Below are 94,514 nucleotides of genomic sequence, written 5' to 3'. Positions count from 1 at the left end.
CAGCGCGACCGATACCACCGTAAACCACCAGTTCTTTAGGGTTCTCGGCGACTTCCGGGTCGAGGTTGTTCATCAGCATGCGCAGCGGCGCTTCGGTCAGCCAGCTCTTGGCGGTCAGCTTGTTACCACGTGCGGCACGGATTTCAACGTCACGAAACTTAGTAGGTTTAATGTCAGTCACGAAAAAGACTCCTCAGCAATCAATCCAAACCAACCCAGGCAGTGGGCGAGCAAGCCAATGGGCATCAATGCACACCGGCGAATCAGTGGACGATGGTTGAGTCCTCGTGACTCATACGCATACGTCTTTACTTGTACATACAAGCATATGCAATCAAGCGGCCAACTTGTTGGATGAGCATTCAAGAAAAATCCTGAAACGGCTGGAGAGCGCCTGGAGCAAGGGTTCTGGCGAAGATGAAAAGTTTTACGGGGGATTTTTGTGGCGAGGAGGTTTTGTTACTTGAGCGTGGTTTTGCGCCACGCTGGGGCGTTCGGTAACAAGTTGGTGCGGCTTTGGAAACAAGAAGTGTGAATGCTTTTGTGGCGAGGGAGCTTGCTCCCGCTGGGCTGCGAAGCGGCCCAAAACCGACATCCGCCGGAATTTGGAGTCCTTCGGCCTCCAGCGGGAGCAAGCTCCCTCGCCACAGAGAGGCTCATTGGCCTGGTAATCAGTGTGCGGCCAGCTCAATCACACAGCATGGGCTACTAACGGAGATTTCCAGCAGGCCAGTGTTACCGTCGAGTTGCAGGCAATCATGCCGACCGAGCTTCGAAGCGCTGTTACCGACCACCACTTCCAGCGCATCGCTGATGCTGAACACCAACACCGTACCCGCCGAGCTGAAAAACCGCTGCTCGCCACTCAACCACTGCAACCGCGCAGCGTAACGCTGCGGCGCGTAAATCAGGTTGAAATCGCGAATCGGACCGCCGAGCAATGTGCAGGAAACCTTGCTTTCACCGCTGAAGGCAAACGGGTCCAGCGGTAACAGTGACCGAGTGTCCTGGCCATCCACCGTCAGGGTCATGCCCTCGCCTTGCAACACGGTGATTACCCGCTCATAACCGGCAAAGGTGGAAAAGCCGCCCGATTCGCCAATGTCGGCAATCGACAGACGCCAGCCAAAGCCATCCAGGCCGGTGCCGGCATCGCGGGTAATTTCTTCGGTGCTGCCGCCGCCGCTTTTCCACGGCATGCGTGGGTAGTCTTTGGCGCGTAAAAGCTTTGCGATACTCATTTATGGCTCTCTATTTATGAAACCGACCTTCCAGACGATGACGGGAACCGGGGTGGATCAAGCGAGCGGCGGTCACTGGCTGACGACCGGACCAGGTGCGGCGACGGATCAGCAGGCACGGCTCGCCCTTTTCAATCTGTAGCAACTTGCATTCGGACGACTCGGCCAGGATCGCCTCGACCACGTGCTCGCCTTCGGTCAGCGGCGCGACCTGGTTCAGGTAGGCGTAAGGCGTTTGCAGGGTGAAGTCCTGCTTGAGGTAGTCCGGCGCCACCAGCGCATTGACGAAACGGTCTTCGATTTGCACCGGGATATCGTTTTCGAAATGCACGATCAGCGAGTGGAACACCTTCTGCCCTTCGCGCATGTCCAGGGCCAGGGCGCGCTCGGAGCCGGCGGCCTCTTCTTCAAGGGTGATGACCTTGCAGGTGTGGCGATGACCGCGAGAAGCGATTTCGTCGGCGATGTTGTGCACTTCAAACAGGGCAGACTGGCTTTTCGGCTCGGCGACGAACGTGCCGACGCCTTGCATGCGCACCAGCAGGCCATCGGCAGTCATCTCGCGCAGGGCGCGGTTGATGGTCATACGGCTGAAGCCCAACTGGCTGACCAGTTCGCTTTCCGACGGAACGCGATAGTGCGGCGGCCAGTTTCCACTGTCGATTTGCTGGGTGATCATTTGTTTGACGCGGGCGTACAAGGGCGCCGGACTGTCGCCCATGTTCGCGGCCAACGGAGAGACTGTAGGCGGAGTCGGCACGGTTAATCCTTGGTCGTTTAGTAGATGTCGCTAGCTTGCCGGAGTTTACCGGGCAGGCAAACGTCTGTATATGTATATACAAATAACACACGATGGGGTGCTGAACCATGTCCGCCTTCTTTGCCGAACGCGCGCTGCTGCCTAGTGGATGGGCCAACAATGTACGTCTTGAGGTCAACGCCGACGGCGTATTGACCCATATCCAGGCCGATTCCAACGCAGATGGCGCCGAACGGCTAAGCGGTCCGCTGCTGCCTGGCATGCCGAACCTGCACTCCCACGCCTTCCAGCGGGCCATGGCCGGGCTGGCGGAAGTGGCGGGCAATCCGAACGACAGTTTCTGGACCTGGCGCGACCTGATGTATCGCCTCGTCGGAAAAATCAGCCCGGAACAACTCGGCGTCATCGCCCGTCAGCTGTACATCGAAATGCTCAAGGCCGGTTACACATCGGTGGCGGAATTTCATTACGTACACCATGACATTAACGGCCAGTCTTACGCGGACCCGGCCGAACTGGCCCTGCGTATCAGCCAGGCCGCGGGTTCCGCCGGTATCGGTCTGACCCTGCTGCCAGTGCTCTACAGCCACTCCGGTTTCGGCGGCCAGACCCCGAACGAAGGTCAGCGCCGCTTCATCAACAGCACCGAAAACTACCTCAAGCTGCAATCGCGCCTGCAACCGGCCCTGGCGCAGCAGCCGGCGCAAGCCCTGGGCCTGTGTTTCCACTCGCTGCGCGCGGTCACGCCGCAGCAGATCAGCGAAGTGCTGGCGGCCAGCGACAAGCAATGCCCAGTGCACATCCACATCGCCGAGCAGCAGAAGGAAGTCGACGACTGCCTGACCTGGAGCGGTCGTCGTCCGCTGCAATGGCTGTACGAAAACGTCGACGTCGATCAGCGCTGGTGCCTGGTCCACGCGACCCACGCCAACCCGGAAGAAGTCACGTCGATGGCCAAGAGCCGTGCCATCGCCGGCCTGTGCCTGACCACCGAAGCCAACCTGGGCGACGGAATTTTCCCGGCGGTGGATTTCCTAGCCCAGGGCGGCCGCATGGGCATCGGTTCCGACAGCCATGTGTCGTTGAGCGTGGTGGAAGAATTGCGCTGGCTGGAATACGGCCAGCGTCTGCGCGACCAGCGGCGTAATCGTTTGTATGGCGCGGATCAGCCGATGGTCGGGCGTACGCTGTTCGATGCGGCGCTGGATGGCGGTGCCCAGGCGCTGGGTCAGCCGATTGGCGCGCTGGAAGTCGGCAAGCGCGCCGACTGGCTGGTGCTCGACGGCAACGATCCGTACCTGGCAACAGCCAGCGGCGACGGAATTCTCAACCGCTGGTTGTTTGCCGGTGGCGATCGCCAGGTGCGGGATGTGCTGGTGAATGGCCAGTGGGTGGTGCGTGACGGGCGGCATGCTGACGAGGAAGAAAGCAGCCGCGCCTTCACCCAGGTACTGCGCGAACTTTTAGGCTGATACAAAAACCTGTGGGAGCAGCCGGTCGACGCTCGATTGCTCCCACAGGGTTACATGTATCAGTTGGACGTCTCGGCCATCTGCTGTTCCGACGCCCGCCAGATCAGCCGCGTGGTGTCGTAACCCTGCTGGCGCGCCTTGCTCAGCAGCTCCTCACGCACCACACCGTTCACGGTTGGCGTGCGCGACAACAGCCACAGATACTTGCGGCTCGGGTCACCGACAATGGCGGTCTTGTAGTCATCGCTGACGTACAGCACCCAATATTCGCCCTTCGCCGTACCCGGGATCAGCCTGGAGAACCAGGTATCGAACTCGACCCACAGCTTGTCGTTCTTGCCGGGCACCTGTGGAAAAGCCGTGCCCTTGACCTCTTCCCATTGCCATTGTGCCGTCAGGCAGCGGTTCAACACCGCGACGTTGCCGTCGGGCTTGAGCGTGTAGTGGGCTTCGGACTGCGCGCAGTCGCGCTGGAAGTACATCGGCATGCGAGCCAGCTCGTACCAGGTACCCTGGTAGCGCTTGAGATTGACGCTTTTGACCGTCTTGGGGGCCAATGTGTCCTGGCCAGACGAGGCACAGCCGGCCAACACCAGGCCGGCAAAAAGGATGATCAATAACCGCTTCATTGTTTTTCTCCCGTGGGCGATCGCCCCGGTTTACTTCAGGCCTTGGCCGGAAAACATCAGCACTTTGTCACCGGCGAACTGCACGCTGATAAAGCTGTTCTTGTCGCCCCAGGTGCAACTGGACATGCCGAGCGCGCCTGAACAATCGGCGGGTTTGCCCAACAGGGTCTCCACATCGGCCTTGGCCATGCCGGCGGAGAGCTTCGAGTAGTTTTCCTGATTGACCTTGCTGCAGGCAGCGAGCAATACGCAGAACGAAAGCAGGGCGATGGAACGCAACGACATGGTGAAACTCCGGGGGCGTAGGGGATTGGCATGGCTGCCAAGCTGAAGCTTAGAAGAGAAAACCCCTGTCAGGTTCCCTGCCAGGCAGGCTATTTATCGGGCCACTCGTCTACCTTTTGCCGAAAATCAGCCACTTTGCCTGTTTACCGAGCATTTCGTCGTTTTTCAGAAAACCCGCCTAATCTTTGGCGCCGTTCAGTCGACATAAATGCAACGCAAAGCCACGTCGGTGGCATTTGCTCCCCCATTTTGTAGAACAGCCCTTCTGCGGTAGCTCATCCATGACCAGAAACATGAAGTTCAGCCACAAGATATTGCTGGCTGCCGCCCTCGTGGTGGCCGTCGCATTCGCTTGTTTCATCCTGTTCAACGACTATCGCCAGCGCGAAACCTTGCGCAACAGTACCGAAGCCTCGATGCAGGAACTCGGCAGCCTGACCACCAGAAACATCCAGACCTGGCTGGAAAGCCGCATGCAATTGCTGCAGTCGATGGCCCAACAGATCAACGCCGACGGCAATGCTCCCGCTGGCCTGAAACGAATCATCGACCTGCCCGCCTACACCGGCAATTTCCAGCTGAGTTACTTCGGTGGCGCCGACGGCGTGATGTTCTCGGTCCCGGCGGGCAACCGCGCGGCGGACTACGATCCGCGCGCCCGCGGCTGGTACAAGGCGGCCAATAGTGCGCAACAGACCATCGTCACCGAACCCTACATCGCCGCCTCCTCCGGCAAGCTGGTGATCACAGTCGCCACCCCGGTGCAGCACCAGGGCCAGATGATCGGCGTCGCCGGCGCCGACATCGACCTGTCCAGCGTCAGTGCGATCATCAATTCGCTGAACTTCGGCGGTCACGGCCATGCGTTCATCGTCGGTGCCGACGGCAAGATCCTGATTCACCCGGACAGCAAGCTGGTACTCAAGAACCTGACCGAGGCCTACTCCAACGGTGCGCCGAAAGTCAGCCCGGGCATGAAAGAAGTCGAAATCGACGGCAAGCGCCAATTCATCTCCTTCACCCACGTCAACGGCGTACCGTCGGCGGACTGGTACGTAGCGCTGGTGCTCGACCAGGACACCGCGTTCTCGATGCTCAGCGAATTCCGCACCTCGGCGATCATCGCCATGGTGATTGCCGTGGTGATCATCATTGTGTTGCTGGGCATGCTGATCAGCCTGTTGATGCAGCCGCTGCTGACCATGGGCCGCGCCATGCACGACATCGCCGAAGGCGAAGGTGACTTGACCAAACGCCTGGTCATTCACGGCCACGACGAATTCGGCGCGCTGGGACTGTCATTCAACCGCTTCGTCGAGCGCATTCACACCTCGATCATCGAAGTATCCTCGGCCACGGGACAGGTCAACGAGGTGGCGCTGCGTGTGGTCGCCGCGTCGAACTCTTCGATGTACAACTCAGACCAGCAAGCCTCGCGCACCAGCAGCGTGGCCGCGGCGATCAACCAACTCGGTGCCGCCGCCCAGGAAATCGCCCAGAACGCCGCCCTGGCCTCGCAACATTCCAGCGATGCCCGCAGCTTGGCCGAAGACGGCCAACAGGTGGTGGATAAAACCATCGCGGCGATGCAGCAGCTGTCGGCCAAGATCAGCGATTCGTGCGGCAACATCGAGACCCTCAACAGCAACACGGTCAACATCGGGCAGATCCTGGAAGTGATTACCAGCATCTCCCAGCAAACCAACTTGCTGGCACTAAACGCGGCCATTGAAGCGGCACGCGCTGGCGAGGCCGGGCGTGGTTTCGCGGTGGTGGCCGATGAGGTGCGCAACCTCGCTCACCGCACCCAGGACTCGGCGCAGCAAGTGCAGACGATGATCGAAGAGCTGCAAGTCGGCGCCCGGGCAGCGGTGGGCATCATGACCGACAGCCAGCGGCAGAGCGAAAGCAGCGTCGGTATCGCCAACCAGGCGGGCGAACGCCTGGGCAGCGTGACCCAGCGCATCGGTGAGATCGATGGCATGAACCAGTCGGTCGCCACCGCCACTGAAGAGCAAACGGCGGTGGTGGAGTCGATCAACGTCGACATCACCGAGATCAACACGCTGAACCAGGAAGGTGTGGAGAACCTGCAGTCGACCTTGCGTGCGTGTGCCGATCTTGAGCAGCAGGCGGCGCGGTTGAAGCAGTTGGTGGGTAGTTTCAGGATCTAAGGCGCTGCTGAAGGCCCCATCGCGAGCAGGCTCGCTCCTACACTTGATCTGTGGCGTTCACAAATCCACTGTAGGAGCGAGCCTGCTCGCGATGGCGGCATCAGCCACAATGAAGATTTAAAACCGTGAACCAGGCTTTGAGAGAAACGCCAACTCCTCAGCCGTAGACTCCCTTCCCAACACCGCATTGCGATGGGGAAACCGCCCAAACTGCGCAATCACCCTCTGATGCCGCTCGGCGTAATCCAGGTAATCGGCAAACAGGGCTCGATCACTTTCAGGCTGCTGCGCCACCAACTCGATGTAACGCGAGACACCTTCGTTCTGCACCGCGAGATTCTCGCTGTGCTCGAATACCAGGTAGATGAACACCCGCTGAATCGGCTGCAACTGCCGATCGAAATCCGCGGCAATGCCTTGGGCTACCAGTTTCTGTGCGCGGGAATCGCCGGAGAATGCTTTTGGTGTATCGCGAAAGATCATTCGCGGGATTTGATCGAGCAACAGCACCAGGGCCAGCCAACCTTCGGGACGTTGCATCCACTCGGTCAATCCGCCGGCCAGTGCCTGCTCGGCCTGGTCCCCGAAACGCTCACGCGCTTCGAGGTCCTGGCTGTCGCGCTTGCCAAACCACAACTTGCCCTTCTGCGCCGCCACTTCCCTCGCTGACCCGGAGCTTCCGAACCACCAATCAAGCAACGGCTGCCAGGGCGTGGTCATGGTTTATTCCTTGTGGTAAGCCGTGACGCGGGCAACTTCTTCTTTCGAACCGAGGAACACCGCAACACGCTGGTGCAGGCCTTCCGGCTGGATGTCGAGGATGCGCTGGTGGCCGTTGGTGGACGCGCCGCCCGCTTGCTCCACGAGGAACGACATCGGGTTGGCTTCGTACATCAGGCGCAGTTTGCCCGGCTTCGACGGCTCGCGGCTGTCGCGTGGGTACATGAACAGACCGCCGCGGGTCAGGATGCGGTGTACGTCGGCGACCATCGCGGCAACCCAACGCATGTTGTAGTTCTTTTTCAGCGGGCCTTCATCGCCTGCCAGCAATTCGCTGACGTAGCGCTGTACCGGTGCTTCCCAGTGACGCTGGTTGGAAGCGTTGATGGCGAATTCCTGGGTGGCTTCAGGAATGGTGATGTTTTCGTGGGTCAGGACGAAGCTGCCCATTTCACGGTCCAGGGTGAAGCCTTTCACGCCGTCGCCCAGGGTCAGGATCAGCATGGTCTGCGGACCGTAGATCGCGTAACCGGCGGCCACTTGCTGGGTGCCTGGCTGCAGGAAAGCCTTTTCGTTCAAAGGCTCGTTCTGGCTCAGGTATTCGTTCGGGCAACGCAGTACCGAGAAGATGGTGCCGACCGGGGCGTTGATGTCGATGTTCGACGAACCGTCCAGCGGGTCGAATACCAGCAGGTACGCGCCTTTCGGGTATTTGCCCGGGATCTGGTAGGCATTGTCCATTTCTTCGGACGCCATGCCGGCCAGGTGACCGCCCCATTCGTTGGCTTCGAGCAGGATCTCGTTGGAGATCACGTCGAGCTTCTTCTGCACTTCGCCCTGGACGTTTTCAGTGTCCATGCTGCCCAGAACGCCGCCGAGGGCACCTTTGGACACGGCGTGGTTGATCTCCTTGCAGGCACGCGCCACCACTTCGATCAGGAAGCGCAGATCGGCAGGAGTGTTGTTGCTGCGGGTCTGCTCAATCAAATAGCGACTCAAGGTAACGCGGGACATGGAAGGCTCCGGTGGAATGGGGGGGCTAAAAACCCGCGCAGTTTAACGCGAGTCGGGGCGCATTTCCTCCTATCAGACGTGATCGGCTGAAGAGAGTTCATGTGCGGGGATGAGCGTAGTTGGAAAAGGGCTGGGGGTGAGCCGGAAAGTAGCGGTCATATCAGCATCTTTACTGACTGATATACCGCTATCGCGGGCAAGCCCGCGATCTGGCGCGAAGCGCCAGCCTAGGGTTTGACCGGCGGTTTACGCAGCAAACTGAACGCCATCGCCGCCAGGAACAAGACACTGAGCAACAACACCGCCCACAAGCCGAACTTCTTCCACTGGGTGTCCGTCGTCGCCAGCGTTTTCACTGTCGATGCATTCGAGACCACCGCCCCGACATCCACCATGGCCCGACCCAAGGTCGCGAGCTTCGCCGGGCTGTAATCCGGAACCAGCGTCGACAGCGGCAAGTTCGCCGCCTTCGCCGTCGAATTGCCCACGACCAGCGTGTAAGGCCCCGGCCCGCGCGCCAGGAACACCAGTTGCGTGGCACGCACGGCAAACTTCAGCGTCGGCGCCTGATCACCCAGGCCGCCGCCGCGCTCGTCCACGGTCAGTTTCAATTGCTGGACGATTTGCCCTGACAGCTGCAATTCGTTTTGCACCACGTCCTGATCATTCTGGGTCAGGCGATAGAGCAAACCACTGCTCAACGACTGCCATGGCAGGCTGCTGTCGCGCCGGCCGGCCAGGCTCACCGGTGCCAGGCTGTTGGGCTGGCTCAACTCGACCTGCACCCGCTCGACATTCAGCCCCATCGGCAACTGCCAGGTGTATTCACCCGCCTTCACGCTGCTGCCGGCCAACCCCTGGGACCAGACCAACGGCAGCGGCAGACTGCGGATAGTGGCGCTCTGCAATTGCGCAGAAGTCAGTGTCGGTGCCGAATGCGGTGTGATCCACAGCAACCGCAGGTAGCGCGCCGACTGGCCCGGCAGATTGACTTCATGCTGTTCGACCCGCTCGTCGGAAAAGGTCAGGCGCGCCACCTGCCCTTCGCCCCAGGACTGCCATTGCTGCAAATCATCGCTGGCTTCGACGGTAAAACGCTGGAAGCCGTCGCGCTCGCTGGTCCAGTCGAGAATCAACTGCTGCAAAGGCGCCTTGATAGCCGAAGCGTCGAGCAACCAGCCGCGCAGCTCCTCCTCACCCGCCTCCAGCGGACTGGAGGGCTGCACCTGGACCAATGTGCCGTTGGTGCTCGATTGCACCCGCACGCTCGGTGCGGTTTCAGTAGCGTCCAACGAGTTGTACAACGGAAACCATTTCACCTCGTTCAAGGTGCGCGTTTCATTGCTCCGCGCCGACTCCCGGGCCAAGGCATAAGCCTGAACATCGCCCACGGCATTGAACACACGCACGTCGCTCAGGTCGGCCTGCCGTGCATTCAGTTGTATGTTCAGGGGCAGTTCAAGGCGATACCAGGGGCCCTCACCCGTCACCGACAAAGGCACTTGGGTGGTGAAGTCCGCCGGTTTTTCCTGGGCAACCGCCGACAACATCACACCCATGGCAACAGCGCCCAGCCAACCCAGGTTCAGCTTCTGACTCAAGATGACACTCCTTCGGATTCCGGGACCGGTTTCTCGACATCCGGCACAGCTTCGGCGCGCTTAGGTGGCAGCGGGGCGAAATAGCCCACCACCAGCAGCAACACGCCGACACCGATAAACGACACGATCCGCGCCAGTCCGCCGCGATTACTCAATTCGACAAAGAACAGCTTGGCCACGACCACGCCGATCAAGGCAGCGCCGATCAGCCAGACTTCACGGCGGCGACGCAAATGACCGCCGATCATCAGGCTCAGGGCCATCAAGGTCCAGACGATGGACAGGCCGGCTTGCACCCGCATCGATTCCAGCAACAGATCCAGCTCGAACGGCACCCCACTCCAATGGTGCGCCGTACGCATTACCAATGCCGTAAAGAACACGAACAACGAGGCACCTGCGACCCCTTGCGTGGCGATGGCGGCGTAATCCTCGCGAACCGCCAGTTGTGTCATGGCGCTGCGGGACCAGACATAGACGCCGAACAGCGCGAACAACAGGCCCAGCTCCAGCGGGTTGATCAATGGCACGTAGGGCAGTGGCTCGGCGTTGCCGTCACTGGCGACATTCGCCAGCCAGAACCAGCCGAGCATCAACAACGCCAGCGGCGCGGCGGCGTATACACGGTATTCGCGCGGATACGCCGACACCGGCCAAGGCCACGCGCGAGGTGCCGCCATCAGCACCAGATACAGACTGGGCAGAATCGCCCAACCCAACCAGCGCCAGGCGTTGTATTGCTCGGACAACACCAGCAAGCCGTAACGCAGCTCCAGAGCCAATACACCCATCAATAGCCAACAGCCGAGCACATGGGCGACGCTCGTCACGCGCACCGGCAGCATGGGCGCCAGGCGTCGCAGGGACATGAAATGCACGACGAACACGGCGGCCCACGCCAGCCAGCCAAAGTTGGCCGCCGGGTGATAACGCGAATGCCAGGCCGCGAGCAGCACCAGTGCCGCCGCGGGAATCAAAACCGTGCCGAGTACCCCCAGTGACGGCCATTTCAGGCGCAGCGCCAATACTGTCCACAGCGCCACACTCACGGCAGCGATGCCCAACAACAAAGTCGCCCGCATCGGCAACGGCGCAAAATGCAGCACTTCGATGCCCCAGGCCAGCGCCCACCAGCCTGCGCCCCACACCAGCAGCGCCTGGGACAATCGCAACAGGCTCAGCCCTTCCAACGCTCCGAGCGAATGACCAATCTGCAAACGCCAGGCCCCGACCATCGCCGCCAACCCCAACACCAGCGGCGCCCAGAATCCAGCATGTGCCAAGGGATTCAGCCCTTCACTGAACAGCGGTCCTGCCGTCAGGAACAGCGCGCCGCCCAACAGCTGCACAGCGAGCGCGGTGAACACGAAGGTGCGCGATGGCAGACGCAAGCCAACCAACAAGGTCAGCGCCCCGGCCAGGGCCCAACTGATCACCGTGCCGTGGCTGAAGAAAAACAACGGCGCCAGCAAATAGAGAAACGCCAGCCCGAGGCACGCCAGGACTGGCAGGCCTTTGAGCTCCCAAGGCCTGATCTGCTCCGGCAAGGCTTTACGCAACTGGTAGAAGCTGAACAGCAACGCGACGCCCAGTAACAGCGCACCTAGCGGTACACCGCCGAGCAGGCTGCTCTCGCTGTCATGCAGCTCGCTGAGAAACGCTAGCGCCGAGCCCAGTTGCAGGAGCAAGGCAAAAGCCCGCCCCAAGGGCCTTTGCTGGCGCAGGCCGAGCCAGAAGATACCCGCGCCCTCCACCGCCCACGCCGCTGTCGTCCAGCGTGCATCGAGCCCCAGCGGAATCGCCAGGCTCGCGAAGATCACACCCAAGGCCAGGCAGGTTTCCCCCAGCAACAGCGTGCACCCGGCCATCAGCCAACGGGCAAGCCCCATGTAAATCATGCCCAGCGCCAAGGCACTGAACGCCGTTGCGAACTCCAGATGCTGCACCAGTGCGAACTGCAAGCCGAAACCCGCCAGCGGCGGACCGAACAACAGCGTGCCGTCGACATAGTCACCCTTGCGCGCCGACCACTGCAGCAGCGATTCGCGACTGCCCTCTACCGGTGCATCGCTCATTTCCAGCAGCCTGCGTCGGGCGAACAGCAGACCAATGGCCAGGTACATCAGGAAAAACAAAATCAGAAACGGCTCAGTGCTCCACAGCAGTTCCGGCGAGTAGGAGCGCAGGCCCCAGGCGAAACCGATGCCGAAGGTGCCGCTGAACCCGATGACATTCAACAGCCGCCAGGCCTTGAACCAGGCGATACCGAAGATGCCGGCGTTGAGCAGGGCAAAGTAGCTGAACAACGCGACGTGGCTACCAGCGCCGGTGGAGGCCAGGATGGGCGCGGCGAAGCCACCCAGTGCGGCAGCGGCGGCCAGCCCCAGGGAGTCCTGGGTAATGGCGAGAATCGCCGAACAGACTGTCACCGCCACCAGCAAGCCAAACCCCGCCGAAGGGTCGAGCAGCGGATGCAGGCGCATCGCGGCAAACACCGTCAGGTACAGCACGGCGATCCCGGCGCCCTGCAGGATCAACGCATAACTGCTGTTGCGCGTTCGCAACCACCAACCCAAGCCGAGCAACCCCAAGGCTGCCGCCGCAACGCCTGCGTAACGCAATTCAATCGGCACCACCACGCCTTCGGTGGCATAGCGCAGCAGAAAGGCCAGGCCGAGGAACAGCAGCACCACGCCGACCCGCAACACTGTATTACCGCCGAACAACCAGGCGCGGGCCCGGCTGATGGCGCGGTCGATGAGGTTCGGATCTCGCGGGGGGACAGGTGGTTGTGCCTCGCGAGCGGTCGTCTCGGCCTTCCAGGCATCGGCGGGCTGCGCACGACCGGTTTCGGTGGCCGCTGCGGTGATCGGTTCGAGTTCGGGCGGCAGCTCCCAGACCAGCTCCGGGGCTGCAGCCGGTGCTTCATCGAGGATGGTTTCAGGTGAGACAAGCGGCTCGCGGGTTTCCGGCGCCTTGACGCCCGATGCTTCGAGCAGCGCCAGCCGTTGCTCGACCGCGTGCAGCGCTACCTGCGCCTGCTCCAGCAAACGCTGCTGCTCGACGGCCTGCGAGTCCATGCGAGCCAAGCGAAGGGCCTGGCCGATACCCAATCCGAGTAACGCGCCCAGCAGCGCATCGCTGAATGACTCGTCGAGTATCCAGCCGAGCACCAGCCCTATCAGCATGAACATCCATTGCATGGTCGATATCCCTAAGCCCATTGGCCAATCCGGAAAGATTAGCTCAGCCGTATCCATAAAGATCGCAGCCTTCGGCAGTTCCTACATAGTCGCGGTATTACGCGATCCTGCAGGAGCTGCCGAAGGCTGGGATATTTTTCGGCGCGCCAGTATATCCACCTGCCTGAAGACTTACTCCAGTGCCTTCCAGATTTCCGTGGCGTACTCGCGAATGGTCCGGTCCGACGAGAACCAGCCCATCCGCGCCGTGTTCAACACCGCCGAGCGCCACCACTCCTTCGAATCGTGCCAATGGGCTTCGACGCGCATCTGGGCGTGCCAGTAGGAATCGAAGTCGGCGCAGACCAGGAAGCGGTCGTAGTCCACCAGCGAATCGATCAACCCGGTGTAACGGGACGGATCATCCGGCGAGAACACCCCGCCACGAATCGCTTGCAGCACATCGTTCAAACGATGGGAGGCAGCGATATCCGGCACCGCGCTGAATTCATGATTCTGCTTGCGCGCCTCTACCTGCTGCGCGCTGAGGCCGAAGATGAACATGTGCTCGGCGCCGATGCGGTCGCGCATTTCCACGTTGGCCCCGTCCAGGGTGCCGATGGTCAGCGCGCCGTTCAGCCCGAATTTCATGTTGCTGGTGCCTGACGCTTCGAAACCGGCGGTGGAGATCTGCTCGGACAAATCCGCCGCCGGAATGATGCTCTCCGCCAGGCTGACGTTGTAGTTGGGCAGGAACACCACTTTGAGCAAGCCGCGCACGGTCGGGTCGTTGTTCACCACCCGGGCGATGTCGTTGGTCAGTTTGATAATCAGTTTGGCCTGGTGATAACTCGCGGCCGCCTTGCCGGCGAAGATCTTCACCCGTGGCACCCAGTCGATTTCAGGTTCCGCGCGAATCGCCTGGTACAACGCCACGGTGTGCATCAGGTTGAGCAACTGGCGTTTGTATTCGTGGATCCGCTTGACCTGCACGTCGAACATCGCCGCCGGGTTGACCGCCACGCCCAACCGCTCATGAATCAGGTACGCCAGGGCTTTCTTGCTGTGCAGGCGTTGCTCGGCAAACGCCTTGCGGAATGCACTTTTCTCGGCGAACGGTTCGAGGGCGAGCAAACGCTCTTCCGGGTTATCCAGCACTTCAGGACCAAGGGTATCGACCAGCATCGAGGTCAGCTCGGGGTTAGCCTGATACAGCCAGCGGCGGAAGGTGATGCCGTTGGTTTTGTTGTTGATCCGCTCCGGGTAGAGCTTGTGCAGTTCGGAGAACACCGTTTGTCGCATCAGTTGCGTGTGCAATCCGGACACACCGTTGATGCTGTGGGAACCGAGAAACGCCAGGTTGCCCATACGCACCCGGCGTCCGTTGTCTTCCTCGATCAGCGACACCGCGCGCAGCACGTCGAAGTCGTGAATGCCTTTGGCCCGCAGGGAGTCGATGTGCTGGGCGTTGATCAGGTAAATGATCTGCATGTGCCGCGGCAGCATGCGTTCCATCAAGCCCACCGGCCAGGTTTCCAGCGCTTCGGGGAGCAACGTGTGGTTGGTGTAGGAAAGCGTGTCGACAGTAACTTGCCACGCCGCATCCCATGCCACGTCATAGACGTCGACCAGTTGCCGCATCAGTTCAGCCACGGCAATCGAAGGGTGGGTGTCGTTGAGCTGGATCGCCGCGTGGTCGCCGAGGGTCAGCACCGAGGTGTGCATGTTGCGATGGCGGCGCAGCAGATCCTGCAACGAGGCGGCGACGAAGAAATACTCCTGGCGCAGGCGCAATTCCTGGCCGGCCTCGGTGCTGTCCGCCGGGTACAGCACCCGGGAGATACTTTCGGCCCGGGCTACTTCGGCCACGGCGCCCAGGTGGTCGCCGGCATTGAAACGCTCCAGATGCAGATCTTCCATGGCCCGGGCGCGCCACAACCGCAGCGTGTTGACGCTTGCCCCGCGCCAACCGACCACCGGCGTGTCATATGCAATGGCCCGTACGGTTTCCGCCGGGTGCCAGACTTGCCTGGACTTACCGCTGTCATCGGTCACGGTCTCGACACCGCCGCCGAAGCCGATCGGGTAAACCACCTCCGGGCGCTCGAACTCCCAGGGGTTGCCGAAATCCAGCCAGTGTTCGGTCTGCTCCTGTTGCCAGCCATCGACGATGGCCTGGCGGAACAAGCCGTGTTCGTAACGAATGCCGTAGCCATGACCGGCGATGCCGAGGGTCGACATGCTTTCCATGAAACACGCCGCCAGACGTCCCAGGCCGCCGTTGCCCAGCGCCGCATCGGGCTCCAGCAGGCGGATGCGCTCAAGGTCGACGCCGAGTTCGGTCAGGGCTTCGCGGGCCACGTCGAGCAGGCCAAGGTTGCTCAGGCTGTCGTAGAGCAGCCGGCCGATGAGGAATTCCAGGGAGAGGTAATAAACGCGCTTCTGGCCTTTGCGGTAGATCTGCCGCGTGTGGTCCATCCAGTGCTCGACCATGTGGTCCCGCGCGGCCAGGGCAATGGCTTCGAACCAGTCGTGGTCGAAGGCGTGATCCGGGTCTTTACCCACTGCATAAGTGAGTTTGGTCAAGACGGCGTCGCGGAATGCGGCCACCTCTGCTTCGCGAACAAGTGGTTCTTGAGTCATCGATAGGACCTCGAGCGAGCTTGGAGTTGTCTGAGCCTAGACGGTCTGACAGGCGGTAGAGGCTCTGGTTCGGCAGTTTTTCCTTTGAATACGAGCTGGATCGACATTGCGTTGTCTTGTGCCTGAATCAATGCAGGGCCCGTGCCTATTTTCCGGTTGTTTGCACCACCTGCGAAAAAAACTGGCGAAAGGTTGTTCAAAAATCCACCAGTCCCGGTATGATCGCGCGCCCTGATGCACACGCTGGTAACAAACGATGATGAAGCCGAACCTGATCGCTGCCGCAGAGATCGACCGCCTCGATACCTGGGCCAAGTACTCTGCCCCGATGTGCGGCTCGTGCATGTCCAGCTGCTGCACCCTGCCCGTCGAGGTCAAGATCAAGGATCTGATCCGCATCGGCGTGGTCGATGAATTCGAGCTGGGTGATCCGCCGAAGAACATCGCCAAGCGCCTGCAAAAGGAAGGTTTGGTCGAACGCTTCAACCAGAAATCAGGAATCTTTACCCTCCAGCGCATGAGTAACAACGATTGCCTGTACCTGGATCGTAAGAGCCGTCTGTGCACTATTTATGAAAAGCGCCCGGATACCTGTCGCAATCACCCGAAAATCGGCCCGCGGCCGGGATATTGCGCGTACAAGCCCAAGGAAGTGGAGCGCGAGCGTCATTCGCGGAGTATCGAGCGGTTCTGATCCGTATTGCATCATCTGTGGCGAGGGAGCTTGCTCCCGCCGGGTTGCGAAGCGACCCCAAGATTTTACGACTGCTACGCAGCCGAACGGGACGGTGCGGCGATCCGACAAGCCCCCTCGCCACAGTAATCGAGTAAATCGCAGACAAACAAAAACGCCCCCGGCCTTGCGGTCGGGGGCGTTTTTTTGTCAGCTAACTAAATGACTTAGTTACCGGACTTCTTGGCAGCGCGGGTACGCTCGCTTTCGCCCAGGATCTTCTTGCGAAGACGGATGGACTTAGGCGTGACTTCACACAGCTCGTCTTCTTGTACGAATTCCAGAGCTTGCTCCAGAGTGAAGCGTACAGGCGGAACCAGAGCGATGGTTTCGTCTTTACCCGAAGCACGCATGTTGTCGAGCTTCTTGCCTTTGGTTGGGTTAACACCCAGGTCGTTGTCGCGGCTGTTCAGACCAACGATTTGACCTTCATAGATGTCCTGGCCGTGTTCGATGAACAGCTTGCCACGCGACTGCAGGGTTTCCAGCGAGTAGGTCAGTGCCTTACCGGTAGCAACCGATACCAGGACGCCGTTCTGACGGCCGGACATGTCACCGGACTTCATGGTGTCGTAACGGTCGAAGATCGAGGTCAGGATGCCTGCACCGGAGGTCAGGGTCAGGAACTCGTTACGGAAACCGATCAGACCACGGGCCGGGATGTTGTACTCAAGGCGCACACGGCCCTTGCCATCCGGAACCATGTTGGTCAGGTCGCCTTTACGGATACCGATCTGTTCCATGATCGCGCCCTGGGATTCTTCCGGCAGGTCGATGGTCACGTTTTCGTACGGTTCGTGCTTGACGCCATCAACCATACGGATGATCACTTCCGGACGACCAACACCCATTTCGAAGCCTTCGCGACGCATGGTTTCGATCAGTACCGAGAGGTGCAGCTCACCACGGCCGGAGACTTTGAACTTGTCGGCGGTGTCGCCTTCTTCAACGCGCAGAGCAACGTTGAACAGCAGTTCCTTGTCCAGACGTTCCTTGATGTTACGGCTGGTCACGAACTTGCCTTCTTTACCGCAGAAAGGCGAGTCGTTTACCTGGAAGGTCATGGAAACGGTTGGTTCGTCAACGGTCAGCGGCTTCATCGCTTCGACGTTCAGTGGGTCGCACAGGGTGTCGGAGATGAACAGCTGGTCGAAGCCACTGATGCAGACGATGTCGCCAGCCAAAGCTTCTTCAACGTCAATGCGGTGCAGGCCGTGGTGACCCATCAGCTTCAGGATACGACCGTTGCGCTTCTTGCCGTCAGCGTCGATAGCCACGACCGGAGTGTTCGGCTTGACGCGACCGCGAGCGATACGGCCAACGCCGATCACACCCAGGAAGCTGTTGTAGTCCAGTGCGGAGATCTGCATCTGGAACGGACCGTCACGGTCGACTTTCGGCGCTGGTACGTTGTCGACGATCGACTGGTACAGCGGGGTCATGTCTTCAGCCATTTCAGTGTGGTCCAGACCGGCAATACCGTTCAGGGCCGAGGCGTAGACGACTTTGAAGTCCAGCTGTTCTTCGGTAGCACCCAGGTTGTCGAACAGGTCGAAGATCTGGTCCAGAACCCAGTCCGGACGCGCGCCTGGACGGTCAACCTTGTTGATGACCACGATTGGACGCAGGCCGGCTTCGAAAGCCTTCTTGGTCACGAAACGGGTTTGCGGCATAGGGCCGTCTTGAGCGTCAACCAGCAGCAGAACGGAGTCGACCATCGACATTACGCGTTCAACTTCGCCGCCGAAGTCGGCGTGGCCCGGGGTGTCCACGATGTTGATGTGGTAGCCGTTCCAGTTGATGGCGGTGTTTTTCGCCAGAATGGTAATACCGCGCTCTTTTTCCTGGTCGTTGGAGTCCATCACGCGCTCGTCGTTGAGCTCGTTGCGCTCCAGGGTGCCGGATTGACGCAGGAGTTTGTCTACCAGGGTGGTCTTACCATGGTCAACGTGGGCAATGATGGCGATGTTGCGTAGATTTTCGATCACTTGTGTATCTCGATCAGAGGATTCGGTGTGCTGACAAGTCTTGGCAGCGATTAACAGTAGCGTCCGTGAAAGCCGTTACAGCTTGACGGTGGCATCGGGGGGCCGGTGACGCAGGCCACAGGCAAACAGCCCCGGGCACTTAGCTCGGTCGATAAACGCGCACATTGGCATGCCCCTCACTGAGCAAATGGTGGGCATGCAGGCGACTCATCACGCCTTTGTCGCAATACAGCAGGTACTGGCGAGTAGGGTCCAGTTCCTTGAAACGAGCGTTCACTGCATAAAACGGCATCGTTTGTACCTCGATGCCAGCGAGGTCCAGCGGGTCGTCTTCAGCGGCATCCGGATGACGGATGTCGATGACGATCTGACCGGCCAGCGCTTCGCTGACTTCTTCAATCTGCAAATCCTGGCCCAGTTCATCGATCACGCGATCGATCGGCACCAGCTTGGCGTTTTCGAGCGCACGCTCGAGTACCGCCATATCGAATTCTTTCTCTTCATGCTCGACGCGATAGCGCTTGGCCGCGGTCTTCGGGTTGACCGAGATGACGCCGCAGTACTCCGGCATGTGCCGGGCGAAATCGGCGGTGCCGATTTCGTTGGCCAGGTCGATGATGTCCTGCTTGTGGCTCGCGATCAGCGGACGCAACACCAGCTTGTCGGTCACGCAATCGATCACTGACAGGTTCGGCAGTGTCTGGCTCGATACCTGGGAGATCGCCTCACCAGTGACCAGCGCCTCAATGTGCAGTCGATCGGCAATTTGGGAGGAAGCGCGCAACATCATACGCTTCAATACTACGCCCATATGACTGTTATCGACTTTGCCAAGAATTTCTCCCAGCACTTCTTCGAACGGCACACTGACAAATAGCACGCGTTGGGAGCTGCCGTACTTCTTCCAGATGAAATGCGCGACTTCCATGACGCCCAGTTCGTGGGCACGTCCGCCCAGATTGAAGAAGCAGAAATGCGCCATCAGGCCGCGGCGCATGATCTGGTAGGCCGCCACGGTGGAGTCGAAGCCACCGGACATCAGCACCAGGGTCTGCTCCAGCGCGCCCAGCGGATATCCGCCGATGCCGTTGTGCTGGCTGTGGATCACGAACAACCGTTGGTCGCGAACTTCGATCCGGACTTCGATTTCCGGCTTTTTCAGGTCGATTCCGGCGGCACCGCACTGACGGCGCAACTGGCTGCCGACATATTTTTCGATATCGATCGAGCTGAACGGGTGCTTGCCGGCGCGCTTGCAACGCACCGAGAAGATCTTGCCGGCCAGTGCATCACCGTAGTGCTGCTTGCACTTTTCAACGATGTCGTCGAAATCGCCCAGCGGGTACTCATCGATCTGCAGGAAATGCGCGATGCCCGGCATGCAACTCAGGCGCTCGCCCATCTCCTTCAAGGCCTTGGGGTCGCTGACGCGGGTTTCCAGCTCGAGGTTGTCCCACACGCCGTTCACCACCACGGCCGGGTCCAGATCGCGGAGCACGGCACGGATGTTCTTGGCCAATTGACGGATGAAACGCATCCGTACCGGGCGGCTCTTGATGGTGATCTCGGGGAAGACTTTTACGATTAATTTCATGGAAACAGCGCGCGCATGGCCTGCCGAAAAAGGGGGGCGCGGATTATAGCGGAAATTGCTCAAGGTTTAACCAGTTAATGTGCAGAAGGTTTCGCGCGCACCAAAACAGGTCATTTATTGAAATGAGCGCCACATTGTAGGGCGTGTTTTTCCGCTTTAAGGTACTTTTCCGCCTGACAGGCGTGAAATTGGGGCAAAAAACCCATGGTGGGGCACTGGCATGCAATTTGCTCCCTTGTGAGGCAGGTTGCCTTGGCAGAGTATTCGCGCCGGCATCACCCACATTTAAGGGCATCCACTACTAGCCCGAAGCCACCCGGAGGACACTATGTCGAAGTCGGTTCAACTCATCAAAGATCATGACGTCAAGTGGATTGATCTGCGCTTCACGGACACCAAAGGCACTCAGCACCACGTGACCATGCCGGCTCGCGATGCGCTGGATGACGACTTCTTCGAAGTCGGCAAAATGTTCGACGGTTCCTCCATCGCTGGCTGGAAAGGAATCGAAGCCTCCGACATGATCCTGATGCCGGACGACTCCACCGCTGTTCTGGATCCGTTCACTGAAGAACCGACCCTGATCCTGGTCTGCGACATCATCGAACCTTCGAGCATGCAAGGCTACGACCGCGACCCACGTGCGATCGCCAAGCGCGCTGAAGAGCACCTGAAAGCCACCGCAATCGGTGACACCGTATACGCCGGTCCAGAGCCAGAGTTCTTCATCTTCGACCAGGTGAAGTTCAAGTCCGACATTTCCGGCTCCATGTTCAAGATCTACTCTGAACAAGGTTCGTGGATGTCCGACCAGGACATCGAAGGCGGCAACAAAGGCCACCGTCCAGGCGTCAAAGGCGGCTACTTCCCGGTTCCGCCGTTCGACCACGACCACGAAATCCGTACCTCCATGTGCAACGCACTGGAAGAGATGGGCCTGACCGTCGAAGTTCACCACCACGAAGTGGCGACTGCCGGCCAGAACGAAATCGGCGTCAAGTTCAACACCCTGGTGAAGAAAGCCGACGAAACCCAAACCCTGAAGTACGTCGTGCACAACGTAGCCGACGCCTACGGCCGCACCGCTACCTTCATGCCTAAGCCTCTGTACGGCGACAACGGTTCGGGTATGCACGTACACATGTCCATCTGGAAAGATGGCAAGAACACCTTCGCTGGCGAAGGTTATGCCGGCCTGTCCGACACCGCCCTGTACTTCATCGGCGGCATCATCAAGCACGGTAAGGCCCTGAACGGCTTCACCAACCCGGCAACCAACTCCTACAAGCGTCTGGTTCCAGGCTTCGAAGCTCCAGTGATGCTGGCCTACTCGGCTCGCAACCGTTCCGCTTCGATCCGTATTCCTTACGTGTCGAGCCCGAAAGCCCGCCGTATCGAAGCACGCTTCCCGGATCCGGCTGCCAACCCGTACCTGTGCTTCGCCGCACTGCTGATGGCTGGCCTGGACGGCATCCAGAACAAGATCCACCCTGGCGACGCAGCTGACAAAAACCTGTATGACCTGCCGCCTGAAGAGGCCAAAGAGATCCCACAAGTTTGCGGCAGCCTGAAAGAAGCCCTGGAAGAGCTGGACAAAGGTCGTGCGTTCCTGACCAAAGGCGGCGTTTTCAGCGACGACTTCATCGACGCTTACATCGCCCTGAAAAGCGAAGAAGAAATCAAGGTACGTACCTTCGTACACCCACTGGAATACGAGCTGTACTACAGCTGCTGATCCGGTAGCGTCGCAATACGCGGCGTGACAAAAAGAGGCCTCCTTCGGGAGGCCTTTTTATTGCCCACATTTCGATGATTGACGATGGACCCTGTGGGATTTGTGGCGCTGTGAATATTTCGCAGACCATATCCAAATATTTAGCGGCTTGGGATAACCACCCAGCCTGGCCTATGCTGCAACCCAATGCTTTCGTTTCCGGTCGATTCCATGGGTCGTGGTTTTCTCTTCATCCCGCTGCTGATCGTTCTGCCCGCCACGGCGCAGATCTACAAGTACACGGACGCCAACGGTGCCACCGCGTACAGCAATCAACCGCCTGACGGAGTCAGCGTCCAACCGGTCGAATTGCCGCCCCTCAACAGCGTCGAGCGCCAGCCTGCCGGCGAAGTCGCACCTGCTGCCGAGACCGGTCGTAAAGAACAACCCCACAAGACCTATGAAGCGCTGGAGCTGACAGGCCTGCCCAGCACCGAAGCCCTGCGCGCCAACAACGGCACGTTCACCGTAACAGTACTGATCCAGCCGCGCCTGCAAGGGCCCCACCTGTTGCGCCTGCTGCTGGACGGTCAACCCTACGGCCAGCCAGGCAACGTGCCGACCCTGCAACTGGTGAACATCGATCGCGGCGAGCACCGCCTCGCCGTGCAAGTGATCGATGGCGAAAACGTTGTACAGCAGAGCCCTGCGGTGACATTCACCGTACAGCGGGTGCACAAGCCTTGAAGGCCTGGCTTTTGATCGCCTGCCTGATAGCCCTGCCCACTTCGGCAGAGGTCTTCATGTATGTCGGCGCCCAGGGCAATCGGGTATTCACCGACCAGCCCAAACCCGGCGACGCCAGGCGCGTGCCGCTGACAACGACCAATCGAATAGCGGCCAACCCCACCAGCGCAGCGCCGTTGATTGCCCAGAGCAGTCCCGAAGTACAAGCGCTGTTCCACTATGAGGTGCTGCGCATCCTGATCCCGGAACCCGACGCAACCATCCGCAGCAACACCGGCGAAGTCATCGTCAGCGCGACCAACGAACCTGCCCTGCAACCCGGTCACCGCTACCGGTTACTGCTCGACGGCCAGCCCACCGCCGAACCCGGCCTGAGCCCGGTGTTCGCCTTGAGCAACATCGATCGCGGCAGCCATACCCTGTCCGTGGAAATCCTCGACGAACAGGGACGCATCGTCGAACGCACCGCCAGCCAGCCTTTCCACATGCAGCGCACGTCTCTCGCCCAGAAGCGCAGGATCAAACCCTGCACTCTCGAAGACTACGGCCAGCGGCCGGAATGCCCGCTCAGCGACAAACCCGGCGAAGAAAAAAATCCTTTCCTGAGACTTTTCTAACCTCGTTCAGGTTTGCGCACTATATTGGTGCAATAGATTGCACCGTACTCACATTCCAACCCATTTTGGTTCGAAAGTACCCGCGAAAGCTGGCAGAACGCCACGCAAACGAGCGTCAAACGCCTGTTTCAGGCGCTGAACGCTTCTTTTCGGAGCCTTGGTTTGGTTTTTGCATTTTGCCCGTACCAGCGTTTTTTTTGCGCATGCTCTGCCCTAAAAGAGGTCCCGATGACCATTAGCGACGCACTCCACCGTTTGCTACTCGACAACCTCACCACTGCCACCATCCTGCTTGATGCCGAACTGCGCCTCGAGTACATGAACCCGGCGGCGGAGATGCTGCTGGCCATCAGCGGCCAGCGTAGCCATGGGCAGTTCATCAGCGAGCTGTTTACCGAATCGACCGAGGCGCTGAACTCGTTGCGCCAGGCCGTCGAGCAAGCGCACCCGTTCACCAAGCGCGAGGCCATGCTCACCGCCCTCACCGGCCAGACCCTGACCGTCGACTACGCGGTAACGCCGATTCTGAGCAACGGCGACACGATGCTGCTGCTCGAAGTCCACCCCCGTGACCGCCTGTTGCGGATCACCAAGGAAGAAGCACAGCTGTCGAAACAGGAAACCAGCAAGATGCTGGTTCGCGGCCTTGCCCATGAAATCAAGAACCCCTTGGGCGGGATTCGCGGCGCGGCACAATTGCTGGCCCGGGAACTGCCGGAAGAAAGCCTGCGCGACTACACCAACGTCATCATCGAAGAAGCCGACCGCCTGCGTAACTTGGTGGACCGCATGCTCGGCTCCAACAAGCTGCCGTCGCTAGCCATGTGCAATGTCCATGAAGTGCTTGAGCGCGTCTGCCATCTGGTGGAGGCCGAAAGCCAGGGCTGCATCACCTTGGTGCGCGACTACGATCCAAGCATCCCCGACGTCCTGATCGACCGCGAGCAAATGATTCAGGCCGTGCTGAACATCGTGCGCAACGCCATGCAAGCCATCAGCACCCAGAACGAACTGCGCCTGGGCCGCATCAGCCTTCGCACCCGCGCCATGCGCCAGTTCACCATCGGCCACGTGCGCCATCGCCTGGTGACCAAGATCGAAATCATCGACAACGGTCCGGGCATCCCGGCAGAACTTCAGGAAACCATTTTCTTTCCCATGGTCAGCGGTCGTCCGGACGGTACCGGGCTGGGCCTGGCCATTACCCAGAACATCATCAGCCAGCACCAGGGCCTGATCGAATGTGACAGCCACCCCGGCCACACCACCTTCTCGATCTTTCTGCCACTGGAACAAGGAGCCACATCGACATGAGCCGTAGTGAAACCGTGTGGATCGTCGATGACGACCGTTCTATCCGTTGGGTCCTGGAAAAAGCCCTGCAACAGGAAGGCATGACCACGCAAAGCTTCGACAGCGCCGATGGCGTGATGAGCCGCCTGGCGCGTCAGCAGCCGGACGTGATCATCTCCGACATCCGCATGCCCGGCGCCAGCGGCCTGGAGCTTCTGGCGCGGATTCGCGAACAGCACCCACGGCTGCCGGTGATCATCATGACCGCGCACTCCGATCTGGACAGCGCTGTCGCGTCCTATCAGGGCGGCGCCTTCGAGTACCTGCCCAAGCCGTTCGATGTCGACGAGGCGGTTTCCCTGGTCAAGCGCGCCAACCAGCACGCCCAGGAACAACAAGGCCTGGAAGTTGCCCCGACCCTGACCCGCACCCCGGAAATCATCGGCGAAGCGCCGGCGATGCAGGAAGTGTTTCGCGCCATCGGGCGCTTGAGCCACTCCAACATCACCGTGCTGATCAATGGTGAATCGGGTACCGGTAAAGAACTGGTGGCCCACGCCCTGCACCGTCACAGCCCGCGCGCCGCTTCGCCGTTCATTGCGCTGAACATGGCGGCGATCCCCAAAGACCTGATGGAATCCGAACTGTTCGGCCACGAGAAAGGCGCGTTCACGGGCGCGGCCAACCTGCGTCGCGGGCGTTTCGAGCAAGCCGATGGCGGTACGCTGTTCCTCGACGAAATCGGCGACATGCCCGCCGACACCCAGACTCGTCTGCTGCGGGTACTGGCCGACGGCGAGTTCTACCGCGTCGGCGGTCATGTGCCGGTGAAGGTCGATGTGCGCATCATCGCCGCGACTCACCAGAATCTGGAAACCCTGGTACACGCCGGGAAGTTCCGTGAGGACTTGTTCCACCGCCTCAACGTGATCCGCATCCATATCCCGCGCCTGTCGGATCGCCGCGAAGATATCCCGACCCTGGCCAAGCACTTCCTCGGCCGCGCTGCCCAGGAGCTGGCAGTCGAGCCAAAGCTGCTGAAAAGCGAAACCGAGGAATACCTGAAGAACCTGCCGTGGCCCGGCAACGTGCGTCAGCTGGAGAACACCTGCCGCTGGATCACGGTGATGGCTTCGGGTCGCGAAGTGCACATCAGCGACCTGCCGCCGGAGCTGCTGAGCCTGCCTCAGGACTCGGCGCCCGTGACCAACTGGGAACAGGCCCTGCGCCAGTGGGCTGACCAGGCGCTGGCCCGTGGTCAGTCGAGCCTGCTCGACAGCGCCGTGCCGGCCTTCGAGCGGATCATGATCGAAACCGCCCTCAAACACACCGCCGGTCGCCGCCGCGATGCCGCCGTCTTGCTGGGTTGGGGACGCAACACCCTGACGCGCAAGATCAAGGAATTGGGGATGAAGGTAGATGGCGGGGATGATGATGAGGGGGATGAGGGCTAAACAGCCTTTAGTACTTCGCTGATCGTTAGGCCCAATCGCGAGCAAGCTCGCTCCCACAGTGGATTTTCGGTGTTTTCACTATCGTGTAGACACCATCGAACCCTGTGGAAGCGAGCTTGCTCGCGATGCTTTTTGGGTTAACAGTGCACCGCCGCAATGCACCGTGAACCGCAATCGCGCACAAAAACAGCTTCGAATCCCCGCCTGCTTTCGCAATCGAATCCCTTTCGAAAAAACACGAAAGCCCCGAATCTCGGGGCTTTCAGCGTTTAAAACCGGCTTTTTGTTTCTCTTTATGAAAACTGGCACGCCCCCTGCAATAACCCTTTCAAGTGAATCAGTTCACCTACCCGGTTTCGGGGACCTTGGTACAGGCAGGCCGGGGATTCCCCTCTTTACATCGGGCTCATACCGCATCCGCGACGAGCCCAGCAGTTTTGGGGCCCTTGATACAGGCAGGTCAGGGGTTCCCTCTTTACACCGGGCTCACACCGCATTCGCGACGAGCCTCCCGTTTCGGGAACCTTGGTACAGGCAGGCCGGGGATTCCCTCTTTTATTGCTCCCGGAGATGGATCTCCAGCCGCCAGCGGTCATCGACCTCGCTACCGGCCCACTCGCCCTGCAGGGGCCGGGCCGCCACCAGTGTCAGCAACAACCCCCCATCGCTCAAACGTACCCGCCAGTTCACGTCCTTGCCGCCGAGCTTGAGCTGACCTTTCTGCGCCTTGCCTTCGGCGCCAAACAGCAGCGCGACACTGCCATCAACCATCTCGCCGTGGGTCTTGGGTTCGTTGTTGAACCACACCACCAGCCCGTCGTTCGTCACTTCAACCTGCTGCAATTGACTGGGGTCTGGCGTAGTCAGGCGACCGATCATCATCCCGACCATCACCCCGACAATCGCCAGCGAGCCCATTACCCGCAGGAATAGTTTCGAACGCACGCCTTCTGGCGGCGTAGAATGCGCGTCATCTTTGCCTTCGGAGCCGTGCATGTTTCACGTCATCCTTTTCCAACCAGAAATTCCGCCGAATACCGGCAACGTTATCAGGCTGTGCGCCAACAGTGGCTGCCACCTGCATTTGATCGAGCCGCTGGGTTTCGAGATGGACGACAAGCGCCTGCGCCGGGCCGGCCTCGATTACCACGAGTATGCCACCCTGCAACGCCACGCGGACCTCGCCAGCTGCCTGGAGAGCCTCGGCCATCCACGGCTGTTCGCCTTCACCACCAAGGGTTCGCGGCCGTTCCACGATGCCAGCTTCGTCCCGGGCGACGCGTTCCTGTTCGGCCCGGAAAGCCGGGGCCTGCCCGCCGACGTACTGGACGCCCTGCCCAACGAGCAACGCCTGCGTCTGCCGATGCGCGAGGGCTGCCGCAGCCTGAACCTGTCCAATACCGTGGCGGTGGCCGTTTACGAAGCCTGGCGTCAGAACGACTTCAAATAACACCGCATAGCAAATGTGGGAGCGGGCTTGCTCGCGAAGGGGTCATCAGCTTCAACATGAATGTTGACTGAAAAACCGCTTTCGCGAGCAAGCCCGCTCCCACATTGGACTTGCTTCGACGCTCAGGAATGCTTACTGAACGGTCGGAGTCTCGCCAGCAGCCTGCATGCGTTGCAGCTCTTGCGCGTACAGCGCATCGAAGTTCACCGGAGCCAGCATCAGTGCCGGGAACGAACCGCGGGTCACCAGGCTGTCCAGGGTTTCGCGAGCGTACGGGAACAGGATGTTCGGACAGAACGCACCCAGGGTGTGGCTCATCGAAGCGTCGTCCAGATTCTTGATCAGGAAGATCCCGGCCTGTTGCACTTCAGCGATGAATGCCACTTCGTCACCGTTTTTCACGGTAACCGACAGGGTCAACACGACTTCGTGGAAGTCAGATTCCAGCGTCTTCTGACGGGTGTTCAGATCCAGACCGACGCTCGGCTCCCACTGCTGGCGGAAGATCGCCGGGCTTTTCGGAGCTTCGAAGGACAGGTCACGCACATAAATGCGCTGCAAGGAGAATTGCGGTGCAGTTTCTTCTTCGTTCGCAGCAGTGTTCTGTTGGTCAGTCATCGCAGATCCTTCTTGATCCAGGGTTCTTTTAGGTTTGCTTGTTTTGGGTATTGCCGTCAGGCCCTGAGCAGCGCGTCGAGCTTGCCGGCGCGCTCCAGGGCGAACAGATCATCACAACCGCCCACGTGGGTGCTGCCGATCCAGATTTGCGGCACAGACGTACGCCCGGCCTTCTGGGCCATCGCAGCGCGCACCTGCGGCTTGCCATCGACCTTGATCTCTTCGAAGGCCACGCCTTTGTTCTCGAGCAGGTACTTGGCTCGCGAGCAGTAAGGGCAGTAATCGCTGGAATAGACGACGACGCTACTCATATCACTTCACCAGCGGCAGATTGTCGGCTTTCCAGCTGGAGATACCGCCGGACAGCTTGGCGGCGGTGAAGCCGGATTTCATCAATTCGCGAGCGTGGGTGCCGGCGGTCTGGCCCATGGCGTCAACCAGGATGATGGTCTTGGCCTTGTGCTTTTCCAGTTCGCCAACGCGGGCGGTCAGTTTGTCCTGGGGAATGTTCAGCGCGCCGACAATGTGACCGGCGGCGAAATCCTTGGTTGGACGAATGTCGATCACCACGCCTGCGTCCTTGTTGACCAGCCCGGTCAGTTCGCCGGTGCTCAGGCTGCGGCCGCCGCCCTGCATTTGATAGGCCAACAGCAGGGCCGCCAGTACGACGAAGATACCGACGAGAATGTAGTGGTTAGTGGCAAATTCAATCAGGTGAGCAACCATCGAAGGAGGTTCCAGGGCGTTAAAATGTCGGCCAGTATACACAGCCACTATGGTGGGCCAAACCCCGTCCGGCGGTGACGTGGCCGGAACTTCGCTTTAAACTGCGACTCCCTTTTCCATTGCCCCTTTTTACTTAAGCCAGAGCGGATTCCATGACTACCACGCCTAAACCTTTGGTCCTGATGATTCTCGACGGCTTCGGTCACAGCGACAATCCCGAATCCAACGCCATTTTTGCGGCGAAGAAGCCTGTACTGGATCGTCTGTGGTCCACCGTGCCGAACGGCCTGATCTCGGGCAGCGGCATGGACGTCGGCCTGCCGGACGGCCAGATGGGCAACTCCGAAGTCGGCCACATGAACCTGGGCGCCGGCCGCGTGGTATATCAGGACTTCACTCGCGTCACCAAATCGATCCGTGACGGCGAGTTCTTCGAGAACCCGACCATCTGCGCTGCCGTGGACAAAGCCGTCGCTGCCGGCAAAGCCGTGCACTTCATGGGCCTGCTGTCCGATGGGGGCGTGCATAGCCACCAGGATCACCTGGTCGCCATGGCCGAACTGGCCTTCAAGCGCGGCGCTCAAAACATCTACCTGCACGCCTTCCTCGACGGCCGTGACACTCCGCCGAAAAGCGCTCAGTCGTCGATCGAACTGCTCGACGCGACCTTCCAGGCCCTGGGCAAAGGCCGGATCGCCAGCATCATCGGCCGCTACTACGCCATGGACCGCGACAATCGCTGGGACCGCGTGTCCCAGGCCTACAACCTGATTGTCGATGGCCAGGGCGAATTCAACGCCGCCACCGCTCAGGAAGGCCTGCAAGCGGCCTACGAGCGCGGCGAGAGCGACGAATTCGTCAAAGCCACCTCCATTGGTGAGCCGGTAAAAGTCGAAGACGGTGATGCCGTGGTGTTCATGAACTTCCGCGCCGACCGTGCCCGCGAGCTGACCCGCGTGTTCGTCGAAGACAACTTCAGTGAGTTCGAGCGTGCCCGCCAGCCGAAACTGGCCGGTTTCGTCATGCTGACCCAATACGCCGCCAGCATCCCTGCACCGTCGGCTTTCGCTGCCGGCAGCCTGGAAAACGTGCTGGGCGACTACCTGGCGAAAAACGGCAAGACCCAGCTGCGCATCGCCGAAACCGAAAAATATGCCCACGTGACCTTCTTCTTCTCCGGCGGCCGCGAAGAACCGTTCCCGGGCGAAGAGCGCATCCTGATTCCGTCGCCGAAAGTCGCTACCTATGACTTGCAGCCGGAAATGAGCGCACCGGAAGTCACCGACCGCATCGTCGACGCCATCGAAAACCAGCGTTACGACGTGATCGTCGTCAACTACGCCAACGGCGACATGGTTGGCCACAGCGGCGTGTTCGAGGCGGCGGTCAAGGCCGTTGAATGCCTGGACCTGTGCGTGGGTCGCATCGTCGATGCCCTGGAAAAAGTCGGTGGCGAAGCCTTGATCACCGCTGACCATGGCAACGTCGAGCAAATGTCCGATGAAACCACCGGCCAGGCGCACACTGCGCACACCACCGAGCCGGTACCGTTCATCTATGTCGGCAAGCGCGATCTGAAGGTCCGCGAGGGCGGCGTACTGGCGGACGTGGCGCCGACCATGCTGAAGTTGCTGGGCCTTGAGCAACCGGCGGAAATGACCGGGACTTCGATTCTGGTCTGACTGGATCTCCAAAACGCCACAAAACCTGTGGGAGCGAGCTTGCTCGCGATAGCAATCTGACAGCCAACATCTATGTTGAATGATCGGACGCCATCGCGAGCAAGCCCGCTCCCACAGTGGTTTATGGAGTTTTCGAAATGGAATTCAGTCTGTCGCTTGCTCCAGTCATCACACAGTCAGAAATGGGCATTTTTTTTGCCGCCCATGGCGGGCATACTAGGCCGTCCCTTTCCCTGGTGCCGCCCGCCCCTATGCTCCGCGTCCTGATAGCCCTAGCTCTGACTTGCCTGCTCCAACCGGCCTTTGCTGACGAGCGCGCAGATACCCAACAACAGTTGGACGCCACGCGTCAGGACATTGCCGAGCTGAAAAAGCTGCTGGGCAAGCTGCAGGAAGAAAAGTCCGGTGTGCAGAAAGAGCTCAAGGGCACCGAAACCGAAATGGGCAAGCTCGAGAAGCAGGTCGACGCCCTGCAAAAAGAGCTGAAGAAAAGCGAAGCCGAGCTGCAGCGACTCGATGCGGAGAAAAAAAAACTCCAGAGCGCGCGCATTGAACAGCAACGACTGATCGCCATTCAGGCTCGGGCGGCCTACCAGAACGGTCGCCAGGAATACCTCAAGCTGCTGCTCAACCAGCAGAATCCGGAAAGATTCGCCCGTACCCTCACCTATTACGACTACCTGAGCCAGGCTCGCCTGGAGCAGTTGAAGAATTTCAACGAAACCCTGCGCCAACTGTCCAATGTCGAGAAAGACATCGCCATGCAGCAGGCGCAATTGCTGGTGCAGCAAAGCAGCCTCGACACTCAGCGTGACGAGCTTGAGAAAGTCCGCAAGGAGCGCCAGCAAGTCCTGGCCAAGCTCAATGACGACGTAAAGGCTCGCGATCAGAAACTGGCGACGCGCGAGCAGGATCAGGCAGACCTGTCTAAAGTCCTTAAAACCATTGAAGAAACCCTGGCCCGCCAGGCTCGTGAGGCAGAAGAAGCGCGGCAAAAAGCGCTGATTGCCCAGCAGGAAGCCGAAAAAAAGCGTTTACGTGAGGCCCAGGCGCAGGCAGATGCCAGCGACGACGCCCCACGCAAACCGGTCAGGTCGACACCTGGCGCACTGGTTTCCAGTTCCGGCGAGACCTTTGGCGGCCCGTTTGCGTCAACCCGCGGCAAACTTCCCTGGCCTGTCGACGGTCGACTGCTGGCGCGCTACGGTGAAAGCCGTGGCGACGATGCCCGGACCAAGTGGGATGGCGTGATGATCGGCGCGTCTGCCGGCAGCACCGTGCATGCGGTGCATGGTGGTCGCGTAGTGTTTGCCGACTGGCTGCGAGGCGCCGGGTTGCTGGTGATCCTCGACCACGGCAACGGTTTTTTGAGTCTTTATGGTCACAACCAGACGCTGCTCAAGTCTGCGGGTGATGTTGTTAAAGCCGGTGAGTCCATCTCCACTGTCGGCAACAGTGGCGGGCAGGACACCCCAGCGCTGTATTTTGCTATTCGTCAGCAGGGTCACCCGAGTGATCCGGCACAATGGTGCCGCGCGCAAGGATAAGCGCGTTACCTAATTCAGGAGTTTGTTAGACATGCTGCATTTGTCCCGCCTTACCTCGCTGGCCCTGACGATCGCCCTGGTGATCGGCGCGCCTCTGGCGTTTGCCGCTCAACCAGCGCCGGCGGTTGCGCCTGCGGGCACTGCTGCGACCACCAAGGCGCCACTGCCGCTGGATGAGTTGCGCACCTTTGCCGAGGTGATGGACCGGATCAAGGCCGCTTATGTCGAACCGGTGGACGACAAGACCCTGCTGGAAAACGCCATCAAGGGCATGCTCAGCAACCTCGATCCGCATTCCGCCTACCTGGGCCCTGAAGATTTCGCCGAGTTGCAGGAAAGCACCAGCGGTGAATTCGGCGGCCTGGGCATTGAAGTCGGTGCCGAAGACGGCTTCATCAAGGTGGTGTCGCCCATTGACGATACTCCAGCCTCCAAGGCCGGCATTCAGGCCGGCGACTTCATCGTCAAGATCAACGGCCAGCCGACCCGCGGCCAGAGCATGACCGAAGCCGTAGACAAGATGCGCGGCAAGATCGGCCAGAAAATCACCCTGACCCTGGTGCGCGACGGCGGCACGCCGTTCGACGTGACCCTGGCCCGCGCCGTCATCCAGGTGAAGAGCGTGAAGAGCCAGCTACTGGAATCGGGCTACGGCTACATCCGCATCACCCAGTTCCAGGTCAAGACCGGCGAAGAAGTCTCCAAGGCCCTGGCCAAGCTGCGCAAGGACAACGGCAAGAAGCTCAAGGGCATCATTCTCGACCTGCGCAACAACCCGGGCGGCGTGCTGCAGGCGGCGGTGGAAGTGGTCGACCACTTCATCACCAAGGGCCTGATCGTTTACACCAAGGGCCGCATCGCCAACTCCGAGCTGCGGTTCTCTGCCACCGGCAAGGACGAAAGCGAAGCCGTGCCAATGGTCGTGTTGATCAACGGCGGCAGCGCCTCGGCTTCGGAAATTGTCGCCGGCGCCCTGCAGGACCAGAAACGTGCCGTGCTGATGGGCACCACCAGTTTCGGCAAGGGCTCGGTGCAAACCGTGCTGCCGCTGAACAATGAGCGCGCATTGAAGATCACCACGGCGTTGTATTACACGCCGAACGGCCGCTCCATCCAGGCCCAGGGCATCGTGCCGGACATCGAAGTACGCAAGGCCAAGATCACCAGCGAGCAGGACAGCGATTACTTCAAGGAAGCTGACTTGCAGGGTCACCTGGGCAATGGCAACGGCGGCGCCGATAAACCGACCAGCTCCAGCGGCAAAGCCAAGCCGATGCCGCAGGACGATGATTACCAATTGGCCCAGGCCCTGAGCCTGCTCAAAGGGTTGAGCATCACGTCCGGCCGTTGAGATGTTTCTGCGGTTGCTGATTGGTCTGTTGTGTTGTCTGGCGGGTGTTGCTCACGCAGAACCCGCCGGACCAACGCCCCACAAAGCCTACCTGAGTCTGATCATCGATGACCTGGGGCAGAACCTGCCCCGGGATCGCCGCGTGCTCGCCCTGCCCGGCCCGGTGACCACGGCAATCATGCCCGACACGCCCCACGCCACCGAATTCGCTCGCGAAGCCCATCGCGCCGGCAAGATCGTCATCCTGCACATGCCTATGGACCCGGCCACCGGACCGTTCGCCTGGCACCCCGAGTTGCCCATCGAAGAGCTGGAAAAGCGCCTGGACGCCGCGTTCAAAATGGTCCCGTACACCAGCGGCATCAACAACCACATGGGCAGCCGCATGACCGCACAGCCAGCCGCCATGGCGTGGTTGATGGCGGATTTGCAGCGCCGGCATAAATTCTTCGTCGACAGCCGCACCAGCGCCCAGACCGTGGCCGCAGCCGAAGCGCAGAAAATCGGTTTGGCGAGCGTTTCGCGGGATGTGTTTCTCGACGATGAGCGCGCTGAAGCGGCGATCCTGACCCAACTGCAGACCGCGATCAGCCTCGCGCACAAGCAGGGTTCGGCGGTGATGATCGGGCATCCGTATCCGCAGACATTGGCGGTGCTGGAGCGTGAGTTGCCCAAGCTGAAGGCTCAGGGAATCGAGTGGATTGATATCCGGCAGATGATCAGTGTGCGCGGTAACCGGGCGACGGCGGCGCATGGGAAGGATGGGGTGTACCGCTAGCAACTACACCACAGAACCCCTGTGGGAGCGAGCTTGCTCGCGATAGCGCCATCAAATTCAACATCTCTATCGACAGGCAGACCGTCATCGCGAGCAAGCTCGCTCCCACAGTGGTCCGAGCATGGCTAAAGGGTCGGTGTTGAATCCTAGAGATACTGCGCCATGATCTCGTCCACCCGACCTTCCTTGCGCATCTGGTCCAGCGCCGCCTGGAGCTTGGCCACCGTCTCGTCCGGCACGTCCTTGTTCAGTGCCAGGTACAGTTCGGCACTGTTGAAACGCAGTACGGTTTTCAACCCGCTGACCCCTTCCTGGCGCGCCAGATAACGCCCGGCCGGGTCACCGGTGGCCCACAGGTCGATCTGCCCGTTGACCAGCTTCCTGGCGTTGTCCTGATCTCGCAGCACAACGATCGGGTTGAGGCCCTGCTTGGCCAGCGTCTCGGCAATGGCGTCGCCCTTGTAGGCGCCGATCTTGTATTTGCGCGCGTCATTCAAGGTTTCGAGGGTGATCTTGCTGTCAGCCTTGGCCAGCATGATCCAGTCGTCCGGGCCAATCGGGCCGACCCATTTGAATAGCTTCTCGCGATCCGGCAACCGCGCCATGACGAATACGCCGTAACCGGGTTTTTCCAGGGTGAGTTTGTAGATTCGCTCCCAAGGGAAACGCAGCGTCAGGCTGTAGGTAATGTCGGCGCGCTTGAACATCTCGCGGACGATATCGGTGGCGATGCCATTGATGTTCTCGTCCTGAGCGAAGTTCTTGCCGTTCTTCGCCATGTTGTACGGCGGGAAGTTCTCCGTCAGCAACACCAGGTCGGTATCGGGGCTGTCTTTAGCGTTTGCTCCGCTGATCAACAAAAGAGAAGCGCTGACAAGGACGAGAAGAAAGCGTTTAAGCATGTCTGGCTACCGAAATCCATGGCGTACCCAAGAGTGCCTTGGGTACGCCATGGTGTCCACTGGCCTGTATCGGTTTGTTTAACGCATCACGATTCCGCGATGGGCCATATAGGCCTTGGCTTCCTGCACGGTGTATTCGCCGAAGTGGAAAATACTCGCCGCCAGCACCGCGCTGGCGTGGCCTTCGATAATGCCGTCGGCCAGGTGTTGCAGGTTGCCGACACCGCCGGAAGCGATCACCGGGATGCCCAGCGCATCGCTGATGGCGCGGGTGACGCCCAGGTCGAAACCGTTTTTCATGCCGTCCTGGTCCATGCTGGTCAGCAGGATTTCGCCGGCGCCCAGGCCTTCCATTTTCTTCGCCCACTCAACGGCGTCGAGGCCGGTTGGCTTGCGACCGCCATGGGTAAAGATTTCCCAGCGCGGGGTTTCACCCGGCCCGGAAACCTTCTTCGCGTCGATGGCCACCACGATGCATTGCGAACCGAAATGCTGCGCGGCTTCCCCGACGAACTCAGGGTTGAATACCGCGGCGGTGTTGATCGAGACCTTGTCCGCACCGGCATTGAGCAGGTTGCGGATGTCCTGCACGGTGCGCACGCCACCGCCCACGGTCAGAGGGATGAACACCTGGCTGGCCATGCGCTCGACGGTGTGCAGCGTGGTGTCGCGGCCATCGACGCTGGCGGTGATGTCGAGAAAGGTAATCTCGTCGGCACCCTGCTCGTCGTAGCGACGGGCGATTTCCACCGGGTCACCGGCGTCGCGGATGTTTTCGAATTTCACACCCTTGACCACCCGGCCGTTGTCCACGTCCAGGCAAGGGATGATGCGTTTGGCCAGAGCCATACTTAATCTCCGATTAAGAGTTGCAAGCTTCAAGCTATAAGCTGCAAGTAAGAGCGGATCGCGGTCGCGCTTTTAACTTGCAGCTTGCAGCTTACAGCTTGGAGCTGGCCGCGTAGCCATCACAAAAAGCTTGAGCCTCAGCAACATCCAGAGTGCCCTCATAAATCGCGCGGCCTGTGATCGCACCGATGATGCCTGGCGCCTTGGCGTCGAGCAGGGTCTTGATGTCACCCAGGTTGTGGATGCCGCCGGAAGCGATCACCGGGATCTTTGTTGCAGCAGCCAGTGCCGCGGTGAACGGTACGTTGCAGCCCTGCATCATGCCGTCTTTGGCGATGTCGGTATAAACGATCGCGGAAACGCCGTCAGCTTCGAACTGCTTGGCCAGGTCGATCACCTGGATGGTGCTGATTTCAGCCCAACCGTCGGTGGCAACGAAACCGTCCTTGGCGTCCAGGCCGACAATCACCTTGCCCGGGAACGCGCGGCAGGCTTCTGCAACGAAGGCCGGATCTTTCACGGCCTTGGTGCCGATGATCACGTAGCTAACGCCCGCTTTCACGTAGTGCTCGATGGTTTCAAGGGAGCGGATACCGCCGCCGATCTGGATCGGCAGGTTCGGATAGCGCTTGGCGATGGCGGTGACCACTTCACCGTTGACTGGCTGGCCTTCGAAGGCGCCGTTCAGGTCGACCAGATGCAGACGACGGCAACCGCCCTCCACCCACTTGGCAGCCATGCTCACCGGGTCATCGGAGAACACCGTGGAATCTTCCATGCGGCCCTGGCGCAGACGAACACAGGCACCGTCTTTAAGATCGATAGCGGGAATAATCAGCATCTGGCAAACCTTCAAATTTGAATGTTCAGCTTGGCTCGGAAATCAGTTTTTCTCGAGCGCCCACAAGTCGCTTTCGATGCTTTCGAACCTCTCCTTGAGGTGCGCCTGCACATCGAAAATCGCCCTGTTGTAATAGTGCGGAGCAATTTCACGGGTAAACAGCTCAAGAATCTCCGCCGCCTCGAACGAGCCGAGGTCGAGTTCGAAGCGGTCTTCCATGAAACGCTTGATCTTGCGATTGGCCTCGCTCTCCTGCTCGGGAGTGAGGGTCAGGATCGGGGGCTTCTTCTTGACTGCCATTTACCAGCGACCGTCCCACGCAGCGAAGTTCTGCAGCAACTGCAGGCCATGGGTATGGCTTTTCTCCGGGTGGAACTGCACGGCGAAACGCGAGCCTTCGGCCAGCGCCGCGGCGAAATCGACACCGTAGTGACCGCCACCCACCACTTGCCGCGCGTTGGCGGCAGCGATGTAGTAGCTGTGCACGAAGTAGAACCGCGCCATGTCCGGAATGTCGTGCCACAGCGGGTGACTGACCTTCTGCTTCACTTCGTTCCAGCCCATGTGCGGGACTTTCAGGTGTTCGCCGTCTTCGACCAGATCCTTGCCGAAGAACTTCACCGCACCCGGGAACAGGCCAATGCAGTCGACGCCATCGTTCTCTTCGCTGGTATCGAGCAAGGCTTGCATGCCCACGCAGATGCCAAGGAACGGACGGTCCTGGCTGACTTCACGCACCAGCGAATCGAAACCGAGGCGACGGATCTCCGCCATGCAATCGCGAATCGCGCCAACGCCGGGGAAAACCACCCGGTCGGCTTCGCGAATCACGTTGGCATCGCTGGTGATCAGCACCTTGCCGGCACCCACGTGCTCGAGGGCCTTGGCCACCGAGTGCAGGTTGCCCATGCCGTAATCGATAACCGCGACTGTCTGCATTACAGGACGCCCTTGGTCGAAGGCATTTGCCCGGCCATGCGGTCATCGAGCTCGACGGCCATGCGCAGGGCACGGCCGAAAGCCTTGAACACGGTTTCGATCTGGTGGTGGGTGTTGGTGCCACGCAGGTTGTCGATGTGCAGGCTGACCAGCGCATGGTTGACGAAGCCCTGGAAGAATTCCTGGAACAGGTCAACGTCGAAGCCGCCGACAGTGGCGCGGGTGTACGGCACGTGCATCTGCAGGCCTGGACGGCCGGAGAAGTCGATCACCACGCGCGACAGCGCTTCATCGAGCGGCACGTAGGCGTGGCCGTAGCGACGGATGCCTTTTTTGTCGCCGATGGCTTTGGCAAACGCCTGGCCGAGGGTGATACCGACGTCTTCCACCGTGTGGTGGTCATCGATATGCAGGTCGCCCTTGCTGACAATATCCAGGTCGATCAGCCCGTGACGGGCGATCTGGTCCAGCATGTGCTCAAGAAAAGGAACACCGATATCGAATCGGGCCTTTCCGGTGCCATCGAGGTTGATCGAGGCTTTGATCTGGGTTTCCAGAGTGTCGCGCTCGACAGACGCCTTACGTTCGGCCATCACCAGCTCCGCAAAATCATTGGGCGAAAAAGGCAGCCATTATAGGCTTGCGGGCGCCAAACAGAAACACGAGAGGTGATATCCCTGACGGAGTGAATCCGGGGGTACCGACGATAGACATGTCCATACAAGCTATTTGGCACACCACAAAATAACTGTAGGAGCGAGCCTGCTCGCGATGGGGCCCTCACATTCAACATCATTGTCGACTGTCAGACCGCTATCGCGAGCAGGCTCGCTCCTACAAGGGTGATGCGTTTACTTAGTGAAACAGCACCGCCGTCTTCTGCAGGGTCACCCACACACCCCACGCCAGCGGAATGCCCACCACCAGCCACGCCGCAATCGCCAGCGGCTTGGTGCCCGGCGCGGCTTTCCACTCCAGCACGGTGCTGCTGTCAGCGCCTTTGTCATGGCCCAGGGCCTGTTCGGCGGCCAGTTCGGCGTCGGTCATGAAGTACTTGTCCGCCACCGGACGCACCAGCAGGTTGCACAGGAAACCCAGCACCAGCAGGCCGGCGAGGATGTACAGGGTGATGTCGTAAGCCGCCGCACGCTCGACGCCGATGCTCAGCTGATACTCACGCAGGTAATTCACCAGCACCGGACCGAGCACACCGGCAGCCGCCCACGCGGTCAGCAGACGACCGTGAATCGCACCGACCATTTGCGTGCCGAACAGATCCGCCAGATACGCCGGAACGGTCGCGAAACCACCGCCATACATCGACAGGATGATGCAGAACGCCGCCACGAACAGCGCGATGCTGCCCAGGTGACCAAGGTTCGGAATCAGTCCGTACAGGGCAAAGCCAAGGGCGAAGAACACGAAGTAAGTGTTTTTACGGCCCAGGTAATCCGAGAACGAAGCCCAGAAGAAGCGCCCGCCGATATTGAACAGGCTCAGCAAACCGGTGAAACCGGCAGCGATGGCGGCAATCGAAGCCAGTTGCGAGGCGTCCAGTTGACCGAAGGTCAGGTCATTCCCCAGCAACTTGCCCGCGAACACTTCCTGCAACAGCGGCGACGCCATGCCGAGGATGCCGATACCGGCCGATACGTTCAGGCACAGCACCAGCCACACCAGACGGAACTGCGGCGTCTTCCAGGCCACATTCACGTGCACATGACGATGAGTGATCATCGCGTTCGAGGCTTTTTTCGCCGGGGCCGCCCAGCCTTCTGGCTTCCAGCCGGTTGGCGGAACACGGTAGGACAGCGCGCCACCGATCATGAACACGAAGTAGATCGCGGCCATCACCAGGAAGCTCTGCCACACGCCGACACTGGTTGGCGAGGCGAAATGCCCCATCAGCGCCGCCGCCAGCGGAGCGCCGACCATTGCGCCGCCGCCGAAGCCCATGATCGCCATGCCGGTCGCCATGCCGCGCTTGTCCGGGAACCACTTGATCAGGGTCGACACCGGCGAAATGTAGCCAAGGCCCAGGCCGATACCGCCGATGACCCCGGAGCCGATCCACATCAGCCAGATCTGGTGGGTATACACCCCCAGCGCCGAAATCAGCAGGCCGCCACACCAGCACAGTGCCGATACGACACCAGCCTTGCGCGGTCCGGCATGTTCCAGCCAGCCACCCCAGATGGCGGCCGAGCAACCCAGGAAGATGAAGAACAGGGTGTAGATCCAGCCGAGCATCGAGATCGGCCAGTCACACTGGGACGAAAAGACTTGTGCGATAAAACTCATGTCCGGTGCGCAGGCCATCGGAGTGGAGATACCCAGCGCCTTGGACAGCGGCAGCCAGAACACCGAAAAACCGTAGGCCATGCCGATGCACAAGTGGATGGCCAACGCGGCCGGTGGCACCAGCCAGCGGTTGAAACCGGGCTTGGCGATGATCCGCTCCTTGGACAGGAACGCAGGCTGGTCGGCGCTGAAGCCACCCGCCGTGATGCTCGTGGTCATTGTGTATCCCCCAATTATCAGTATGGTTCGCCAGCCACTGTCCGCTCCCGGCCTTAATGCACGCAGGCATGACCGTTTTTTGGTGGAGCACCTTGTTGTGCGACAACAGGTCGCAGAAGGACGGACGAACGGGCAAAGGTTACCATTTGCAAGTGACAGAAAAACCAAACTGACATCACCTTTTGTACGTCATCTGATCTCTATCGCTTCATGACCTCACAGGAATCACCATGCCGATCATTGTCGAGCCGCTGAACCAAGTCACTGCCCAGGATCGGCAGGATCTGCAGAAGATCTACAGCGACGCCCCGGACTGGCTGTTCGCCCCTTTTTCCGGGGCCGAGCAGTTGATCGAAGACTGTTTGCGCGACGGCACGCTGATCGCCGGGCGCTTCAATGATCGCCTGCTGGGCGCGGCCCGCCTGCAAAGGCACCAAGACGCCTGGCACTTGTCCCAAATATGTGTGCGAAAAATTACCCGTCGCCGTGGTGTTGCCGAGCGACTGGTCGCCGAAGCCCGGAAAATGGCCGCGCAATCGGGCATGCCCCTGCGCCTGCTGGCGCCTGCCGGGCATCTGGAGGCTCAGGCGCTGGCCGCCAAGCTGAAACTGCCTCTGGACGTATTGCCGGCGTGATCACTGACCGGTCGTCTGTTCGGGGGCGCTATACTCCTCGGCTAAATTTTGAATTCGATTAATTACAAGGACTCGCCCATGAAAGCGTTCGGCAAAATCCTGGGTCTGGTACTTCTCGGGCTGTTGCTGATCATTGTGGCGCTGGGCTTTGCCCTGACCCACCTATTCGATCCCAACGACTACAAAGACGAGATCCGCCAGATTGCCCGCGACAAGGCGCACATCGAGCTGACACTCAATGGCGATATCGGCTGGAGCCTGTTCCCTTGGCTGGGCCTGGAACTGCACGACGCCAGTGTGGCGACCCTGATCAAACCGGCCGAACCGTTTGCCGACTTGCAGATGCTCGGCCTGTCGGTGCGCGTACTGCCGCTGCTGCGCCGTGAAGTGCAGATGAGCGACGTGCGAGTCGAGGGCCTGAACCTGCGCCTGAACCGTGACAAGGACGGCCACGGCAATTGGCAAGACGTCGGCAAGGTACCGGCACCGGCCAACACCGACACGACCAGCACTGCGCCCGCAGCGAGTGAACCTGCACCTGCCACCAGCGTCGCGGCCGAAAAACCGCCGCAGCCGATCCGCCTGGACATCGACAGCCTGACCGTGAACAACGCACGGGTCGAATACAGCGACGAAAAAACCGGCAAGAGTTTCAGCGCCGAAAGCATCCAGTTGAGCACCGGCGCGGTTCACGACTCCGTCAACATTCCGCTCAAACTCACGGCTTTCCTGTCCGCCAACCAGCCGGCATTGCGAGTGCGTACCGAGCTCAATGGTGAGGTGCGTATCGCACGTGCACTGCAGCGCTATCAGCTCGAAGACATGAAGTTGTCCGGTGAAGTGACCGGCGACCCGCTGCAAGGCAAGACCATGACGTTCTCCGCCCAGGGCCAGTTGGTGCTGGACAAGGCCGCCAATGTCGCCGAGTGGACCGGAATCAAGATCTCCGCCAACCAACTGCGGGCACTGGGCGAACTGAAAGTCAACGACCTCGACAAGACCCCACAAGTCAGCGGCGGTATCTCGATTGCCCAGTTCGACCTGGCGAAATTCGTCGACAGCATCGGCCAGAAACTCCCAGCTATGGCCGAAGGCAGCCTGAGCAAGGTCGAACTGGTCAGCCGTCTGGCAGCTACACCCACCAGCCTGGCGCTCGACAACCTCAACCTGAAAGTCGACGACAGCACCTTCAGCGGCCGCATTGCCGTCGAAGATTTCGCCAAGCAATCGCTGCGCGCAGTACTCAAGGCCGACACCTTCAACGTCGACCGTTACCTGCCGCCGAAATCCGCCGAGGCCAATAGCGCAACACAAGTGCGTCAGGCCGAAGTCGCCAACACCGAAGCCGAAGCCATGGCCGGCGCCGGCAGTACTCCGTTGCCTCCCGCGCCGACCAAGGACGCCTGGAGCAGTGAGCGCCTGTTGCCCGTAGAACGCTTGAGCAAGCTCGATGTGGACGCCGACCTGACCTTCGGCCAGTTGACCCTGCAAAAACTGCCGATCCATAACGCCGCACTCAAGGCTACCGGCCAGGGCGGCCTGCTGACACTGGCCAACCTGCGCGGCGACCTGTACGAGGGCAACTTCGAAACCACCGGCACGCTCGATGTGCGCCAGCCGGTGCCGGCGCTGAACCTGCAGACGAAGATCAGCCGGGTACCGGCAGAAAAAATCCTCGAAAGCCAGGGCAAGAATCCGCCGGTCAAAGGCCTGGTCACGCTCAACAGCAGCCTGACCGGCAGCGGCAACAGCCAGAAAGCGTTGATCGAAACCCTCAACGGCAACGCCAGTTTCATCATCAACAATGGCGTGCTGCTCAACGCCAACCTTGAGCAACAGCTGTGCAAAGGCATCGCCACGCTCAACCGCAAAACCCTCAACGGCGAACCCCGGGGCAAGGACACACCCTTCCAGGAACTCAAAGGCAATCTGACCTTCCATAACGGCGTGGCCAGTAATCCGGACCTGAAAGTGCGCATCCCGGGCATGACCGTCAACGGTGGCGGTGACATCGATCTGCGAGTGCTGGGCATGGACTACCGCGTTGGCATCATCGTCGAAGGCGATACCAGCGCCATGCCGGACCCGGCCTGCCAGGTCGGCGACAAGTTTGTCGGCATTGAGTGGCCACTGCGCTGCCGCGGCCCGCTGGAGCTGGGCGCCAAGGCTTGCCGCCTGGATAACGAGCGCATGAGCCAGGTCGCGGCCAAACTGGCTGGCGACAGGATCAGCGAAAAAATCGACGCGAAATGGGGCGACAAGGTCGACCCGAAACTGAAAGACGCGCTCAAGGAGCTGTTCAAGCGATGAGAGCCGAGCAGTTTTCAACGGCGGTGCTGGAATGGTTCGACCGCCACGGCCGTCACGATTTGCCCTGGCAGCAGGACATCAACCCGTATCGGGTGTGGGTCTCGGAAATCATGTTGCAGCAGACCCAGGTCAGCACCGTGCTGAACTACTTCGACCGCTTCATGGCCTCGTTGCCAACGGTCGAAGCCTTGGCGGCGGCACCGGAGGACGAAGTGCTGCACCTGTGGACGGGCCTGGGTTACTACACCCGCGCACGCAATTTGCAAAAGACCGCGAAGATCGTCGTCGAGCAGTATGGCGGCGAGTTTCCCCGGGACGTGGAAAAACTCACTGATCTGCCGGGGATCGGCCTGTCCACCGCTGGCGCCATTGCCAGCATCAGCATGGGCCTGCGCGCGCCGATCCTCGACGGCAACGTCAAACGGGTGCTGGCGCGATTTACCGCGCAAGAGGGCTACCCCGGCGAGCCGAAGGTCGCCAAACAGCTCTGGACCAACGCTGAGCGCTTTACGCCTCACGATAGGGTCAACGCCTACACCCAGGCGATGATGGACCTGGGCGCCACGCTCTGCACCCGCAGCAAACCGAGCTGCCTGCTGTGCCCGCTGGAAAAGGGCTGTGAGGCGCACATGCTCGGCCTGGAAACCCGCTACCCGATCCCCAAGCCGCGTAAAGCCATCCCACAGAAACGCACGCTGATGCCGATGCTGGCCAACGGCGAGGGCGCGATCCTGCTTTACCGTCGCCCGTCCACGGGCCTGTGGGGCGGCTTGTGGAGCTTGCCGGAACTCGACGACCTCGACGACCTGCCGCACCTGGCATCGCAGCACTCGCTGGAACTGGGCACCCAACAGGCATTGCCGAGCCTGGTGCACACCTTCAGCCATTTTCAGTTATCCATCGAACCCTGGCTGGTTCAGGTCCAGGAGTCCGGCCATCACGTGGCCGAGGCTGACTGGCTCTGGTATAACCTCGCCACCCCGCCGCGCCTGGGCCTTGCCGCCCCGGTCAAAACCTTGCTCGAACGCGCGGCCGCCGTATTGAACGCAGGAGAGTCGTCATGACCCGCACCATCATGTGCCGCAAGTACAAAGAAGAATTGCCAGGTCTGGAGCGCGCTCCCTTCCCGGGCGCCAAGGGCCAGGACATTTTTGACCACGTCTCGCAAAAGGCCTGGGCCGACTGGCAAAAGCACCAGACCCTGCTGATCAACGAAAAACGCCTGAACATGATGAACGCCGAAGACCGCAAATATCTTCAGGGCGAGATGGACAAGTACTTCTCCGGCGAGGATTACGCCAAGGCCGAAGGCTACGTGCCGCCGTCGGAGTAACCCCGATTTCTCGGGGGTCGGAACGTAAGCGACGGTAATAATTAAAATTTTTTTGAAAACTTGCTTGACGACCCCCTGAAAAACCCGTTTAATGCGCCCCGTTGCCCAGATAGCTCAGTCGGTAGAGCAGGGGATTGAAAATCCCCGTGTCGGCGGTTCGATTCCGTCTCTGGGCACCAAATACCGAAAACCCTGAATCGCAAGATTCAGGGTTTTTTTATGCCTGCGATTTGATGAGGCATCGGTCCAGCCACCATCGAAGCGACAATTCCCCACCTCCTGTCACCACGCCAGCAAGCGCCCGTAACGGTTGCCGAGGCTGACTCCCGAAAAGCCTTCAGGCATCGGATATCGGTAATTCCTGGTTGCCCCCGGCCTGTCAGAACGCTCCGTCTGCTTTAACGGAAATGGATGACATACGCCGATTAACAGTTTGTGCAGAATCAAAGGAGGAGCTGCCGCATAACCGGCAGCAGATACACAGCAGGGATGTAGAAAATGACTGACGCCGTTCAACCAGACGTCGAAACCGCTGAGCTTTTTACCGAACAAGAAATCAGAACTTTCAGCTTTGATATTCCGCAGTCAACGTTGCTTCACACATTCGCCGAAGAACTGGCCGCCATCGGTGGACCGCAGGCACCGGGAGCCAAGTCCAAAGCCGCTTGTGCAGCTATTGAATTGAAGTTCTCGTTCTCGAAAGACCAATGCGAACTGTTGAGTGCCTATTCCAATGGGCTTGTTTCCGTATTGATCTTTGATGGGTTGCAAAAAATCTCAGACGCCAGCCCTCCAGATGAACTACCAGACCAGACTTTCCTGGAAAACCGATACGACGTCCTTTGCCTGGCCGCCCGTAATCAGATTTTGTTGAAACTGGTAGATAACAGGGCCTTTGCCTACGACATGGACAATGAAGGAAAACTGGTTCGACTGGTGGCCAACTTCGAGGGCGGCGGACTGATCAGAATCCCTGCCGAGCCGGATATCAAAGAACTGAGTTCCCACTCCGGCCTGGCGCTAGGTCCACACACCGAGGCTCCTTACTGGTGCGCCATAAACGCGAAAGACGGGCACTCACCCTCGCCGTCGTCGCTGATACTCTCAGCCTTGTGGAACCCGAGCCTGGAGCCAACACGAGTCATTCCACTGACTCCCATACTCGAAAAAATCGGCGTAACCAACTGCCTCGCGCTGACTACGGGGAGTTTTCAGTTCACCCGCAGTGACTCCTTCGTCAGAGGCAAGGGAGAGGATGGTCACAATGTTTCAATCCTGGAGTTCGATGACAACGTCGGGTTCGCCGCCCGTTTCAACTCATACCGATTTTCGGTTAACGGCAATGCCTCACGTTTCGTCAAAACGGCCTATGCCGCCCTTTGCCAGGGTGTGCGCGAAGCAACTCCAATCGAATACACACTGACGCAAGAGTCCGCCTTGCTCATCAATAACGTTCGGGCGCTGCACGGCCGGGACATCATTCAAGACAACAGACGGGTGCTAGTTCGCATTTTTGGCCTGTCGAAATTTTCGTCTCCTATCGTTATTTCAGAAGACCCGCTGAGGCTGCTGGGCTGACTTTTGGATGACTTGCCAGTAACTGTAAAAGAGGGATCGGAATGTCTTGGGATGTAATTGGCCTATTGGCGCTCGTGGCGTTCTGCGCCGGTTTTTTTGATGCAATTGCGGGTGGGGGCGGACTGATAACCTTGCCTGCACTTTTTCTGGCTGGGGTGGACCCTATCAGTGCGATTGCCACGAACAAGTTCCAGGCCGCTTCGGCAACTGTTTCGGCAACTGTAACCTTTGCTCGCAAAGGAATGATCGAGTGGCGCGAAGGGCGTTTCCTGGTTATCTGCGGGTTTATTGGCGGCGCCAGTGGTGCCTTGCTGGTCAGCTCTATTGATAAGCGCTACCTGGAAGTTTGCGTACCTATCATGCTGATTCTGGTGGCCATCTATTTTGCGCTCTCTCCAAAGCTGGCCAATGAAGATCGACGCAAGAGAATCGGCATTCTGCTTTTTTCGTTTAGCGTGGCGCCGATTCTGGGCTTTTACGACGGTATATTTGGCCCCGGTGTGGGCTCTTTCTTTATCGTCGGATTCGTACTGCTCTGCGGCTTGGGCATGATGCGGGCCATGAGCTTTACCAAACTTGCCAACGCCTCATGCAATCTCGGTTCCCTGTCGGTCTTTATCACCAAAGGTGTGATTATCTGGCCGATAGCCATTGCCATGGCTTTGGCGGCCTTCGTCGGCGCTCAATTGGGTGCACGGGCCGCTGTCCGGGTCGGACCACGGTTGATCAAACCTATGTTGATCGTGGTCTGCTGCGCCTTGGCCATCAAGCTGCTGAGCGTAGAAACCAACCCTTTACGCGTTGCACTCATCCAGACATTGGCGTCGTTATGATCATCACGTCGATAATGATCGGCGCCCCAGACGGGTTTGTACGCCGTTCATGAGACCACATACAAGAAACCCTGAATCACAAGATTCAGGGTCTGGTTGCGCCCCTTGATTTGCAGCCTCTCGCTAACTCGCATCATTCCAGTGGAAAACCAGGTTACGGGCTGCACCACTGCCAACATCGGCAACGTCATGCCGTGTTTCTCCGTGATGCGTCGCAATGACGGTGTATTTCCCGGCTGGCAGCTTCACGTAGACCAGCGGACCGGCGTCATTGAGCGTCAGCACGGTCTGTCCCGGGGCCTTCTGAATAACCACATTCACGTCTGAAGCGTATTCATTTCCCGTCCCGACAGAGAACGTCATGTGCAAGTTATAGCCGGTGGTCTGCTGGATGGCCTTGGACTCATCCTCGCCAATACCGCCCGACAGGTAGGTGATGCCGTTTTGTTCCTGGCTTTGCGCCTGCACCCCCTGGCTGTCGATGGGCTCGAGGCTGGCGGCAGGTGACATCGCAGGAAACATCAGCACGCCTACAGCGGTGAGGGGCAACAGGAGTGTATGGAGGTATTTCATGATGACGACTCCCGGGTTCTGCAGAACCCAATCGTTACATCCTTTGGATTTCCATTCGGAGGGAGGGGTTTAGATTGATTTGACCTGAGTACGAAACGTACTACGCCATTTGTTCCTCATCCCTCGCCAGGATTTAGACCCGTCCTGCCTGAGAACCCGGTATTTCCTGCCTGTTTCTCAGTAACACCCGGCATCTTTGAAGGGTGCTCACTTGTCATTCTCTTTCGCTGTTCAACCTGCTGCGGAAGACCTCATGACGACCCTCACACCCCACGACACTCACGACCCACATCTGGCATCACTGCTTGGCAACCTTGGAAAATTGATCCATCAGGCACGTCAGAAGGTGCTTCGGGCGGTCGATACTGTTCAAGTGCAGACCTGTTGGCAGATTGGCCGGCACATCGTTGAGTTCGAACAGAACGGCGCGCGACGGGCCAGGTATGGCAAAGAGTTACTGTCGACCTTGGCCAAAGTGCTAACTGCGGAGTTCGGAAAGGGATTTGACGCTTCCAACCTGCGGTATATGCGTCTGTTCTATCAAGCCTTTCCAATTCGTGACGCACTGCGTCACGAATTGAGCTGGACCCACTACCGCCGCTTGCTTCGAGTCGACAACGACAGCGCTCGTCTCTGGTACATGAACGAATCAGCCACCCAAAACTGGTCAAGCCGAGCGCTGGAGCGCCAGATCAATACGTTGTACTACGAACGCCTGCTGGCGAGCCGCGATCGCGGCAGCGTCAAGCAGGAGGCCGCCACCCACATTCAAAACATGAAGGCCAGCCCTCGGGATTTCATCCGTGATCCGGTGGTACTGGAGTTTCTTGGCTTACCCAATGCCGGCAAGCTTCAGGAAAGCGAGATCGAACAAGCGCTGATCGAACAATTGCTCGCCAGCAAGTACAAGCTTGTCCTGCCGAGTGAAGAGGAACTGCGTGACGCACTGGATCGGGAGCGAGCAGCACTTGAAGAGCGATTGACTAATCAACAACCGCGCTGAGGCGAACGGATTGTTCATCAACGGCATCAGGACTATCGTTGGCAGCTACCCACAAAGGACTGACACCGATGAGTTTGCAGGACACGCCTCCACTGGCCCCCACTCGCATCGAGTTGCCGCTGCCGGATACCACCCCCGGCAATCCGTTCAAGGAAACCGCCCCGGACGGTTTCATCCTCGGTGGCTTCACCTGGCGACACGCCTCTCAGGACGCAGCTCGTCCGGTGGTGATCATCAATGCCGCCACGTCGGTCCGTTGCCGGCATTACTCACGTTTTGCCGACTACCTGTTCGCCCACGGCTTCGATGTCATCACCTATGACTACCGCGGCATCGGCGAGTCGCGTCCGGCATCGCTCAAGGGGCTTCAAGCCTCGTGGACCGATTGGGGTACGCTGGATTTCGAGGCGATGCTCAAGCGCGCACAGCGCGAGTTTCCTGGCCAGCCTGTCGATGTGGTCGGCCACAGCTTTGGCGGCTGTGCAGCGGGCCTGGGGGCGTCCGGGCACCTGATCCGGCGTCTGGTGACGGTCGGTGCGCAATTCGCCTACTGGCGCGACTATGCGCCGGCCCATCGCTGGCGCATGTTCGGCAAGTGGCATGTGCTGATGCCGCTGGTGACGATGATCTACGGCTACTTTCCGGGCAAACGCCTCGGATGGCTGGAAGACACACCCGCCGGCGTGGTCCGTGACTGGAGCCTCTCCACTGCCCGCTACGAGAAACGCTCCAGCGGCCGCACAATCAACAAAACCACCGGGCAGTTGCCCTTTGCCAGCGTCACCGCGCAAACCCTGGCCATCAGCATCAGCGATGACCCCTACGGCACTGTCCCGGCCATCGAACGCTTGCTCGGCTACTTCACCGGCAGCACAAACTCCCACCTGCGTATCCATCCCGAAGACATCGGCGAAGAAGAAGTCGGACATTTCGCCTTTTTTCGTAGCGCATACCAAGCCACACTATGGCCCATTGCATTGGCCTGGCTGCAAAACGGCGAACTGGCCCCCGATACCCCCGGGCGGCGAGTGCCACGCAGCTAGGCCCTTTGCCCTCTCAACGAATACGGAACGACACCCATGGCCTCCGCCAACAAGCAGCACAAACGCGCCTCCCGCGCCAAGGCCAAGGCCAAGCAGAACCGCACCCAGCGGGCTGCCGCGCCGGTGGAACTGGACCCGAACGATGATCGCATCGACTTCGAGTCGGTGGACCTGACCGAACTGTTCAAGAAAATGATCGACGCCGAAAAGATCAGCCAGCAAGCCCTGTGCACGGCCTTCCTCGAAGACCCGCTGCTGGAACTGGTGTACGAACAGGAAGGCGAGGAAGGCGCGATGGACTTCATCCTTGCCGCGCTGATCGAGTATCGCCAATGGGCGACCGAAACCGACGAGGCCGGCGCCTTGGCGTGGATCGAATCACCGGCCTTCCAGGCCGACTACGTGGCGGCGTCCGACGCCATTGCCGCGCAAACCCAACAGAAACCGAACTGAGTTCCCATGGCCTCCCTGAACAAGCAACAGAAACGCGCCAAGCGCGCAAAAGCCAAAGCCAAGCAGATCAATATCCACGGCCGCAAACCCGCCGCACTGGACGATGACCTTGGCCACCTCGCCGAACCGATCCCGGAATACACCCTGGCGATGTTCAGCAAAATGCGCGACGCGGAAGCCGTCAGCCGCAACGAAATGCTCTCGGTTCTGCTGACGAACCTGGCCTTTATCATCATCGACCATCCAGAACTGCTGGACATGGAAAACGCCGACGACGAAGGCATGGCCGCCACCCACCTGGCCGCCGACATGCTGATCGACTACCGCATGTGGGCCGACGGCATGGATCGCGAGAGCGCCCAGGCCTGGCTGAGCGAGCCGCAGTTCATCGCCGATTTCAGCGCTGCACTGGATGTCTACCGCGAGTCGCTGGAAGCGCCGGAAGAAAAAGCCGAGTAAAGGTTACGACTCAAACAAAAACGGCCGCTTGTCATCTCTGACAGCGGCCGTTTTGCGTTACGCGATATGGATCAGTTCAGCACTACCGCGCCACGCTTTTCCAGGTTGCGACGGCGAGCCACCAGCAAGCCGGCCGCTACCACCAGAGCACTGAGCAAGCCGGTCGCGAGAATTTCCACGCGATGGGCATCCTGGAACAGCATGATGGTCAGGGCCGCGACGATGAAGACGATCACCGCGTAGGTCAGGCCCGGGAACAGCCACATGCTGAAGGCGATTTTCTCGCCGCGCGCTATACGCTGCTTACGCATGCGCAGTTGCGAAATCGCAATCACCAGGTACACCAGCAATGCGATGGCACCGGAGCTGGCCAGCAGGAATTCGAACACGGCAGCCGGAGCCACGTAGTTGGCGAATGTTGCCAGGAACGCTGCGCCAGTGGACAACATCACTGCCCAGTAAGGCGTGCCACTTTTGTTGGTGCGCGTAGACATCGCCGGCGCATCGCCGCGTTTGCCCAGGGAAAACATCATGCGCGAGGACGTGTAGAGCGCCGAGTTCAGGCAGCTGGTCACAGCAACCAGTACCACAATGTCGACGATCATCTTGGCGTTCGGGATGCCCATGCGTTCAAGCACAGTCTGGTAAGAACCAAGGCTGGCCAGGATCGGGTCGTTCCATGGCACCAGGGCCACAACGATGAAGATCGATACGAGGTAGAACAAGCCGATCCGCCAGATCACCGAGTTGGTGGCCTTGGAGATTTGCTTGCCCGGATCTTTCGATTCCGCGGCTGCGATGGTCACGATCTCGGTACCCATGAAGGAGAACATGGTGGTCAGGATCGCACCCAGCACCGCGCCCATGCCGTTTGGCAGGAAGCCTTGGGTGTCGAACAGGTGCGAAACACCGCTGACCTGGCTGTTCGGCAGGAAGCCGAAGATCGCCAGGACGCCGAGCACAATGAAACCAATGATTGCCACAACCTTGATCAGGGCGAACCAGAACTCGAACTCACCGTAGTTCTTTACGCTGAAGAGGTTGGTCACGGTCAGCAGCATCGTGATGACCAGAGCGAAGGCCCAGATGTCCACGCCAGGGAACCAGGCATGCAGGATGGTCGCGGCGGCGTTGGCTTCCAGCGGAATCACCAGCACCCAGAACCACCAGTACAACCAGCCGATGGTGAAACCGGCCCAGTGACCGATCGCGCGGTCGGCGTAAGTCGAAAACGAACCGGTGTCCGGCGAGGCAACGGCCATTTCGCCGAGCATGCGCATCACCAGCACCACCAACATGCCGGCGGCGGCGTAAGCCAACAGAACAGCCGGACCTGCAGCGGCGATGGCGTGCCCCGAGCCAACGAACAAGCCGGCGCCGATAACCCCGGCAATCGACAGCATGGTCACGTGGCGCGGTTTGAGCCCCTGTTCGAGGCCATTAGAGCTTTGGGTACTGCTCATTAAAACTACCTTTGTAAGGAGAAGCGAATGCGTGCATCCCGTTCGGCAATCCTTCTCGTAAAAAGAAGCCAACGGGGCGTTCTGGATTCTGCACGCAATAATTGCGCCAAAATATTTCAAAACCATCTAACCCGGCGATCTCGCTTAGACCGGACAGTCATCGCAACCCATTGAATTTAATGGCACTTCGCCAGAGCGTTACCCTGCCACCCACTTTGTGGGGTGAATCAGCGCACCGGAAACACACCTGAAAATGGCTCCGCGCACATTAAAAGTGCACAAGCGGTGCATTTGGCCGGATAGCGCTTCCAACACCCTGTCAAAGCTGGCAACATCGCGCCTTTTTTTGCGGCAGCCACCGCGCTTTTTATCGACAGGCAAGGTTCAAACGGCTGTTCGGTTGTTGATGGGGCGACAGTCTGCTGCGCCGATGCGACAACCTGCCACGCACCAGCCGCTTACCGTCCGTAGCGCTGTTGGCTGCCATCGAAACGCTATGCTAGGTTGGCCGCCTCGCCAGGAAGGCCGCCAACAGCAGGAGCGCAACATATATGAGGAACGCACATGGCTGAGGCCGCGCCCGCGCTTGAAATCCGCAACTTGCACAAACGCTACGGTTCGCTGGAGGTGCTCAAAGGCATCTCGCTGACCGCCCGCGACGGCGATGTGATCTCGATCCTGGGTTCCTCCGGCTCCGGCAAGTCTACGTTCCTGCGGTGCATCAACCTGCTGGAAAACCCGCACCAGGGCCAGATCCTGGTCGCCGGCGAAGAACTCAAGCTCAAGGCCGCGAAGAACGGTGAACTGGTGGCCGCCGACGGCAAGCAGATCAATCGCCTGCGTAGCGAAATCGGTTTTGTGTTTCAAAACTTTAATCTGTGGCCGCACATGAGCGTGCTCGACAACATCATCGAAGCCCCGCGCCGCGTGCTCGGCCAGAGCAAGGCCGAAGCCATCGAAGTGGCCGAAGCCCTGCTGGCCAAGGTCGGCATCGCCGACAAGCGCCATGCCTACCCGGCGCAGTTGTCCGGCGGCCAGCAACAACGCGCGGCCATCGCCCGCACCCTGGCCATGCAGCCCAAGGTCATCCTGTTCGACGAGCCCACCTCGGCGCTTGACCCGGAAATGGTCCAGGAAGTACTTAATGTCATCCGCGCGCTAGCCGAAGAAGGCCGCACCATGCTGCTCGTGACCCACGAAATGGGCTTCGCCCGTCAGGTCTCCAGCGAAGTGGTATTCCTCCACCAGGGCCTGGTAGAAGAGCAAGGATCGCCACAGCAGGTGTTCGAAAACCCGCTTTCGGCGCGCTGCAAACAATTCATGTCCAGCAACCGCTAACGGAGCTACCCACATGCAGAACTACAAAAAGGTCTTCCTGGCTGCCGCCGTCACCCTGGCGTTCAGCGCCGGTGCCATGGCCGAAACCCTGAAGATGGGCATCGAAGCGGCTTACCCGCCGTTCAACAATAAAGATGCCAGTGGCAATGTCGTCGGCTTCGACAAAGAGATCGGCGACGCCCTGTGCGCCAAGATGAAAGTCGAGTGCACCGTCGTGACCTCCGACTGGGACGGCATCATCCCGGCCCTGAACGCCAAGAAGTTCGACTTCCTGATCTCCTCGATGTCGATCACTGACGAGCGCAAGCAAGCGGTGGACTTCACCGATCCGTACTACTCCAACAAGCTGCAGTTCATCGCCAAGAAAGACATCGACTTCAAAACCGACAAGGCCGCACTCAAAGGCAAGATCATCGGCGCCCAGCGCGCGACCCTGGCCGGCACCTTCCTGGAAGACAACTATGGTGACGACATCACCATCAAGCTCTACGACACCCAGGAAAACGCCTACCTCGATCTGACTTCCGGCCGTCTGGACGGCATCCTGGCCGACAAGTACGTCAACTACGAATGGCTGAAAAGCGATGCGGGCCGTAGCTACGAGTTCAAGGGCGACCCGGTGGAAGAAAGCGACAAGATCGGTATTGCCGTGCGCAAGAAGGACCCGATCCGCGAGAAGCTGAACACTGCGCTCAAAGAAATCGTCGCTGACGGCACCTACAAGAAGATCAACGACAAGTACTTCCCGTTCAGCATCTATTGATACTGACCTGCCTGACCGGCGCCTGATGGCGCCGGTTCTCGGCCTTGCCTGCCGCGATTTGAAAAGAAATCCATGATTATCGACCTCTACGGATTCGGCCCGGCGCTCGCCGCTGGCGCGCTGATGACTGTGAAACTGGCACTCTCGGCCCTGAGCCTGGGGCTGGTGCTCGGTCTGCTCGGCGCCTTGGCCAAGACTTCCCCGTACAAGCCGCTGCAATGGCTTGGCGGCACTTATTCGACCCTGGTTCGCGGCATCCCGGAATTGCTCTGGGTGCTGTTGATCTACTTCGGCACGGTCAACCTGATGCGTGCCCTGGGCGAGTTCTTCGGCAACCCCGACCTTGAACTCAACGCCTTCGCCGCTGGCGTCATTGCGCTGGGCCTGTGCTTCGGCGCCTACGCCACGGAAGTGTTTCGCGGCGCGATCCTCGCCATCCCCAAAGGCCATCGTGAAGCCGGCGTGGCCCTGGGCCTGTCGAAGTGGCGCATTTTCACCAAGCTGATCATGCCGCAGATGTGGCGCATCGCCCTGCCCGGCTTGGGCAACCTGTTCATGATCCTGATGAAAGACACCGCGCTGGTGTCGGTGATCGGCCTGGAAGAAATCATGCGCCATGCGCAAATCGGCGTGACCGTGTCCAAGCAGCCGTTCACCTTCTATATGGTGGCCGCGTTCATGTACCTGAGCCTGACGGTGCTGGCGATGACCGGCATGCACTTCCTGGAAAAACGTGCCGCTCGCGGCTTCGCGAGGAGCACCCAATGAACTGGGAAGTCATCATCAAATGGCTGCCGAAACTGGCCCAGGGCGCAACCCTGACCCTGGAACTGGTGGCCATCGCCGTGATCGCCGGATTGCTGCTGGCCATTCCACTGGGCATCGCCCGCTCGTCGCGCCTGTGGTGGGTGCGGGCATTTCCCTACGGCTACATCTTCTTTTTCCGTGGCACGCCGTTGCTGGTTCAACTGTTCCTCGTCTACTACGGCCTGGCGCAGTTCGACGCGATCCGTAACAGTTCGATGTGGCCGTACCTGCGCGATCCGTTCTGGTGCGCCACGGCGACCATGACCCTGCACACTGCAGCCTACATTGCGGAAATCCTGCGGGGCGCCATCCAGGCGATTCCACCGGGCGAGATCGAAGCGGCACGGGCGCTGGGCATGTCCAGACCCAAGGCGCTGTTCTACATCATCCTGCCGCGCGCCGCGCGCATCGGCCTGCCCGCCTACAGCAACGAAGTGATCCTGATGCTCAAGGCCAGCGCCCTGGCCAGCACCGTGACGTTGCTGGAACTGACCGGCATGGCCCGCACCATCATTGCCCGGACCTACCTGCCGGTGGAGATCTTCTTCGCCGCGGGCATGTTCTACCTGGTGATGGCCTACGTGCTGGTGCGCGGCTTCAAGCTGCTGGAGCGCTGGTTGCGCGTCGATGCCTGCCAAGGGCGTTGATTCCCACGTGTTGACGGGCGAGGCCCTGCTCGCCCGCTTCACCGCGCTGGATGCTTTTCTGACAGAGCATCAGGCACTGTGGAAACCCCGGCCGTTTACTCATCTACAGCTACCTTGGGAAGCGTCCTACCCTGCTCTGGCCGCATGGCTACGCGAGCGAACGCTGGAAGACGCGGAAAACGCACACAACCAACCTGCCCTCCTGAATGCACCGGAGCCCTTTGCTTCCTTGGCCAGGATGTCTGTTGCCTTGAGTGCCGTGGATGAATTGCCCGCACGCGCGCTCGAAGCGGCCGGCCATCGATTGAACGTCGATGTGCCAGGGCGTAAATGGCAGCAGATCGAAGCCTTCGCCAGTCGATTGCAGTTTTCCGAAGCACCGATGCATTGGCTGGACTGGTGCTCAGGCAAGGGACATTTGGGCCGCCGCTTGCTGCAACCGGGGCAACAACTGACATGCCTGGAATACGACCCAACACTGGTCACCAGCGGCCAGGCACTCAGCCAGCGTCATCACCTGCATGCGCTGCATATCGAACAGGATGTGCTCGCGGCAGACGCAGCTACTTTACTGAGTGCGTATCACACGCCCGTCGCGCTTCACGCCTGCGGTGAATTGCATATACGACTGATTCAACTCGCCAGCGCCACAGGCTGCAAACAGCTCGCCATTGCGCCGTGCTGCTACAACCGGATCAGTCTTGCCCAATACGCGCCGATTTCCTCGGCCGCCAAAGACTCCCGCCTACAGCTTTCCCTCGACGACCTCGCGCTGCCCATGAGTGAAACCGTTACCGCCGGCACCCGCGTGCGACGTCAACGCGACACCTCCATGGCCCGGCGCCTGGGCTTCGACTTGCTGCAACGGCAACTGCGCGGCATGGACGAGTACCTGCCAACCACTTCCCTGCCCAGCGCCTGGCTGGACAAACCCTTCGCCGATTACTGCCATCACCTGGCCGCACTCAAAGAGTTATCCACAATCGGCCCGCAAAATTGGCCAGCCCTCGAAGCCGCCGGTTGGCAGCGACTGGCCGAAGTGCGCAACCTTGAACTACTGCGCGGACTTTTCCGACGCCCACTGGAGCTTTGGCTGGTCCTTGACCGGGCACTTTTCCTCGCCGAGCAGGGCTACAGCGTCCGCGTCGGCACCTTCTGCGAAACTCCGCTCACACCGCGTAATTTCCTGCTCCTGGCCGAACGCGCCTAAACGCATCCGACCTGTGGATAACTCTGTTGATGGAATTATCATGGATCCAATATTCATGCCAGTTTCAGGGCAAAAACCGCACTGTTCATTTTTTGTACACCCACATAAAAAATCGAAAAAACAGGCATTTGCGGACAAATGAGAACAGATCCACAAAATCGGCCTAAACCCAGTGCGCCGCCAATTGCAATGTGCATAAGCATTTAATCAAAACGACATAAACGCCTAATCCCGGACCGCAGACAGGGGAAATTGCACCCTTTCATCACTCTTGATATACACACAGGCAAGGGCGCCGGCAGCGCGGCCACGAACAAGAACATTCCTCCGACAGGATGCGCCAGTGACGTTCATTTCCTACGCACAGAATTTCGAAGACATACGCCTGTGGCGCGCCCTCAAAACCGTCGAGAACGGCTTCTACATCGACGTTGGGGCAAATGATCCCACCCATGACTCTGTCACCAGGGCGTTCTACGACAACGGCTGGACCGGCATCAACGTCGAACCGATGCCCAACTACTACGAAGCCCTGTGCCAGCAACGTCCCAAAGACACCAACCTGCAATGCGCGGCCGGGGAAAGCGCTGACGACCTGACCTTCTACGGCATCGCCGGCACCGGCCTCTCGACCCTCGAGCCGGCCATGGCCAAACTGCACAAAGACGCCGGCATGGACGTGCGCAGTCAAACGATCAAGTCCCGCACCCTGACCTCCATCTGCGAAGAACACGCCCTGGGCCGCGCCATTCACTTCCTGAAAATCGATGTCGAAGGCCACGAAGAAACCGTCCTGCGCGGCATGGACTTCAGCCAATGGCGGCCATGGGTGATCCTCATCGAAACCCCTTGGGCCCGCGACCAGGCCTGGGAAACCCTCGTCACCGACGCCGGCTACCACTCCATCCTGTTCGACGGCATCAACACCTACTACCTCGCCGAAGAACACCTGAACCTCAAACCCGCCTTCGACATCCCGCCGTGCAACCTGGACGAGTTCCAGTTCTGCAAAGGCCACAACTTCAGCCACCCCGTCAGCGACGCCGAACACCAACTCGCCGCCGCCCTGCAACGCGCCGAACAGGCCGAAGCACAGCTGCGCGCGATGCAAAACAGTCGAACCTGGCAAGCCATTCAGAAACTCAAGAAAACCCTGCTGCGCACCTGACCTGAAGCCCGAACAAAAATAGTCAAAATTCAGGGGTTTACAGAAGCCAGCCAATCGCTATAATCGTCGCCCTGACACGCCGGTATAGCTCAGATGGTAGAGCAACTGACTTGTAATCAGTAGGTCCCGGGTTCGATTCCTGGTGCCGGCACCACATTAGGCTCCATTGCATTCCACCGAATGCTCTGGAAGCCCCGAAAACCCGCCCTTTGGCGGGTTTTTTCGTTCCAGGACCCTCCGTCGGGATCCAACAAAATCCCCCTTCCCCGAGGGTATGTTAGGGGTACTGCGATTTCCCGGTCAGGAGCGCGTACCCCCTATGCCACGTCTAGCGATCCCCCTCAGCGACCTGCAATGCCGCACGGCCAAAACCCGCGAACGCGCCTACAAACTGTTCGACGGCGGCGGCATGTACCTTTTCGTCAAACCCAATGGCGTGAAGACCTGGCGCTTGAAGTACACCAAGCCCAGCGGCAAGGAAGGCACGCTCATCATCGGCAATTACCCCATCGTTACCCTTTCCGTCGCACGACGTAAGCGAGACGAAGCCAAGGCGTTGCTGCTCGACAACCTCGATCCAATGGAAGAAAAGAAAAAGGCCAGGATCGTAGCCCAGCGGGCGGCACTGCTTTTCGAAACCGTCGCCCTGGAGTGGCACGCTGATATGTCCCGCCGCTGGACCGAAGGCCACGCAAAAACCGTAATGAGCCGACTGCGCACCCACGTCTTCCCGCTGATCGGCCAACGCCCCATCGCAGAACTTGATACCCACGACCTGCTAGAGATCACCCAGCGCATCAAGGAACGCGGCACCATGGATGTGGCGTTGAGGGTACAGAACTACTTATCCACCATCATGCGCGGGGCCAAAAGGGCTCGGCAGATCACCATGAATCCTGCACTGGATCTGGCAGGCTCGATTCACGCGCCGCGCACAGTCCATCGCCCCGCCCTATCCCTCAACCGCCTACCCGAACTGCTACACCGCATCGACAACTACAACGGTCGCGAGCTGACGCGCCTTGCCGTCCTGTTGACGTTGCATGTATTCGTCCGCTCCAGCGAACTGCGCTTCGCTCGATGGAGTGAGTTCGACCTTCAACGCGCCATGTGGGAAATCCCCGATACGCGCGCACCGATTGAAGGGGTACGCAACTCCACACGCGGGACCAAAATGAACGGCGACATTCAAATGGTTCCGCTATCGCCGCAGGTCATCGAAATACTGGAGCGCCTGCGCAGCCTCAGTCGCTTTTCAGAGTTGGTGCTACCGGGAGACCACAAGTACTGGAAGCCCATGTCCGAGAACACGGTGAACACCATGCTCCGCAACGTCGGCTATGACACCAGCAAGGACGTGTGCGGCCACGGCTTCAGGACCATGGCCTGTAGCGCCCTACTAGAGTCCGGATTATGGACCGACGCTGCCATCGAAAGACAAATGAGTCACAAGGAACGCAACCGCGTGCGCGCCGCTTATATCCACAAGGCCGAATTCCTCGAACAGCGCAGGCTGATCATGGCGTGGTGGAGCAACTACATCGACGCCAACCGCAATGGGCATGTGACGCCCCACGAATTCGCTCACCCGGTCGGCGACAACATTACCGCCCTACAAAATAGCCGTGGCGCATCCAAACGTGGGTAAGCCAATGAGATCACCGTTGTCCGCCCTTCCACGCGGGTCCATCCAAGCGGGGCTGCAAAGCCGCCCTGCTTGGATGGACGTCACTTAAAAAATCTAAAGTCCACGCAACTGTCTGTGGAAAACCACTGATTTCCACCGGTGGATAATTTCATCCACAGCCGCAGAAACCCCGACAACTCGAGCCTTGACCCGAATTATCCACAGGCGTAGAAAAGATAGGGCAAAGCGCTGTCGTTGACAGCAACCCAGGTAGCCAGAACCTTTAAGGCTACGCCACACAGTGGTGGTTCTCCCAAAGTGCGATTAGCGTCCGGCGGCTCGCACGGTCACTCACCGAGTGATGGATGCCTACTTCAGATCGTTGCCATTGCGACAAATACATCCCCCTACCCTGCTGCCCTGCAGCAACCTATCTGCTTGGCCATTTCACTGCGCCAACCTGCGCCCGTCTCTTTCTTCTGGAAAGAGACGGGCGCTCCTACCGCTGCTGCAGCCCAACTCGTACAAGGCTCTGCCGCATTTCCCCTCGTGACAATCGGCGTGACAAACACCGATGTCACCAGCAACAGCGATGCAGATGATGGTGCCGCAGCCCAGAGAATGGACTGCACCTGACTGACAGTCAGGCATGCCCCGGTCATCGCATCACTGCCTTCACCCGACTCAGGATCTCGCGGCACTGGTTTCGTCAGCCAATGCAGCCTCCACCCGCCCACCTGTATCGGTGTTCAGGAGGCCAGATCATGAGATGCCCGAGCTCCCGGTCGTAAAGAGCCGTCAGTCCCGCGTTAGTGGACAACCCTCACAGGTCGCAGGGGCCTTGATCCCTGATAACACTCAACATTCTTGGCGGGATGACGTGGGGAAAGCTTCAAAGATTTGGCTTCGACAGGAATTTGATCATGGCACTGGTAGGTAAACGTGACGGGCGCAATTTTGGCTATGGCCGGCAACTGAGTTATGCCGGGCCACAGGCGCTACGTGATCTGTTTGGCGGCGGGCATTACGGGACGGTCAAAGCACACAGTGATCGTTGGCTGGCGTTTGTACGCTGGTGTCGGTCGGAGGATGGCCCGGGAATTAATGACGCACGGCAGATTGATCGGCAGACCTTGCTGGATTACGCGGAGCATCTGCGTCACCTGGTTGAGCGCAGCGATCTCACCATCGCCACTGCGCAAAACCGATTGTCCAGCGTCAATCGGACCCTGGCAGCGCTTCGCGGTGATCAATATGTGAAAGTACCGAGTCCGAGCAAGGCGCTAGGAATGCGGCGCACCAGTGTTCGTCGTTCGGTGCCGCAAGGCCAAGACCGCGAACATGTGAAGAGGGTCGTAGAGGTGCTTTGCGCACACCAGCAGCCGCGTGCCGCGGCCATCGCTCAATTAGCGCGAGCCACCGGCATGCGCTTACGTGAGGCCATTTTGGCCGACCTTCCGCGCTTAAAACGTGAGGCCGAACAATACGGCAAGATCAACATCCAGGATGGCACCAAGGGGGGCCGCTCAGGTGCCTCGGCACCTCGCTGGATCAGGGCGGATGATCATATTCGCGAGGCGCTGAGATTCGCCGAACAGGTCTCACCCGACGGTAGCCGCAACCTACTTGCACCGAACGAAACCTACCTCGATTTCCAACGGGGAATCGTTCGTCCTGCACGGGACATCCTCCATCAGTACAACCTCAAAGGCTTCCACGAATTGCGGGCAGCCTATGCGTGCGAACGCTATGAGCAAATCACCCACCATCCCGCCCCCATCAACGGTGGCCATTGCTATCAACTCGACCGACGTCTCGATCAGGAAGCCCGAGTACAAATCAGCTATGAGCTGGGGCACAACCGTATCGTCGTGGTGGCCGCTTACATTGGTGGTCGCGCATGAGCACGGTATTCGATATGGATCTGTTCCTGACGGGTGTCCTGACCGGGTCGCATACCACGCGCCAACGCCACCTGCGTCAGGCGAAGGCCATCCAAACAGCGATCGCTGAGCGCTGGCAACGCGACAATCCATGGACTTGGCAGAGAAAACACCTTGCGTGGTTTTTGAATCACCACCTAAACCAGCACACTCAATCGACGCGCTATTACTATTTGCTGACCATGCAATTACTCACTCATCGCTTAGGAAAATCCTGGCAGTTCAACCTCTAAACGAAGGTCAGAAAACGGCCAAAAGCAGCCTGTGGACAAACTAGTGGCAAATCGGTAGCGTCGACCTGTTGCGCTGAATCTTTACTGCCCACAGATAATCTTTTGAGAAGCAAGAATGAGCAAGCCAGGTGATGACCTTGAAAAGATTGTAGAGATAATTGAGCGCTCTATCTCACCTACAGCACGAATAGAACAAAACGTATTTCTTCCGGTGTTGACTTCAACGCAAGGCCACACTGCTCAGTGTGACATTGTGATAAGAAATGGATCGCCTCCCAGAGAGACACTTACAATTGTAGAAGTACAAGATCGCAACTCTAAAGTCGACATCAATACCTTCCGTGGCTGGCTAGGAAAAATTGAAGATGTTGGAGCTCAACATCTTATATGTGTTTCTAGAAAAGACTTTGCTTCCAGCATCAAGGAGAAAGCTGGACAATCCGGCTCGAAAATATTTCTTGTCACATTAAAGGATCTATCGCCGGAAAGGATTCCACTAGATTTTATAAAGTTTATCTTCCTGTATCATCATATAAACATCAAAAACATTCGCAGCATAAGGCCGTATGTTGGGCCAGGCCAAATTGCAAAGCTAGGGCTAAAGCCACTACAGCATGAGCTTGGTGACAAGATATGGTCCCTAGACAAAATAAACATGATTTCATTATTGGATATATGCAGGCTTTCAGTTAGAGACAAGCAAGATTTACTTAACTCAGCGACCAGCGAAGATGGCGTGGGAAAGGCATCATTTAGTAATGCTGGCGAAGATACCCTTTACTATTATTATGATGACGAATTTGTACGTCTTGGTCTGGATTGCGAGTTTGAATGGGAATCCGAGCATGCCGAGATCCCAATGTCTGTCGCCTCCTATGAGCAAGATCAACATGGCGCATTGGCATGGCTTTTTGAAGTGGCTCATAATAGTAAAAGTGGCATGATCTCAGTGAAACTTCCTGTGGTTAAGTTAGAGAACGGAAATTATGAAGTCCTCGACAGCATTATAAATTCTCAACATGAGTACGCCTTCGAAATAATACCGAAATTAAGCAGCTAGCAAGCACGCATAACAAACGGTTCAAGTCGTTCGCTTCACTCACTGGGACCGCGTTCCGCGCGCCCCTTAGCTTAATCACTAGGAATCCAAGGAGACTCCATGGATATCGTATCAACAATCAACAACTCCATCTCCATAGTGAGCAGGCTTCGCGACATATCTAAAAATCTGTCGGAAGCGGAGTTCAAAAATTTACTAGCAGATCTATCGAACGAGCTTGCTGACGCGAAGCTTCAAATTGCAGACCTAAAAACCCAGCTTGCAAATCAAACAGAAAATTTACGAGCTTTAAAGGCCGCAAGTCCAGAGAGCAAGCAGAAGCCCTCCATCAAATGGGGCTGCTATAAATTTGAAGGCGAAGAAGGTCTATACTGCTCCGCGTGCTATGATTCAAAAAACAAAAAGAGCCTAACCAACAGAGTAAATACAAAGAGTCGCTCATGCCCTGTATGTAAAGCAGTAATTGGTTCATGATCCCTAACAAACGGTTCAAGGCCGTTCGCTTCTCTCACTCGGGACGGGCTAAAGCCCGCCCCTTTACCAAGCGTTAGCCAGGGAAAATAGATGGAATTTGATATTAATGTCTTTGCCAAGCTGCTGGCGCCAGCTCTTACAGCCATAGTTGGCTTAATTGTTAAGAGCTACCTTGAGGCAAGGCCAAAACTTATAACCTATCTTGTTCATTCCTCAGCAATACCTCTACATGATGAAAAAAACACGAACGTCAATACTCACAGCATTGTCGTGCGCAATGCAGGGAAGAGAACTGCGCACAATGTACGCATTGGTCATTACTTCTTGCCGGCTTTTCAAATTCACCCTCAACTTGCACATGAAATCATCAGAGGCAAAGATAACTCAGCCGAGATAGTTATTCCCACCCTAGTTCCTGGCGAGCAGATAAGTATTTCTTACTTGTATTTTCCTCCTAGCTTATGGAGTCAAATTCACTCTCACTGCAAGTCAGATGAAATGGCGGCAAAGTACATAAATATTACTCCCGCCATTCAGCCAAGCAAACTTCAGCTCGCTGTAGTTTGGGGGCTGATGTTTGTTGGAGCATCAACTTTGCTTTATTGGTCTATTTACTGGTTGTTGGTATGGGTGCAGAAATCTGCCTAATAAGTCGAGCCTTCGCCGGAACAGCGGAGTCTGTTCGACGATCACAACAACTCGTCGCGCCGGCTGCTCATCCGTCGGTGGATTTCTGAAACCGAAGGTTTGCCGCCTGACACTGAGTGCTGGATCGGACCGTGACCTTGTTCGGCAGGGGTGCATAACCATATGGACAACGCCTCTATCAGCGCAGAGGCTTCGCTGAAGTGGTCACTGCCGGGGCAGAACATCAAAACGGCCATGGTCAGTTACCTCGATGTACCCGGATCATATTTTCTGAACATTAGGGGGCGATAGCCGTATCCCTGACTGGATTTAACACCATCACTCCATCTAACTCTCAATGTTTAACTGGTCGCCAGCCCCAAGCCACCTAACTGAGGGTGGCGACAGGCAGAAATCGGCCAATAGCGGTCGTTAGCACCTTGTAAAGTTAGTGGAGTGCAAAAGGTGGGCTATAGACATTTCTACGAAGTAGTTATGCCTGATAATTTTTACCGAAATGGGGTAGTAATATGTCGCGACAAATCTTAGCATCGGAACTATGAGGTTCCGCTTGCAACCAAAAATTAACTTTTCCTAAAATAGAATCTAGGTAAAACGGGTCTTTGATTTTTTCTTGTGACACATGAGAGAGAAAGCCATATCGCTCGATATAGTGCACCGCCTGCTTTATGGAGCGCCGGAGCTCTCTAGTAATTCTAAGTTTGTCAGCAGCAACTGACAGGCCTGTAACAATTTTTTTGTTTTTGTTTATCATTAATCTAGTTTTTGTAGCATTCACTACAAGCCCATAATCACTCACTATAGATTCTATAAGTGCGGGCAGTTTGTTCGAGATGTAGCCACCTGAAAAGGTCATATCATCAGCGTAACGGGTATATTTCAAGTTGCTCTTGGATGCTAATTTGGCCAGTCGTTCGTCCAACCCATGCAGCAGAATATTCGTAAGGTAGGGGCTTGTAGACGCGCCCTGAACCAAGCAGCCCTTGTTGCAACATAAAGACGCCAGTGCGTATGACACGCCGTGCGAATAACCAAGCCCTGAGAAAAGATTTATTACCCAACCAATTCCTATTGATGGGAAAAAGTCTTTTAGATCCATCTTAAGCAAAACTTTGCAGTTAAGATGGGGGCTTGCGTTAGTGAAAATTGATCGTTTAGGAATGTAGCCGTGCGCGTTATCATGAACGGCGCAGTTGAGAAGGATATTTTGGTAGATCCAATCCTGGCATTGAAGAAGACTGGGGTAGGGGGCATGTATAGTACGATTACCGCCAGTTCTTTTTTTAATAGTGAACTCCCTATAAAATCTGGGGGTTCCGTTTATCATTGCCTGGATGGTTAAATACTCTATTCCAAGCAACAGGGATAAGTGCTCAACCTCGAATATGATTGGAGAGTTAGATGCTGTAAGTGACTTTATTTGATCAAGGTATTGATCTATTGTCTTTTGAGGGATTCCGCGACTTAAAAAAAAGTGCTTCCATTCATTTATTATTTTCATAATAAGCCCACAGATGGCTACCTTCTAGACTTGCGCTCTAAACCGCGAGGCGTGCGGAAGTGGGCGAAGCCCGCTTTTGTGCGCCTTGCGGTTTGCGGAAACGCGAAGCGTTGTAGCATTGCAGCCACTGGTATGCTTCACCGCCAGTGGTTGCAATATCGGTTATCGGACACCTTAACCTAGGGAGCGACTGCACTCCAACGTACTAGCCTCTGTGGGCGAAGGTGAGAATACAGAAATTCAAACAAAAAAACAAATTCTATTATGTCCTAGGTCATTGATCTAGTAGATAGATGTTAGGCACGTAGAAGTCGTCAACTCGAATTTTGCGACCTTTCATTTCGCTAGGGACTTGTCGCCAGCTTTTTCGGCCTGATAGCACCCTTCCGGAACCTGCTAAAAATACTTCTCTTCCTGCCGGACTTAAGTGAATAAGAGAGTCGTGTTCAACTATTAATTTCTTTGCAGCTAGAGCGCTGAACACCTTGAAGAATATTTCGCCAGAGAGCTTGCTGCGTTTTAATATTGTATATGGTTGCAAGCCGGATAATGACTCCTGCAAAACTTTCATTATCACAAAGTCTGCACGAAGCATGCTGGGCGTAGTGTATTTAATCATGCATCCCTCATAGCTCTGTGAAGCATGGTTTTTCGTTTTTGATTGTCAATATAAAATGGCCACCAAAAAATAGGAAATACGCTATTCGGAGTATTCGCAGCCTCTCGACAGTAAGCGGCCTGAGCGCCGTTGTACCCAAGCTTTGGCAGCTTTATGCCTTCATAATCTTGGGAAAGACCTGATTCTAAATCATCCATCAAGGATCGGTATTGAGCCGCAACCTCTTCCGGAAAACATCCATCAATGGCCTTTTTAATTATGAGTTGAGCAGAGATTTCGATTCCAGCCGCCCTAACTGCCTCAACACCGTGAAGAGTTGAAACTAACACTTTGAAAGCAATCGAAAAATCGGCCACACCTGCATTAGTGAAAACACTTGTTAGCTCTTTATAGCGCCCTATGACGGTCTGGCCTGAACCAACAAAGTCATCAATAATATAGATTTTTTTACGCCCAGTGCGTTTAAAGTTTTTTAGAGCCCCGCCAAACGTATTCACACCGCAAAAGCTATGCCACTCCCTTTTGGTGAAAATATATTTTAAGTTATATAAAAGCTCTTGCGAGCTGTCTGGGCCAGAGTCAGCTGCCATTGCTACTATCTGAGCGTTATCCTCGTAACCAGCTTCGGACATAACTTCTTCAGCTAACGAGTTTAATTTCTCGCTATACTCTTGAGCTGATAGATAGGAGAAGTTGTCAAGGATTTTTATTAGCATCTCGCGGGAATTGGCGCATTTGCATTCCTCGTATAGCACATGGCTGAGCTCGGAAGTTTTATCTCCAATCCAAGGCTGGCGAGCAATGAGATTTAATATGGTATTGAAGTTTTCTTTTGTGTCCATGGGGTCGTGTCTGTTGAGCTTCGAGCCTATAGGCCGAGATTTTGCACGTTTCCATGCCGGCTGCTGGAATATAGACGGGTGGCAGCGTGCTATCAAGGCCAATGACTTCAATGTCTATTTCGCTGCGATATGCAAGCGGAGCACGAACGCGTGCCGTGTAGCCTCTCTCAGCCCTGGGAGCCATTCGCGAATGGCAGCTTCTGGCCGTCTGCTGCCTGTCGCCACGGCAGCTTTTGGCGGATTCCTACCTATTCTCGACGGAGGGGATGATCAACAACGTTCGAATTCGGGAGGTTTACCATTCCGTATGCGGCTCTGAATTACTTGCAGACGGACAACGTGCTGACATCTAAAAAATCCCGAGTTCGATTCCACCGAACGCCATAACTAGCTGATTTATTTATAGTTACTAGTTGGGGTACGCCGAGTTTTCCAGCGAACTCCAGACGCCCGAAAAACCTAGTCTCGCCGAAACATACCGTTCGTCTGGTGCCGCACCATACAAAACAAAGCCTCCACAGAAATGTGGGGGCTTTGTTGTTTCTGGTATCCCAGAAATCCAACAGCTACAAACAGCCCCAGTCGATACCGTCTTATCCCCCGCGCCAAATCTGACTGACCGGTTACAATTTCACTTCAGCGCGACGTTGACGATCTCCTCCAGCAACCTAAAATGCGTCCAATACACCCGCCAAGCCTAGGTTGACCCAGTCAACAAGCTCAAATCGTGCGGGTTTTCTTTGCCTGGAGAAAGCTACATGAGGCCATCCGACAAACCGGCCCTCAGCGTAGAACAGCAATTGGAGCAAGGTTGCACTCAATGGTTTTGAAGATAGTGGTTAGATCTCTAACTAAATGTTTGCGCCTCTATAAAGGCTTAACTCAATGACTTGGCCTTCGCTAGGTCTTTGAGACATATCAGGATGCGCTACAACATCCGAGCGTGGGAAGTCCACAATTCCAGCTCTTAGTTTCATCCAGATCCACAGTAAAAAAATCACATTCACCAGGATAAATAGAACCACAGGAATCGGTCATCATGGATGCAGAAACAATTATAAAAACCCTTACTGCGGTAATAGGCGTACTAGGGGTAGCCAAAATAATCTACGAGCTTTCCGCAGGAAGCAAGCTTAGACTAAGAGATGAATATAGGTTCGCCAAAGAGTTCCTCTGGGATATTAACCAAACCCCAAAACCACATCCTCTAGCCATAGAGCGTGGATATTATGCTGTTGCAGGAACATCATCAATAAAAGCATCGGAAATAGCTCACTTAATCTCGCTTGCGAGCCCCGACAAAAGTCTTAAAGACTATGTCTTAGCCAGAAAATATGTAGTACTTAGTGAACAAAATCACAAAATTGAATTCCGAAAAAAGTATAGTGATAAATGGTCACGCAACTGGCGGAAAACATTATACCTGACAGTATATTTTCTAGCCTCATTGCTGGCTGTTTCACCTTTGATACTAGCAAAGCCATTAAATCTTGAGCCTAAATTCATGTTGGTTACATTGGTAACTGCCCCATGCTTTGGCTTTTTTGCTTTTGACACTCTTCGAAGCTTTATTAAAATAATGCGCGGAGAAGCACTAATTAACATGCAAGAAAAGCACACCCCACTAATACTCATGAAGAACGAACCTAAAAGTAAGAAAACCTAGTCCCGCCGAAATCTACCGTTCGTCTGGTGCCGCACCATACAAAACGAAGCCCCTGCAGAAATGCAGGGGCTTCGTTGTTTCCGGGCTTTGAAAAATCGCGTTCAGTGTCCCGCGCTCTGACCACCGTCCACGTGCAGGATTTCGCCAGTAACGAACTTGGCGCCGTCCAGATACACGACCGCTTGTGCAATATCATCGATCTCGCCCATGTGCCCGACCGGGTGCAGATTGCCCAGTGCGGCGTGGGTTTCTTCGCCGTGCATCGGGGTCTTGATGATGCCCGGGCTGACGGCGTTCACCCGGATCCCGCGCTTGGCGTATTCGATGGCCAGGGATTTGGTTGCCGCGTTGAGGCCGCCCTTGGTCAGTGAAGCCAACACCGATGGCACGCCGTCGATGGCGTGGTCCACCAGGCTGGTGGTGATGTTGACGACGTGGCCGCTGCCTTGCTTTTCCATCTCGGCGATGGCGAGTTGGGTGATGTAGAAGAAGCCATTGACGTTCACCGACAACACATTGGCGTAGTCTTCTGCGGTGTACGCGGTGAACGGCTTGGCGATGAAGATCCCGGCGTTGTTGACCAGGGTGTCGATGCGACCGAAACGGGACATCGCTTCACGGATGACGCGCTGGGCGGTTTCCGGTTCGCCGATGTCACCAGCCACGGTGTGAATGTCCGGATCGGTGGATGGTTTGATCGAGCGCGATGTGGCGACGATCCGGTAACCGAGTTCACGAAAGGCTTTGACCATACCGTCGCCGAGACCTTGGGATGCGCCGGTGATTACGATGACTTTTTTCGAAATGCTCATGATGAAGACCTCTGACAATAAAAAGTGGGGTAGAAATCTGTAATCAGGCTTCGGCCGGGGCGTTCGCCATTTGCCGCAACATTTGTTCGTAGTACCCGACCGATTGCGAACCGGACACCAGGTGGCGACCATTCAGCACCATGGCCGGGACCGAGTTGATGCCGTGCTGGCGGTAATAGCTTTCAAGCTCACGCACTTCGTTGGCGAATGCGTCAGACGCCAGCACCTCTCTCGCCCCTGTCGCATCCAGCCCCGCTTCAGTCGCCAGGCGCACCAGCGTCGAGTGATCACTCGGGTTCTGGCCTTCGCTGAAGTAGGCCTGTAGCAGCACCTTCTTCAACTCGACTTGCCGCCCTTCCTGCAACGCCCACAGCAACAAACGGTGCGCATCGAAGGTGTTGTAGAAGTGCGTGCGCTTCTCCAGATCGAACTTGAAGCCAATGGCCTCGCCGCGAGCGATTTGCATGGCCTTGCCGGCGGCGACGTCGTCGGCCGTTCTCCCGTACTTACGCATCAAGTGCTCGACCGCTTGCTCACCTTCGGCCGGCATGTCCGGGTTCAACTCGAACGGCTTGTAGGTCAGCTCGACCGAGACTTCCCCGGCCACGTTCTCGATCGCCTGCTCCAGCGCCGTCGCCCCCAGTGCGCACCAGGGGCACACCACATCGGAGATGAAATCGATGGTGACGGAGGACGTCATGACTGCCCCTCCGCCTCGGCCAGCTGCTTGCGGTACTGGGTGGTGGTGATGCCGGCGTAACCCCAGTTATCGGTGTCGACTTCCTCGATCACGATGTGGGTCAGGTCAGGGCGTTTATTGAGCACGCGTTCCAGTGTTTCAGTGATCTCGGCAATCACCTGAGCTTTCTGCTCAGTGGTAACGCCATCGCGGGTGATGCGTACGGTTACGAAAGGCATGAGGGAAACTCCAGTGACCTTCCCGTCGGGATGATGGGAGAGGCGTTGGAGATGAATGTATGGGGTTGGTGGGAGGGGATAAAGGTGGGGGCGGGAACTTCATTCGTTACATGGTGTAATGAATAAAGGAAAAGGCATGCAAAGTACTGGCGCCCATCGAGAGACCTGCCGAGTTTCTCTCGGCGATGTGTTGAGAAGGGAGTTTGCCTTCTTAGCTAAATCGCTTGAAGGTCACGCAATGCCTCAGGATGCTGACTCGCCACACGCAATAGTGTCTGCGCCGCTCCCGTCGGTTGCCGCCGCCCCTGCTCCCAATCCTGCAACGTTCGCAAACTGACTCCAATCAGCTTGGCGAATGCACTTTGAGACACACCGACTTTTGCCCGCGCTTCAGCTGCCGCAGACAACGGCACCTCAGTCACACGAGCGGCTTTGCCTGCTTTCATTTGACGCACAGAGTCCAGCAAGTCCTGCTGGAATTGCTCCAGTTCATTGACCATTGCTGATTTCCTCCTTCAGTTGCTTGAGGAAGGCTGCGGGTAAATTGTCGAACTTCGCCTTGGTGTAGGCGATTAACAACCAGATTGAGCCTTCAGAAAGCGTGTTGTAGTAAATGACACGGGTACCGCCTCGTTTGCCCATCCCGCTACGGGACCAACGGACCTTGCGTAGACCGCCGCTGCCAGGAACCACGTCGCCGGCCAACGGATTAGCCGCCAGCCAGGTAATGAATTCATGACGTTCGCCATCGTCCCAGATGGATTCAGCATAACGCTTGAAAATTTCGGTTTCGATAATCGTGAACATGGACCTAACTATACGGCATTGCCGTATATTCGAGCAATCGATTTGAAGTACTAGACGTGTCGCAATTTTCCACTTTTTGCGACACGTCTTCCGAACATGTCGCCGCGGACAACACGTTCGAAAGACGTGTTACCGAAATCGAGTTTCGGCGACATGAGCAAGTCAACAGCACAAAAAAGCCCCGAACCAGTCGGGGCTTTTCTTTTCTCAGCCGGTGATCAGGCCTCGAAACCACAACCCATCATCAAAAGATATTGATCGGGTAATCCACAAACACACGCACTTCGTTGCCGCTGACGTTGTACTCGCTCGACTTCTGCGACACGCGCAGGACCGAGCTGCGCAGTTTCACGCTGAGGTCTTTGGCCGGGCCGCTTTGGACGACGTATTTGATCTGGTTGAAGATCTCGCGCTCGGTGCCGCCTTCGCTGGTGGAGGTGGTGATGTTGTCGCCGCGCACATAGGCCACGTTGTAGCTCAGGCCCGGTACACCGAAGGTGCTGAAGTCCAGGCCGTAGCCCAGTTGCCAGCTGCGTTCGTCTTCGGCGTTGAAGTCGGACCAGTAGGAGTTCGCCAGGTAGATGGTGTTGCCACCGTCGCCGATGCGACCCTGGTCTTTCTGGTAACCGCCGTAGGCGTAGCCCAGGTTGCTGTCGCCCGTGCTGCGCTGGTGCGCGAGGGTGAACGAGTGCGGGCCGGTGATGAAGGTGGCCGCCAGGCTCCAGATCTTGTTGTCGTCGCCGGTGATACCGTTTTCGCCGACGTAGGAGTCTTCCAGCTTGGTGCGGTAGCCGTTGAAGTCCAGGGTCAGGGACTGATCCTTGTCGATCGGGAACACGTAGTTGGCGTTCACGTATTGCTTCTTCAGCACGTCTTCGACGTCGGAAGCGTACAGCGCGGCCTTGAATTGCTCGGTGAACTGGTAGCTACCGCCCAGTACGTTGATCGATTTCAAGCCACCGCTGTCACGGCCTTCGGCGCTTTTGCGCGATTCGGCGGTGAAGCGCCCGGCGTCCAGTTGCAGGCCTTTGATCTCTTTGGAGGTGATCAAGGTGCCGGTGTAGCTTTCCGGCAGCAGGCGCGAGTTGTCGTAGTTCAGCACCGGCAGGGCCGGCATCTGGTCGCCGTAGGTCAGGGTGGTGCTGGACAGGCGGAACTTGATTGCTGCGCCGCCCTTGGACAGATCGTCCGCCGGCTGGCCACTGTCGCCCTTCTTGAAGAAATCGATGCCTTGCGCGCCGCTACGGTCTTCGCTGCGCTCCAGGTTCAGTGCGTACAACCCGAAAGCGTCCACACCCACACCGACGGTGCCTTGGGTAAAGCCGGACGAGAACGTGCCGATGGCCGCCTGGCCCCACTCGGATTTATCCGGGTTGCCGTCTTTGAAGTCACGGTTCATGTAGGCGTTGCGCAGCAGCACTTTGAGGCTGCTGTCTTCAACAAAACCCTTGGATTCGGCCTGGTCGTTCGCCATGGCCTGTGTCGCACTCAACATCCCCAGAGCGATCAGGCTGATTCGCTTGTTCAACATTTTGTTCTTTTCCTTATTTCCGGTTGATACGCGCTGTGTCGAACGGCCGAAACGGCGCTATCGCGCTCTTTTTTCATGACGAAAACAAAAAGGCCCGCCCACGATTTATCGCGGCGGGCCTTTTTATAATTTTTGATCGTGGCGGTCGGCCACAGGCGTTGGGCCGAATCGTAGCTGCGTCCTTAACGATGTATCAATTTCATGAATCGTCTGAAAACAGGCGAAAACCGTCTAAGAAATTGCTTTACGCGGCAGGAATATTCAATCCGTGCAGCCATCGAGGCCACAGGCTGCTACGGAAATGGATGACCCCTGATCGGGCAGCGACTGCCCCAGCCACTGCGCAAAAGCCTGGGGTTTGCCCAGCCATGGCCCGATATCGATCAGGGTGAATTGGTCATCGTGCTCAAGCGCCAGGGTCGGAAAACCCTGCCCGCCGACCTTGGCCAATAGAGCCCGGCTGTTCCTGATATGGTCTTCGGTGTCGGCCGCCCTGAAGGCTTTTTCGAAGGCTTCGCGGTCCAGCCCCATACCGTGGGCAAGTTCAAACAGTACTGACTCGTCGGCGATGCGGCGCCCCTCCACGTAGTGAGCACTTTGCAAACGCCCCAGTAACTCCAGCCCGCGACCGGTCATTTGCTCGGCAGCCAGTACCGCAGCGATGGGTGGCGCCGAGTCGAACACGGCGGTGTGATCACGCAGCAAACCTTCGAAATAAGTTTCACCGAACGGCTGCCCGCTGTATTCGGCGATGCGCCGGTCGTGGGGCATGACGTAATTGCGCAGTTGGGGCGAAACCTTTTGCCGATTGGCCCCCGTCATCATGCCGCCACCGTGGGCAATCACGGGCAGCACAGCCTGGGCGGCCTGCAGCAGCGGTTTGGCGCCGTAGCACCAACCGCACAAGGGGTCGTAGATGTAATGCAGGATCATGGGAGAGCTCCGACAGAAATTCAGGAAAATTCGATGTCGGCAGGTTAGTGCCGCAGCAGCCCCGGAAAAACGCCGGATTGGCTTTCAGTCTGTTGCTTGAATCGGTCGAATGGTTGCGTCTCAAACCCTGTGGGATCGTGGTGATTGCAGGAATCTGCGGGCAAAAAAAAGCGCTGCCATCCCGGCAGCGCTTTTTTTGTTCAATCCGTTGTTTTTCTTCTTATCCTTCCATTACATCCCACAACGCATCCAGTTCCGCCTCGCTGAATAAACCAGCAGGGTAACGCTCGATCATCGTCCGGCGCGGATCAGTTTCGCTGATCTGACGCATTCCATTGGACTTGAACCAGTGCGCCAGGATCTGGAGCGATTCGCTGTTTACTGCCAGGGGATGCAACGCCTTGTCGCTCACTACGTTCACTTCGGCGTTCATTTCAGCGCTCTCTCCCGGTTTGTGAGCGGCTAACTTATCCAAGGTTTATGACAGAACATCGAAGTCCTCCCCCTCCCCGAGTTACAACAGCAGAGATACAAGAGCTGTGCCAAGGTCTCTGAAGTGTGTCCTTGTATATACAAAAAAGCCCGCAGGCCTGTAGGGCCGCGGGCTCCGTGCAACGCTGGTGGCTTATCGACAGCCTGAGGAATTTTGCAATCAACTCAAGCTGTTACGACCTAACTCACTCCTTGTGCGGCGCGGGTTGTTGCTGGGTAAGGCAGTGAATATTGCCGCCCCCCAGTAACAGTTCGCGACCAGGCACCATCACCACTTCATGCTGTGGGAACAGGTTCTGCAAGATCTCCTTTGCCGGGCCATCCTGCGGGTCGTCAAAGCACGGCGCGATGATGCCGCCGTTGACGATCAGGAAGTTCACATAGGAACCGGCCAGACGAACAGTGGGATTACGTTCCTGCGTACCATCGACCGGATCGACACCGGCGCACTCTTCCTCGGTCGCAAACAGCGGGCCCGGGATCGGCATCTTATGCACCGTGAACGGGCGGCCCTTGGCGTCGGTGCTGCCTTGCAGCACTTTCATCGCCGACTGGCAGCGCGGGTAGTTCGGGTCCTGCGGATCATCGGTCCAGGCCAGCAGCACTTCACCCGGGCGCACGTAGCAGCAGAAGTTATCCACATGACCATCGGTTTCATCGTTGAACAAGCCATCCGGCAACCAGATGATTTTATCCACAGCCAGGTTTGCACTCAGCACCGCTTCGATTTCTGCGCGATTCATGTGCGGATTGCGATTGCGATTGAGCAGGCATTCCTCGGTGGTGATCAGGGTGCCTTCGCCGTCGACGTGAATCGAACCGCCTTCCAGCACGAAGCCTTCGGTGCAGTAGCGCGGGCTGCGCTCGATCTCAAGGATCTTGCCGCCGACCTGCGAGTCACGGTTCCATGGCGAATACAGGCCGCCGTCGAAGCCGCCCCACGAATTGAAGTCCCAGTTCACGCCACGGACTTCACCCTTGTTATTGATGACAAAGGTCGGGCCGGTGTCGCGGACCCAGGCGTCGTCACTGGACATTTCCACCACACGAATATTCGGCACGTCCAGACGGGCACGGGCGTTTTCGTACTGGCCGGCGGAAACCGCCACGGTCACCGGTTCGAAACGGGCGATGGCCTTGGCCACTGCCACGTGGGCGGCTTGTGCTGGTTTGCCACCCAGACGCCAGTTGTCCGGGCGCTCGGGCCAGATCATCCAGGTCTGGGTTTGGGGTGCCCATTCGGCTGGCATGTAGAAGCCGTCGGCGCGAGGGGAGCTGTTCAACGTGGTCATGGCTCAGGACTCCGGAGTGACATTGATACCTGACAGAAATGGAAGCGCATTGGTACACGCCGTGGACTGGCCACTTTATATCCGATAAATATCGGCTTTTAAAGCACCTTACATCCAGAGTTACAAAAACAACCGATCGAAAGCCGATATCAATCGAACTAGCACTACCACCCCTGTGGGAGCGAGCTTGCTCGCGATGAGGCCATTCCAGTCACATACTTTTCGACTGAAAGACCGCTATTGCGAGCAGGCTCGCTCCCACAGGGGGATGTGTTTACAGCCCTTCCGCGAGCACCTTCGACAGCATGTCCACGAAGAAATCCACGCTCTGGCGCGAAGTCACCATCGGCGGCTTGATCTTGAGGATGTTCAGGTAATCGCCGGTCGGCTGCATGAAGATCCCCAGTTCACGCAAACGGTCGCACAGTGCGGTGGTTTCTTCGGTGGCTGGCTCCAGGGTTTCGCGGTTGCGTATCAGTTCGACGCCCAGATAGAAACCGGAACCGTGCACCGCGCCCACTAACGGATGAATATCGATCAACGCTTCGAGGCGCTTCTTGAAGTGCCCGCCTACGACCTGGGCGTTCTCCCAGAGCTTTTCCTCGTGCATCACATCCAGCACGGCCATGCCAACCTGGCAACTGACCGGGCTACCGCCGGCGGACGAGAAGAAGTAACCCTCGGCCTCCAGCGCCTCGGCGATTTCCCGGCGGGTGATGACCGCGCCCAGTGGCTGGCCGTTGCCCATGCCCTTGGCCATGGTGATGATGTCCGGCACCACGCCCTGCTCTTCGAAGCCCCAGAAGAAATCGCCCATGCGCCCGTAGCCCACCTGCACTTCGTCGGCGATGCACACGCCGCCCCGAGCCCGGACCATTGCATAGACTTGTTTCAAATAGCCTGGTGGCAGCGAGATACCGCCGGCATTGCCGTACACCGGTTCGCAGATGAAACCGGCCAGTTGGCGATTCTGCTCGGTGATTTTCGCCAGGTTGTGTTCGACGCTGCGCACATAATCCGGTGCGCTGTCGGGGCCACGGAATTCACCGCGATAGGTGTTTGGCGCGGTCACCGGGTGCACCCAGTCCGGGCGGCTGCTCAACGCCTTGGGGTTGTCGGCGATCGAGGTCGACACCGAATCCGCGCCCACGGTCCAGCCGTGGTAGGCCTCCAGCACACTGAGCATGTCGCGGCCGCCGCTGTAGGCCCACGCCAGGCGAATCGCCAGGTCGTTGGCTTCGCTGCCGCTGTTGACCAGGAACACGCGATCCATGCCGTCAGGGGACAGCTTCAGCAACCGTTCGGAGAACTCGGCCACGGCAGCGTAGTTGAAGCGCGAGTTGGTGTTGAGCAATGACCACTGGCGGCTGGCGACGGCGGCCATGCGTGGATGGCCGTGACCCAGCACCGCGACATTGTTGAGCATGTCGAGGTAGGAACGGCCCTGCATGTCGATCAAATGGTTGCGCCAGCCGCGTTCGATGCGCGGCGGGTCGACGTAGTAGTGTTTTTGCGTGCGGGCGAAGCTGGCATCGCGCCGGGCCAGCAGGGTCGGGCCGTCGAGCTCGGCTTCGGCGTCACAGGCCAGCCCCAGCAACGCTGCCGGCGAAGGGCACAATGCTTGCCAGGCCGCCGCGCACGAAGGTGTACAGAACAACGGCGCATTGATCGACGCGCCACGGCACAACTGCACGATCAATGGCCCGCTGACCGAGCCCAGTACCTGGCCTTTGACCAGGGCTGCGCCGCTGTGCAGAGACGGCCTGACACCCCAAAGCCGCACACTCAGTTGCGGGCCGTCCAATTGCAGCACGCCCACCGATGGGTGATGCACCACCCCGGCAAACGGCGCTTCGACCGCTGTGCCCTGAGGCACACGCAACTCGACGTGCAACGGGCAAGTGTCCGGTTCAGCGGCGCTGTCCGGGCGGGTGTGGGACAGGCGGTATTGCCCGTAACGACTGGCCGCCAGGCCATGTGCCACGGCCGCTTCATCCAGCAGGCGCTGATCGACGCCCTCCTGCTCCCAGTTCCCCGCTTCGAAATGCGGACTGAGCACGCCCAGGTCGATCAAGGCGAACTCACGCCCCACCAGGCTCGGCAACAGCGGCGCGAAGCCTTCGCTGCCGATGGTGGGCAGGTTCTGGCCGACGGCGGTGAGGATCGCCGCTTCCATCAGCGCCAACGGCACCGACGTGGCCACACGGAAGATTTCCCACTCATGGACCAGGTTATCGCGGCTGTAGGCATTGCCCGGATCGATGCTGACCTGCTGTTCGCCGCTGAGCACCAACACCGCCGCACGGGCGACGATCAGCGGCCACAACGCCAGCAGTTCTTCGTGTTGCAACGGGTTGACCGCGTGATACGCCTGGATTGCCGGCAAAATGCAGAACGGATCGCCCTCGCCATGATGCAGCAGCGCGGCGCAGGTCACCGACAGATCGGTAATGCGCCAGGTGCGCACCAGGTCGCCGAAATCGATCACGCCTTGCAACTGCCAATGGCGCTGCGCATCGCGCTGCCACACCACGTTGTCGTCGGTGATGTCCATGTGAATGGCCTGCACCGGCAGTTTGTCCTGCAGCGGCTGCAAATGCCGCTCGGCTTGCCCGGACGCTTCGACGATGAGTTTGCGCTTGGCTTCATCCTTGATCACCGGCAGCAAATGCGCGATCAGGGCGTGAGCATGGCGGGCGTCCCATTGCAGGGTTCGCACCAGCCCCGGATGGTCGAAATCCGCCAGGGCCAGGTCCATTTCACCGCACAGGCGCCCGAAGCCGGACACCACCGTCGGGTTGAAATGGCCGAGGCTCGTCAGCGGCTGGCCTTCGATGTAGTCGAGCAGGCGAACGTGTACCGCCTGGCCGTCCACGTCCAGCGACAGCAGGTCTGCACCGTTTTTCGCCGCGATAACACGCGGCACCTGTACATCCGGGTGCTCGCCCAGATGCTTGAGCCCGGCGTGTTGTGCCTGAATCTCCAGTACCGAGTAGTCGCCACGGCAGATTTTCAGGACGAAACGTCCCCGCTCGCTGTCGACGCGGTAGTTCAGGTCTTGCTGGCTGCCAAGGGCCTGCAACCTGCCGCTGAGCCCGTAATGTTCTTCCAGCAACCCTAGCGCTTGCTCCACAGACACCTGCGGGCTGGGCAAACTGGCGCGATGAATCAACGTGGCGAGCGGCATACAACGACCCCTGAAATTTTATTAGGCGCCTATATCGCCACTGGTTCGGGCGATACGCAACCCCCCCACTGCCGGCGCCGGTCGTTTGTCGGGGCGGTATTGAGCGTTTTATCCCTGCGTACTCGCCTCGATCTGCACTTTGCGCAAGAATGGCGGCCATCAAACGCCTGTTACTGGAGAAAGACCATGAATGTAGTGACCACCGACCTGCCCGGTGTTCTGATCCTCGAACCCAAGGTCTTTGGTGACGAACGTGGTTTCTTCTACGAGAGCTTCAACGCCAGGGCTTTCAAAGAGGCCACCGGACTGGACACTGAGTTCGTTCAAGACAATCACTCCCGTTCACAAAAGGGCGTGCTGCGCGGTCTGCATTACCAACTGGAAAATACCCAGGGAAAACTGGTTCGCGTCACGGCCGGTGAAGTGCTGGACGTCGCCGTAGACATCCGTCGCAGCTCACCGCACTTCGGTAAATGGGTCGCTGTGCGCCTGTCTGCCGCCAATCATCGCCAACTCTGGGTTCCGGAAGGTTTCGCCCACGGGTTCGTGGTCTTGAGCGAGTTTGCCGAGTTCCTATACAAAACCACCGACTACTACACGCCATCGGCCGAGCGCAGCATTCGCTGGGACGACCCGGACCTGGCCATCGACTGGCAACTGGAGGACACGCCGCAGCTGTCGGCGAAAGATCAGGCCGGCGTATTCTTCAAGGATGCCGACGTCTTTGCCTGAAAGGCCGGCTGAAGCTGGCCGATCAAGATGCAGCTGACCCAAGGCGGGCAAGCCTAGGCATAATGCGCCTGTACCCACAGGCGCATGCTGCTCATGAAACCGACTCTCCCCCCCAGACCCCGTTGGCGCAGCCTGGCCCTGCTGGCACTGTGCCTGGCGCCGTTGCTGTGGCCGCTGGAGCATCTCGCCGAGCGTTACTACCGCAGCGAGCTGGCCAGTCAGAATCGTCAGACCCTCGACCTCTACGTCGCCAACCTGTTGGGTACCCTGCACCGCTATGAAGTGTTGCCGCAGATCCTCGGCGACCTGCCCGCCTTGCGTGCCGTGCTCGGCGCGCCGGACGATGGCGTCACCCAAGGCAATGCCAACCGCCTGCTGAAAAACATCGCCACCCAGACCGGTGCCGAAGTCATGTACCTGATGGACGCCACCGGCAAGACCCTGGCCGCCTCCAACTGGGACAAACACGACAGTTTTGTCGGGCGCAACTTTTCCTTCCGGCCATATTTCAGCGAAGCCATGGCCGGGCGGCTCGGGCGCTTTTTCGGCCTGGGCACGACCTCCGCCAAGCGCGGTTACTTCTTCGCCGCCGGTGTGCGCGACGGCGAAAAAATCGTCGGCGTATTGGTGGTCAAGGTCGACCTCGACCACACCGAAAGCCTGTGGGGCAAAACCCCGGAGCAACTGCTGCTGACCGATCACAACGGCGTGGTCATTCTCACCTCGCGACCGGAGTGGCGATTCCGCTCGACCCGTTCGTTGAGCGAAGACGAAAGCAAAGCCATCACTGCGATCCAGCCCTATCCAACCCGCGATCCAAAACCGCTGAAGCTCAACCCCAATGCCTGGCTGACCCAGACCCAGCAGATCACCGAAACCGGCTGGGACGTCAGCATCCTCGCCCCGCGCACCTTGATCGACCGTCCGGTGCGCACGGTGGTGGCCATCGGTGGCGCAGCGTTGTTGGTGTTGATGCTGTTGCTTGGCTTGATGATGCAGCGCCGCCGCCATTACCTCGAGCGCATTGCTTTCGAAGCCAAGGCTCGTCGCGAGCTGGAAGGCCGGGTCGCCGAGCGCACCAGCGATCTCGAAGGCCTGAACCGGCGCCTTAAACAGGAAGTGCTGGAGCGCGAACAGGCTCAGCAGGAGCTGGTCCGCGCCCAGGATGATCTGGTGCAGGCCGGCAAATTGTCGGCACTGGGCACCATGTCGGCGAGCATCAGCCACGAACTCAATCAGCCGCTGGCAGCAATTCGCAGCTACGCGGAAAACGCCGAAGTGTTGCTCGATCACCAGCGCACCGACGATGCCCGCGGCAACCTCAAGCTGATCAGCGAATTGACCGGTCGCATGGCCTCGATCATCGCCCACCTGCGCGCCTTTGCCCGACGCGATCGGCACGCCCCGGAAAGCGTCGCCCTGCAACCGGCGCTGGACGATGCCCTGGCCTTGCTGGCCAAGCGTCGACGCAGCATGGAAGTCGAACTGATCCGCGACTTGCCCGCCGCCACCCTGTGGGTCGAGGCCGGGGAAACCCGCCTGCGCCAGGTACTCGGCAATCTGCTGGCCAACGCCCTGGATGCCCTGACGGAGAAAGGCCCGCCACGTAAACTCTGGCTCAGTGCCCAATCCACGGCCGATGGCGTCAACCTGTACATTCGCGACAACGGCCCCGGCTTTTGCATGGAAGCCCTTGGGCGCGCCAGCGAACCGTTCTACACCACCAAGACCCGCACCCAGGGCCTTGGCCTGGGGCTGGCGATTTGCGAAACCCTGATGCGCGCCTTCGGCGGTGAACTGTCGTTCGCCAACCACAAGGAGGGCGGCGCCCTGATTACCCTGAAGCTGCGCGCAGGCGCACCGGGCGTGAGCCTGCAACCGTCCGAGGACCGAAGTGCATGACCATCGACAACCGCATTCAGGTCGTGTTGATCGACGACGACCCCCATCTGCGCCAGGCCTTGAGCCAGACGCTGGACCTGGCGGGCCTGAAAATCCTGCCGCTGGCCGAAGCCAAGGGTCTGGCCGCACAACTTGAACGTGATTGGCCAGGGGTGGTGGTCAGCGACATCCGCATGCCCGGCATGGACGGTCTGGAACTGTTGACCGAACTGCACGCCCAGGACCCGGAGCTACCGGTGCTGCTGATCACCGGCCACGGCGATGTGCCGCTGGCCGTGCAGGCCATGCGCGCCGGGGCCTATGACTTTCTGGAAAAACCCTTCGCCAGCGACGCCCTGCTCGACAGTGTGCGCCGCGCGTTGGCCCTGCGCCGGCTGGTGCTGGACAACCGCAGCCTGCGGCTGGCTTTAAGCGACCGCAACGAGCTGAGCACGCGGCTGGTTGGCCACTCACCTTCGATGCTGCGCTTGCGCGAGCAGATCGGTGCACTGGCGGCGACCAGGGCCGATGTGCTGATCCTCGGCGAAACCGGCGCAGGCAAAGAAGTCGTGGCCCGGGCGCTGCACGATTTATCGAGTCGCCGCAACGGACCGTTCGTGGCGATCAACGCCGGTGCCCTGGCCGAATCAGTGGTCGAAAGCGAGCTGTTCGGCCACGAGCCCGGCGCCTTCACCGGCGCGCAGAAACGCCGCATCGGCAAGTTCGAATTCGCCAATGGCGGCACGCTGTTCCTCGATGAAATCGAAAGCATGAGCCTGGATGTACAGGTCAAATTGCTGCGCTTGCTGCAAGAGCGGGTGGTCGAACGCCTGGGCGGCAATCAACTGATCCCGCTGGACATTCGCATCATCGCCGCCACCAAGGAAGACCTGCGTCAGGCAGCGGATCAAGGGCGTTTCCGTGCCGACCTGTATTACCGCCTGAACGTCGCGCCGCTACGGATTCCACCGCTGCGCGAACGGGGCGAAGATGCGCTGATGTTGTTCCAGCATTTTGCCGATGAAGCCAGTGCCCGCCACGGCTTGCCGCCCCATGAACTGCAACCGGGACAACGTGCCTTGCTGCTGCGCCACACCTGGCCGGGCAACGTGCGCGAGCTGCAAAATGCGGCCGAACGTTTTGCCCTCGGGCTGGAACTGGCCCTCGACAACAGCACACCGGAAGGCGGCACTGGCAACAGGGTCGAAGCCGTCAGCGGCGGTTTGAGCGAGCAAGTGGAGAACTTCGAAAAAACCCTCATCGCCGCCGAACTGGCACGCTCGCACAGCTCGGTGCGCAGCGTCGCCGAAGCCCTCGGAATTCCGCGCAAAACCCTGCACGACAAACTGCGTAAGCACGGTTTGAGTTTCGCCGACAGTGGTGCCTCGGCCCACCCTGACGACCTCGACTGAGCTACCGTCCAATCATCCACTTCACGCCAGAGGCCCCTCAATGAGCCGCGACAGTCGACAACTGGAATCCGTTCTCCATCACGACATTCCTCTCACCCGGGACATGGGCCTCAAAGTGCTCGACTGGCATGACCAGCAACTGCGTCTGCACTTGCCGCTGGAAGCCAACGTCAACCACAAGAGCACCATGTTCGGTGGCAGCCTGTATTGCGGCGCGGTCCTGGCCGGTTGGGGCTGGCTGCATCTGCGCCTCAAGGAAGAAGGCATTACCGACGGGCACATCGTTATTCAGGAAGGGCAGATCAGCTATCCGCTGCCGGTGACGGGGGATGCCAATGCCATTTGCCAGGCGCCGGACCCGGTGATCTGGAAGAAATTCCTGACCACCTTCCAGCGATACAGCCGAGCACGGTTGACGCTGCATACGCGGGTCGTCAATGAAGGCCGTGATGAGGATGCGGTTAGGTTTGTCGGGCAGTACGTGTTGCACCGCTGAACCGGCTGACACAACACCTGTGGCGAGGGGGCTTGTCGGACCGCCGCACCGCCCCGTTCGACTGCGTAGCAGGCGCAATCCAGACAACCGATTCTAATGGATACTGCGTGAGGGCAGATTTGGGGCAGCTTCGCTGCCCAACGGGGGCAAGCCCCCTCGCCACAAAGTAAAGGCGAGCTCAGGACCGTGCCAGTTCCAACAACTTCTCCCGCCAAGCCGCCTTCGCCGGCAACGCCAGGAAGAACGCATTCAACAGCGACTCCCTTGCCGGATAACTGAACGGCTCACCGCTCAACTCCAGCACCTCACCGCCCGCACCTTCCAGCACACCTTGCGCTGCCGCCGTGTCCCACTGGGAAGTCGGTGCCAGGCGTGGATAGCAATCCGCCGTCCCTTCAGCCAGCAGGCAAAACTTCAGCGAACTGCCGATATTGGCCAGTTGCAGCTCGCCAAGGCTGGCGCTCAACCCCGCCAGCAAACGCTCCTGCTCCGGGCTCGAATGGCGACGACTGGCCACCACGGTGAACGACTCGCCGGGCGCTAATGCATCACGCACCTTGATCGCCACGGGCGTGCCACCTTTATCGCCACGCCAGGCGCCGAGTCCCGCACCACCGACGTAAAAACGCCCGTTGGTCGGCATCGACACCACACCGAACACCACCCGACCGTTTTCGATCAAAGCAATGTTGACGGTGAACTCTTCGCTGCCGTTGATGAATTCCTTGGTGCCATCCAGCGGATCGACCAGCCACCAGCGCTGCCATCCGGCCCGCACGCTTTGGGGAATGTTGGCGTCTTCCTCGGAGAGCACCGGGATGCTCGGATCGAGCACCGTCAGCCCGGCCAGAATCAGGTGGTGCGCGGCCAGGTCAGCAGCGGTCACCGGCGAGTCATCAGCCTTCGCCGTGACGGCCGTACCTGTGCGCCAGAACGGCAGGATCGCATCACCGGCCTGCAAGGCCAGCTCAATTACCGGCGCCATCAACGGATGCGGGAAATTCATGGCTGGAACGCTCCGCGCTGAGTCAACAGGTCTCGGGCCAGGTACAGCGCCGCCAAGGCACGGCCTTCGGTAAATTGCGGGTTTTGCGCCAGCGCCGAAAGCTCCCGCAGATTGACCTTGTCCACCCGCATAGGCTCTGGCTCGTCGCCTTCCAGATGCGCTTCGTAGAGATCGGTAGCCAGCACCACTTGGATCTTCTGGCTCATGTAACCGGGGGACAGCGACAGTTCGGTCAGGTGCTCCAGCTGCCGCGCGCCAAAACCGGCCTCCTCCTTGAGCTCGCGCTCGGCCGCTGCCAGCACGTCTTCACCCGGCTCGATCAAGCCCTTGGGCAATGACATTTCATATGCATCCGTGCCGCCGCAATACTCCTCGACCAGCACCGCATGCTCGGCATCGAGCATCGCCACGATCATCACCGCGCCGTACCCGGCACCCTTGCCGACCAGGCGTTCATACGTGCGCTCCACGCCGTTGGAAAAGCGCAGCTTCAGCTCTTCCACGCAGAACAATCGACTGGTGGCGACAATTTCGCGGGCGAGTATGGTGGGTTTCTGGCGCATGCAAAGCTCCTTGGCGTGAACGCGCTACTATAACGCGGCTTTCCCGATTGTTTACGCCAGAAATCTTTCTACTGCCCGAGACGTTGCCATGCCTTCATTACCCTGGTCCGACATCGATACCGTTCTGCTGGACATGGACGGCACGCTGCTGGACCTGCATTTCGACAACCACTTCTGGATGGAGCACCTGCCCCAGCGTTACGCCGAACTGCACGGGGTCAGCCGGGCCATGGCCGAGATGGAACTGCAGCCGTTGTTCGAGCGCCATGCCGGCCAGTTGCAGTGGTACTGCCTGGACTTCTGGAGCGCCGAACTGAAACTGTCGGTGCGCGACCTGAAACTGGAAACCGCGCATCTGATCGCCCTGCGCCCGGATGCCGACACCTTTCTGGCGGCGATCAAACGGGCCGGAAAGCGCGTGGTGCTGATCACCAATGCCCATCGGGATGCGCTGTCGTTGAAGCTGGAAAAAATCGAACTGGCGCCCTACTTCGAGCGTTTGATCAGCTCCCATGACTACGGCTTCCCCAAGGAAAGCCCGCAGTTCTGGGATGCGCTGCAAGCCGATATCGATTTCGATCCGACGCGCAGTCTGTTCATCGACGACACCTTGCCGATCCTGCGCAGCGCACGGGACTTTGGCGTGGCGCATTTGCTGGCCGTGCGCGAGCCGGACAGCCGTAAGGGGCCGAAGGACACGGCGGAGTTTGCGGCGGTCGGGGATTATCGGGATTTGATTGCGGGGCTTTGAACCTGGCGCGGTCAATGTGGCGAGGGAGCTTGCTCCCGCTCGGCTGCGCAGCAGTCGTAAGAATTTGGGGCCGCTGCGCGGCCCAACGGGAGCAAGCCCCCTCGCCACAGATTTGGTGTTACTCAGGAATCCGCAACGACTGCCCTGGATAGATCTTGTCCGGGTGCGACAGCATCGGCTTGTTGGCCTCGAAGATTTTGTTGTATTTGTTGGCATCGCCGTACACGCGCTTGGAAATCGCGCTGAGGGTATCGCCCTTCACGACGGTGACAAACACTGCGGCAGCAACGACAGGCCCAGTCACGGTAATCTGATCATCCACACTGCCAACCCCGGCGATGTTGCCCACCGCCAGCAGGATCTTTTCCTTCTCTTCCTGGCTCGCCACTTCACCGGTCACCGTGACCTTGTCGCCATCAACCGTCGCCTGCACATTCGGGTTGCCCAGGCCGACCTTGCTGATGTGCTCCTTCAACTGCTCACTGGCATTGGCGTTGCCTGGGGTCAGCAAATCCAGCAATTTTTCGCCTGCTTCCTTCACAAAGCTCAAAAGACTCATGGTGCACTCTCCTTGGGTTTCGGGTTCCAGACGTCAAAGCCTAGACCACGGTCGTCACTTACGAATCCAACCCGACCAATGACCCCGCTTGCGATAGAATCCGCACCTTCCCACCCCCTGGAGCGCAGATGGACATCAAGCAGCTGAAATTCCTCATCGCGCTCGACGAAACCCGCCATTTCGGACAGGCCGCCGCGCGCTGCCACATCACTCAGCCGACCCTGTCCATGCGCCTGCGCAGCCTTGAAGAAGAACTCGACCTACCGCTGGTCAATCGCGGTCAGCGCTTCGAAGGCTTCACCGCGCCAGGCGAGCGGGTGCTGGCCTGGGCGCGCACGGTGTTGGCGGCCTACGACGGCTTGTACGCCGAGGCGGCTGCCTGTCGCGGCAATCTGGTCGGCACCTTGCGCCTGGGCGTAGTGCCGTTGTCGAGCTTCGATCCGCTGCCACTGATGCAACGCTTGCACGCCGAACACCCGAACCTGCGCTTCGAACTCTCGGCCCTGAGTTCGGAGCAGATCCTCGAGCAATTGGCGAACAATCGCCTGGATCTCGGTGTTTCCTATCTGGAGCGCCTCAACACCGAACACTTCGACTCCCTGGCCTTCAGCGAAACCCGCATGGGCCTGCTGTACGATCAACGCTTCTTCACCTTTGGCGAGGCGCCGCTGAGCTGGGAATCCTTGATTGAGCTGCCGCTGGGCATGCTCACCAGCGGCATGCACTTTCGCCAGTCCATCGACCACAACTTCCACAGCCGTGGTCTGACCCCGCAGCCGTTGTTGCAGACCGATGCCGTGCATCAACTGTTACAAGCCGTGCACGGCGGTCTGTGTTGCGCCGTGATGCCATTGGACGGCGGCCTCGAAGGGCTGACCGAACACTTGCGCCTGCAACCGATCGAGAACGCCCAGACCCTCGGCCGCCTGGGGCTGATCATGCGTCGCAGCGCACCGCGCTCAGCGCTGGCAGAAGCCTGTTTTACCCTCTATCAACAATCGCTGATCGGTGCTTGATCGACGGTATCTATCGGTAGATCAGTATTAGCGATTAGACGTGACAACTTGCCGCGCCTAGTCTTAAAGCTGATCAAACCGTCGGTGATGCCATGAACACCAAGCGCCCTGCATGCGCGGCGCCTGCCCTCGAAACGCCCGCGCCCGCCGCCAGCCAGACGTACAGCTATAGCAATCTCGAATACTCCGAATCGGCCAGCACCGCGCTGGCCGAAGAAGTTGCGCTGGCGATTGCCTTCAACGGCATCAGCCAGGCGGTCATGCTGGTAACGCCCACGGACCTGGAAGATTTCATCGTCGGCTTCAGCCTGGGCAGCGGCATCATCCAGGACGCCACGGACATCTACGACCTGCAACTCAGCGGCTCGGGGTCGGCGCAATACGCGCAAGTGACCATCGCCAATCGCGCGTTCTGGAACCTCAAGCAGCAGCGTCGGCAACTGGCCGGCACCAGCGGTTGCGGGCTCTGTGGCGTGGAAGCGGTCGAGCAAGCACTGCCGGACCTTCAGGTACTGCCCGGCGCCCCGTTGCCGCCGGTCGAATGGCTTGATGGCCTGCGCGAGCGCATCGGCGCCTTCCAGCCCTTGGGCCAGCATTGCGGTGCGGTGCATGCGGCAGTGTTCATGAACGACAAAGGCGAGTTGCTGCTCGGTCGCGAAGACATCGGCCGCCACAACGCCCTCGACAAGCTGATCGGCGGATTGATCCGCCAGAAGATCCCGACCGCTGGCGGCCTGGCAATTGTCACCAGCCGCTGCAGCCTCGAATTGATCCAGAAAGTCTTGCGCGCCGGCATCCAGACCCTGGTCAGCCTGTCGTCGCCCACGGGCCTTGCCGTGCAATGGGCCCGTCGCCACAACCTCAATCTCATCCATCTGCCACAGAAGAATGCACCGCGGGTCTACAGCCCAACGTTGGAGAATCAAGCGTGAGTCAACACCGTCAAGCCGATCAGAAACCCGTCCCTCGCTACAAGCCCTACAAAGGCGCGGCCGGTGGCTGGGGCGCACTGATCAGCGTGGCCCAGGCCTGGTTGACCAGCGACAACGCGCTGAAAAACCTGCGCATCATGCTCAAGACCAACCAGAACGGCGGCTTCGATTGCCCGGGTTGCGCCTGGGGCGATTCTCCGGAAAAGGGCATGGTGATGTTCTGCGAGAACGGCGCCAAGGCGGTGAACTGGGAAGCGACCAAACGCCGTGTCGATGCCAAATTCTTCGCCAAACACAGCGTCACTTCGCTGCAGGAACAAAGCGACTATTGGCTCGAATACCAGGGCCGCCTGACCGAGCCGATGAGCTACGACGCCGAGACCGATCGCTACAAGCCGATCAGCTGGGACGCCGCATTCGCCCTGATCGCCAAACACCTGAACGGCCTGTCGAGCCCGGATCAGGCCGAGTTCTACACCTCGGGCCGGGCCAGCAATGAAGCGGCCTACCTCTATCAACTGTTCGTGCGCGCCTACGGTACCAACAACTTCCCTGACTGCTCGAACATGTGCCACGAGGCCAGCGGTGTCGCGCTGTCGCAAAGCGTCGGGGTCGGCAAAGGCACCGTGACCTTCGACGACTTCGAACACGCCGATGCGATTTTCGTCTGGGGCCAGAACCCCGGCACCAACCACCCACGGATGCTCGAACCGCTGCGCGAAGCGGTGAAGCGCGGCGCCCAAGTGGTGTGCATCAACCCACTCAAGGAGCGTGGCCTGGAGCGCTTCCAGCACCCGCAGCACGCGATCGAAATGCTCACCAACGGCGACAAGCCGACCAACACCGCATTCTTCCGCCCGGCCCTGGGTGGCGACATGGCGATCATGCGCGGCATGGCGAAATTCCTCCTGCTGTGGGAGCGCGACGCGCAGAAAACCGGTGAGCCGGCGGTGTTCGACCACGACTTCCTCAACGAGCACAGCGTCAACGTGCTGGATTACCTGGCCGTCATCGACGACACCCCGTGGGAGCAGATCGTCGAGCAGTCCGGCCTGAGCCTGGTGGAAATCGAGCAAGCGGCGCGCATGTACGCCAAAGGCAAGAACGTCATCATGTGCTGGGCCATGGGCATCACCCAGCATCGTCATTCGGTGGCGACCATCCAGGAAATCGCCAACCTGATGATGCTGCGCGGCAACATCGGCCGGCCGGGCGCCGGCCTGTGCCCGGTGCGTGGCCACAGCAACGTGCAGGGCGACCGGACCATGGGCATCAACGAACGCCCTCCTGCCGCGTTCCTCGATGCCCTGGAGCGGCGCTTCCAGTTCAAGGTGCCACGCGACAACGGCCACAACGTGGTCGAGGCGATTCATGCGATGGCTGAAGGCCGGGCGAAAGTCTTCATCGGCCTGGGCGGCAACTTCGCCCAGGCCACGCCGGACAGCCCGCGCACGTTCCAGGCCCTGCGAAACTGCGACCTGACAGTGCAGATCAGCACCAAGCTCAACCGCAGCCATTTGACCCACGGCAAGGACGCGCTGATCCTGCCGTGCCTGGGCCGCACCGACATCGATATCCAGACCGAAGGCCCACAGGCGATAACCGTCGAAGACTCGTTCAGCATGGTCCACGCCTCCAATGGCCAGCTGCAGCCGCTGTCGAACCAGATGCGCTCGGAACCGGCGATCCTGGCCGGCATCGCTGCCGCGACCCTGGGCAGCCACCCGGTGAACTGGAACTGGCTGGTGGCCGACTACAGCCGCATCCGCGACCTGATCGCCGAGACCATTCCCGGCTTCAAGGACTTCAACGAGAAGGTCAAGAACCCGGGCGGTTTCTACCTGGGCAACAGTGCCGGTGCACGCAAGTGGGACACCGCCTCGGGCCGGGCCAATTTCCGCTCGAACGCGCTGCCCAAAGACCTGGTGCACGAACGCACCCGCGCCACTGGTGTGCTGCCGGACCTGATCATGCAATCGATGCGTTCTCACGATCAGTACAACACCACCATTTATGGCCTCAACGACCGTTATCGCGGTGTGAAAGGCCAGCGGGACGTGTTGTTCGTCAACGAAGCCGACATTATTCGCCTGGGCTTCAAGCCGGGGCAAAAGGCCGACATCGTTTCGCTCTGGGACGATGGCGTGGAACGTCGGGTAAAAGGCTTCACGCTGCTGGCGTTTGATATCCCGGCCGGGCAAGCGGCGGCCTACTATCCGGAAGTGAATCCGTTGGTGCCGCTGGAAAGCACCGGCGATGGCAGCCATACGCCGACGTCGAAGTTTGTGGCGATCCGGCTGGAAGCGGCGAGTGAGACCGGGTTGATCATGGCCAGGTCGGCGTAACAGGTTGTCTGAACTGGCCCCATCGCGAGCAAGCTCGCTCCCACATTCAGATCTTAAGCGGACACAAAATTTGTGCTCGACGATGGTCCCCTGTTGGGAGCGAGCTTGCTCGCGATGAGGCCAGACCAATCACCAAAGACTCCGGACCCTGCACTTTCCAATCGCCCACAAAAAAGGCCGTTTCCTAATGAAAACGGCCTTTGCGAATAAGTAAAAGACCGGCAAAAAAACGTTAAGTTCCGCCCAAAAAACAGTAACTTGCAATATTGTATACAGGTCGTGTTATTCGTCGGATTTCGATTGTCACGCCCATTCCAGAGCCTCAGGATCGCGCCGTCATCCCCTTGAGGTTCCTCCATGAAGTTCTCCTCGATTCTCTTGTTGTCCCTTGGCCTGGTCAGCGGTATTGCGTCTGCTGGCGGCACTACCGAAGCCGGCGTAGGCGGCGCATTGGGCGGGGTTTTAGGCTCGGTCGTCGGTCAGTCGTTAGGCGGCAGTACAGGTTCCACCATCGGCGCGGCCCTGGGTGGCGCGGGTGGTAGCGCCGTCGGCGCAAACAAACACAGCCGTGGCGAAGCAGCCATTGGCGGCGCGTTGGGTGCTGCAGGCGGTAACGTGGTCGGCCGCAGCTTGGGCGGCACCACCGGCAGCCTGATCGGCGCCGCAGCAGGCGGCGGCGCCGGTGGCGCGCTGGGTAACCACATGGGCAAAGAGTACGATAATGATGATGACGGCGATCGTCGTTACTATCGCGGCCATGGTGATCGTCGTTACTACCGTGACGGCCATCCGGGCCGCGGCCATGCCTATGGCCACCGCAAGCATCGCTGGCACGACGACGACTAAGGCATCCATCGCCTGGCTATAACTGGTACATCAAAAATCGCAGCCCAAGGGCTGCGATTTTTTTTGCCTTACTGAACCACCAGACGCTCCAGCGCACCGCGCAACCCGGCAGGAATCGCCACGGGTTGATTCGACGCACGATCGACAAACACATGCACGAAGCGCCCCGCCGCGCAGGCTTCATCTTCCCCTTGCTTGAACACGGCCAGTTCGTATTGCACCGAACTGTTGCCCAACTTGCCCACCCGCAGACCGATCTCGATGCGGTCAGGGAAGGCAATGGAAGCAAAGTAATCACAGGAAGAGCTCACCACGAACCCCACCACCTCACCGTCATGGATATCCAGGCCACCGACTTCGATCAGGTAAGTGTTCACCGCCGTATCGAAGAAGCTGTAGTAGGTCACGTTGTTGACGTGACCGTAGGCGTCGTTGTCGTGCCAGCGGGTGGTGATGGGCTGGAAGTGGGGGTAGTCGGTGCGTTGGGGCATCAGCGTTGATTCCTGGAGTTGGGTCGCCAAGTCTAAGGCGAAAACCGCGTTATCGTTCTTCGCGAGCAAGCCCGCTCCCACATTGGATATCGGTCGTACACAAAATCTGTGTTCACCGAAGATCAAATATGGGAGCGGGCTTGCTCCGGGCGGCGATCTGACGAAGGCGCCCTCACAGGCGCCACAACAATCACTTGTCAGCAAAGCCTTTGCCAGCCGCCGCCAACTCGCCAATCACCCGCGCCGGTTTCCAGTGATCGCCCTGACGCGTTTCAAGGTCCATCAAGCGCCGATGAATGTCCGCCAACCCTTGCTGATCCGCCCAGGCCATCGGCCCGCCCTTGTCCGCCGGGAAACCGTAACCGTTGAGGTAGACCAGATCGATATCGTGAGCCGACCCGGCAATGCCTTCCTGCAAGATCTTCGCGCCTTCGTTGACCAGTGCCAGCAAGCAGCGCTCGAGAATCTCTTCCGGGCCGATCTCGCGGCGCTGGAACCCCAGTTCCTCACTGACTTGAAGCACCAGTGCGTCGACCTGCGGATCGTGTTCGGCCTGACGACTGCCCGGTTCATAGTGATAAAAGCCGTTGCCACTCTTCTGGCCGAAACGTCCCTGCTCACACAAACGGTTATCCACCTGGACCTCCGGTGCATCCTGCCCGATACCGGACAACTGGCGCGAGCGCCATTGCAGGTCGACGCCCACCACGTCGAACATGCGGAACGGCCCCATGGCGAAACCGAAGCCCTGCAGCGCTGCGTCCACCTGATACGGATAAGCGCCTTCCAGCAGCATTTTCCGCGCTTCGAGCACATAGGTATTGAGCATGCGGTTGCCTATGAAACCGTCGCAATTGCCCGACACCACACTGATCTTGCCCATGCGCTGGCCGAGCGCCAGCGCCGCGTCGAGCACCGCCGGTGCAGTCTGCGCGCCACGGACGATTTCCAGCAGCTTCATGATGTGCGCCGGGCTGAAGAAGTGCAGGCCCAGCACTTGCTGCGGCCGGCGTGTGGCCGCAGCGATGGCATCGATGTCCAGCGCCGACGTATTGCTCGCCAGAATCGCTTCAGGTTTGAGCAGGCCATCGAGCTCGCGGAAGATTTTCTGCTTGAGCTCAAGGTTTTCGTACACCGCTTCGATGACCAGGTCGACATCGCGGATGGCCACATAACCATCCGCCGCCGTTATGCGCGCGATACGGGCTTCGGCTTCGCTCTGCTCAATCCGGCCCTGGCGCACGTTGTGGGCATAGGTGTCCGCCACGGTGACCAGCGCTTGCTCCAGCATTTGCGGATTGTTGTCGACCCACTGCACGGCCACTCCGGCGTTGGCCAGGCACATGACAATGCCACGGCCCATGGTGCCCGCGCCGATGACGGCGGCGCGCTGAATATTCGACGGTGTCTGGCTCATGTTTTGTTCTCTTGTTGGCGATCCGAAGACAGCCATCACCATAGTCAGCCACCGGGGTTTTTTGAAATTTATTCCTGTGATGAGCAACATTCAGCGGATGGATGAAGAACTGCCAGGCCCTGAGATCCCACAGGGTTTTGGTTCAGCCGGCAAGATGTTGCTCGGCCCAACTGCGCACCCCGGCATACGGATAATCTTCCAGCGCCGCAAACCCGGGAATCGACCGCGCCTTGAGCTTGGTGAACAACGGCACGCTGATCCCGCACAGAAACCGTGTCACGCGCTCGGCCGAGGGCAAGTTGCCCGTGTGCTGCTCGTGCCTGTGGATAAAGTTGCCACACAGCGCCTCGAAATTTTTATCCACAAGCGCCGGCAACTCCGGTGGTGCCGGTAGCCGCGCCACGTGCCCATGACACACCGAACAATGCCCGCATTGCTGCGGGGCATTGTGGTCGCCGAAATACTCGGCCAGGCGATAACCCAGGCATCGGTCGGTGGCGAACAGGTCCAGCATCGCGTGAATCCGCGCGACCTCGGTGCGCTCATGCCGAGTGAAGTAGCCGTGCAGTTCCTCGCTCAACGCGACGTTGTCGAAACCGCTTTGCAGCACGCTGTAGACCTCGGTCATCTGCTTGCTTTCGAGCTCCACCCAGCCCTTCTCCTGGAAGTAATCCAGTGCCTTGACCACCCGACTGCGCTCGGCCTGATGCTGCTCGTACAACGCCTCGAAATTCACCGTGGCCCAGGTCCGGGCGCGGCTGGAGGTCTGGATGATCGCCGCGACGAAATCCTTGCGCTCACCTTCGAAGCGGGCCAGCAGCGCTTCGGGTTCCTGTAAATACTTGAAGCGGTACTCGGCGTAATAGGCGTAACGCGGAGCGATCAACCCGCGCAATTCGAGCTGCACCAGCAGGGTTTTGAGCGGCAATTGGCGAATATTGCTCTGATCGGCCAACGGCCCCAGCAGAAATTCCCACTGCCCTTCAGCAGCTGCGGCATGCATCTCGTCAAGCACGCATCGGATGCCATCCAGTTCGGGCGTGTCGCCGTAGACGAAGTTCTCCAGCACATTGAGGCTGTCGCGGTTGGCCAACACCAGGCAGTCCGACGGCTGCCCGTCACGCCCGGCGCGACCGATTTCCTGGCTATAGTTTTCGATGGATTTGGGCAGGTCGAAATGCACCACGTTGCGGATGTCACTCTTGTCGATGCCCATGCCGAAAGCGATGGTGGCAACGATGCAATTGGACTGCCCGCCCATGAATCGACGCTGGATCGCTTCCCGTTGCTCATGGGGCAACCCGGCGTGATAAGCCTCGGCCTGAATGCCGTTGCGGTTCAGGTGTTCGGCGATGTGCTCGGCGGTTTTCTGCAAGGTGACATAGACGATGCTCGGCTGGTCCGGACGCTGGCTCATCCACTCGACCAAGCGCCGGCGCTTGTCCGTTCCGCGAACCGGCTCCACCAGCAAATTGAGGTTCGGGCGATAGAAACCGGTGGTCACCACATCGTCGGCGGCGATGGCGAATTTCGCCTGCATGTCGGCGATGACCTTGGGCGTCGCCGTTGCGGTCAACAGCAATACCTGCGGGATGTTGAACTGGCGTTGATAGTCGGGAAGCTTGAGGTAGTCCGGGCGAAAGTTATGCCCCCATTCGGAAATGCAGTGCGCCTCGAGGGTGTCCTAGATTTTGTGTAAACGGGATTTTTATTAAACCGTTAACAGACGATCTTCGAACTGGATACTGAAGCGATTCAAGGCCGCTTTCCAGTCCCGGATCGGCATCGTCCACTTCTTGCTG

Annotated in this window: 88 protein-coding genes, 2 tRNA genes and 3 pseudogenes; 48 read left to right on the top strand and 45 right to left on the bottom strand. The window is 58.9% G+C overall.

Annotated features, from left to right (window positions below; all coding sequences use genetic code 11):
• The 3 genes and pseudogenes from KGB07_RS13140 to hutC all read right to left on the bottom strand — a co-directional run.
• Positions 1 to 181, bottom strand: a pseudogene (locus tag KGB07_RS13140) (urocanate hydratase); the annotation flags it as partial.
• A 490-nt stretch (positions 182 to 671) separates the two neighbouring features.
• Positions 672 to 1,241, bottom strand: coding sequence for a HutD family protein (locus tag KGB07_RS13135; protein ID WP_223465569.1), 570 nt, complete (start codon positions 1,239 to 1,241; stop codon positions 672 to 674).
• Between the two features lie 10 nt (positions 1,242 to 1,251).
• A complete protein-coding gene (gene hutC / locus KGB07_RS13130; RefSeq protein WP_173677901.1) occupies positions 1,252 to 1,962 on the bottom strand; it encodes a histidine utilization repressor in 711 nt (236 codons plus the stop codon).
• A 146-nt stretch (positions 1,963 to 2,108) separates the two neighbouring features.
• Here hutC and KGB07_RS13125 point away from each other — a divergent pair, with 146 nt between their 5' ends.
• Positions 2,109 to 3,473, top strand: a complete 1,365-nt coding sequence (locus KGB07_RS13125) for a formimidoylglutamate deiminase (RefSeq protein ID WP_223465567.1) — start codon at positions 2,109 to 2,111, stop codon at positions 3,471 to 3,473.
• 59 nt (positions 3,474 to 3,532) lie between these two features.
• On the opposite strand, the gene KGB07_RS13120 is transcribed toward KGB07_RS13125, so the two are convergent.
• Together KGB07_RS13120 and KGB07_RS13115 are read right to left on the bottom strand one after the other, a co-directional pair.
• Positions 3,533 to 4,102 carry a lipocalin family protein gene (locus tag KGB07_RS13120; protein ID WP_046041300.1) on the bottom strand — a complete coding sequence of 190 codons (570 nt, stop codon included), beginning with the start codon at positions 4,100 to 4,102 and terminating at the stop codon, positions 3,533 to 3,535.
• Positions 4,103 to 4,132: 30 nt separating this feature from the next.
• On the bottom strand, positions 4,133 to 4,387 hold the full coding sequence (locus KGB07_RS13115) for a hypothetical protein (RefSeq protein WP_007975531.1): 255 nt from the start codon (positions 4,385 to 4,387) through the stop codon (positions 4,133 to 4,135).
• Positions 4,388 to 4,668: 281 nt separating this feature from the next.
• Between KGB07_RS13115 and KGB07_RS29695 the strand changes: the two are divergent.
• Together KGB07_RS29695 and KGB07_RS29690 are read left to right on the top strand one after the other, a co-directional pair.
• Positions 4,669 to 5,703, top strand: a pseudogene (locus KGB07_RS29695) (cache domain-containing protein); the annotation flags it as partial.
• Positions 5,704 to 5,796: 93 nt separating this feature from the next.
• Positions 5,797 to 6,561, top strand: coding sequence for a methyl-accepting chemotaxis protein (locus tag KGB07_RS29690; RefSeq protein WP_404942359.1), 765 nt, complete (start codon positions 5,797 to 5,799; stop codon positions 6,559 to 6,561).
• 117 nt (positions 6,562 to 6,678) lie between these two features.
• Here the strand turns inward: KGB07_RS29690 and KGB07_RS13105 are convergent, their stop codons facing one another.
• The 5 genes from KGB07_RS13105 to KGB07_RS13085 all read right to left on the bottom strand — a co-directional run bounded on the left by KGB07_RS13105 (position 6,679) and on the right by KGB07_RS13085 (position 15,721).
• Positions 6,679 to 7,281 carry a DUF924 family protein gene (locus KGB07_RS13105; protein WP_046041304.1) on the bottom strand — a complete coding sequence of 201 codons (603 nt, stop codon included), beginning with the start codon at positions 7,279 to 7,281 and terminating at the stop codon, positions 6,679 to 6,681.
• A 3-nt stretch (positions 7,282 to 7,284) separates the two neighbouring features.
• A complete protein-coding gene (locus KGB07_RS13100) occupies positions 7,285 to 8,295 on the bottom strand; it encodes a class 1 fructose-bisphosphatase (RefSeq protein WP_046041307.1) in 1,011 nt (336 codons plus the stop codon).
• A gap of 227 nt (positions 8,296 to 8,522) precedes the next feature.
• Positions 8,523 to 9,896: a DUF3999 domain-containing protein gene (locus tag KGB07_RS13095; RefSeq protein WP_223465565.1), complete on the bottom strand. Its 1,374-nt coding sequence runs from the start codon at positions 9,894 to 9,896 to the stop codon at positions 8,523 to 8,525.
• Complete coding sequence (locus KGB07_RS13090) at positions 9,893 to 13,099, bottom strand: DUF2339 domain-containing protein (RefSeq protein WP_223465563.1); 3,207 nt, start codon at positions 13,097 to 13,099, stop codon at positions 9,893 to 9,895. Before KGB07_RS13090 ends, KGB07_RS13095 begins: the two co-directional genes overlap by 4 nt.
• A 171-nt stretch (positions 13,100 to 13,270) precedes the next feature.
• Positions 13,271 to 15,721 carry a glycogen/starch/alpha-glucan phosphorylase gene (locus tag KGB07_RS13085; RefSeq protein WP_046041313.1) on the bottom strand — a complete coding sequence of 817 codons (2,451 nt, stop codon included), beginning with the start codon at positions 15,719 to 15,721 and terminating at the stop codon, positions 13,271 to 13,273.
• Between the two features lie 256 nt (positions 15,722 to 15,977).
• On the opposite strand from KGB07_RS13085, the gene KGB07_RS13080 reads away from it, so the two are divergent.
• Positions 15,978 to 16,415, top strand: coding sequence for a YkgJ family cysteine cluster protein (locus KGB07_RS13080; protein WP_046041314.1), 438 nt, complete (start codon positions 15,978 to 15,980; stop codon positions 16,413 to 16,415).
• Between the two features lie 206 nt (positions 16,416 to 16,621).
• Here KGB07_RS13080 and typA read toward each other — a convergent pair whose 3' ends face one another.
• On the bottom strand, positions 16,622 to 18,442 hold the full coding sequence (typA, locus tag KGB07_RS13075) for a translational GTPase TypA (RefSeq protein WP_046041316.1): 1,821 nt from the start codon (positions 18,440 to 18,442) through the stop codon (positions 16,622 to 16,624).
• Between the two features lie 139 nt (positions 18,443 to 18,581).
• On the bottom strand, positions 18,582 to 20,036 hold the full coding sequence (thiI, locus tag KGB07_RS13070; protein WP_046041318.1) for a tRNA uracil 4-sulfurtransferase ThiI: 1,455 nt from the start codon (positions 20,034 to 20,036) through the stop codon (positions 18,582 to 18,584).
• A gap of 328 nt (positions 20,037 to 20,364) precedes the next feature.
• Here thiI and glnA point away from each other — a divergent pair, with 328 nt between their 5' ends.
• The 5 genes from glnA (at position 20,365) to ntrC (ending at position 25,861) form a co-directional block, all read left to right on the top strand.
• Positions 20,365 to 21,771, top strand: a complete 1,407-nt coding sequence (glnA, locus tag KGB07_RS13065) for a type I glutamate--ammonia ligase (protein WP_008002929.1) — start codon at positions 20,365 to 20,367, stop codon at positions 21,769 to 21,771.
• A 210-nt stretch (positions 21,772 to 21,981) separates the two neighbouring features.
• On the top strand, positions 21,982 to 22,497 hold the full coding sequence (locus KGB07_RS13060) for a DUF4124 domain-containing protein (RefSeq protein WP_223465572.1): 516 nt from the start codon (positions 21,982 to 21,984) through the stop codon (positions 22,495 to 22,497).
• The gene (locus tag KGB07_RS13055) at positions 22,494 to 23,114 is read left to right on the top strand and encodes a DUF4124 domain-containing protein (protein ID WP_046040884.1); all 621 of its coding nucleotides are present in this window, start codon (positions 22,494 to 22,496) and stop codon (positions 23,112 to 23,114) included. The genes KGB07_RS13060 and KGB07_RS13055 overlap by 4 nt, the downstream gene beginning before the upstream one ends.
• A gap of 228 nt (positions 23,115 to 23,342) precedes the next feature.
• Positions 23,343 to 24,428 carry a nitrogen regulation protein NR(II) gene (gene glnL / locus KGB07_RS13050; protein ID WP_008047753.1) on the top strand — a complete coding sequence of 362 codons (1,086 nt, stop codon included), beginning with the start codon at positions 23,343 to 23,345 and terminating at the stop codon, positions 24,426 to 24,428.
• On the top strand, positions 24,425 to 25,861 hold the full coding sequence (gene ntrC / locus KGB07_RS13045) for a nitrogen regulation protein NR(I) (protein ID WP_223465562.1): 1,437 nt from the start codon (positions 24,425 to 24,427) through the stop codon (positions 25,859 to 25,861). Before glnL ends, ntrC begins: the two co-directional genes overlap by 4 nt.
• A 555-nt stretch (positions 25,862 to 26,416) precedes the next feature.
• Here the strand turns inward: ntrC and KGB07_RS13040 are convergent.
• The gene (locus KGB07_RS13040) at positions 26,417 to 26,857 is read right to left on the bottom strand and encodes a hypothetical protein (protein WP_046040880.1); all 441 of its coding nucleotides are present in this window, start codon (positions 26,855 to 26,857) and stop codon (positions 26,417 to 26,419) included.
• Here KGB07_RS13040 and trmL point away from each other — a divergent pair.
• Complete coding sequence (gene trmL, locus KGB07_RS13035) at positions 26,856 to 27,311, top strand: tRNA (uridine(34)/cytosine(34)/5-carboxymethylaminomethyluridine(34)-2'-O)-methyltransferase TrmL (RefSeq protein WP_046040879.1); 456 nt, start codon at positions 26,856 to 26,858, stop codon at positions 27,309 to 27,311. The genes KGB07_RS13040 and trmL overlap by 2 nt on opposite strands.
• Before the next feature lie 132 nt (positions 27,312 to 27,443).
• Here trmL and secB read toward each other — a convergent pair whose 3' ends face one another.
• The 3 genes from secB to KGB07_RS13020 are packed head-to-tail and all read right to left on the bottom strand — an operon-like array spanning position 27,444 to position 28,655.
• Positions 27,444 to 27,929, bottom strand: coding sequence for a protein-export chaperone SecB (gene secB / locus KGB07_RS13030; RefSeq protein WP_046040878.1), 486 nt, complete (start codon positions 27,927 to 27,929; stop codon positions 27,444 to 27,446).
• A gap of 56 nt (positions 27,930 to 27,985) precedes the next feature.
• On the bottom strand, positions 27,986 to 28,240 hold the full coding sequence (gene grxC / locus KGB07_RS13025) for a glutaredoxin 3 (RefSeq protein ID WP_008047737.1): 255 nt from the start codon (positions 28,238 to 28,240) through the stop codon (positions 27,986 to 27,988).
• Position 28,241: 1 nt separating this feature from the next.
• The gene (locus KGB07_RS13020) at positions 28,242 to 28,655 is read right to left on the bottom strand and encodes a rhodanese-like domain-containing protein (protein WP_046040877.1); all 414 of its coding nucleotides are present in this window, start codon (positions 28,653 to 28,655) and stop codon (positions 28,242 to 28,244) included.
• Positions 28,656 to 28,807: 152 nt separating this feature from the next.
• Here KGB07_RS13020 and gpmI point away from each other — a divergent pair, with 152 nt between their 5' ends.
• The 4 genes from gpmI (at position 28,808) to KGB07_RS13000 (ending at position 34,013) form a co-directional block, all read left to right on the top strand.
• Positions 28,808 to 30,337 (top strand): 2,3-bisphosphoglycerate-independent phosphoglycerate mutase, encoded by a 1,530-nt coding sequence (gpmI, locus tag KGB07_RS13015; protein WP_046040876.1) that lies wholly within the window; start codon positions 28,808 to 28,810, stop codon positions 30,335 to 30,337.
• 251 nt (positions 30,338 to 30,588) lie between these two features.
• Positions 30,589 to 31,884, top strand: coding sequence for a murein hydrolase activator EnvC family protein (locus KGB07_RS13010; protein ID WP_046040875.1), 1,296 nt, complete (start codon positions 30,589 to 30,591; stop codon positions 31,882 to 31,884).
• A gap of 31 nt (positions 31,885 to 31,915) precedes the next feature.
• The gene (locus KGB07_RS13005; RefSeq protein ID WP_046040873.1) at positions 31,916 to 33,235 is read left to right on the top strand and encodes a S41 family peptidase; all 1,320 of its coding nucleotides are present in this window, start codon (positions 31,916 to 31,918) and stop codon (positions 33,233 to 33,235) included.
• A 1-nt stretch (position 33,236) separates the two neighbouring features.
• Positions 33,237 to 34,013 carry a divergent polysaccharide deacetylase family protein gene (locus KGB07_RS13000; protein WP_046040871.1) on the top strand — a complete coding sequence of 259 codons (777 nt, stop codon included), beginning with the start codon at positions 33,237 to 33,239 and terminating at the stop codon, positions 34,011 to 34,013.
• Between the two features lie 146 nt (positions 34,014 to 34,159).
• Here KGB07_RS13000 and KGB07_RS12995 read toward each other — a convergent pair whose 3' ends face one another.
• The 7 genes from KGB07_RS12995 to KGB07_RS12965 all read right to left on the bottom strand — a co-directional run bounded on the left by KGB07_RS12995 (position 34,160) and on the right by KGB07_RS12965 (position 40,064).
• Positions 34,160 to 34,915, bottom strand: a complete 756-nt coding sequence (locus KGB07_RS12995; RefSeq protein WP_046040870.1) for a substrate-binding periplasmic protein — start codon at positions 34,913 to 34,915, stop codon at positions 34,160 to 34,162.
• A 78-nt stretch (positions 34,916 to 34,993) separates the two neighbouring features.
• Positions 34,994 to 35,764, bottom strand: coding sequence for an imidazole glycerol phosphate synthase subunit HisF (gene hisF / locus KGB07_RS12990; RefSeq protein WP_007972752.1), 771 nt, complete (start codon positions 35,762 to 35,764; stop codon positions 34,994 to 34,996).
• A 91-nt stretch (positions 35,765 to 35,855) separates the two neighbouring features.
• Positions 35,856 to 36,605 (bottom strand): 1-(5-phosphoribosyl)-5-[(5-phosphoribosylamino)methylideneamino]imidazole-4-carboxamide isomerase, encoded by a 750-nt coding sequence (hisA, locus tag KGB07_RS12985; protein ID WP_046040868.1) that lies wholly within the window; start codon positions 36,603 to 36,605, stop codon positions 35,856 to 35,858.
• 42 nt (positions 36,606 to 36,647) lie between these two features.
• A complete protein-coding gene (locus tag KGB07_RS12980) occupies positions 36,648 to 36,905 on the bottom strand; it encodes a DUF2164 domain-containing protein (RefSeq protein ID WP_007989200.1) in 258 nt (85 codons plus the stop codon).
• On the bottom strand, positions 36,906 to 37,544 hold the full coding sequence (hisH, locus tag KGB07_RS12975; RefSeq protein ID WP_008047713.1) for an imidazole glycerol phosphate synthase subunit HisH: 639 nt from the start codon (positions 37,542 to 37,544) through the stop codon (positions 36,906 to 36,908).
• Positions 37,544 to 38,137 carry an imidazoleglycerol-phosphate dehydratase HisB gene (hisB, locus tag KGB07_RS12970; RefSeq protein ID WP_003218037.1) on the bottom strand — a complete coding sequence of 198 codons (594 nt, stop codon included), beginning with the start codon at positions 38,135 to 38,137 and terminating at the stop codon, positions 37,544 to 37,546. The genes hisH and hisB overlap by 1 nt, the downstream gene beginning before the upstream one ends.
• A 262-nt stretch (positions 38,138 to 38,399) precedes the next feature.
• Positions 38,400 to 40,064, bottom strand: a complete 1,665-nt coding sequence (locus KGB07_RS12965) for an OFA family MFS transporter (protein WP_223465561.1) — start codon at positions 40,062 to 40,064, stop codon at positions 38,400 to 38,402.
• Positions 40,065 to 40,294: 230 nt separating this feature from the next.
• On the opposite strand from KGB07_RS12965, the gene panM reads away from it, so the two are divergent.
• The 7 genes from panM to KGB07_RS12930 all read left to right on the top strand — a co-directional run bounded on the left by panM (position 40,295) and on the right by KGB07_RS12930 (position 46,753).
• Positions 40,295 to 40,699 carry an aspartate 1-decarboxylase autocleavage activator PanM gene (panM, locus tag KGB07_RS12960; protein ID WP_046040864.1) on the top strand — a complete coding sequence of 135 codons (405 nt, stop codon included), beginning with the start codon at positions 40,295 to 40,297 and terminating at the stop codon, positions 40,697 to 40,699.
• 78 nt (positions 40,700 to 40,777) lie between these two features.
• Positions 40,778 to 43,009, top strand: coding sequence for an AsmA family protein (locus tag KGB07_RS12955; protein ID WP_046040862.1), 2,232 nt, complete (start codon positions 40,778 to 40,780; stop codon positions 43,007 to 43,009).
• Entirely contained in the window at positions 43,006 to 44,073 is a 1,068-nt protein-coding gene (gene mutY, locus KGB07_RS12950) for an A/G-specific adenine glycosylase (RefSeq protein ID WP_046040860.1), read from the top strand. Before KGB07_RS12955 ends, mutY begins: the two co-directional genes overlap by 4 nt.
• On the top strand, positions 44,070 to 44,342 hold the full coding sequence (locus tag KGB07_RS12945) for an oxidative damage protection protein (protein ID WP_007989188.1): 273 nt from the start codon (positions 44,070 to 44,072) through the stop codon (positions 44,340 to 44,342). The genes mutY and KGB07_RS12945 overlap by 4 nt, the downstream gene beginning before the upstream one ends.
• Positions 44,343 to 44,445: 103 nt before the next feature.
• Positions 44,446 to 44,521: transfer RNA gene (locus tag KGB07_RS12940), tRNA-Phe, on the top strand.
• Between the two features lie 319 nt (positions 44,522 to 44,840).
• On the top strand, positions 44,841 to 45,920 hold the full coding sequence (locus KGB07_RS12935) for a hypothetical protein (RefSeq protein ID WP_223465560.1): 1,080 nt from the start codon (positions 44,841 to 44,843) through the stop codon (positions 45,918 to 45,920).
• 41 nt (positions 45,921 to 45,961) lie between these two features.
• Positions 45,962 to 46,753, top strand: a complete 792-nt coding sequence (locus KGB07_RS12930) for a TSUP family transporter (protein WP_046040857.1) — start codon at positions 45,962 to 45,964, stop codon at positions 46,751 to 46,753.
• 123 nt (positions 46,754 to 46,876) lie between these two features.
• On the opposite strand, the gene KGB07_RS12925 is transcribed toward KGB07_RS12930, so the two are convergent.
• Positions 46,877 to 47,326: a carboxypeptidase regulatory-like domain-containing protein gene (locus tag KGB07_RS12925; RefSeq protein WP_223465559.1), complete on the bottom strand. Its 450-nt coding sequence runs from the start codon at positions 47,324 to 47,326 to the stop codon at positions 46,877 to 46,879.
• Positions 47,327 to 47,579: 253 nt separating this feature from the next.
• Here KGB07_RS12925 and KGB07_RS12920 point away from each other — a divergent pair, with 253 nt between their 5' ends.
• The 4 genes from KGB07_RS12920 to KGB07_RS12905 all read left to right on the top strand — a co-directional run bounded on the left by KGB07_RS12920 (position 47,580) and on the right by KGB07_RS12905 (position 50,284).
• Positions 47,580 to 48,329, top strand: a complete 750-nt coding sequence (locus KGB07_RS12920) for a DUF1016 N-terminal domain-containing protein (protein ID WP_046040854.1) — start codon at positions 47,580 to 47,582, stop codon at positions 48,327 to 48,329.
• 68 nt (positions 48,330 to 48,397) lie between these two features.
• Complete coding sequence (locus KGB07_RS12915; RefSeq protein WP_046040852.1) at positions 48,398 to 49,372, top strand: alpha/beta fold hydrolase; 975 nt, start codon at positions 48,398 to 48,400, stop codon at positions 49,370 to 49,372.
• Positions 49,373 to 49,408: 36 nt separating this feature from the next.
• Entirely contained in the window at positions 49,409 to 49,825 is a 417-nt protein-coding gene (locus KGB07_RS12910) for a hypothetical protein (RefSeq protein ID WP_046040850.1), read from the top strand.
• 6 nt (positions 49,826 to 49,831) lie between these two features.
• Positions 49,832 to 50,284 carry a hypothetical protein gene (locus KGB07_RS12905; RefSeq protein WP_223465558.1) on the top strand — a complete coding sequence of 151 codons (453 nt, stop codon included), beginning with the start codon at positions 49,832 to 49,834 and terminating at the stop codon, positions 50,282 to 50,284.
• A gap of 71 nt (positions 50,285 to 50,355) precedes the next feature.
• Here the strand turns inward: KGB07_RS12905 and gabP are convergent, their stop codons facing one another.
• The gene (gene gabP / locus KGB07_RS12900; RefSeq protein ID WP_046040847.1) at positions 50,356 to 51,747 is read right to left on the bottom strand and encodes a GABA permease; all 1,392 of its coding nucleotides are present in this window, start codon (positions 51,745 to 51,747) and stop codon (positions 50,356 to 50,358) included.
• A gap of 564 nt (positions 51,748 to 52,311) precedes the next feature.
• On the opposite strand from gabP, the gene KGB07_RS12895 reads away from it, so the two are divergent.
• From KGB07_RS12895 to KGB07_RS12835, 13 genes are all read left to right on the top strand, one after another.
• Entirely contained in the window at positions 52,312 to 53,085 is a 774-nt protein-coding gene (locus KGB07_RS12895) for an ABC transporter ATP-binding protein (protein ID WP_046040846.1), read from the top strand.
• A 13-nt stretch (positions 53,086 to 53,098) separates the two neighbouring features.
• Positions 53,099 to 53,848, top strand: a complete 750-nt coding sequence (locus tag KGB07_RS12890) for an ABC transporter substrate-binding protein (RefSeq protein ID WP_015093061.1) — start codon at positions 53,099 to 53,101, stop codon at positions 53,846 to 53,848.
• Positions 53,849 to 53,920: 72 nt separating this feature from the next.
• Positions 53,921 to 54,616: an ABC transporter permease gene (locus KGB07_RS12885; RefSeq protein WP_046040843.1), complete on the top strand. Its 696-nt coding sequence runs from the start codon at positions 53,921 to 53,923 to the stop codon at positions 54,614 to 54,616.
• A complete protein-coding gene (locus KGB07_RS12880) occupies positions 54,613 to 55,302 on the top strand; it encodes an ABC transporter permease (RefSeq protein WP_008046525.1) in 690 nt (229 codons plus the stop codon). The genes KGB07_RS12885 and KGB07_RS12880 overlap by 4 nt, the downstream gene beginning before the upstream one ends.
• The gene (locus KGB07_RS12875; protein WP_223465557.1) at positions 55,283 to 56,512 is read left to right on the top strand and encodes a methyltransferase; all 1,230 of its coding nucleotides are present in this window, start codon (positions 55,283 to 55,285) and stop codon (positions 56,510 to 56,512) included. The genes KGB07_RS12880 and KGB07_RS12875 overlap by 20 nt, the downstream gene beginning before the upstream one ends.
• Positions 56,513 to 56,855: 343 nt before the next feature.
• Entirely contained in the window at positions 56,856 to 57,680 is an 825-nt protein-coding gene (locus KGB07_RS12870) for an FkbM family methyltransferase (protein ID WP_223465555.1), read from the top strand.
• A gap of 78 nt (positions 57,681 to 57,758) precedes the next feature.
• Positions 57,759 to 57,834 (top strand) — tRNA-Thr (locus KGB07_RS12865).
• 165 nt (positions 57,835 to 57,999) lie between these two features.
• Complete coding sequence (locus KGB07_RS12860; RefSeq protein ID WP_223465553.1) at positions 58,000 to 59,328, top strand: tyrosine-type recombinase/integrase; 1,329 nt, start codon at positions 58,000 to 58,002, stop codon at positions 59,326 to 59,328.
• Between the two features lie 902 nt (positions 59,329 to 60,230).
• Positions 60,231 to 61,211, top strand: coding sequence for an integrase domain-containing protein (locus tag KGB07_RS12855; RefSeq protein ID WP_046040837.1), 981 nt, complete (start codon positions 60,231 to 60,233; stop codon positions 61,209 to 61,211).
• Positions 61,208 to 61,483, top strand: coding sequence for a hypothetical protein (locus KGB07_RS12850; protein ID WP_046040835.1), 276 nt, complete (start codon positions 61,208 to 61,210; stop codon positions 61,481 to 61,483). Before KGB07_RS12855 ends, KGB07_RS12850 begins: the two co-directional genes overlap by 4 nt.
• Before the next feature lie 115 nt (positions 61,484 to 61,598).
• The gene (locus KGB07_RS12845) at positions 61,599 to 62,543 is read left to right on the top strand and encodes a hypothetical protein (protein WP_046040834.1); all 945 of its coding nucleotides are present in this window, start codon (positions 61,599 to 61,601) and stop codon (positions 62,541 to 62,543) included.
• A 99-nt stretch (positions 62,544 to 62,642) separates the two neighbouring features.
• Entirely contained in the window at positions 62,643 to 63,017 is a 375-nt protein-coding gene (locus KGB07_RS12840) for a hypothetical protein (protein ID WP_038978441.1), read from the top strand.
• A 90-nt stretch (positions 63,018 to 63,107) separates the two neighbouring features.
• The gene (locus KGB07_RS12835) at positions 63,108 to 63,665 is read left to right on the top strand and encodes a hypothetical protein (protein WP_038978440.1); all 558 of its coding nucleotides are present in this window, start codon (positions 63,108 to 63,110) and stop codon (positions 63,663 to 63,665) included.
• Positions 63,666 to 63,706: 41 nt separating this feature from the next.
• On the opposite strand, the gene KGB07_RS12830 is transcribed toward KGB07_RS12835, so the two are convergent.
• The 4 genes from KGB07_RS12830 to KGB07_RS12815 all read right to left on the bottom strand — a co-directional run bounded on the left by KGB07_RS12830 (position 63,707) and on the right by KGB07_RS12815 (position 66,627).
• Positions 63,707 to 63,901: a hypothetical protein gene (locus KGB07_RS12830; protein ID WP_152641206.1), complete on the bottom strand. Its 195-nt coding sequence runs from the start codon at positions 63,899 to 63,901 to the stop codon at positions 63,707 to 63,709.
• 236 nt (positions 63,902 to 64,137) lie between these two features.
• Positions 64,138 to 64,992: a reverse transcriptase family protein gene (locus KGB07_RS12825; protein WP_223465571.1), complete on the bottom strand. Its 855-nt coding sequence runs from the start codon at positions 64,990 to 64,992 to the stop codon at positions 64,138 to 64,140.
• A 448-nt stretch (positions 64,993 to 65,440) separates the two neighbouring features.
• Positions 65,441 to 65,785 carry a hypothetical protein gene (locus KGB07_RS12820; protein ID WP_185754785.1) on the bottom strand — a complete coding sequence of 115 codons (345 nt, stop codon included), beginning with the start codon at positions 65,783 to 65,785 and terminating at the stop codon, positions 65,441 to 65,443.
• Positions 65,782 to 66,627, bottom strand: a complete 846-nt coding sequence (locus KGB07_RS12815; RefSeq protein ID WP_046040833.1) for a hypothetical protein — start codon at positions 66,625 to 66,627, stop codon at positions 65,782 to 65,784. The genes KGB07_RS12820 and KGB07_RS12815 overlap by 4 nt, the downstream gene beginning before the upstream one ends.
• Before the next feature lie 1,039 nt (positions 66,628 to 67,666).
• On the opposite strand from KGB07_RS12815, the gene KGB07_RS12810 reads away from it, so the two are divergent.
• Positions 67,667 to 68,293: a hypothetical protein gene (locus tag KGB07_RS12810; RefSeq protein WP_185754784.1), complete on the top strand. Its 627-nt coding sequence runs from the start codon at positions 67,667 to 67,669 to the stop codon at positions 68,291 to 68,293.
• A gap of 101 nt (positions 68,294 to 68,394) precedes the next feature.
• Here KGB07_RS12810 and KGB07_RS12805 read toward each other — a convergent pair whose 3' ends face one another.
• The 10 genes from KGB07_RS12805 to KGB07_RS12760 form a co-directional block, all read right to left on the bottom strand.
• Positions 68,395 to 69,105, bottom strand: a complete 711-nt coding sequence (locus KGB07_RS12805) for an SDR family NAD(P)-dependent oxidoreductase (RefSeq protein ID WP_046040831.1) — start codon at positions 69,103 to 69,105, stop codon at positions 68,395 to 68,397.
• Between the two features lie 43 nt (positions 69,106 to 69,148).
• Complete coding sequence (locus KGB07_RS12800; RefSeq protein WP_046040829.1) at positions 69,149 to 69,805, bottom strand: DsbA family oxidoreductase; 657 nt, start codon at positions 69,803 to 69,805, stop codon at positions 69,149 to 69,151.
• The gene (locus KGB07_RS12795; RefSeq protein ID WP_008046542.1) at positions 69,802 to 70,023 is read right to left on the bottom strand and encodes a tautomerase family protein; all 222 of its coding nucleotides are present in this window, start codon (positions 70,021 to 70,023) and stop codon (positions 69,802 to 69,804) included. Before KGB07_RS12795 ends, KGB07_RS12800 begins: the two co-directional genes overlap by 4 nt.
• Before the next feature lie 215 nt (positions 70,024 to 70,238).
• Positions 70,239 to 70,523: a helix-turn-helix domain-containing protein gene (locus KGB07_RS12790; RefSeq protein WP_008003166.1), complete on the bottom strand. Its 285-nt coding sequence runs from the start codon at positions 70,521 to 70,523 to the stop codon at positions 70,239 to 70,241.
• Positions 70,513 to 70,830, bottom strand: a complete 318-nt coding sequence (locus KGB07_RS12785) for a hypothetical protein (protein WP_046040827.1) — start codon at positions 70,828 to 70,830, stop codon at positions 70,513 to 70,515. Before KGB07_RS12785 ends, KGB07_RS12790 begins: the two co-directional genes overlap by 11 nt.
• A gap of 244 nt (positions 70,831 to 71,074) precedes the next feature.
• A complete protein-coding gene (locus tag KGB07_RS12780; protein WP_223465551.1) occupies positions 71,075 to 72,361 on the bottom strand; it encodes an OprD family porin in 1,287 nt (428 codons plus the stop codon).
• 261 nt (positions 72,362 to 72,622) lie between these two features.
• On the bottom strand, positions 72,623 to 73,294 hold the full coding sequence (locus KGB07_RS12775) for a DsbA family protein (protein WP_223465549.1): 672 nt from the start codon (positions 73,292 to 73,294) through the stop codon (positions 72,623 to 72,625).
• A gap of 220 nt (positions 73,295 to 73,514) precedes the next feature.
• Entirely contained in the window at positions 73,515 to 73,727 is a 213-nt protein-coding gene (locus KGB07_RS12770) for a hypothetical protein (RefSeq protein ID WP_007972820.1), read from the bottom strand.
• 244 nt (positions 73,728 to 73,971) lie between these two features.
• Positions 73,972 to 75,078, bottom strand: coding sequence for an agmatine deiminase (aguA, locus tag KGB07_RS12765; protein WP_046040822.1), 1,107 nt, complete (start codon positions 75,076 to 75,078; stop codon positions 73,972 to 73,974).
• Positions 75,079 to 75,352: 274 nt separating this feature from the next.
• Positions 75,353 to 78,265: an aminotransferase gene (locus tag KGB07_RS12760; protein ID WP_223465548.1), complete on the bottom strand. Its 2,913-nt coding sequence runs from the start codon at positions 78,263 to 78,265 to the stop codon at positions 75,353 to 75,355.
• A 186-nt stretch (positions 78,266 to 78,451) separates the two neighbouring features.
• On the opposite strand from KGB07_RS12760, the gene rfbC reads away from it, so the two are divergent.
• The 4 genes from rfbC to KGB07_RS12740 all read left to right on the top strand — a co-directional run bounded on the left by rfbC (position 78,452) and on the right by KGB07_RS12740 (position 82,786).
• Positions 78,452 to 78,997 carry a dTDP-4-dehydrorhamnose 3,5-epimerase gene (gene rfbC / locus KGB07_RS12755; protein WP_046040819.1) on the top strand — a complete coding sequence of 182 codons (546 nt, stop codon included), beginning with the start codon at positions 78,452 to 78,454 and terminating at the stop codon, positions 78,995 to 78,997.
• Positions 78,998 to 79,090: 93 nt separating this feature from the next.
• Positions 79,091 to 80,899 (top strand): ATP-binding protein, encoded by a 1,809-nt coding sequence (locus KGB07_RS12750; protein WP_223465547.1) that lies wholly within the window; start codon positions 79,091 to 79,093, stop codon positions 80,897 to 80,899.
• Complete coding sequence (locus KGB07_RS12745; RefSeq protein WP_046040818.1) at positions 80,896 to 82,290, top strand: sigma-54-dependent transcriptional regulator; 1,395 nt, start codon at positions 80,896 to 80,898, stop codon at positions 82,288 to 82,290. The genes KGB07_RS12750 and KGB07_RS12745 overlap by 4 nt, the downstream gene beginning before the upstream one ends.
• Before the next feature lie 40 nt (positions 82,291 to 82,330).
• Positions 82,331 to 82,786: a YiiD C-terminal domain-containing protein gene (locus KGB07_RS12740; protein WP_008003181.1), complete on the top strand. Its 456-nt coding sequence runs from the start codon at positions 82,331 to 82,333 to the stop codon at positions 82,784 to 82,786.
• Positions 82,787 to 82,964: 178 nt separating this feature from the next.
• On the opposite strand, the gene cysQ is transcribed toward KGB07_RS12740, so the two are convergent.
• The gene (gene cysQ, locus KGB07_RS12735) at positions 82,965 to 83,792 is read right to left on the bottom strand and encodes a 3'(2'),5'-bisphosphate nucleotidase CysQ (protein WP_223465546.1); all 828 of its coding nucleotides are present in this window, start codon (positions 83,790 to 83,792) and stop codon (positions 82,965 to 82,967) included.
• A complete protein-coding gene (gene nudE, locus KGB07_RS12730; protein ID WP_223465545.1) occupies positions 83,789 to 84,355 on the bottom strand; it encodes an ADP compounds hydrolase NudE in 567 nt (188 codons plus the stop codon). Before nudE ends, cysQ begins: the two co-directional genes overlap by 4 nt.
• Positions 84,356 to 84,443: 88 nt before the next feature.
• Between nudE and yrfG the strand changes: the two genes are divergently transcribed.
• Positions 84,444 to 85,106, top strand: a complete 663-nt coding sequence (gene yrfG, locus KGB07_RS12725; RefSeq protein WP_223465544.1) for a GMP/IMP nucleotidase — start codon at positions 84,444 to 84,446, stop codon at positions 85,104 to 85,106.
• A 118-nt stretch (positions 85,107 to 85,224) separates the two neighbouring features.
• On the opposite strand, the gene lysM is transcribed toward yrfG, so the two are convergent.
• Positions 85,225 to 85,665: a peptidoglycan-binding protein LysM gene (lysM, locus tag KGB07_RS12720; RefSeq protein WP_046040810.1), complete on the bottom strand. Its 441-nt coding sequence runs from the start codon at positions 85,663 to 85,665 to the stop codon at positions 85,225 to 85,227.
• 128 nt (positions 85,666 to 85,793) lie between these two features.
• On the opposite strand from lysM, the gene KGB07_RS12715 reads away from it, so the two are divergent.
• The 4 genes from KGB07_RS12715 to KGB07_RS12700 all read left to right on the top strand — a co-directional run bounded on the left by KGB07_RS12715 (position 85,794) and on the right by KGB07_RS12700 (position 90,804).
• The gene (locus KGB07_RS12715) at positions 85,794 to 86,681 is read left to right on the top strand and encodes a LysR family transcriptional regulator (RefSeq protein ID WP_046040809.1); all 888 of its coding nucleotides are present in this window, start codon (positions 85,794 to 85,796) and stop codon (positions 86,679 to 86,681) included.
• A gap of 92 nt (positions 86,682 to 86,773) precedes the next feature.
• A complete protein-coding gene (fdhD, locus tag KGB07_RS12710) occupies positions 86,774 to 87,613 on the top strand; it encodes a formate dehydrogenase accessory sulfurtransferase FdhD (RefSeq protein ID WP_223465543.1) in 840 nt (279 codons plus the stop codon).
• The gene (locus KGB07_RS12705; RefSeq protein WP_223465542.1) at positions 87,610 to 89,958 is read left to right on the top strand and encodes an FdhF/YdeP family oxidoreductase; all 2,349 of its coding nucleotides are present in this window, start codon (positions 87,610 to 87,612) and stop codon (positions 89,956 to 89,958) included. Before fdhD ends, KGB07_RS12705 begins: the two co-directional genes overlap by 4 nt.
• Positions 89,959 to 90,315: 357 nt before the next feature.
• Positions 90,316 to 90,804 (top strand): glycine zipper domain-containing protein, encoded by a 489-nt coding sequence (locus KGB07_RS12700; RefSeq protein ID WP_046040805.1) that lies wholly within the window; start codon positions 90,316 to 90,318, stop codon positions 90,802 to 90,804.
• Positions 90,805 to 90,872: 68 nt separating this feature from the next.
• On the opposite strand, the gene KGB07_RS12695 is transcribed toward KGB07_RS12700, so the two are convergent.
• The 3 genes and pseudogenes from KGB07_RS12695 to KGB07_RS12685 all read right to left on the bottom strand — a co-directional run.
• Entirely contained in the window at positions 90,873 to 91,295 is a 423-nt protein-coding gene (locus KGB07_RS12695; RefSeq protein ID WP_007972849.1) for an acyl-CoA thioesterase, read from the bottom strand.
• Between the two features lie 190 nt (positions 91,296 to 91,485).
• Positions 91,486 to 92,712 carry a 3-hydroxyacyl-CoA dehydrogenase gene (locus KGB07_RS12690; protein ID WP_223465541.1) on the bottom strand — a complete coding sequence of 409 codons (1,227 nt, stop codon included), beginning with the start codon at positions 92,710 to 92,712 and terminating at the stop codon, positions 91,486 to 91,488.
• A gap of 142 nt (positions 92,713 to 92,854) precedes the next feature.
• Positions 92,855 to 94,387: pseudogene (locus KGB07_RS12685) on the bottom strand (RecQ family ATP-dependent DNA helicase); the annotation flags it as partial.
• Between the last annotated feature and the right edge of the window lie 127 nt (positions 94,388 to 94,514).

Source organism: Pseudomonas sp. GL-RE-26 (assembly GCF_019956275.1).
Taxonomy (GTDB): domain Bacteria; phylum Pseudomonadota; class Gammaproteobacteria; order Pseudomonadales; family Pseudomonadaceae; genus Aquipseudomonas; species Aquipseudomonas grandcourensis.
This window is presented reverse-complemented; position numbering and strand designations above follow the sequence as displayed.

Coding starts and splice junctions, on each gene's coding strand:
- KGB07_RS13135 (WP_223465569.1), bottom strand. CDS start 1,241: ATGAGTATCGCAAAGCTTTTACGCGCCAAAGACTACCCACGCATGCCG.
- hutC (WP_173677901.1), bottom strand. CDS start 1,962: ATGGGCGACAGTCCGGCGCCCTTGTACGCCCGCGTCAAACAAATGATC.
- KGB07_RS13125 (WP_223465567.1), top strand. CDS start 2,109: ATGTCCGCCTTCTTTGCCGAACGCGCGCTGCTGCCTAGTGGATGGGCC.
- KGB07_RS13120 (WP_046041300.1), bottom strand. CDS start 4,102: ATGAAGCGGTTATTGATCATCCTTTTTGCCGGCCTGGTGTTGGCCGGC.
- KGB07_RS13115 (WP_007975531.1), bottom strand. CDS start 4,387: ATGTCGTTGCGTTCCATCGCCCTGCTTTCGTTCTGCGTATTGCTCGCT.
- KGB07_RS29690 (WP_404942359.1), top strand. CDS start 5,797: ATGTACAACTCAGACCAGCAAGCCTCGCGCACCAGCAGCGTGGCCGCG.
- KGB07_RS13105 (WP_046041304.1), bottom strand. CDS start 7,281: ATGACCACGCCCTGGCAGCCGTTGCTTGATTGGTGGTTCGGAAGCTCC.
- KGB07_RS13100 (WP_046041307.1), bottom strand. CDS start 8,295: ATGTCCCGCGTTACCTTGAGTCGCTATTTGATTGAGCAGACCCGCAGC.
- KGB07_RS13090 (WP_223465563.1), bottom strand. CDS start 13,099: ATGCAATGGATGTTCATGCTGATAGGGCTGGTGCTCGGCTGGATACTC.
- KGB07_RS13085 (WP_046041313.1), bottom strand. CDS start 15,721: ATGACTCAAGAACCACTTGTTCGCGAAGCAGAGGTGGCCGCATTCCGC.
- KGB07_RS13080 (WP_046041314.1), top strand. CDS start 15,978: ATGATGAAGCCGAACCTGATCGCTGCCGCAGAGATCGACCGCCTCGAT.
- thiI (WP_046041318.1), bottom strand. CDS start 20,036: ATGAAATTAATCGTAAAAGTCTTCCCCGAGATCACCATCAAGAGCCGC.
- glnA (WP_008002929.1), top strand. CDS start 20,365: ATGTCGAAGTCGGTTCAACTCATCAAAGATCATGACGTCAAGTGGATT.
- KGB07_RS13060 (WP_223465572.1), top strand. CDS start 21,982: ATGGGTCGTGGTTTTCTCTTCATCCCGCTGCTGATCGTTCTGCCCGCC.
- glnL (WP_008047753.1), top strand. CDS start 23,343: ATGACCATTAGCGACGCACTCCACCGTTTGCTACTCGACAACCTCACC.
- ntrC (WP_223465562.1), top strand. CDS start 24,425: ATGAGCCGTAGTGAAACCGTGTGGATCGTCGATGACGACCGTTCTATC.
- trmL (WP_046040879.1), top strand. CDS start 26,856: ATGTTTCACGTCATCCTTTTCCAACCAGAAATTCCGCCGAATACCGGC.
- KGB07_RS13040 (WP_046040880.1), bottom strand. CDS start 26,857: ATGCACGGCTCCGAAGGCAAAGATGACGCGCATTCTACGCCGCCAGAA.
- secB (WP_046040878.1), bottom strand. CDS start 27,929: ATGACTGACCAACAGAACACTGCTGCGAACGAAGAAGAAACTGCACCG.
- grxC (WP_008047737.1), bottom strand. CDS start 28,240: ATGAGTAGCGTCGTCGTCTATTCCAGCGATTACTGCCCTTACTGCTCG.
- KGB07_RS13020 (WP_046040877.1), bottom strand. CDS start 28,655: ATGGTTGCTCACCTGATTGAATTTGCCACTAACCACTACATTCTCGTC.
- gpmI (WP_046040876.1), top strand. CDS start 28,808: ATGACTACCACGCCTAAACCTTTGGTCCTGATGATTCTCGACGGCTTC.
- KGB07_RS13010 (WP_046040875.1), top strand. CDS start 30,589: ATGCTCCGCGTCCTGATAGCCCTAGCTCTGACTTGCCTGCTCCAACCG.
- KGB07_RS13005 (WP_046040873.1), top strand. CDS start 31,916: ATGCTGCATTTGTCCCGCCTTACCTCGCTGGCCCTGACGATCGCCCTG.
- KGB07_RS13000 (WP_046040871.1), top strand. CDS start 33,237: ATGTTTCTGCGGTTGCTGATTGGTCTGTTGTGTTGTCTGGCGGGTGTT.
- KGB07_RS12995 (WP_046040870.1), bottom strand. CDS start 34,915: ATGCTTAAACGCTTTCTTCTCGTCCTTGTCAGCGCTTCTCTTTTGTTG.
- hisF (WP_007972752.1), bottom strand. CDS start 35,764: ATGGCTCTGGCCAAACGCATCATCCCTTGCCTGGACGTGGACAACGGC.
- hisA (WP_046040868.1), bottom strand. CDS start 36,605: ATGCTGATTATTCCCGCTATCGATCTTAAAGACGGTGCCTGTGTTCGT.
- KGB07_RS12980 (WP_007989200.1), bottom strand. CDS start 36,905: ATGGCAGTCAAGAAGAAGCCCCCGATCCTGACCCTCACTCCCGAGCAG.
- hisH (WP_008047713.1), bottom strand. CDS start 37,544: ATGCAGACAGTCGCGGTTATCGATTACGGCATGGGCAACCTGCACTCG.
- hisB (WP_003218037.1), bottom strand. CDS start 38,137: ATGGCCGAACGTAAGGCGTCTGTCGAGCGCGACACTCTGGAAACCCAG.
- KGB07_RS12965 (WP_223465561.1), bottom strand. CDS start 40,064: ATGACCACGAGCATCACGGCGGGTGGCTTCAGCGCCGACCAGCCTGCG.
- panM (WP_046040864.1), top strand. CDS start 40,295: ATGCCGATCATTGTCGAGCCGCTGAACCAAGTCACTGCCCAGGATCGG.
- KGB07_RS12955 (WP_046040862.1), top strand. CDS start 40,778: ATGAAAGCGTTCGGCAAAATCCTGGGTCTGGTACTTCTCGGGCTGTTG.
- mutY (WP_046040860.1), top strand. CDS start 43,006: ATGAGAGCCGAGCAGTTTTCAACGGCGGTGCTGGAATGGTTCGACCGC.
- KGB07_RS12945 (WP_007989188.1), top strand. CDS start 44,070: ATGACCCGCACCATCATGTGCCGCAAGTACAAAGAAGAATTGCCAGGT.
- KGB07_RS12935 (WP_223465560.1), top strand. CDS start 44,841: ATGACTGACGCCGTTCAACCAGACGTCGAAACCGCTGAGCTTTTTACC.
- KGB07_RS12930 (WP_046040857.1), top strand. CDS start 45,962: ATGTCTTGGGATGTAATTGGCCTATTGGCGCTCGTGGCGTTCTGCGCC.
- KGB07_RS12925 (WP_223465559.1), bottom strand. CDS start 47,326: ATGAAATACCTCCATACACTCCTGTTGCCCCTCACCGCTGTAGGCGTG.
- KGB07_RS12920 (WP_046040854.1), top strand. CDS start 47,580: ATGACGACCCTCACACCCCACGACACTCACGACCCACATCTGGCATCA.
- KGB07_RS12915 (WP_046040852.1), top strand. CDS start 48,398: ATGAGTTTGCAGGACACGCCTCCACTGGCCCCCACTCGCATCGAGTTG.
- KGB07_RS12910 (WP_046040850.1), top strand. CDS start 49,409: ATGGCCTCCGCCAACAAGCAGCACAAACGCGCCTCCCGCGCCAAGGCC.
- KGB07_RS12905 (WP_223465558.1), top strand. CDS start 49,832: ATGGCCTCCCTGAACAAGCAACAGAAACGCGCCAAGCGCGCAAAAGCC.
- gabP (WP_046040847.1), bottom strand. CDS start 51,747: ATGAGCAGTACCCAAAGCTCTAATGGCCTCGAACAGGGGCTCAAACCG.
- KGB07_RS12895 (WP_046040846.1), top strand. CDS start 52,312: ATGGCTGAGGCCGCGCCCGCGCTTGAAATCCGCAACTTGCACAAACGC.
- KGB07_RS12890 (WP_015093061.1), top strand. CDS start 53,099: ATGCAGAACTACAAAAAGGTCTTCCTGGCTGCCGCCGTCACCCTGGCG.
- KGB07_RS12885 (WP_046040843.1), top strand. CDS start 53,921: ATGATTATCGACCTCTACGGATTCGGCCCGGCGCTCGCCGCTGGCGCG.
- KGB07_RS12880 (WP_008046525.1), top strand. CDS start 54,613: ATGAACTGGGAAGTCATCATCAAATGGCTGCCGAAACTGGCCCAGGGC.
- KGB07_RS12875 (WP_223465557.1), top strand. CDS start 55,283: ATGCCTGCCAAGGGCGTTGATTCCCACGTGTTGACGGGCGAGGCCCTG.
- KGB07_RS12860 (WP_223465553.1), top strand. CDS start 58,000: ATGCCACGTCTAGCGATCCCCCTCAGCGACCTGCAATGCCGCACGGCC.
- KGB07_RS12855 (WP_046040837.1), top strand. CDS start 60,231: ATGGCACTGGTAGGTAAACGTGACGGGCGCAATTTTGGCTATGGCCGG.
- KGB07_RS12850 (WP_046040835.1), top strand. CDS start 61,208: ATGAGCACGGTATTCGATATGGATCTGTTCCTGACGGGTGTCCTGACC.
- KGB07_RS12845 (WP_046040834.1), top strand. CDS start 61,599: ATGAGCAAGCCAGGTGATGACCTTGAAAAGATTGTAGAGATAATTGAG.
- KGB07_RS12840 (WP_038978441.1), top strand. CDS start 62,643: ATGGATATCGTATCAACAATCAACAACTCCATCTCCATAGTGAGCAGG.
- KGB07_RS12835 (WP_038978440.1), top strand. CDS start 63,108: ATGGAATTTGATATTAATGTCTTTGCCAAGCTGCTGGCGCCAGCTCTT.
- KGB07_RS12830 (WP_152641206.1), bottom strand. CDS start 63,901: ATGGCCGTTTTGATGTTCTGCCCCGGCAGTGACCACTTCAGCGAAGCC.
- KGB07_RS12825 (WP_223465571.1), bottom strand. CDS start 64,992: ATGATAAACGGAACCCCCAGATTTTATAGGGAGTTCACTATTAAAAAA.
- KGB07_RS12820 (WP_185754785.1), bottom strand. CDS start 65,785: ATGATTAAATACACTACGCCCAGCATGCTTCGTGCAGACTTTGTGATA.
- KGB07_RS12815 (WP_046040833.1), bottom strand. CDS start 66,627: ATGGACACAAAAGAAAACTTCAATACCATATTAAATCTCATTGCTCGC.
- KGB07_RS12810 (WP_185754784.1), top strand. CDS start 67,667: ATGGATGCAGAAACAATTATAAAAACCCTTACTGCGGTAATAGGCGTA.
- KGB07_RS12805 (WP_046040831.1), bottom strand. CDS start 69,105: ATGAGCATTTCGAAAAAAGTCATCGTAATCACCGGCGCATCCCAAGGT.
- KGB07_RS12800 (WP_046040829.1), bottom strand. CDS start 69,805: ATGACGTCCTCCGTCACCATCGATTTCATCTCCGATGTGGTGTGCCCC.
- KGB07_RS12795 (WP_008046542.1), bottom strand. CDS start 70,023: ATGCCTTTCGTAACCGTACGCATCACCCGCGATGGCGTTACCACTGAG.
- KGB07_RS12790 (WP_008003166.1), bottom strand. CDS start 70,523: ATGGTCAATGAACTGGAGCAATTCCAGCAGGACTTGCTGGACTCTGTG.
- KGB07_RS12785 (WP_046040827.1), bottom strand. CDS start 70,830: ATGTTCACGATTATCGAAACCGAAATTTTCAAGCGTTATGCTGAATCC.
- KGB07_RS12780 (WP_223465551.1), bottom strand. CDS start 72,361: ATGTTGAACAAGCGAATCAGCCTGATCGCTCTGGGGATGTTGAGTGCG.
- KGB07_RS12775 (WP_223465549.1), bottom strand. CDS start 73,294: ATGATCCTGCATTACATCTACGACCCCTTGTGCGGTTGGTGCTACGGC.
- KGB07_RS12770 (WP_007972820.1), bottom strand. CDS start 73,727: ATGAACGCCGAAGTGAACGTAGTGAGCGACAAGGCGTTGCATCCCCTG.
- aguA (WP_046040822.1), bottom strand. CDS start 75,078: ATGACCACGTTGAACAGCTCCCCTCGCGCCGACGGCTTCTACATGCCA.
- KGB07_RS12760 (WP_223465548.1), bottom strand. CDS start 78,265: ATGCCGCTCGCCACGTTGATTCATCGCGCCAGTTTGCCCAGCCCGCAG.
- rfbC (WP_046040819.1), top strand. CDS start 78,452: ATGAATGTAGTGACCACCGACCTGCCCGGTGTTCTGATCCTCGAACCC.
- KGB07_RS12750 (WP_223465547.1), top strand. CDS start 79,091: ATGAAACCGACTCTCCCCCCCAGACCCCGTTGGCGCAGCCTGGCCCTG.
- KGB07_RS12745 (WP_046040818.1), top strand. CDS start 80,896: ATGACCATCGACAACCGCATTCAGGTCGTGTTGATCGACGACGACCCC.
- KGB07_RS12740 (WP_008003181.1), top strand. CDS start 82,331: ATGAGCCGCGACAGTCGACAACTGGAATCCGTTCTCCATCACGACATT.
- cysQ (WP_223465546.1), bottom strand. CDS start 83,792: ATGAATTTCCCGCATCCGTTGATGGCGCCGGTAATTGAGCTGGCCTTG.
- nudE (WP_223465545.1), bottom strand. CDS start 84,355: ATGCGCCAGAAACCCACCATACTCGCCCGCGAAATTGTCGCCACCAGT.
- yrfG (WP_223465544.1), top strand. CDS start 84,444: ATGCCTTCATTACCCTGGTCCGACATCGATACCGTTCTGCTGGACATG.
- lysM (WP_046040810.1), bottom strand. CDS start 85,665: ATGAGTCTTTTGAGCTTTGTGAAGGAAGCAGGCGAAAAATTGCTGGAT.
- KGB07_RS12715 (WP_046040809.1), top strand. CDS start 85,794: ATGGACATCAAGCAGCTGAAATTCCTCATCGCGCTCGACGAAACCCGC.
- fdhD (WP_223465543.1), top strand. CDS start 86,774: ATGAACACCAAGCGCCCTGCATGCGCGGCGCCTGCCCTCGAAACGCCC.
- KGB07_RS12700 (WP_046040805.1), top strand. CDS start 90,316: ATGAAGTTCTCCTCGATTCTCTTGTTGTCCCTTGGCCTGGTCAGCGGT.
- KGB07_RS12695 (WP_007972849.1), bottom strand. CDS start 91,295: ATGCCCCAACGCACCGACTACCCCCACTTCCAGCCCATCACCACCCGC.
- KGB07_RS12690 (WP_223465541.1), bottom strand. CDS start 92,712: ATGAGCCAGACACCGTCGAATATTCAGCGCGCCGCCGTCATCGGCGCG.